Genomic DNA, 104,652 nt, shown 5'->3' with positions numbered 1-104,652 from the left:
GGAGTTTTATTTTTAAAGGCTCATCGCTAAAGCTCTACGGAACCCCCAGACTATCTGGGGGTTTTCTCATACAAAAATGAGGGAGTGACTTATCTTCACTCCCTCTTTTTTATCATCATTTTATCGAAAACCAACGAATTTCCGTGGCCGCTAGGGTAAGAGCATAACTTTCCCTATCTGTATATACCGTAGTCGTCTGTTCTTCATATGTGTTATTCACGACACAATAGCTTTGGGTATTTGGATATACATTGACCTCCACATTAGGATTTTCACTGTACCATGTCTTGATTTCATCCTCTTTGCCAGCCGCATAAAATAAACAGCGATATAACAATCGAGCATTTTCAAAGCTGAATGGCAATCCGCGCAAATAAACACTGCGTCCCTTTCCATACGTATTGGCCGCAAACATGATATTATGACGGTCATCTTTTAAAACCGTGGTTCCATTTAATGCATATATATTTTTTACTTCTTCACCAAAATCGATCGTCTCAGCAAAGTTCTCCGTTAAGAAATGCTCTTTCTCTTCCCAGTTGTATTTATCCGTAGACAAAGAGAATCCTAATTCTTTATCGACGCCTAAGACATCATAGAGTTGGAAGAAATGACCATTGCGCTGATAAGCTGTTGGCTCTCCAACACCGATAAAGCCGCCACCGTTGTATACAAAGCGACGCATTGCTTCGATGATACGTGGGTCAGCCCAATACTCGCCACCACTATAGGCAGTATAAGCGTCTCCGGCATTGATAATAACACCGGCATCATCTAAAACATGCGGATCCTCTAGAATATCATCAAAGCTGATGAATGAAACATCAAATGGCATACCGCTTAAAGCCTCTAATACACCGGAATAAGAATAAATCTCTTTATACCATAATGCATGCGCCACCATATGGGTACCCCAGCTGCGCACCTTTCCCCATGCATTTAATATCGTCACTTTAAATGGCATACAATAAGGCTTTGCCCCATGTACATGATCATATAACTCACGGAATTCATCACAAACATGTGTGATATACTCCACAAAATCAGGGAACTGCAAAGCCAGTTTCAAATAACCGCCATAACCAATACGATCCAATGGAGAACGTAAAATAGCACGTCTTGCGGTTACCCAATTGACCTTAGCTTCCTGAATAGGATCGCCGCCTTCACAGAAGACATCCGGGAAGAAATATGGTAAAAATCTTCCTTCGGTATACTTCACACCAGGAATATCCGAAATCAAACGTAAGGTCGTACCATTGCCAACAGAACCAACAACAGCATCAATTCCTAAGTCCTTGAAATATGGTCCAAATGGTTCTGTACCAATCCAATGATCGCCCAAAAACATCATGGCCTCTTTTCCTTCTTCATGCGTAATATCGACAAATTGTTTTACCAGTTCGGCAACCTCACGCATCTGGAAGTTCATAAAGTCTTTATATTCTTTCGTAGGTACGCAGAAGGTTGAATTATGGTAGCCTTGCGAAATGATATATTCCGGACGGAATTTGTATCCGACTTCCTTTTCAAATTGTTCCAAAATATATGGGGATACACTGGCACTATAACCAAACCAATCCACAAATTTCTCTTTTGCTTCTTCATTAAACATCAGGGTAAACTGATGGAAAAACGTTGTATAACGAATCACATCGACTTCCGGATGTTCCTTACACCATGAACGTAATTTTGCTAAGACATACGCTTGCGTTTTCGGCTGACGAACATCATAGGTCATCTGATGCTCCTCATCTTTCCAATCATTGGTTATCGCATTATACATATGTACTGGATCCCATATTACAAAAGCCAGAAAGCTTACGGTATAAGCATGAAAAGGAATTGCCTCTTGAATGACGACCTCACCACATTCTTCCTCATACAGCCATTGTCCATAAGGAATGATGTCACCACTTGTACGATCAATTACTTCCCACCAGCGACTGATGTCATCAATCGTATTAACTTTTAATTGTTTTTCGTAATAATGTTTCATTAATGGAATGCGTAGAGTTGAAGTGGATGCTGTCATGAAATCACTCATCAGATACATCTGCTGGATTTCTTCCGGATGTGCTGTGGCCCATGCATTATCTTTGCGGGTCGTATAATAAGTCGCATACTGTTTCACATCCAAGTCACTCAATTCCTTTGGCATGTTGGTACCATCGCAATCGCGAATGGCGTCTGCGCCCCATAAATCAATGATGCGCAGGGTGTCTTCAATTACATCTACATCGGTCGGCACGGTTACACGGCCTTTGTTCGTTTTCATAAACGTCCTCCTTGTGTTATCTGACAACATTGTATGTATTCCCTATAGTCTTGTCAAATGACCTAATCCTTCATTTTCTCCATTTTTGTAACAAGATTTCTAAAAAAAGAATCGATTTATCGAGCTTTTTCCTCTTCATTTTGATTTTTTTAGATATATTGGCAAGTTTGTTTTTTTAACAATATCTTGTCAACTATGATTTTTTTCTATATAATGGTAAAAAAGGGAGGACAGATCATGAGTATTCAGCGTTATCAGATGGAAGATGTGCCTCGTTTAGATAAAATGTCTTATCGTCTTTTGTATATTTCTACATCACGCTATGAAGGGGACTGGCACAGTACGCCACATGCGCATCATTGCACCGAACTATTTTATGTAATCCGCGGCAAAGGAAGCTTTCTTGTCAATGATAATGTGTTCGATGTATGTGAAGATGACATGATCATTGTCAACCCAAACGTCGTACATACTGAGATGAGTCGTGGTGATTCCCCATTAGAATACATCGTATTGGGAATTGAAGGATTGCAGTTCACCAGCTTTTCTGAACAAGAAGATGAAGAGGAAGAAGAAAAAGATTATAGTGTACATAACTATTATGAATTTAAGCATGAAATCCTGTTTTATTTGAAGACCTTATTACAAGAGATGGAAGAAAAAGACAACAACTTTGAAGTTGTCTGTCAAAACTTATTAGAAGTACTAATTATTGATATGGTTCGTCGTACGAAAGCAAATTTGTTGATTGCGCCTGCAAAAAAAGTGGCCAAAGAATGCCGCTTTGTGGAACAATACATCAACAATCATTTCCGTGAAGAAATATCCCTCGAATTACTAAGTGAAAAAGCCTTTATGAACAAGTTTTATCTCGTACATGCTTTTAAACAATACAAAGGAATCTCTCCCATCAACTATTTGATACAATTGCGAATCAAAGAGGCGAAAGAGCTTTTATCGACAACCAATTATTCCATTTCCCAAATTTCCGAATCAAGCGGGTTTTCTTCCCAATCCTATTTCTCACAAGTATTTAAGAAAGAAACCGGCATGACGCCGAATGAATATCGAAAAACCGTTCACTAACCTATGTACAGATGGTAAAACACCATCTGTTTTTTTTACAATTGTTTACTGCCCCCTTTTGCCTGCAATTGTAATACATTTGTATCAAAGCTCACAATGCGCTTTTCTTCTCTACGCCAACGTTTCATGCCTAACTGGATCAGTTCCTCTAACAGTTTTGTAAAAGTCAGACCACTGGCTTCCCATAAATAATACGCTAAAGAACCCGGAATAGAATTAATCTCATTGACATAAATATCTTTCGTATCCGCATTCATCAAAAAGTCAATACGGACAACCCCTTCCGCCTGCAGCGCTTGAAAGCTTGCCAATGCATAGGACGTGATTTCTTGCGCTTCTTCTTTTTCTAAGGAAGCCGGTACGCGACGATTGGTACCAGCCATTCCTTTACTTTTCGCATGTCCTTCATATTTGTCCTGAAAGGATAAAATTGTATCCTGTTTTACAACTTCTTCTAGGACACTGCATTTGGCATCTTCCATATCCCCTAACACAGATGCGTTTATTTCTCTTAATGGGGTGATCACCTTTTCAATGACGATCTTATCATCATATTGAAATCCCTCTTCCATCGCTTTCTTTAATTCCTGCGCATTTTGTACTACCGCAATCCCAATACTACTGCCAAGATTGCTTGGTTTTATGATCATCGGATAGCCAAGGCGCTGTGCTTTCGCAAAGAATGCTTCCTCTAATGGCTCTTGTTTCCACCAATAAAACCATGGTACTAAAGGTAACCCTTGATCTTGCAGGATCATTTTCATAGCTACTTTATCTTGTCCTAAAGCACCGGATAATACACCACACTGCGCAAACGGTACATGCAAGGTCTTTAAAAAGCCTTGAAAGCTTCCATCCTCTCCGTTTGTCCCATGTAAAATCGGCAGTACAAAGTCAATTACGCGAGATGTTTTCCAAAAGTGATGTTTTTTCCATTGCATCAACACCCGTTGATGTTCACGTACAAGCTGAACTTCATAATTTTCCTGCGTAACCTTTGTTAAATCTTGAAATACCTCCGTTTTTTGAAATGAGGCATCACTATACATTCTTCCATCCTTGGCAATATATAAAGGTACGATTTCATAAGCATCTGGAAAAGCCGCAATTGCCTGCATTGCTGAAAGGATACTGATCTCATGCTCAACGGAAACACCGCCAAAAGCTATGGCAACACTTAATTTCATAACATCCATCCCTTTCCTATTCGCATATTTCAGTCTATGCAATAGCAGGATAGGCGTTACGCAATCCGCTTAGTGGTTAAAAGCGTCCGGCAAATCATTTTCTAATAAAACATAGGCGTCCTTTTCTTTAATCTGTTGTAAACAGGCAAAGGCTTCTTGAATATTCGTTACGACATGCAATCTTTCTATCGGAAACTTCTTAGCGATTAAGCCTTTTTTTATTTTTTCGGTCTGTGTTGGGCCTACCAATATAACATCATCTACACATGCAGCCATATAAGCTCCCAGCAGTTCATTTTCTTTATCCTGTGCATACCCCAAGTCAATCAGACCGGGGGTAATGATGATACGCTGTTGGGGCATTTCTCTTAACACATCCAACGCATAACGAGCCCCCTTGGGATTGGCATTATATGCATCATCAAGCAGTGTATAATCCGCCATCTGTTTCTTTTCTAAACGATGGGTTACATAAGGCAGCTGTTCACATTGCTTACCCAAAGCATCCCAGGACATTCCTAATTGATGTGCTACCGCAACCCCACAAGTGATATTCATCAGATTATGTTCCCCTAACAAACGGGTATGAAAAACATGAGCAACGGCCTTATGCGTAATGGTAAAACGGCTGCCTTCTTCATCATAAGAAACATTTCCATACCGATAATCTGCTAACATATCCTTACCAAACCAGATGACACGGCAATGAACACGTAATGGATAAGAACGTATCCATTCATTATCCGCATTTAAAAATCCTATTCCCTGTCTGCCTAATTGCTCAATCATCTGCATTTTTTCATGCAAAATGTTTTCCATACTATGAAACGTAGCCAAATGCTGTTGGCCAACGGCTGTTACAATACCATATTGGGGTCTGACAAACTTCATCAGCTCTTCAATCTCATGAACATGATCGGCTCCCATTTCGCATAGAAACAGCTCATGCAGTGGCTGTAGATATTCCAAGATGGTCTTTGTAATTCCCATGCGATTATTATAGGACTGTGGAGTCGCCAAGGCATACCAATCTTCTTTCATCAGCTGGTACAATACATTTTTCACACTTGTTTTCCCATAACTTCCTGTAATACCTATGATACAAAGATTTTCATGATCCCGCAGTTTTTTCGCTGCTTTCTGCATATAAGACTGTTGGATAAAGCGCTCGATAGGTAACATGATACATGCCGATACAAGAATAAGCACCCATGGCAAAAAGTAGAGGTATGGCGTAAAGAAAATCTGCCAAAAGATATTGCCATACTGTTGCAATACCCATAAAATCACAAACATCAGGAAAAGTTGCATCCCATATAACCGTTTTGCTCTTGGCGTAAATACCAACGGCTTGCGATATTCACTTTGTTCTTCTTTGCGCCACATCAAGTAACCATATATCAATAGCAACATGCTTAATAACAGCTGGGGAAATTGATCGTTTGAAACAAAAAATAAACCATATATCAAAAAAAGCAACAATACTGTCTTCACCAAATGTTTGCGCAGCACATATAACTGTTGTTTCAGCCATGGCAGATAGCGATCATTGCGATAGCGATTTTGCTGGAACATATGCAGACTTTTTTTCAAGGGCACAAGCACAAAAAACAGATAACTACATAGCATGAAGGTTTTCATGAGATGCCCTCCAGAAAAGCATCCACAATAGCCTTAAAGCGAAGACTTTGATGAAAGTATGCAAAGTGATCATCTTTGGCTAATGTCACAAGGGTCGCATGCGGCATCAATGTTTCCATCATTTTTCCCATCCATAAAGGCGTTTGTTCATCTTGTTCCCCCCATACTAAAAGCGTTTCAACTTTTATCTTCGCTAATTCCGGTGTAATATCATCATTCACACTTTTTACCAGCACACTGCGCATGATATCACTAGCCTGTTGATAATCAACACTGCCCATTTGTATCTGACGATGCCATTTTTTCATGAACTTATAACTATACACACGGATATAATAAGAAATCCCATGTTTTTTACGTATGCCGGCAGCTCCGGTTAAGATCATTGCCTGAAGCGGATATTGCAATGCATAATGAAATGCGATGCGGGCGCCAAAGGAATGGGCAATAATGATCGGTTGATTTATTTCATAGTAATCACATAGCTCATGCATGGCACTCGCATATTCCTTGAGGTCCCAAGCATGATCGGGTTCTTCACTTTCACCAAACCCCGGTAAGTCTAAATTGACAACTTTATAGTGCTCACATAAATGATCTTGGAGAAATTTCATCATATAGGCATTTTGGCCCCATCCATGTAAGAGGAGAATGCCCTGCCCTTCTCCTTTTACGGTGACATTTAACTTACAATTATGAATCCTGCACATACACATCCTCCATTCGTTTCAGTATATGAAAAAAGGAACATGTTTAGACAATATTTTCTTATCCATACGAAAAAAACTCTATGAACATATCGTGTTCACAGAGTTTATTTTCACACAAACAAATAATTATCGTCCTTTTTTAGTTTCTGTTTTGGGTTTATTAATACGGAAAATAACACCATCGGCTGTATTTTCTCCACATACCTCATAATGATTCGCGTTAACGACTTTGGATACGATACTTAATCCTAAGCCAAACTTACCGCCTTGCCCTTTTTCATATGGTTTAAAGAGTACTTTGATACGATCTTCATCCATACATGGACCATCATTGGCAATCGTCAAACCTTCTTCTTCACTCAAGTGAATGTCGATGGTCGTTTTCGCATAACGCAATGCATTTTCTAAAATATTTTCCACGGCAACGCGCCAAGGTTCGGCCAATCCATCAAACCACACTTCTTCCAAATCTGTCTGAATGGTGATTTCCGGCTTTATGAATTTGGTATTTTGCACAACTGTTTCCACGATTTCCTGCATATTGCTGGAAATACCTTCACAATCCTGTGAAATCAGATATTCAACACGATTCATGAACAACAAGGAATGTACTTTTGCCTCTAAACGATCCGCATTTTCAATGATAACATCAACACTTTTCTCCAAGGTATCGTATGGATAAATACCATCCTTGATACTTTCTCCATAAGATTTAATCGTCGCAATCGGTGTCTTTAAGTCATGTGATATATTGTGAATCATTTCTTCCTTCGTCTTTTCCTGACGCAATAACTCATCTCGCATGCTGACCAGAGCATCCGCCAATTCCCCGATTTCATCCTTGCGATTTACATGCAGCTCGGCATCTTTTCCCAGTTTCACACGTTCAATATAATTACGTATCTGATTCAATGGATGAATGAGCGTAATGACCCACATCATTAATACGATAAAGAAGAAACCAACGACGATTACCGTGATATAGACAACACTGTTTACTAAAACATTTTCCAGCTTATCCATATTATCGCTATAGGTTTTAGAAATCAAATACTGTTTATCTGTGATGCGCAAAATACTGTAATAAGAATCCAGATCATTGCTGGCATTCTTAAAGATTCCATGATATTTTTCCAAATTTCCTCGCATGACCTTAAGCAAATCATTGCGAATCTGTTCCCATTCCCGACTGTTTGTATCAATATTTTTTTCTGCCGGGGCAATCAAGATAGGAGTATCGCCATTTTTGATCATGACCGGATAATTTTCAATATTACTGGCATTGCTGTACGCATCCAGCGTTGCATTTGCACTGATCAAAGTACTTTGTGTATCATCTAGCGATTTAAATATCTGTTCTTTAATTGCGTTATTAACACTGCCATTGACATATACAAAGAAGAAGACCGCAAAAAAAGTAACGAAAAAGAAAATCAGCGCAAACAGCTGTTGTGTTAAAGACAGCTGTTTAATGAATTCATTAAAGCGTTTCATTAGCCTAAACGATAACCATAGCCATAAATCGTATGAATGTTCAGATTCGGCAGTTTCTTACGCAAGCGACGCAGCGTATCATCAACGACACGATCACTTCCATAATAGTTTTCTTCCCATACATTCGTTAAGATGGCTTCACGGTTAAATGCCATACCTTTATTTTTAATAAACATCATTAACAAATCAAATTCCTTAGTGGTTAAATCAATTTCTTTTCCACCGTCAAAAACCTTGCGTTGTTCTTCATCAAGTTCATACCCATCTACCATGATGCGGTTATTATCATTACGATAGACGCGCTTCATCACATTGTTCACACGTAAAACCAATTCCTTTGGTGAAAAAGGTTTTGTGATATAATCATCACTTCCTTTTTCCAATCCAATGATACGGTCAAATTCTTTATCACGTGCTGACATAAAAATAACCGGGATATCTTTTCCCTGTAAACGGATTTCTTCAATTAAGTCAAACCCGCTCTTATCATCCAGCATGATATCCAAGATCCATAAGTGTACATCATCGTCACCGACATGGGCACTGGCCTCTTCATACGTATAATAGGAACGAACCTCATAGCCTTCTTTTTTTAAATATTGATTCACTAGGTCGTTGATTGCTTTTTCATCTTCGACCACACAAATTACTTTTTTCATAAGACTTCACCTCTTTCCTTTATTTTAGACCAAATTATGTGAAAAAAAAAGGGATTTTGAAATGTCCCTTAAGTTTCACATAAAATAACATCAGTTTTTATGGTTTTTCCTATAAATCAAATAGCCAAAAGCATAAAACATAAAAAAAGTCTTTTTTTTATCCTATTTTCCCTATTTATAGAAAAACTTCAAAATACCACATCACCCCAAGGTGAATGCCCCTTTCATTCACCAAATATAGATGATGTGTTTTGTTTTTTCTATACTTACAGATGCTTTCTTTCCCTTTGCCATTGTCTCCACCCAAATCCTAGTAGCATTAACATACCGCCCCAAAGAAGATAATGGTTTTTTCCTGTAAATCCGGTATCTGGTATGGTCTGCTGTTGATAATTGGGCAAATGATAAGATGCTGTGGAAGATTCTTTCTTAAAGGCTGGAGTACCCGTAACATTCCCCACGATTCCCGTTACTTTAAATTCTTTTTCTTGTGTATCATAGCATAACTTCCACGATCCATCCGGCAATAAGTATCCACTCGGTGCTTTGTATTCCATCAACCGATATTCTTTATCTATGGAGAGTTCCGAAAATGTCACATTTCCATCGCCTGCTGAAATCACACGTTTCTTAGCCTTCCAGCAAGCAGATGAGGAAATCAAATTACCATTGTTGTCGACCTTTAATTGCTCATTTGTATGATCATGAGAAGTACTTGTACAGTTCAATTCATAAATGCCAAAACTTGCATTTGCTAAGGGGACATCATTCATTGTCGTTTTGGTAAAGGTAAAATCAGCTGTCTTCTTTATCGTATTCATAAATATCACATGATTTTCGCCCTTTTCAATTACACCATTGATTTTATTATCATAATATATTGTTTCATCATTCACTTTTATGGATACGTTATAGTTATTACTTTGTTCTGAATCTAGTGTTTCCTGAATAAAATATTTCTCATTAACATCAATCGAAGGAAAGACCAGTTTTTCTTTATGCTTTAATTCGGCATTTAAAATACCATAAGAAGTGGTGATATCTTTTTGCTTAGAACCATCGGCATTATATATTGTAGCGCTATATTTCTTTGAAACGGCATCTTGGAACATGACTGTAAACTTAAACGTTTCATTTTGATTATCACCGATTACCTGTTTTTCAATTTCTAAAGATGTCGCTTTTTGATCCATTACTTGTATAACGGTTTGTTCCATAAAAAGACCTGCTACATTTTTACCATTCAAGTTAAATTTGTACATAGTATCTGTGCCGCTATAACGTTGTTCTACCTGAAGTTTTCCCCAACCGCTATCCGTTTGTAAAAAGGATGGACCACTCTCTACATCATAAATCCCATCAGTATTGCTAGCGTGATATTTCAAATTCGTGGTTTGCGGTTGTTTTATATACGTACCCGTAAATGTATCTGCGGTTGATAATTGCATTTTCATATCTTGAAGTGTCGTATCGATATCATCTGCTTGCGCATAAGGTAGAAAGCTTGCGATGACATTTTTTATATGCTTTTTCACAAGAATTCCATCATCTTGTTTTTTTGCATTCGCAAACACGCCTTGATCCGTTACCTTGATTTCAACGATTTCTTCATTCAAATCATAGCCTAGCGGAGCTTTCGTCTCCTTCAAATAATATGTTCTTCCACTTAACAAAGGCTGATTTAGCGCTCCAAAGCAGGCCTGTCCCTTTGCATCTGTTGTTTGCTGCTCATAAGGGATATCCTTAACAATTGTGATCGTACCATTTTCATTCTTAATATTGTCTTGGTCATAAAGCGTGAATTGAGCATCGGCTAATGCTTTGCCATCCACATTAACTTTTTCAACACTGAATTGGTTTCTTTTGTTTGTTAAGACAATAGTAGAGGAATAGCATACCTCATCTGGCAATTTGGAAAAGCCATTCAAACAATTGCCCGCATGATCACAAAGTCGTATGTAAGTATCATATCGTGGAAGAGGTGGTGGTGTTGGCATGACTTCCCATACCATATTCGTGCTGGTGTAATTGTATGGCAAATCCATGATTGCCTCATACGTATTATCTGCTCCTAAGGATAATACTATTGGATTAGCCTGATATGCCTCTGCGTACTTACCTTCGCCCTGTGTACTGGTACTTTTCCATGTTTTTGATGTTGTTTGATAGAGCAACCTTCCTGTATCCGTATCTTCAATAAAAGCAGCCACATTCGGGTATTGCGCCTTGTTATTATCAATTTCGCTGTTCTTGTTAAAACGGATCTTTTGTTTCACTTGTGTGATAGCACCACTTTCCCATTGGTTCTTCACAATAAAATATGGATGATCTGTATCACCGATAAGTGCTAGATGTACATCCGCTGCTTTTTGATAACCAGCAGGAGCCTGTTCTTCTTTTAATACATAATACTTACTTTTGGCACGTAAAGCGGCTAAGGTTAGATCGGTATTCACGTTAGGATCTACGCTAATGTTACCTTTTGTATCGGTGATGCCTGTAAATACAGGTGTATCCTGCTGAATCGCATAGGAACTATCTGCGACATACAATGAATAGGTCGCATTTGCTATTGGTTTCCCTGTATCATCAATCTTTTTTAAATCCCATGTTTCATAAGGCTTTATCCAATTTACATTTAGATTTAGCGATACAAAATCCGTAACCGTAATCGTTCCTTCGGTCTGATTATTTCCACCAGGCGAAAAAGCAAGTGGTGCATATCGGTATAAATTTTCGCCCTTCAAATTCTTATACTGTTTATTTTCTAAATCTATGCGCTTAGTCTCTAAATAAAAACTCTGTCCACCATATACCGTTCCGGTTCCACCCGTCTGTGTTTGCCCTGTTGTTGTGTTATGAAGTGTTACCCCATCTTCTAATGGAATATATACAGCAACTTTGCTTACCGCTTGCAGCGTAATCGTATTGGTTCGTTGTATTTTGCTGTTTGGATCATAGGTAGCTTGCAAGGTATCCGTGTTAAACTGCAAGATACTTGGTGATGGATAGCTAGTAATTAGATTGTATACGCCTCTTAATCCAATACCATGCTGATCCCACCAATCAAATCCATGTCCCCCATACAAGTCACCACTATAAGCATAGGATGCCAAAATATGGGTGTAAAGATAAGCAATATCTTCCGTTTCCGTAAGGAATACGGATTGTCCCGCACCCCCATAGGCATAATATAAAACTTTTAAGAGATTATCATTATTCACTACCGTCGTCTCATAATTACCATTAGGAGGTGTATTTTTACTTGCCTCCAGACAATATGCAAGTTTCCCGTCAATGGTTCCCATGACCGTACTCCAACTGCCTAACCAGGAAGGATAATAAATCTCTCGAATACGTACAAAGGAGGAAACACCTCGTGGTTCAGCAACAGCCACGTTTTTATCTGTATCATCTTCTCCATCCTTTTGCTTTACTATCGCATGTTTCTGTCCATCTGTTGCCATGTTCTTAGTGGTTGGTTCCTCACTTTTCGCAAAAGCGATATGATCCATAGTAGAAAAAGAAAAAAGCAATAACATAGCAAAAAGTATTCGTTTCCATTTTCTTACCATCTCTTACCTCCTCTACTCTCCTTCGTTCTATGCTTTTTTATTGAAATACATCCTTTTCGTTTAGCACATAACAATAAGAAGATTACAAAACCACCTAGCATACTCATCGTATGAAAAATCTGTTCTTTTTGAATCCATTCTTGACTTGTTTCATATACCTCACTACGTTGTTTAATAGTTCCTTTATGCTCCCCTTTTCTTTCACAGTACACGACATAACGCTGGGTATTGTTCGGATAAGGATGACAGGTAATAAGCGTCACCATATCGCTAGAATCTACAATCTTTACCGCATCAATATCTTTGGGTAAGATGACAACAATTTTCCTTACCGTATACGTTAATGTACGCCAAGGATTGGTGATATGAATATCATCATTGATCTTTAATTTTTCTATATCGCGAAACATAGATGCTCCAGCATATCCACCCCGATGTGCAGCAATAACGCTATTTGTATTTTCGCCACCTATCGGCATACTCGTTTGCGACAGGATTGCAGCGCCTTTGGCGAGATGCTCTTTGCTGGCACCGATGTACAAAGGCAGCTTAATCTTCATGCGTGGTATTTCAAGATAGCCAAATACATTCATAGGAAGGCTTGCCATCTCTTTCGAAAAGATGTTTTCCTCATAACTCCAAGCATCCTTCAGTCCAATCTGTTTTTCTTCATAAATTTGCTTATTATAACGTTCTACTTTCAAATACATATTTTTCGTAATAAGCTTTTTATTCGCTTCAAAGCTATCCAGACATTGTCTAGTTTCCATGCGAAAAGATAGATGTTTCATATCAGGATATAACAACAAAGCAAAGCCGCCGATACATAGCAAGATGGCTAAAAAAGCTATTAAATAGCTAATGTTTCTTTTTTTCATATGCCCGATATCCTTTTTTTAATGCGAAGAAAGCAATACCACCGACAAATACGATCACATATTCCAATTTCCAATTATTTTCTATCCTAATTTCCTTTTCTTGCTCATTTTTATACGCAATACGCCTTCCCCTTACCAATAAGCGATGTGTATTTACGCCATAGGGCGTACAAGTCATTAATGTGATCAGATCTTTTTTACTCTCAAAATGAATGTACTTCATATCCTCAGGTTTGATTATTTGAATATCATCAACTTCATATGCATGCACCTGATCCAGTACATGGATATAAAACAGATCATGTTTTTTCAATTCATCCAAGCGTGAGAATAATTCGGCACTAGGTAAGCCTCGATGAGCGCATATCATCGCATGGTTCCCTTTTCCTCCAATCGGAAGAGATGTCATTTCCAGATGGCCGCCTCCCTTACGCAATACCTTTTCTGCCGTTCCATGATAAATCGGCATATGAACATTCAATTTTGGTATACGAAGATAACACATGACACCATCTTCGCTAAGCCGCAAAACATCTTCATAATTGTTCGGTAAGACAAAACCGCTCCCTAAAACAAAGGGATCATGTACAGGTTGTCCTATTAAATTCTCATTATATATCTTAGCTTTTTCCCATTCTTTTTCTATTTCCTCTTTACTTGCAGTATTCATTTTCGCATCATAGGTCTGTATAACATTCCATTGCTTTTTTTCTGCGATGTAATTGCTAATAGCGGGATATAGAAAAATGGCAGCACCTGTAATAAACAATATCACAGGTGCCAGGAAATAAACACGGTTCCATCTTTTTCTCTTCATTCAGATAAAACCTTAAAAAGCTTAATGAAGGTTACTTTCTTTTTTTCGCATCGTGATCACAAGCGTAGCAGCCCCAATCATTAATCCCAATCCTAAGATGGTAAACAACATGGTGCCCATACCACCTGTCACTGGCAAATCAAAGCCTTTTCCATTTATGACCGTAAATTCTAAAATAATATCATTGATTTTCACTTCTTCACCTAATTGGATAGAACCGGTCTTAGTAACACCAGAGCCAGCATCCAACATACCGTTTGGTTCACTGTCAATCAACGTAAGCGTGATTTCACCATTAGGAAGCACATAGCCGCCATTTGGTGCCTTTGTTTCTTTTAAGATAAATTCACCTGTTGCGATTCCTTCCACCTGCAGCGTACCGGAAGCCCCAGTTGTTAATACTGTTGTTTTTCCTGTTTCAGAAGCTTCTGCTAAACGGTATTCACCATCTGCCATTTTGATAAAGGATAATGCCTCGCTTCCATTCTTTTTCTTTACTTCAAATTCTGCACCTTGCAGATTCGCATTATTTTCTCCGACCTTATGTAAGATAAATCCATAAGAGCGTGCTACGACCTGAGTACTGCCTCCATAATTGAAAGGACCATTCACAAAGGCATTATTAATCAAGGCATATTCAACATTCTTATTCACTGTTCCCGTATATCTCAAATATACCATTTCTCCACCATGGGCAGCTACGAAAGCATCCTCAAAACGTACTGAGAAAGTTGCATCTGCAGTTGGCGTTTCATATTTTGTAAACCCTGTTGTAAGCTGCGTTGTGCAAGCTTCATCTGCATATACTTTTACATCCTTGTTATATGTCAAACCTTCTGGAAATTTATCGCCAACATTGACATATCTGTTTTCAACATCTGGTGTATAAGCAGGGATCGTGGCACTGATCGTATACGTAAGCTTCTGCCCCACTTCAACTGTCTCATCATCAATTGTTTTATCAATCGTACCATCTGAAGACTTTAAAGATACGGTAGTGTTTTTCAGATTCCAAACTCCATTGTCAAACGTTGGGGTTAAAATCGCTGTAGTTGGCTTATAAATACGAGAAGAATATTTTCCCGGTGCGGATGGCTCTGGTGTAGCTAACACAAGATATCCCCCCATGTTAGAATTCGGAAATGCTACACTACCATCTGATTTTTGCGATGCGGTTACCCCTAAATCTAAAGTACCATTTCTAATATCTTTTGCCATGGTCTGCCAGAATTCATCCTGTTTTGCAGTATCCATAGAACCGTTAAATTCATCCGTTACAGCATTATGGATATCACCAGTTTTCGCTATGTAATTTGTACCATGGGCATTATCATATGCTTTTACCCATTCCATAACATCCGGATGCCATAAATACATAGGATTCTTTGGTGTATTGGTTGTACTATCTACATCCACACCGATAACCTTATATAATTCAACATTCGTATCACCTTTTATACCTGAAACAGTAATCATAGCTGTTGAAGATGGCGTAATAGCAGCTTTTACATTACCGTAGCCAATTGGCACAATCATGAGTAACATAACAAATATTGCCATCATTTTTGTAAATTTCGTTTTCATCATTCCTTACCTTTCCTTTCTGAATAATTTGTATGATCTAAAACATAAATTTGTTTTTAGCCTCCCTCCCTTCTGGTTCGATAACGGTACATCCCAAAACCTCCAAGCATTAGAAGAATACCTCCTATTACATAAGCGATTGTATTTCCGCCATGCCCTGTGGAAGGCAAATCATTAGGCTGATAATTCGGCAAACGATAGTCTGCTGAAGACATATTTATTTTTTCAAAGGCAGGAGTACCTGTCACTGAACCAACAATTCCGTTCACGATAAATTTCTTTGTTTGTGTATCATAGGATAATTTCCATTGCCCATCCGGTTGTAAATAGCCGCTAGGAGCTTTATACTCTATCAATCGATATTCCATTTGCGTGTTTAAGTCATGAAATAGCACTTCTCCCGTTGCGGCAACCGAATTCGTATCGGCAAACTTCTTCCAGCATTTTTCGGTAGTATCTTTTAGCTGTCCATATTGATCAACCGATATCTTTTCATTCGCATGATCATGTGTATCCTCTGTGCAATTCAATTCATAAAGTACAAAACCTGCTCCTGCTAATGGCACTTGCTTATTTGTCGTTTTTATAAACCGAAAGTCTGCTTTACTATGAACCGTATTTGTAAAAACAACTAAATTTTCTCCATACGCAATCGTTCCGTTGATTGACGTCTGTTTTTTAACTTCGCCTTGATTTACTTGCACTGATACGTCATAAGAAGCAGGAATATTGATTTCGGCAATCTCATAGCTTGTCTGATAGTTCATAGTAGGTATTCGCAATGTTTCTTTATCCTTTAAAGAGAAAGTTGCTTCTTTGTCGATTGTCATTGTCTGAATTAGATTTCCAGAAGCATTATAAATTTCAGCTGTATAGCTTTGTGCTTTAGGCTCTGTGAGTTTGATCTTAAATGTAAAGGCACTTGACGTCGCTTCGCCATCCACTTGTTTTTTAATTTCAAGTGAAGATACTTTCTGATTGGTAACCTGCACAATTGTCTGATCTTTAAATGAACCTGCAACATTTGTGCTATCTAATTTTTGTTTGTTTGCATTTACCGAGGCGCTGTCATGTTCCAAACATTGCTGCAGATTTAAACGGCTCCATCCCACATCTGTTCCTAGATACGCTTTTCCTGTGATGCTATCATAACCAGTTGCTGTATATTGCAAATGCGTACTATCGGGTTGTTTGTTCCATGTGCCATCTAAATTATCGGTTGTTTCTAATTGCATCTTTAGACCATGCAAAGTAGCATCGATACCATCTGCATCGGCATATTGCAGCATGCTGCTATACAAAGAATCGATACCTTTTTTCACATAGATCCCATCGTTTTCTCTATTCGCATTTACCGATACTCCATTCGTATCGACAACCACCTTCACGGCGAGATCATTTTTTACATAGCCAGCCGGTGCTTTGGTTTCGATGATATAATATGTTCCCGCAGAAACGGCAAACTTCGCACCTCCGCGTAATGTCACACCATCCAATGCTTCTGTAAGATTTTTCGTGGTGACTGTTTGCAAAACTTTCGCTCCACTATTGATCGTATAGGTTCCATCTTCCTTAACGTTTAGACCACTTTCTTCATACATCGCAAATTCTGCTCCCGTCAATGGCTCTTGAGCAGCATCAAGTTTTTGAACAAGTAGGGTATCCGCAACATCAGTAATCTGGAGTGTAGCTCCATATGTATAAGAATAACCGGTCGCCACATCTAATTCATCTATTTCATATGTATAATTTATTTCATCAACACTACTTTCCATACTATAATAATATGCAATTTTAAAATCGGAACCACCGGCAAAATCATACGCATTGATATTTCCCGGCAGCGGAATATTTTTTCTATTTTCCCCTGTCATTCCTTTTTCAACTAGCACATTAGGATTTTTACGGATAGCTGTTTTTAAGGAAGTAAAACTACCATCTTTTGCTACTTTCCATCCATCCGCATCGTTTCCATACACCGGTTTCCACACACCATTATCGTTTTTCATAACGACAGCAAATATGATACCGGAAGATAATGTTATATACGTACTATCATAATTCAAGGAACTGCCATCTATCTTCTTTATCGTCTTCAAATTAAAAGTAGGAGCTATGTTTGTTCTTGCAAATGCACCACTATTCCATTGATTGTTCACCTTTAATGCATAGTTACTGCCGGCTTTTACGAATTGCAATTGTATATCCTTCGTTTGGCGATATCCTTGCGGCGTTCCTGACTCTTTTAAGACAAAGTAATTGCTAATGTTTTTTAAGCTTTCTAATGTGATTGGATTGCCTTCATCATCCATAAATGCCGCATATCCATTTTTATCTGTAATAATTTTGCTGACTTCATTTAATGTCTGATAGGAAGCATCTGCTTGATACAAGGAGAAAGTAGCATTTTCTAACGCTTTGCCATTTTCGTCCGTTTTTATAAGAGAAGTTTCTGTTTTAGGTATTAAATTATATCGTAAACGTAAATTTGCTTGTGCATGTCCTCTTTCTAAGTAGAAAAATTTCAAAGTATGTATGGTATCATCCGCAAATGTATTGCCACTAAAGCCGGTAGTGGTTGCTTTTCCTGCTGCTTCAAAAGCTGCTTTGATTGTTGTTCTTTTATCAAAATTGGTACCTATATTTCCATAGACTCTAACCTCACCTGTTTGGAAATTAATATCTAAATTCGTTGCCGCATGACAGCCACCAACATCCCCAACAAGTACACCATCGATAAACACCCATACATCATCATCTCCCATAAAGCTATATGTCACAGGTTTCCCTCTGTTTGTACCTCCTTTTTGTTGCACAAAGGATGTCGTCATGGTAAGCCCAAAATAATGATTTAGTTTTGCATCTACTTCAGATAAGATTTTTGAAGATAGTTTCCCATTCGTTTCTTGAAACATATCCGATGCACTATTGAGTGGAAAAAATTGCCCACCTGATAAGCCTTTATTCTCTTTCATAGCTGGCGTATCATATAACGTAAAGGTTTTTTGTTGTTTATTAAGCTCGGCAAAGTTTTCATCACTATTGTATGAATAATAACCATCTTTATCGATTTGCAATAATCCTTTCACATTTTCATATGATTTTTTTCCACCTGTAAAAATATTATTATTTAGATTGGCAGGGTCAAATAAATAATCAAGTATATCAAAGTCTTGTACAAAAATATTACTATTTGTGCTATCCTTGTCACCACTTAAGCTAGAACTTTTTAATCTAGGGTATCCATCCTTATTGGTATTCCCATTTTTATATAAGACATTTTCAACAATTCCTTGTTTCGGGGTAGAGGAACTATCCGTTGTATTTGCCCAACCATAATTCGAGCCGATTCCAAATAGCAATCCATGACGAACACCAACATCTACACCTTTAAAGCCATTGATGCCATATAAACGATATTCCTCTTTAAATATATTATCGGGATCATTTTCATTCGTTATCCAATAATCAAACAGATCAATTTTTGTACTTGATGGGCTAATTCCCTTAATCGTATGATCTGCCAGCGATTGCAACGCGATGTCGGTTTCTTGAAAACAAACAGTACAGGACAATTCTGCGGCTTCTTCTGATAAATGATACGTTGGATCAACAATCGTCGCTGAAATAACATAGTTTCCTGTCCAGATAGGTTCTGGTATCTCGGTTACATCCCATGCTATTTTAAGTGGTTTTTGTCCACCATTCTCATGTACAAGAATTTCAGAAGGCAGCAACGTCAGTAACTGACGGTGTGATATCGGATTCTTTTGACTTGCCCCTGACACAGGCAATTCCCAATCTTGCTTTTCCGTTTTAACGATATTTACATCCTTTGGCCAACTCCATTGATAGATCATAGAGGTCGTGGTGTTAACATCTTCTGTCTCACTGGCATAAAGTACATCAACTTTTGTAAAATGAGTCATCGCACAGACATCTGCTAATAATAGAAAAGAACAAAAACCTAATAGCAATTTTTTAATATTCTTACTCATAAAGCGTCTCCTTTCTCACGTTTTACAAACGATGAAGTAAACCTTTTTGTGCCATTACATTAAAGAATATATACAAAATCGTATACGATATCGTATACGATTTTGTATGTTCAAAAAACTATAGAATAACAAGTTATTTCGTATGAAAATACAGAAAAAAACAAAAAAAAACACCAAAATACGCAATCTTGGTGTATATTTATAAAAGCATACCTTTTTGTACGAATGAAGTTACTTTTAATTTCCAGAAATATAATCTTTATTCTTTTTATTTATAACGTATTTTTGGGCATTCGTCAATCTAAATTGGAAAATTTTGGTAATCGCATAAAATTGTTATCATGGACAAATCTTGCTTTGCTAGATGCTAAACAAGCTTACAATAAATGAATTTCAAACACACTATCACAAACACATCACAAATATAAAAAGGGTGCTTTTTTTAACACCCCGAAGTATTCTTATAATTGTTTTTCTTTGATAAAATCAATCACACGATTTACATAAGATGCACAAAGTTCATCTGTTTCAGCTTCTACCATAACACGAATCAATGGCTCTGTTCCACTTGGTCTTACCAAAATTCTGCCATTATCGCCTAATTCCTGGGCAACAGCATCTACTTGTGCCTGCAATTCTTTATCTTCTAAAGCAGCCTGTTTATTCTTTACCACCGTATTAATCAATAATTGCGGATATATAAACAACCCTTCGCTCAGCTGTTTTAATGACTTTCCTGTTGCCTTCATTACTTCCAGCAGCTTTAATGCGGTAAACAAACCATCTCCGGTGTTTTCATGTTCATAGAAAATGATATGTCCACTTTGTTCACCACCGATTGAATAGTCATGTTCCCGCATGCATTCAAACACATATTTATCACCGACTGCCGTTTGTTCATAACGAATGCCCTTTTTATCAAACGCATGATATAAACCAAGATTGCTCATAACCGTAGTAACTACGACATCCTCATGTAACTGCCCTTTTTCATGCATATAACAGCCACAGATATACATCGTATAATCACCGTTGATAAGTTCGCCATCCTCATTTACCGCAATCAAACGATCGGCATCTCCATCAAAGGCAAATCCCACATGGTAATCGCCATCCTTCATCATCTGCTGTAATTCTTCCGGATGTGTAGAACCACATTTGGTATTGATATTCACACCATTAGGAGCTGAATGAATAACCTCTACCGTAGCGCCTAATGCGGTTAATGTTTCTGCTGCACAGCTAGTTGCTGAACCATTTGCCAGATCCAAGGCAATGCGCATGCCGTTCAAATCTAAAGGTACGATATCTTTTAAATGAGATTCATATAATTCTAATCCTTCATCCCATTCCAAAACTTTTCCTATTTTATCTTCATGCGCCAAGTCAATCATGATTTCACCATCGATATAACGTTCGACTTCTACTTCGATTTCTGGATTCATTTTGCACCCTTCGTGGTTAAAGAGCTTGATCCCATTATCATGATAAGGGTTATGGGAAGCACTGACCATGATACCACAATCAAAATGCTCCTTTTGTACCAAATACGAAACGGAAGGGGTAGGACATACCCCTAATAGATATACGTTTGCTCCTGTGGAAGTTGCACCAGCTGCTAATCCCATTTCAAACATATCACTGCTAAGGCGTGTATCTTTCCCAATCAAGATTTTTGCATGGCGCTTTTTTCCATAATACCATCCCAGATACTGTCCGATGCGCACTGCCATATCCAAAGTGAGTGTATCATTGGCGCGTCCACGTGCACCATCGGTTCCAAAATATTTTCCCATAATGTCATTCCTTCCTTTTACTTTTCTTTCACCGCAATTGTTACTGTCGCATTTTTCACTGCATACGTCGCCAGTTTGTTTTTGCCTTCTACAATAAGTGGTTGCTCATACGTACCTGCCTTATCTATCTTACTGACATCTACATAAACATGCAGATCTTCGATCTTAACTTTATCAATGACCTTTTTTGCCCCGGAAATAGTCACACTTGCATTTTGCTGTGTACCATTTGCCAACGCAAAGGTAAAACCATCCATGCCATTTTCGATTTTGATTGGTACTTTATTCATGACACGTTCTTTTTTATCTGCCAATTTCACAGATATATTTACAACGCTTTCACTGATTTTTGTCACTCCATTAGGAGGAACAATCGGCATCGGGAAGTCACGATTGCTGGTCAGTGTAGATGCCGGTATCGTGATCGGTAATACTTCAATCTGATCCAATACACTTTGTTTTGCGTATACTGTAACCTTATCATGATTTAATTTATACGATTCAATCGCTTTATTTGCCGGTATTACACCATTTGGCACAATGCTTAAGCTTACGCGCTTATTGGGCTTGCTGACTTTGACATGCGCATTCATCTTATCCGGAATAATATCCACATCCATCTTATTTCCTTTATCATCATATGCAGCTATCGTCGCTTCGGTCGTAAAATCACTTGTGTAATTTTTCTTAACATCAATCAAAGCTTTGACATAAGCAATCGAATCTAAAGTTTCCGCAGATGCCCGGACATGAACTTCACCCTGCTCTAATTCTGGTTCGCCTAAATCGTAGATACTGTCCATATTCGAACGATTCACAAAATCATATCCTAACGTAAAACTGCGAATTGATTTTTTCTTGATGGTCACGATGCCATTGCTCGGTTCCAATACTACTTCAACACGACTTGGTGCACCCTCTGTCGTATATTTTACTTCATGTGTTCCTTCCGTAAGATCCGTCAAATTCGCAACGACACGGAAATTTTTCTGTTGTTTCACACTTTTGATATCACTGATATCCCCAATGATACGCACCTTTACCATCTCATCCAAACCAGTGACTTCATAAGCTTGATTGGATACGACCGCACTTACCTTATACTCTCCTAAGGTTTCCGCACTCTTCATATTTTCAAACAATCCACTATTATCAGAACTCATCCCGAAATAAAACAAAACAGCAACCATCAAAGCAACAATCTTGCCATGCTTCTGATTAAATAATAATTTATCTACCCAACCGCTAATCCAGCGAAAGACACGGCTTAAACGAATTTCCACATTGGCATATGTTTTCGCAAAAGTTTGGGACTTTTCAGCAATCGCCTTGGCTAACTCTGTCTTTCCTTCTGAGCTTAGCTGTGTTCTTTTTTTCTTCTTTGCCATTAAGAATCACTCCTTTCATCATCATTCTGTAAGGAGGAATCATCTTCTTCATCTGCTTTTTCATAATGCAATACGATTGCCTCAGGTTCAATGACATCATTAAAAAGATCATCGGCCATACCCATACTACTTAATGGATTTACTTTACTATGGTTTTCTGTATCATCATGTGACAGCTTCAAATCTTCTTTCTTTTTCTTTGTTTCTTTCTTCTGCTTCTTATTATCTTGACTTTCCTCTTTCTTACGATCTTCTTTTGCTTTATCCGCTTCTATTTGCGCCTTGGTACGACGTTTACGCTTTTTCTTTACCGGTTCCATCAAAGTCTCTTCCATCATAGATGTCTTATCAATAACCTCTTTGGCTTCCTCTTCCATGTCTTTTTTATCCGTCACGGTATCCGTATCAACAATTGTTTCAAACAGTTGATCTAATGGTGCATCCTGTTTTACAGCAAGATCTTCTATTTCAATCTTTTCCTTACTGTTTTCTACGATCACCACATCCTGTTCATGGACCGGTGCTTGTTTATCCTTCTTTTTCTTCGTATATTTATTAGCTGTTTCGACATTATTTTTTGCCCGTCGATTCTTTCCTTTGAAATAATGTGCAAAAACCCCTTGTTTCTTACCGGCAGGCAGCTTGTTGTCCGGTTTGCTTTCTTTCTTTTTCACACTGCTTTCTTCTTTTTCCTTCACATTGCTTTGTGTGCCTAAGATATTCATCAAGAATTCCCGCAAACTTGCTTCCGAATACACCGTAAGTTTTCCTTCTTGGGCAATCGAAATATTCCCGGTCTCTTCACTGACGATGATCGTGATGGAATCGGTAATTTCACTAATACCAACAGCAGCGCGATGACGTGCTCCATAACTGGTAGGCAGTTCTCTGGAAGTCGGTGGGAAATAGGCAGCAGCACAGGCAATCTTTACCCCTTGGATAATGACGGCACCATCATGCAGCGGCGTGCCATATTGAAAGATGGAGCACAATAACTCACTGGACACGACGGAATTCATCGGTGTTCCGGTTTTAATGAAATCACTTAACGAATGTCCTTGTTCTATCGAAATTAAAGCGCCGGTCTTTGTCTTAGACATCTCCGCACATGCTTTAACTAGCTCATCCACTAAATTTTCACGTTCATTCACTGTCAACGAGGAGATACGTGAAAAGACGCTGGTCTTACCAATTTTCTCCAGAATACTACGAATCTCCGGTTGGAAGATGATGATAATTGCAGGCACTCCCCAATTCATGATGGATGTTGTCATAGCTGCTATCGTATTTAATTCCAGATAAGTGGCAATGGCCTTAACAATGATAACCAATAGAATACCTTTAAAGATCTGAATGGTTCTAGAATTATTCTTAACGATTTTCAAACAATAGTATACCAATGCCCAGACGCAGGCAATATCAGCCAATTGTCTGATCAATACCCATAGATTATTCAGTGTGAAATAGCTCATGAGAAAAACACTCCTCTCGTATGTATTATTATAGCATAGAATCAAACACTCCCATACAAAAAGCGTCAAGATTTTGCCCCACACTTCTATCTTTTTTCGTTTTGTAAACAGATTTTACCAGAAGCAAACCCTGCTCCTTTCCTGAAATAAAAAAAGATCCCACCTTTCATAAACAACGTTTATTTATTTCCGTTGTCTACTTTAGAGGGATCCTATCAAACTACATCTCTTTCATTATTTCATTAATACAATCCGCAACACTATCATACACTACACCAATTTGTTCTTTGATTACACTGCGGGCATGTGACAATGTACTGCCCTGAAATTCTTCCAGCATCGGCAAATCGTTAAAGGAGTCTCCGATTGCATATATGGCATCATGATCCAACCCGAAATGATCTTCGATATAATACAACCCCTCAGCTTTGGATACCCCATGAGGAACAATGTCTACACAATTCACATTAATAAAAGCTGTCGCATAGCCTTTAAAATTCGCATTAATGTAATGCGCGATTTCCTCTGCCAGAATCGTATCGTTCAAAGATACGACCAGCTGCGCAATCTTACCGCGGTCTAAAATAGTTTCTTCCGCATCAGAAGCATCCGGCATATTTCCATATTTATGATCAATCTGATTTTTATCTACACTGAATTTATATCGATGATATCCATCATTAATAACATAAGAGACACAATCTAAAGTCTTAATATAACTGATGATGTCCAATGCATGATTATATTCCATAAACATACATTCCAACAAATTACCATCCCCATCATATATGACACCGCCATTGTTGGTTATGATAAAATCATACGTAAATCCATTACGCTCGATCTCCTTTTGTAAAGACTCCATGCTGCGTCCGGTAACGATACCAAACAGATTACCGGCCTTGCGAAAACGTGCAATTGCCTCAATATCCTTTTCTGCGACCAGCTCTTCTGTACGCAATGTTCCATCATAATCACTAGCGAGTATCTTCATAATCATCCTCCATCTTGCAGTTTTATTGTATCAAGTTTTACGAAAAAAACAATGTTTTCGTATAACTTTTTAGGAACATCCCATACTACAAGCAGGAGGTGTTAGAAATGGCACGAAAGAAATACCGTCCTGGAATGAACTGCGAAAAAACTGGTAAATATGCTTGCTATGATGCAAATGGCAACGAAATGTACCGTGATATCGACGTTGAAAAGGACAGACGTTTTCCTCCTTCTCAGGAAGAAGGATGCTACTACGAAGAGCAGTAGTATTCTAACTGACTGTTCGCACGTATGTGCATAAGAAAAATCCTTCCCATCCTTATCGGATATATGGAAGGATTTTTTTATGTTTAAACCGTATGATCTCGTTTTTCTGAAAGTTCCTTTTGGTTTTTCTTACCTATTGAGCTTTTTGATAATCCAACAGACGATATACAGCTCTGCCATTGCGAATACCTAATTGCAAGATTTTGATACTTTCTGTTTCTTCTTGCATCACCTTTACCAGACAATACTTATCTTTTAATAACTTTTCTGCCATCGCCTTGTTCATGGTTTTCCCAATCCCCTGTAAGAATCGATCCTCTTTCCATAGTGCGAATTTACAGCCATTGCGATAATTGACACAGCCAAAGCCTTTCGTATTTTCCACGATTTTATTTCCGCATACTGGACAAATGCCAACGGCTTCACGTTTGTCATCAATAGGCACACTCTCCACCTTTACATGAGAAAGATCCTCTTTTAGATGGGGGATAAAAGCTTCCAGCACACTGTCTACCAGCGTTTTCACATCTGCTTTCCCTTCCTTGATATCTTCTTGAATGACCCACCATTTGGCAGTTAAATCAGCGGTTTTAATTTCGTCAGGCAATAGGTGATAAAAATCCTTTCCTAGCTGTGTGGATAAGATTTGTTTTCCCTTCATGACGACATATCCTCGTTTCAACAAGGTTTCCACAATTTGTGAACGCGTAGCGCTCGTACCGATTGAACCGTTTTCGCCTTTTTTCCCTTTATCCTTTTTCTTTAGAATATCCTTAATTTCTTTATCCTTCACATACTTTGCGATGCTTGTCATGTCTTTGATCAACGTTGCTTGAGTATAACGTTTTGGTGGATTTGTTTCTTTTTCCACAAAGACATCCTCTTGTAAGACTGCCTCATAATTCCCTTTTGGTAAAGTAAACTTGCCACTGTCTGTTTCTTCATGATCGCCATCATCTTCTTTTTCTGGTTGAAAGAACTGTTTATAGCCTTCATCTAAGATAAAGGTACTGACTGCTCTTAATTCCCCTTGTTCGCTTTTGATACTGGCAATCACTTGCCGTTTTTTAATTGGTGGTAAAAATTGCATGATGTAATAACGGCATATTTCTTCATACACTTTCCGTTCATCAGGCAATAGTGCTTGGATAGGGAAATCACTCATGGTAGGAATGATAGCATGATGTGCCGTAACATATTTATCATTAAAGCATTCAGAATGAATTTGATAATCTACCGGATAGCTTTCCTGCAATTTTGCCATAACATGTGGCAATACTTTATCAGCCTCTGTAAAATGTTCTTCCTTTAAATACTGCGAATCACTGCGGTTATACGTGATTGCCTGATATTTATCTCGCAGCGTTTGTGTAATCTGATCTGTCTTTGCCAATGTAAAACCATATTTGGTATTCATATGTGCTTGCAATTTGGCTAGATTAAAAGGTAATGGCGGCCGCACTTCCATTTCTTTTTCCTCAACTTTTACTTTTTGTACATCCTGTTGATGAACCTGTTGTGCAATTTCTTCCAATATCTCTTTATGCAAGATATGTTTTCCATCATCCAACAAATCAGATTTCGGTTTAAAAACAAAAGGAATAAGAACATCTTCATGTAATAGTGCACCATCGACATGCCACTCATAATACTTTTGTTTTACATGGTTATCAATTTGCTCATCCCTTGTCACAATCAATCCAAGGGTAGGACTTTGCACACGTCCCACACTCATCCCACTGCGTCTTAATGCTAAGGAATATAAACGCGAATAGTTAATACCCACTACATAATCCGCTACTGCTCTGGCATAGGCACTACGCCCTATAGCTATGAGCTTTTCATCATTATCAATAAGCTCATGAAAGGCTTTTTTTATATTCGCCGGAGTATTATCATTGATATATACCCGCTTAACAGGCTTCGTATTTTGCGCATATTGTAAAATTTCATCGATTAGAAATTGTCCTTCATCATCCGGGTCACCTGCATGAATGATTTGATCACATTGCTCTATCAATGCCATGATCTGCATGACGCGCTCTTTCTTATTGCCATCTGGAACCAGCTTCCAGTTTTCAAAACAAATCGGCAGATCTTCTTTACGCCATTTTTTATATTTTGCATCATACTCATCTGGTTCACAAAGACGCAATAAATGACCATATGCCCAAGTAATCGTCACATTCTTTTTGACAATGACTCCTCGCACTTCTTTACTTGGTCCATCAATGGCCTTTGCGATTGCTCTTCCTAATTCCGGTTTCTCTGCAATGATCAAGGAATGCACACAGCCTCATCCTCTCTTTTACACTCATTAGCTTGCATGGTTTTGGATAATATCTTACCTCATCCAGCCAGCAGGTACTGCCAATTATAGCATATTTCGGCAAAAGCATGAAGAAAATCTTAGTAACCAAACTGCTCATGATCGTGGTATTGCTCGCTATGGCAAAGCGTTCAAAAGACTGACTAGCCCTTTTTTCTTTTTCACATTTTTGATGATTTTATCGTATGTACCTTTATTCACACACAATAACCTTGAATATGGTATCCAGCATTCCAGATACATTTTTTTATAAGGAGATTCCTATACAAAAAGATCACTCCTTTTGTAAACAACGTTTTATTTATTTACGTTGTCTACGAAAGAAGTGATCATATCACATGTTACTTTCTTTATCCTTCTTTATTTTACAATCAAACGTGCCATGACAATACCTTCACGTTCTTGTAAGCGCTGCACCAATTCTTCACTTACTTCATCATTGGTTTCTAAAATGGTATACGCATAGTCTTTCTTACCTTTACTAGCCATGTTTTCAATATTGATACCATGATTACCTAACGCTGTGGATACGCTGCTGATCATATCCGGAATATTTTTATTAATGATACAGATACGATACTTGGTTTCCTGTGTGATTTGCATATCCGGTAAATTCACAGAGTGCGTAATATTGCCATTTTCCAGATAATCCATGATCTCCTTAGCTGCCATCACCGCACAATTTTCTTCGCTTTCCGGTGTTGAAGCACCTAAGTGAGGAACCCCAATAACATTATCAAACTGCATCAGCGCATTGGTAGGGAAATCGGTAACATAGCTGCCAATCTTACCTGCCTGTAAGGCTTTTACCATTGCTTCATCATCAACAAGACCACCACGAGCGAAGTTTAAGACACGTACGCCATCCTTCATCATGGCAATACCTTCCGCACTGACAATGTTTTTCGTAGCTTCCATATAGGGTACATGCACGGTGATATAATCACATTCCTCAAAGATCGTTTTTAGATCCTTTGCATGATGAATGCGGGACTTTAAGGTCCATGCCGCCTGTACGGAAATATAAGGGTCATACCCATACACTTCCATGTCCATGGCTGCCGCTGCATTTGCCACTTGTACACCGATGGCACCTAAACCAATGACGCCCAACTTTTTTCCGGCAATCTCCGGGCCGACAAACTGGCTCTTACCTTTTTCAACCGCCTTGGAAATATCTTCACCTTCCAGTGATTTTACCCAGTTCACACCTTGAGCAATTTTACGGCCACTTAAGATCAGCGCCGCAATCACCAATTCTTTAACCGCATTGGCATTTGCTCCCGGTGTATTGAAGACAACAATACCTTGCTCACTGCACTTATCCAATGGAATATTATTGACGCCGGCACCGGCTCTGGCAATACATTTCAAAGAAGCTGGAAATGCTACATCATGCAGCTTCGCGCTACGCACCATGATGGCATCATAGTCATCAAAGTCTTCGCTAAAGCTATATTTGGTTTCATCAAACTGTTGAATTCCTGCTTCTGCTATCTTATTAAATAATTTTACTTTCATATGGTTTTCCCTCACTTATTTTCTTCTTCAAATTTCTTCATGAAGGCAATCAGTGTTTCTACACCTTCCATAGGCATGGCATTATAAATGGATGCCCGCATACCACCTACTGCACGATGACCTTTCAGGTTGCTCATACCGGCTGCCGCACTTTCCTTCGCAAACAGTGCATCCAATTCTGCATTCGGAGAACGGAAAGTCACATTCATCAAAGAACGATCACTTGGATTTACCTGTGTCTGATAGAAATCGCTTGTATCTAAATACGTATATAACAGCTTCGCTTTTTCTTCATTACGCTTTGCCATGACAGCTAAGCCACCCATCTCTTCGATCCATTCCAATACTAAGCCTAAAATATAGATGGCATACGTTGGTGGTGTGTTGTACATAGAATCTTTTTCGGCAAGTGGTGCATAATCCATCATAACAGGTGTAAATTCCTTCGCATGGCCAATCAGATCCTCACGTACAATGGCAACAGTCAAACCGGCGCAGCCCATGTTTTTCTGTGCTCCGGCAAAGATGATGCCATAATCCTCTACCCGAATCGGTTTTGATAAGATATTGCTGGACATATCCGCAACGATAGGCACTCCCTTTGTATCCGGTACATATTTCCACTCTGTACCATAGATCGTGTTATTGGCGCACAAATAAACATAATCCGCATCCTTGTTTAATGCCAGCTCCTGCTGTTTTGGAATATACGTAAAATCTTTATCCTTACTTGTTCCTGCCAAAGCAATATCCCCATATTTCTTCGCTTCGGCATATGCTTTATTGGCAAAATATCCGGTGACGATGTAATCTGCTTTCCCTTTTTGCAGCAGATTTAAAGGCACCATTGAAAACTGTGAAGTTGCCCCTCCCTGCAGAAATAATACTTTATAGTTATTAGGAATTGCCAGAATGGTTCTAAGTCTTTCCTCTGTCTTTTTAATAATGGCATCATATGCCTTGGAACGATGACTCATCTCCATGACCGACATTCCACTGCCCTCATAATTCAGCATCTGCGATTGTGCTTTTTTCAATACCTCCAGTGGCAGCATGGATGGTCCAGCTGAGAAGTTGTAAATTCTTTTTTCGGCCATAATTCGGCACCTTCCTTTCTTTTTACTTTATGTATGTGATGATAATTATAGCACATATGAAATAAAATGAAAGTGATAATGTAAAAAGCTTATAAATTTTCTGAAATAGTTTTCTTAACATAAACAATCCGGCGATGCTTGTCCTTGTATCAAAGACACAATAAAAAAAGCACTATCCTAAAACGCTTTTACATTAACGTCTAAAAGATAATGACTTTTTACTCTATGCAGATGGCATAAGCTCCTCTTTGCTGCCTTCATCATAAACATATGTTTAGGCAAAAACAACTTGAATCAGCATCATATAAACAAACGTGCCGCCAATGATACTGATCATATTATTACGTTTCCATATATGCAATAAGACAACACATCCAATTCCCAGAAACTCTGGAATTCCATAGGGATATGACATAAAGGCTGTATGGCGGACACAATATATGATAAGACAAAGCATGATTGCCATCGGTAATACTTTGCCAAGATATAGGATTCTTTTAGGAAGTTTATCCGGGTTTTTAAAGATGAGAAATGGTATCGCTCTGGTTAGGAAAGTACAAAAAGCTACAACTAAAATAATGCTCAACGATGCCTGTGTCGTTATCATGATCGTTCTTCCTTTCTTCGTTCAACATTTTTCTCAAAGATCAGCAAGAAGATAACCAGAAGCAATAATGCCGGTAATAAAAAGTTATCAAAGCCAAAGACAACAATACTTATAAGAATGGCGAAAGCCGCAATATAAGCAGGCAGATGATTAACAGTATGCAGCCATTGTTCTACAAAGATGACAGTAAACAAAGCTGTCATAGCAAAGTCAATTCCGGTTGTATCAAAATTTAACAGACTTCCTAAAACGGCACCAATCACTGATCCTATGACCCAGTAGCATTGATCAAAGAGAGAAATGAAAAACATCAACTTCTTCCCATGTTCCTCTTTTTGATCAGGAATGGCACATAATAAAGAATAGGTTTCATCTGTTAAAGAGAATATCATATACCACTTCTTTTTTCCCATTCTGCTAAACACATCTAGAAAAGATAATCCATAAAACAATTGTCTAGCATTTACTGTAAGTGTAACTATTGCCGCCTCTAGCAAATGAAAACCAGAATGAAAAAAAGTTAACATAACGAACTGCATACTGCCTGCATAAACAAAAAAACTCATGAAAAAGGCCCACAGCGCAGAATATCCTTGTTGTTCACATAAGATGCCAAATGCCATACCTAAAAAGACATACCCAATCATAACCGGAAAGCTTAATTTTATAGCTTCTTTCACAATTTCTTTCAATACTATCACCCCTATTTAGTTTCTTATTGTAATGGATTTATTGAAATATTACAACTATACCATAGACAATAGCTTTTCTTTATCAATAAGAAATGATCGCATAGTTAAATTATACTTTTTCGTTAAAGTCGTTTATTGTCAATTTTTTCATTCTTTATTATTGACAAGATGACCCCCTGCATGATATATTATGTAAGCACTCAAGAAATGGGGTTTTAGCTCAGCTGGGAGAGCACCTGCCTTGCACGCAGGGGGTCATCGGTTCGATCCCGATAAGCTCCACCAATAAACATAGTAGATTCCGAAATATCGGGATCTTTTTTTTGGTAAAAAACGATTACTGAGATTGGCAAACACCTTATTGTTAAAACCACAATTGCTTATACGTAATCATAATAAAAAAAAGGCATTGCTGCCTCAATATATAAAAAAAGTAACCTGGGGACAGGTTACATTTAGGAACGCCTTTATCCTGTGCGTGCAAGAATTTAGAGAACAAAGGCTGAAATGTCCAGAATACGTCTGAGATATCGGCGACGCACATTCAAATACTGCATGGGAGTGCAATACTTCAACGTCTGAACATGATCCTTTTCCACCCATTGGGCTTCCCCCGGATCCCCCATTGCAAGAACTCACCCCGTTCTTGCACTTTTATTTTATCCTAAATCTTTATGTAAAACAATATTTTTGGTAAAAGTTGCCATTTATTTCAAAAAAAGTTAATTAAATACAAAATATGGCAAAAACCGTCAAATACGGATATATGTTTTATTGCGTTTAAAAGAACTTCAGCATCTGATACCATACATAAAGAAAACTTCTTTTTTAAGAAAAGAAGTTATACTTTTATATGGATTCTTGAATGTGAAATAGCAGCTGATGGTTTCGTGTCTGCAAATACACAAGTAGCCATTAAGCATAATCCACAAACACCAGCAATAAATAATTTTTTCATAATCATTCCTTATTTTAAAAAGCAAGAAAAGTCTCGTTTTCTGAATATCAGAATGCTATTTTCTTGCTTTTTAATTTTTTTAACTATATTAAAAATCTTTTATACTTTTATATGTATGCGAGATGGTGAAATTGCAGCTGATGGTTTAGTATCAGTAAAAACAAATGTAGCCATCAAACACAATCCACAAATACCAGCAATAACCAATTTTTTCATAATCATTAACCTAATTCCCTGATTATGTTTAGACCATATGCATATCATCATCGACAGGCATATGATAATTGATTATCTTGGATTAAACAATAAAACGGCCTTTTATTAATAATAAATAACTTTATTTTAAAATTTCGCTAAATTATCAAATAATTATCAACTTATATCATTTCTTCTAGAACTTTATCATATATATATAGTTTTTTATAACAATTAGTTTCATTTATTAATTTTCTTAATTCAAATTGGAAGACTATAGCAAGATCTTTATCTTTATTAAAAGGTAAGATTTTTTCCATTATTAAATCCTGTTTTTCTATTGAACTTAGCGCTTTGTAATTTGCATAGAAAAAGTACATATGTTGTGCAAAAACAGGATATTTCTCAATATTTTCAACCGGTGGTATGTTAATGTTTAATTCCAATCTACTCTGACAATTTGCCATATATAATAAGTCAATCAAATTAAATGTTTTTTGGTGTTTTACCATTAATTTAAAATATCTTAGAGATATTTGATATTCTTTTTCATAATGATATATATTGGCAAGTGTAGAGTATGTTTCTCCTATTTTATAATCTGACACTAATGCATTTTCTAATATCCCTTCCATTTTTTCTATGTAATCTAACCTTTTACTTTTATTTATATATGTATATAAGATAATATAGTAATTATATACATCAACTAATCTTATATAATTTTTTGCATGCAGAAAAGTTTGTTCCAAATCTGATAATACTTCATTCATACAATCAAATTTGTTAGTTATAGAAAAGTATTTTACGATTAATAGTTTCATATAGGGCTTATCACTTTTTATTAAATTATATTTTTTTATCGAATTAGTATAAGCCTCACAGTTTTCCGTAGCATAAAGTGCTGCTCTTTCTATAATCAATATTTTGTATAAATCACTATAAACACTTGGGAATATTTCGAGCATTTTCTCATAATGCTTTGCTTTATGTTCTGTTATAAATTCATTTTTTAAATAATGGTTTTTAACATCAGTAATCAATTCATGTATCTCAGAATAATAAACATAATTTTTTAATCTATTCAACAACCTTAGAATTTTATATGATATTGTCATAATAGCATCAATATCATAAAACTCAATCGCTTCATATAAAGAAGTTAAAGATAATTCAACAGCATCATCTACTTTTTTGAAAAATCCAAATTTTAAATTAAACTTTTGTAGAATTTCAGGATAAATGCTATTTCTACAAATATATCCTTGTTCTAACTTTTTTAAAGTATTAACACAACAAACATTCATACAAAAATTACTTTTATTGAACTTTTCAGAATCAAAACTAAATAACTCTTCTCTATAAACACCTATCAATAAACCAATTAAACGTTTTCTCTCTTTTATATTCATAAAGACTCCTAAACCTCATATAAAAAGTATCTTCATAAATCAAAATATTTATATGATTCATTATACCAAAATAAATACATAAATAAAAATCAATTAGATTTTTTTCAAAAAAGCATTAATTATAATCTTCACCATTGTTTTCTATCATTTCTTCAAACATATTCAAATAACTATAATTGTTTTTATTTACAAATGTTTTTCTTAGCTCATATCGTGTTATATCTATTAACCCTTTATCTGATAATAAAGGTGCGATTTTTTTCATGATAATTTTTTGTTTAACAAATGCTTCAACATCATAGTTTTGATAAAAGTTATACAAATATTGTAATACTAAAGGATGTTTTGCAAGAATATCTTGTGTTAAAGTAGGTATATCAATCAATAAATTCAAATGGCTTTGACAATTTGCCATATAGATTATATCAGTTATATGCATATTATCTCTATATTTCATAACTTTATTAAAATAGATAAGGGCTTCTTCATAATTCTTTTCCATGTGCAACGTATTTGCAATACTAGAACAAATTTCACTTACTTTAAATTTAGGAATATTTTCGTTTTCTAAAATCTTATTTATTTTATTGAGATAATGTATTCTTCGCTTTTTCTCAATTTCCGAAAATAATAAAAAGGCATAATTATAAATATCAATCAATCTAACAAAATTCTTCTCTTCTAGAAACTTGTCTTCCAAATAATCAATTTCCTCTTTCAATGATAGATATTGTTCCGTTATCGCATAATATTGTAACATGTACAACCTTAATAATGGATGATTATCATCTTTTATATTTAGCTTTCTTATCTTCTTACGATATTCATCTATGTTATCAATTGCAATCGATAAAGCACTCGCCATAATTAGCTGTTTCAATAAAACATCAAACTTTTTAGGTAATAAATTTAGAATCTGTTCATAATGTTTAGATGTAGTACTGGCAACCTCTTTATCCTCTAAATAATATCTGTTTACATCAAAAAATATATTATATAGTTCTGAATAATATACATAATTTCTAACACGTTCGAGCAAATTTAGAATTTTGTCACAAATCCTGCCAATGCCCTCTAAATCAAAATATTCAATCGCCTCATACAATGGTTCCATCATCATCTCAACAGCAGTGTCAACTTCGGGGAAATAATCAAAACGCAGCTTCAATTTAGCAAGTAATTCATCATATACTTCATCAGAACGACTACATTCGCCACTTTCAATTCTTTTTAAGGTATTGATCGTACAAATACCATCACAAAATCTTAATAACGTATACTCATTCTGTGTATTATGACGTTTTTCTTCACGGTAGATCCTTATTAATTTACCAATGACACGAATTCTGTTTTTGTTTTTAATTCTCACTAAAATTCTCCTCTACATAATCACTCCCCCTCACATAAGTATAAAGTATTTTCCATTTTTTGGAAATAGAATTAACAGAAAAGCGATTGAACTGAATTATTTCAAAAAAACAAAGAAAAAGAGCTATTCGCTCTTTACTAAAAACATTGGTAAATATTCCATAACATGAATAACTTTGTTCAAAATACGGTATATATAAGCAGCTTCTTCTTCACTTTTTGGCGTCATGGATTGGCTTTGTGACAAGGTATTCATACTGCGATAGGTCAATATATTATAGAAATGACAATTGGCAGCCTGTAGATATGGTATAGCTGTTTTAGCCGCAGCATAATTTTCTGTTTTCAATGATAATAGAAAACGTACATAACAATCCATTGCTGAATGCTGATCATATTTCTGTAAGAGCTCTTTGCAACTCTCATATTCTTCAAAATACAAAGATAGCGCATAAAGATAATGATGTGCACAGAAGGCATCAGAAGGATTTAGATTTAAAATCTCCTGGAACTGTTGTTGAGCTTTGCGCATACAGCCAGCTTCATAAAGTGCGCACGCATAAGTGAACTTAATATGAAATAAAGGTTTTGCCTGCTCAATAGAGTAAAAATCATCTACCTTGCGTAAGAAAAAATCTTTACCTAAATTCATAGTAGCTAATTCCATTCCCTCTTTATAACGCTGTATTCTTACTGCATGATCTTCTTCATAGGTTCCAAGCATCATATAGGCCTCAATACAGTCTTCACATATATCTAATGCTTCATAAGCTATTTGCTGTTTCTTCTGCCAGGAACGAACACGCTTACTCTCTTCAAGCTTTAATAAAGCCTGTTGATAGGATTGTTCATTTTTAGTATAGCCGACATGACTTTCTTCTAGAAATGCATCAAGACTCATTTGAAATGTCATGCCTATATCAATAATGTCAATTTGCTCTTTCATACTTACCTCAATTCATTCATAACCTGCGTAATTAAAAAACAGATGTCTGTTTATGTAAAATTTTTAATGTGTTGTAACGCCCATCGCTGATTGATTTCATGAAATTTTTTGGTATCTTCTTCTGGCATGCGTTGCTTAACTTGCAGATAGGATTCCCATGTTAGGGCTAATACATCTTCTTGATCATTTTCTGTATAAGAAAACCAAATCGTTTCACTTTGTTTATCCCTATCTTTATAACGAAGTGTATTAGGATAACGCTGTTGTTTCTTCAGATAGATATAAACTTTTAATTTCAGAATCTCGATGACTCGATCGTCGAAACCTTCTTCCAATATATGAATCTTTTCTGCAATGTCACGAGCATCGGATATATAACGTTTCGTGGCGGACATATCTGCATACAGGTGATGATCCGCCGCTTTCTTTTCTTTTTCTGATTTCATCAATAAGACAAAATGATGTTGTTTATCCGGATATATACAAGTATGAAAAAAAGATATGCGTGTTCCACATCTTGGACAGGTAAACGCATAGAATTCTTCCTGTTCCAATTGTTGCTTTAAATCTGGTTCAAATTCCGGAATTACTACGGTATCACTAGGCTTGTGCGTATGCCAAAGACAAGTCGGACATGTTATTTCTACTAAGATCGATTTCATTAAATCACCAACTATGTACATTATACACGCTTACGCCAAAAAGTCACGTACTACCTGTCTCTACCTTATAGATACCAACACCTTAGTAAAATCGTACCTATCCATTCCTTTTCTTTATCAACTTTTGTAAGAATTTGATGAATATTAACAAAACTTCATAAAAAAGGCTTTCAATCCGTCCTTTTTCTATATTATAATAATGGTTGTTACAAATGAATAAAGTAAAATTACTATATGAGGTAAAGCAATATGAAAAAGAAAGAAAAAAATACCCGTAAACGTAGTCTGATTATTGACATCGTTTTACTGGCAATCATGCTGATTGTCAGTGTCATCAGCTTTTACATCGCTTATACGTTTGGTCTGATACCAATGAAATGGATAACGATCTTTGCCGTTGTTGTCGGATGTAGTTTCCTCATCCTTCTTCTTTTGAACTTTAAGAAACTTCCTACATGGGGATTGGTCATGAAACGTTTTGTATTGATCGTCTTAACGGTATGTATTGGGACATGCGGTTATTTTCTAGATAAGTCGCGAACGACCATTAATAAGATCAGTAAAACGACTGTGAATGAAGATGGCTCAACAACCAAAAAATCTAAAATGTTCGTCGTTGTGAAAAAAGACGCTGATATCCAAGACTTAGACGATTTAAAAGATCAGACGATCGGATTCCAAAATGGCAGTGATGAGGATAATGCAACTTATATGAAAACATTGTTGCAAAAAGAAATTTCCTTTCAAGAAAGAGAAGAAATGGATTATACGGCTTTAATAACAGATTTAGAAAATAATGCTGTAGCTGCTATTGCCATGAGTGAAACTTTCTACAACATGTCAGCGGCCAATATTGATAAATTCTCGGAAGAAACAAAGATCATTGAAACCTATGAACGCGAATTAACAGACAATCAAAAGAAACATAAGGATATTACAAAAGAAACCTTTACCGTTTATCTGAGTGGTTTGGATAATGTAGGCTCTCCGGATCAGCAGACACGTACCGATACCAATCTGATTTTAATCGTCAATCCGCGAGCAAATCATATTGATATGGTGTCCCTTCCAAGAGATGGCTTTATTCCAAATACAGCGACCAACAATGTCAATGACAAATTCACCCATACGGGAATGTATGGAATCGATACCAGCGTAGAAACCTTACAGCAGTTCTTTGGTATTCCTATTGATTATTATGCCCGTGTCAGCTTCAATTCATTGATTCAAATTGTTGATACCATAGATGGTATTGATGTTGATGTTGAGATTGATTTCTGTGAACAAGATGAGAACCGCAGTTTCAAAAAAGATGATCTCATCTGCTTGAAAAAAGGCGAACAACATTTAAATGGAAAACAAGCCTTGGCATATTCTCGCCATCGTAAAACCTTAGGTTATGATAATCCAGGACGTGAACGTGCTCAACAACGGATCATTAAGGCTATTATCAATAAACTTGTTTCCCCTAGTGCTATTACTTATGTAAATGAATTACTGGAAATTGCGCCTAATTACGTGATTACAGACATGCCAGCAAATCAGATTACTAAGTTTGTTTCCAGCGAATTAGAAAATATGAAACCTTGGACCATCTCTTCTATTTCCAGTGATAACGGTGTTTATGATACACGCTATGTCGCAAGTATCGCGGAAAGTGAAGGTAAAAAGGATGTATACCTGTTTAACAAAAATGAGGTTCATGCCTTACTGAATGCTTATGATGGCGCCAGCAAACAATTGGAAATGAAGGAGTATCACTTTGATCTAACAAACCTTTATAAAGATACACCAGCTGTTAACGATGATCCTAACATTGTTTGGGATAGCATGGCAGATGTTCCACATTAATGTTTGTATGCAAGAATGACACACGTCATTCTTTTTTTATACATAAGCGTAGAACAAGCTATACCAAAAAGAAAAGCAGAGAAATCTCTGCTTGCATAAACATTATTCTGTATCAATTTTTCAAAGTTTCATCATTATAAGTACGATGGGTAATCTTATGCAACCAATCCTTCATCATCGCAATATCTTTTTCATCATTTAAGATATATTCCATGATCAAGGTATCCTTGCCACAATTAAACTGCGCAACAATATGAAGATATTCTTCTAACTGTTCAATGATACCCTTTCCTTTGACATCTCCATCCTCAATCACAAAACTTTCTAATGCATTTTGTGGATTGCTCAGCATTTCCAAATAATCCTCAACATTCTTTTCAAATTGATAAACATTTGCTTTGATTAGCCATCGCCAAGGTTCATCACTGGTTTTATACGGAGCCATGAAATGTAATGTTTGTGTACTGTTATCAAAACTATTTTCACTGCATCCATCCACTGGTATGTTCCAATTCCCAAAAGGATACCATACCAGATGGCGGCGATATCCGATATTCGCAATCGGCTCATCTACACCATGATGAATCAACTTTTCGCGCATCAGACAATCACACAATAGTTCATATATATCTAAAGGAAGGCCAATCGTATCATCCGCCTCATATGCAGCTTCTAAGTAATCAATGATTGTATGTGCAATCTTATCTGTAGTCTCATTCATTCCACTGTATTCATAATAACAATCTTTCCATAATAAAGCGATTGCACAATTTTTATAGTACTGGGCATCGCGCGCTAAATTGTTCCATACAAAGAATCGCTGTGCCAGTTCTTCTATTTCCAATGTTTTAAACGCATGTACAGAAAGGTATCCCATAGGTGTAACGACCCTATCGGCTTTACTCATTGGCTGATAATCATCACTGCGCCAACAAATGCACAGATTTTTATATTCTGCAACATGCTCCTCTACATACGTTGCGATATCCTGCAGCCAGCGATAAAAATAGTTATATTTCAGTGTTTCAAAATTGCGTTGTTCATAATACTTGGTGGGATCGCTCACTTCAAAAGGCCATTCACTTTCCGCTATTACATCATCAAAAAAACGACATGCGAAAGCATGAAATCCGGGACCGGCGACATTTGTCTGCGCCGTCAGAGTGATAAAACAGCCTTCATAACTGCATTCAATATAGCCCTGTGGACAGACTTCAATATTCACAAAAGTATCAAAATCTTCAAACTTTAATTTCTTTTCCTCACATTGTTTTTTTAAAAACGCGCTAAATTGCTCACGTTGTGTTTCTTTTTCTAATTTACCTTCTAAGACAATTTCAATTGACATAATGACTCCTTTCATGACATTGTGTACATACCTCTTCCTTTTATGATTGGTTGAAAAAGGAACTGATTACTCAGCTCCCTATTCTACTGCTAATACTCGATAAACCGACTTCATTTCGCCCTCAAAAACCAGATTTCGTTTGGTGTAATCGTAAGAACGATTGAAATCATAATCCATGATCTTCATAACCTTGATACGCATTTCTTTCTTTAAAGCACTTTCTTTTAAATCCGTCTTTGCATAACTGACACTTACCTTAAAAGTGAAACCATCACAAGTTGTGTCATTATATACAAACTGTGCTTCTTCGCTGCTTTCCACCTTCACCGCACTTACTTGCGGAAGCGCATCCTTTCCATATTCATTTACGATGGTAGGATAGTTGCCATAATAATATGCCTCGGCAAACTCTATGTATTCACGAATACTGTCACTTGGCAGATATTGCAGACCACCAATGTCACTGCGTGACTTTTTATTTGCCAAAGTGAAGAAATCATAAACAAAATTCACGGCAACCTGTTTGGCCTCTTCTTCACTGATCGCATGATCTGGATTTTTCTCAACAGCTGCACTTAAGGAATTAAATGCTTTGATTTGTTGTTCGCTTGGGTTTAACGGTTCAACATATCGATCATTTTTAATAAGTTTAACTTCTTCCTTTTTTGTCTCACTATCACTGCCTTTTTTATCATTCTTTTGATCATTGGAACTGCATCCGCCAAGAATTAGTAGGGATACTGCAGCCATCGTCAAAACCAATTTTTTCATTAAAGGTTTCATACTTTACCTCCACAACTATAGTTAAGTATACCACAGATGATAAATGAAAGTACATCTGCCTCCGTAATTTTTAAGAAATCCTTAAGCAAATTACGTAAAAACAGCATGCATTGCTACACTTGTTCAACACATGCCGCCTTTTTCATCTAAACATTTTTGATCAGTTCTTGTATCCTTGTAAGCATATCTTCCTTATATAAACCGCCGCCTTGGGCAATGCTGGATCCAACATTTCCCTTTAAATGATACGTATCCGCAAGCATCTCATACACTGCCTTCACATCCAAACCATTGCCTGGATTTGCAGCAACGACAATATGCGCATTATCATACATCTTGCCAATCAGAATTACCGCCTTCTGATATGTATCACATAAGAAGGAAGCCATTTTTACTAACGATTTATTATCAATATCCTCAAACTGTTCAATGATCAGCTGTTCTTCTCTTTGCCCCAGTTCCTTAGCCAGCATCTTATAGTATTTTTGTTTCCAATCACTTACTTCATTATGAAGTTTCCGCGTTTCATTAATGATACGTCCCACACCGGTATCTAAATACAGATGCGAAATTGCTAATGAATGACTGACTTCATCCAACACCTTATAACGGCGTTCTACACAATCCAATAACTGATCACCGACTAGATATTTGATTTTATACCCCTTATTGGTTTTCTCAAAACCACGAATAAACAACAATTGTAAATAACGTAAAGAAGGGACGTGCATACAACCACATAACGTATAATCTAGGGCTCCGATGCGAACGATACGCAAATCGTCACGCATGACATCCTTTTGTGGCAGATGTGCCAAAGCTTCTGCTCTTGTCGGATATAAAATACTGACATTCAGATCATCGCGAATAAGTCCGTTACATAGCACTTGCAATTCAATTGCCATTTTTTCATTGAAATCCGGAAAATCAAATTCCACATCATTTTCTTCATCCCCGACATGATGAGCCAGGGTGTGTACCTTATAAACATTACTCAATACAGCACTGATAAGATGCTGTGCCGTATGTATTTGACATTTACGGAAACGTTCATGCAAATTGATGCTCATAAAAACAGCACCTTCTAACTTCACATCCAGCAAATGCCATACATAGCCATCTTTTTTCTTAAGACCAAGTACCATATGGTTATCCATCATTCCAATATCACTTGCCATACCGCCACTTTCTACATAGAAAATCGTATCTTTACAGGCATGCCAGTATAACCCGTTTTCTTCCTCAACCTTAAGAACCTTGGTGTTTAATTCGGTTTTAAAGCAATTATCATAAAGTTTATTATACATAAGCGTTCCTCCTTTTTTTATTATCTTTAATTTTATCACAAATTCATCATTATTTCACGGCTATCCTTTCTTTATAATATGTGAAATCATGGGTTTCTATGACTATGCCATATCTTGTACGATATATCGCTTTCATAGTATTGATAATTTTGTGTGAATCCTAAATCTTGCATGTATAAGATTTATGAACAAACGTAATCATTTGTTTTCTTTTGAAATTCGCCTAATCATCTTGAGTTTGTAACATATCGTGATATAATGAATAGGCAAATCACAAGGAGTGGTAGAATGAATCAGGTTGCTGAAAACTGGAAAGATTATGAGTGCATGGACACAGGAAATGGCGAAAAACTGGAACGTTGGAAAGATATTATCTTACGTCGTCCTGACCCTCAGGTTATTTGGCCGATTGCTGAAGAAGATGCGCTTTGGAAACAGCCTCATGCCCACTATCATCGCAGTAAATCCGGCGGTGGCAGTTGGGAATATAAAAAGAAGTTTAAAGACAGCTGGACCATCGAATATAAAAATCTTCGTTTTAAAGTTTCACCAACCGGATTCAAGCATACCGGATTGTTTCCTGAACAGGCAGCCAATTGGGATTTCATGATGGATAAGATCAGTCATGCGGATCAAGATATCCGTGTCTTGAATCTATTTGCCTATACCGGCGGTGCCACAATGGCATGCGCCAGTGCCGGGGCAAGTGAAGTCGTACATGTGGATGCCAGTAAAGGGATGGTAAATTGGGCGAAAGAGAATATGATGCTCTCCCATCTGCAAGATCGCAAGATTCGCTTTATTGTTGATGATGTCTTGAAATTTGTTCAGCGTGAAAAACGCCGGGGCAGAACCTATCATGCCATCATCATGGATCCCCCAAGTTATGGCAGAGGTCCTAATGGTGAAGTCTGGAAAATTGAAGAACAGCTATATCCTTTAATTTCCGCCTGTCTTGAAATCTTGGACGAGGATCCTCTATTCTTCTTGGTGAATTCCTATACAACAGGTTTTCCGCCAACAGTCCTTTACAATCTACTGCATGCTACCATTGCCCGTAAACATGGCAACGGTTATATTGAAGCCGGTGAAATCGGTTTGCCAATCACACGCAGCCAAACAATTTTACCTTGTGGTATATATGGAAGATGGGTTAAAGAATAAGGAGAGTTTAGGAAAGTATGAAACATTTTAAAACATTGGCACTTGCATTCTGTGCCGCTGCACTGTTAGTTGGATGCAGCACAAAAGATGCGAAAGAGGATGTTATGAAAAACACCAAATCCTTTATTGATGATGTGAAGGATAAAGTGAATGTAACTGGCGTAGAATATTATACCGGAGAAAGTCTGTTTTACAATGCAAGCGATAATGATCCACAGGTATTAGTAGGTGATGGAACGATCGTTCATATCAGTGCTGATACAAAGGATGGTAAGAAAGCTAACATGTACTACAGCATAAAAGAAGATGGCAAGATGGAAGAAATCGTAAAATTTGCCAAAGATGAAAAAGGCAAGGAAATCCCTGCCGGAGAATATGCTGTTTATTCTGCTGAAAACGAAGTAAAGGATTGGCAGAAATTATCAAAAGAAGAAGTCAGCGAAATCGCTAAATAAAGCAAAAGAAAACAGTATCTCATAGAAGATAACTTGTACTCTTGACAGTGTAGCCATGTGAAAGTGGCTATGCTTTTTTTATGCCTACACAATCATGGCAAATTATCATTTATTACAAGATATGGGTAGATATGCCATCTTCCTTTTCACATAGCGTCATTCACTGTATAAAAACCCCCTATAAGACTTATACGTTTTTTGTATGTGTCTTACAGGGGGTATGATGTTGTCCTTTTCTACATATCTATGAAACCTTTTACGATAGCAGTAATTGTCATACCAAAATGGTCCATATCCTTTATATGGGTATACTACCTTACGTATTATTCCATATTGGCGTGACGGCCAAACATGGTATCACTTGTCATGTTGCGCTTTTCCATCAACATCATCACAGCAATATCCATGAAAATCCCTTCACTTTGCTCAAATAAAGACCCCATCGGCTGAATAGATTTGATATCTCCTTGTTTGGCACTCTTAGGTGATGGAGCACTGATTTCTACGACGACATCCGCCATCTTTGCTATCGTAGATTCTGTATTGATGGTAATTAAGGCGACACGCGCACCCATTTCTTTTGCCTTTGCGGCATGATTGACTAAACTCTTTGTCTCACCGGAACCACTACAGATGACCAATACGCCATTCTCTGCAATATTAGGTGTGCAAGTTTCCCCTACCACATAGCTATGAATGCCCATATGCATTAAACGCATCGCAAAGCCTTTTACTTGAAAACCACTGCGGCCGGCCCCGGCACAGAAAATTTCATCACCTTGATCGATTAAAGAAACAAATTGCTTTGCCGCTTCTTGATCAATCGCGGTTAATGTATGTGTTAATTCTTTTAAGACAATATCGGCATATTCTTTATTATTCATAATATACTCCTTCTTTCTTTTCTTAATTTCTAAATTGCTAGGTTTATCGAAGATGACGTTTCATTTCTTTCGCTGCTTCAGCACGCGCTTGTGCATTACAGATAGCACCACCTACAACAATAATGCCTGCGCCTTCTTCAACGATAGCATCAATGGTAGAAAGCTTTACGCCACCGGCTACTGCAGATTGGGCATGCTGAATTACGCGATTCACAATCTTTAGTTCATCCAACGGATCTTTTCCACTGGATTGTACATCAAATGCCGTATGCACACAAATATAATCAACACCCATGGCATCAATCTCTTTTGTACGCTCTTCCAAATTTTTAACAGCAATCATATCAATCATTATCTTCCCATGATATTTCTTTGCTGCCTTTACAGCACCAAGAATCGTTTCATCATTACTGGCACCTAATACCGTAACGATATCCGCACCGGCTTTAAAAGCTGTTTCGGCTTCTAATTCACCGGCATCCATAATTTTGGCATCTGCCAATACTTCAATATCAGGAAAGTGTTTCTTAAATTCACGCACGGGGCGCATTCCTTCTTCGATGATAAAGGGAGTTCCCACCTCCGCAATATCGACACTGCCTTTGGTTTCTTCTAATAATGTAAGGCAATCTTCTAATGTTAATGTGTCTAAAGCCACTTGTAATTTCATATGCTGTTTCGCTCCTTTTTCTAACTGCTTATAGGATAGTACGTTTTCTTTTTAATCGCAATAATCACTTTTGTTTTTTTAAAAGAAAAAGCATTATTTCTTTGTTTTCATCTTTAATCACAAAATTTAACCAATTTTTACAAGCAAAAACCAAGCAATGCTTGACATGACACACAACTTGTCTTACGATGAAGAAAGCAAAACAAAGAATGGAAAAGGAGGTTTCTTATGTCAAAAAATACCGATACCAGAAGAGATGAAATTTATCGCCTTATTTTAGCAGAAGGCTCCGTTCGTGTGAATGAGTTAGCTGCACGCATGGAAGTCACAACGGAAACGATTCGTAAGGATCTGAATGCCATGGAAGAGCGCGGATTAATTGTCAAAACGCATGGCGGTGCTGAAATCTTAAACAGCTATTATCAGTTGCCTTTGGATGTGAAATTGAATGAACATGCTTATGAAAAACAACTGATTGCAAAAGCGGCATTATCCTATATTCGTGATAATTCTATCATCTTTCTTGATCCAGGCAGTACGACCTTATATCTGTCTAAATATTTACGTCTAAAGAAAGGCTTAACCGTTGTTACCAATTCATTGGCGATTGCGGAAATCATCTCCGAAACACAACATGATCTTATCATTGCCGGAGGTAAACTGCAAAAACGGGGAAAATCAACCATTGGAACCTTTGCGACTCATATCATCGATACAATTGTATTTGATACTTGTTTTCTAGGCTGTGATGGTTTTTTGAATGGACCGACAACCTTTTCTCATGAAGAATTGGAAGTAAAACAGCATGTCTTAAAACGCAGTGAAACCAGCATCCTATTGTGTGACTCCAGTAAATATCAAAAGCATTCTACCTTTACCTTTGCACAGTGTCAGGAATTTGATGTCATGATAACAGATGCAATCAGTGAAAAAGATGCTGCCGTTGTCAAAGGCATTGCGAATATCATCGTAGCAGAATGATCAATTGCTTTTTAACCTTTCAAAATTGATAGATTACTTTTTCCCTGAATAGTTTTCATCTAGTAGTACTTATGGTATAGTAAGGGTGTTAAAAAGTGAGGTTTTCTTATGAATGTAACATTATTAGCTACCATCCTTGCCATTAGTTTTTTTAGCATTGGGGTTTATGCATATCGTCGCAAAGAAGCCATGTGGTTTTGGTCAAGTCCTACCTATCAACAATTAACGTTTCATGATCCTGTTACATTTAATCATAAAACTGGTATCATGTGGATGTTGTTTGGCATTGCTTTTTTCCTTCCTGTACCATTTCGCTATTTCCATTTCTTTAAAGAAAACATCTTCATCATGTTATTATCCTGTATTCTGACCATTGGCTTATTCGTGATGATGATCTATTGGCATCATTTGTATCAGATACACCGTAAATAAGCCTTACATAAACTGTTTCTTTATATAAACGATAAAAAAGAAGTCTCTTTCATCGTGTGTGCAAACAGTAATCAAAACACGCTATCAGACTTCTTTTTTTGACTTATGCTATTTATTTATATCATTGTATCCTTTTTCTAATCCTGCTGACTTCTAACATATAAAGATATTTAGTCATCCATTTGCTGAATATGGGCGATAATTTGTTGCATGATTTCTACGCGGTGAAAAGGTGTTATTAAATAAAACCCATCCACAAAGGATGCCATTTCATCAATGGTTGCCTTCGCTATCGTAACCGCCAACACTGCCGCTTCTTCCCTGTTTTTATGCTCATAGCGAGATAAGATGGCATCATCTACTTCAATACCGGCAATCTCATTTTTCATATACAATGCATTGCGATAAGAGACGATAGGCATCACACCGCCTAAGATCCATGCATCCAATTCACGATGAGCTTGTTGTAAATTTTGCAGACCCTTGGCCGAATGAATCGGCTGTGTTAAAAAAGCTTGTACACCCTGCTGTATTTTTTGTTTCGCTTTTAATAGCTCCTGCTTAAAATTTGCAGCATTCACATTTAAAGCGCCAAAAATCAAAAAAGGATGAGGGAAGGTAGTTTCATTTAAGTCGCGTATATAACCAGCCAATAATTGTGAGTTAAAGCTGAATACACCTTTTACTTCCTGACGATCTGCCGCCGGTATAGGATCTCCTGTTACGACCAACACATTATAAATATCTTCAATATTTAACCCAAACAACAAAGCTTTTGTCGCATTAATATTACGATCACGACATGTCATATGCGGTATGACATCTATGCCTAATTCACGGTGCAATTTGCAGGCCAACAAAGAACTATCTACCCGTGCACGGGCAATCGGACAATCGGCAATCGTAATTGCGTCTATTCCCTGCTCCTTGAGATATTCCGCATCATTCATAAATCGTTCGATACGGCAATCCATGGGTGGATCAAATTCTACACATATGACTTTTTCTTTTCTTTGTAATTTTTTGCGCAAAGGATTGCAATCCTTATAAAGAACCGGATCATTCGCTGCCGGTGTGGGAAGTGATAACACAGCTTCTTCTTGTAATCTTTCTTTGATCTTTTGAATATAAGAAGGCTTGCTACCGCAGCAGCCACCCAAGATACGAACACCCATACTGCTGATTTTTTCCATTTCCTGCGCATAATAGCTACTATTATCACGAAAATACGTATGGTTGGCTAAAATTGTCGGATAACCGGCATTTGGCATGATGAGAATGGTATCTTTCTTTGTATCAAAATACTTCAATAAACGGCGCATATGCATCGGCCCGCAAATACAATTCAAGCCAAAGCCATGAATATTTTCATCTTCATGTGCTGCTTTCACCAATTTCGTCAAAGGTACCCCTTGCTGCGTATAGCCATCTGCTGTCACAGCAAAACTTACTAGTACGCATACATGGGGACAACGCTCTTTCAGATATGCCGCTATTTCATGAATACCATGATCATTAGGCAAAGTTTCAAATAGAAAACAATCTGCACCCTCTTCTAAAAAAACATCCACCAATTCTTTATATTGCGTAAAAGCACTGCGCGTTCTCGTCTCTACACAGGGACCGATATCCGCAAAGACAGATGCCTGATAAGGGGTTGCTACGCGCTTGGCAATACGATAGCCTTGCCTTAACAACTCTTCTCGTTTCGCCTTACTACAATCCAAGACTGCCTCATTCATCGCAAAGGTATTTGTTTTGATGGCATTTGCTCCCGCCTTCAGATATTCTTCATGAATAGCAGCCACTCGTGTTGGAGCTTTTACATTCGCCATTTCACAAGGCTCTTCATTGCCGTATAAGGATGCATAATATGTACCAAAAGCACCATCAAATAACAAGCGCTTTTGTTTCATGAACAATGGATGCATCACCCAAACACCTCCTTTGCGATATCTGCGCTTGCTTTTGCATCTTTTGCATAATAATCAGCCTGCACTTTATCCGCATATTCTTGACTGACAACAGCACCGCCAATCATGATCTTACAAGGATGCTTACATGCATGCAGTGCTTGAATCGTTTCTTCCATAGCAGCGAGTGTCGTCGTCATTAATGCACTTAATCCAATCAAGGGTATTTGCTTTTCGACTGCCGTTTTTACAATTATATCTACTGGAACATCTTTTCCTAAATCAAATACCTGATAGCCGTAATTTTCCAAAACGACTTTTACAATATTTTTTCCTATATCATGAACATCTCCGCGTACCGTAGCCAATAAAATTTTGCCTTTGGTGATGGTCGTCTTTCCTTGCCGTTGCAATTGCTGTCTAATTTCATCAAAAGCGGCCTGTGATGCACTAGCTGCATTGATAAGCTGAGGAAGATATAGTTGCTTGTTTTCATACAAATTTCCTACCTTATCAAGTGCCGGTATCAGATACGCATCAACGATCGTCAATGGTGTTTCCTTTTCCAATAACTTCTTACATAATGCTCTGGTTTCTTCCTTTAAACCTTTTTGAATCGCCATATCTATCGTGATGCCAGCTTTTTCATTCCCTTTGTTTTGTTCACCATCTTTTTGCTCAGCAAAGCGTTCAATATACGCTTGGGCATCAACATCCAAACCATGCAATACGCGAAAACTATACACTGCCTCCATCATCGCGGCATGATTTGGATTGATAATCGGCATATTCAATCCGGCACTCAAAGCCATGGTAAGAAAACTCTGATTTAATAAGAGGCGTCTTGGTAAGCCAAAAGAAATATTAGATACTCCTAATACTGTAGGTACCTGTAATTTTTCTTTCACCATATGTAATGTTTTTAATGTTTCAATGGCGCTTTTTTGCTGCGCAGATACCGTAAGTGTCAGACAATCAATAAAAACTCGTTCTTTTTCTATATGATATTGTTGCGCTGTAGTAAGAATGCGCTTTGCAATTTGATATCGTTTTGAGGCATCGTTGGCAATCCCTTGTTCATCCAACGTCAACCCTACCACATTTGCCCCATATCGCTCAATGAGCGGTAAAATCTGTTGCATGCTAGATATTTCTCCATTCACTGAATTTACAATGGCAATTCCATTATATATCCGTAAGGCTGCTTCAATAACCGCTGGATCTGTAGAATCAATTTGCAAAGGAACGTCAACCAACGTCTGTAAATGACGAATTACTTCCACCATCATCTGTTTTTCATCAATTCCCGGCAACCCCACATTTACATCCAACACTTCCGCACCTGCTTCTATCTGTTCCATAGCAATCGCTGCAATTTCATCTAAATCATGATCAAGTAATGCCTGTTTCATCCGTTTATTTCCGGTTGGATTAATGCGTTCTCCAATGACCCGCACCTCATCCATTGTTACACATTTGGTTGGTGTACAAACACAGGATGGTATTTTTTTCGCAACCATTGTTCCTGTCATAGCGTGCTGTTTTAATTCGGCAATAAATGCAGGCGTTGTACCACAACAGCCACCTATATAACGGATAGGCAAATGTGTAAAACGCTGTAAACTATTCGCAAACTCATGTGCTTGCATCGCATAAGTATTTGTTAATGGATCCGGTAGCCCGGCATTTGCCTTGACAATGAGAGGCAGGTTTGTATACGCGGCCATTTCTTCCACGATTGGCAACAGATCATCTGGCCCCAATGAACAATTGACGCCAACGGCATCGACCCTTAAACGTTCAGCTAACAAGGCAAAGCTGGCAGCACAACATCCGGTAAATGTACGATGATCTTTTTCAAAACTCATGGTCACAAAAATTGGCAAATTGCTATTCTCTTTCGCCGCTAAAATAGCTGCCTTAACTTCCATCAGATCACTCATTGTCTCAAACACGATTAAATCAGCACCCGCTTGTTCCCCGGCCATTACCATTTCCTTAAAAATATCGTATGCTTCATCAAACGTTAAATAGCCATTTGGTTCCAGTAATTCGCCAATCGGTCCTATATCAAGCGCTACTCTTGTTGTTACATTGGCTGCTTTTTTAGCTTGTTGGATAGCCGAAGTTATAATTTTCTGTACACTAAAACCACTCTTTTTTAATTTTTTACGATTTGCCTGAAACGTATTTGCATAAATGATATCTGCACCACTTTCCACATACGCTTTATGAATACTTGTCACAATATCACCATGATGATATCCGAATACTTCAGGCAATTCTCCCGGTGTTAATCCTTTTTCCTGCAGCATGGTTCCCATCGCACCATCTAATAATGTTATCATCGCCTTATCTTTCACAAACAGTTCCTCCTTTACGATATTCACAGTGTTCTTTCAATGCACATACGCGACATCCGCGAACGATAGCTGGCTGTACTGTTTTCGCAATGCCGATAATCGCCGTAACACTTTTTTCCGGCACTAGCATGCAGGATTCACTAACGTGTAAACCAATTTTTCGCTCAGCATCCACTACCTGTAAAAAAGCTTTTTGTGTACTCACTGGCAAATCTCCATAACCACAAGAAAAACGATCGGTCAAGAACGCTTGTCGTTTTGCATATTGTCTGCGAAGCTGTTCATTCACATCATCACAAACTGCTTCAATCATTGCATTCGCACAGGCATTATACACATATGCTTTTCCCATATCACTGATTTCCAACGCACGTAGGCGCCTGTCTGTTTTAATCCCTAAGGTAGCGGCCATGATGATAACAGCATGGCTTTCTTTCAATAAGGCCTGTATGCTCTTCCCTTGCAGTTTTATATAACGGCATTGATGATTTTCTAATGGAAGTGTTCGATAAATGACCTGACATCGCACATCTTGATTAAGAAGTGTCATCATCTCTTCCACTTGCTTATGAAGAAGTTCATCCATCATCTGACTACCCAGATAATGTAAGATATCTTCTTCCTTCACCTTTGGCATTTTCCATAGCATAAAAAAGCCTCCTTTCAAAAAAACTTTCATCCTTAGGACGAAAGTTTATCGTGTTACCACCTAATTTCATCACTGTTCTTCAGTGACCTCATGAAGCATACCTATGCTCCTGCCTGTAACGCAGCATTTACGCTTTTTTCTACCATATCGAAAAAAGTAGCTCCAAGACCATCTTCTCAGGACATTCCCTAATCTTTTTTCACCATGGCAAGATTCGCTGTATAGTTCTTATCCTGTTGCTCTTCTCTTCAACGCATTTTATTGCCTAATTTTACCATTGTGAATCATATTCGTCAATAAAGAACGATGAAATATATAACATTATATACAATGATTCACTCTTCAAATACTAAAGGTAAAATCCTTATTGTGAACATACCACTCTGTATCTTAAACTTTACTGAAATATATCCATCATTGCTATATAAAGAAAGTAAAGGTCATCGCCTTATGATAAGGGATGACCTTTCTTGGTGTATTTACTGCTGAAATATATTCTGCCTTTTATCTGGCGCGAATACCAACATACTTCGTATATTCACCATATTTTACTTTATGTGTTGATGACCAGTAATATGGTCTTACACGATAGCGATATACTTCACCTGCTTTTACATTCGTATCATTGTATGTTGTTCCTTTTAAGACACTTTTCATAGTTTCCCATTTCTTTGTCTTGTTGTTATAACGATAAACATTATAGCCTTGTGCTCCTGGTACTTTATCCCATGAGAACTGTATTTTACCTACATAAGATTTAACATCTTTGATTTTTGTCTCTTTCAGCATCATACCTTCAACAGAACTGCTGTATGGTCCAAAGAATGCGACACCATTGACTCTACCATATGGTAAAACACGATATAAGTAACGTTTTCCAGCAACTGCTGCTTTATCTGTATACGTTGTTTTTGTGGTGGCACCCAGATACTGCCAAGCTTTCTTAACATTATCATAGCGATAGATGCTGTAACCACCTACACCATTTACCTTATTCCAAGAGAACTTCAATTGTTCATCTTTTTGTGTAACACTGCTCAGTTTTGTACTGTCAAATAATTTTGCCGACTGTGCATTTGAATACTTACTGATTACTGTTTTTCCATTTTTCTTGTAGTAAGCTTTTACACGATACGTATCGATTTCACCCTTAGGCTGATCTTTTAACTGTACAGTGGTATTCTTAGTCCAACCAATATTTTCATATTTCAGCGTTTTACGATTATAATGATAAATATTATAACCAGTAGCATCGCTTACTTTATTCCATGTTAATGTCAAGATACCCTTGCTGGCCTTGATTTGATTCAATTTAGGAGCATTTATTGCTGTAGGTACTGGTTCAGCTTTTGTTTTCAACGTCTTTGGTTTTGTATAGTCACTATAATGGTTTGTTCCATCAATGGTTACAAATGCTCTAACCTTATAAACATACGTTGTTTCCGGAGCTAAATTCTGTAGTTTATAAGAGGTTTGCGTCAATGTTGCAATCGCTACATATTTTTTCGCTTTTGTATCAAGCTTATAAACTTTGTATCCTGAAACGTTGCTTACTTTATTCCAAGCGATTGTCGCTGAAGTATGTTTAATATCTGTTAATGAAACATTTTCAGGAGTTGTGACAGTCAATGCTTTTGTTTTTACTTTATACGTCGTTGTATAAGAACTATAATAAGTTTTACCATCAGCTTTTGCATAAGCTCTGACTTTAAATGCATATTGCTTATTAGGATTCAAGTTTTGTATTGTACAAGAAGTTGTTTTGACTGTTTTTGCCAAATCATATTTATTTGTTTTCTCGTTATACTGATATACTTGGTATCCTTCCACATCTGCTGCCTTATCCCATGATAAGGTTAAAGCATCTTGTGTGACATTGCTGCTTGTAACATTTTTAGGAGCAGCAACAGCTAATACTTTCGTTGTCACGTTAAGTTCTTTACTATCAGAACTATAATAAGTTTTGCCATCAACATTTAGATAGGATCTAACTTTGAATTTATACTTCGTAGATGATGTTAACTGTTTCACAGTATAAGTATTTACATTAGGATTATCAAATTTTTGAATCATCTCATATGCTTTTGTTTCATCACTATATTGATATAATTCATAACCCGTTATGTTAGAAGCTTTATCCCAAGTTAAGGTTGCTTCATGCATGGTAACATCGCTCGCTGTCATACGTTTTGGATTTTGTACAAGGATATCAAAGCTAAAATACTTTCTACCTGTAATACTTCCACGATGTCTATCTACAGCATCACCGATATTTATTTCAATTGGAATAATTTCAAAATATCCCTTGCCTGGCAATACATTATTAACAGCTGGTTCTGAATCAGTAGCATCTTTTCCATAATGTACTAAATATTCAAAATCCGCGCCTTGTCTAAATACTGTCTTCTTGCCCTTTTCATCCGTATAACTAACGACAATCTTTGGAGTTCTCTTGCCACCGGTATAGTAATATCCATCATATTCCGTAGTAACATCAATCTCATCAACACTTACCTGTCTCCAGCCACATACCTTACAAATTCTAGTGCCATCTGGCTGCGTTTCATATTCATGAAGAGGTGCTCTTGTTCCGACAATTTCTTTATATTCATTCGCTGCAGGACAGTAATATTTCGTACGTTCACGTATCATACAGCTTGGGTCATCATGATACACAATTTCTACATCTTCGGAATAACCATCTGCATTAAAGTAGTACATGGTATCCGCAAATTGTTTCCAGCCGATCTGTTTCTGACCGCCCAAGAATCCCATATATTTACCGGTTGCTTTATCTTTAGCGATACCTGTAAATGATTTCAGGCTAATTGTTTCTTTACAGTGAATACAAACAGCATAGCCATCAACAATTTCATATTCATGTCCATCTTTATCACATTTGTATTCTTTGGTTCTTGTATAAGTATCCAAGATGTTTCCATTTGCTTCGCGTGCTTCAATTGTGAATTCTTTTGTCGTAGCTGAAACACTCATATATACGCCATCAAATGTTGTGATATATTTGTCAAATTCGAAACCTGTATCTGTAGTTGGATATGTCTTATCACCAGTTGTTCCACTAATCAAATAGACAGTTCCATTGTCTTTATCAACTTTTCCACCTTTTAAAGGTTTCGTACGATTATACGTATGATCATGACCTGAGAAAACAAAGTCAATACCAGCTGCATCACATGCAGGCGGAATAATTTTATTGATAATGTCATTACCACCGGTTGGATTGGTGTAATATGCAGGCTGATGAATTGCTAAAACTTTCCAAGTTGCATCACTCTTTTTAGCGTCTTCTACAAGCCAACTAGCTGCACGATTTAGCCTATTCGTATCTTTCGTAAAGTTGATTACCGCAAAATACATATTGCCATATTCGAAGGAATAGTAATCACCATTGTTTTCACTTGGTATATTATAAATAGCCTTACTGTTATCGCCAGTTAAATCTCCTTCATATTCATGGTTACCAAAGACATGGATCATATCAAGACTATTAAACAATTCTCCATAAAGATTTGCAATACCATCCCAATATTCAAATTTTGCGCCATTATCTACTGCATCACCTGTTTGCAATCCAAAATCATATTTGATACCATTGTTCATTAACGCATCAGCAATACGGTTGGTTCTATCCATATCCAATGTCTGGATATCACCTAATACAAAGAAGTTTACGTTCTTATTTTTGTATGGTGTTGTAAATGATTTCAGATCTGACCATTTATCACCGTCACCAACACGATAAACATACGCTGTTCCAGAACTTAAGCCCGTTGCAATTACGCTATTTAAACGGAACGCATGGTTATCTTCCACGTTTGCGGAACCATCAAGTTTAATTAATTCTGTCGTTCCGGTTACATTCTTAAATGCCTTTTCTTTGTTTGCATCAAAATCAGCCTTAGTAGCTATCTGCATAATGGCTTTGTTTTGTGATTTAAATGGATCTGTAAACCATGTAACACTCTTTTGTGTATTAACATCTTTACTTGCATGGCTCATAACGTATTGTGGTGAGCCATCCTCATTTCCTGCTATAGCAAAACTATAATCAGTTAAGATGAAGGATACATCTTCGCCTTTTTTAGCATAGATGGAGAACATAGCAACAGCCTGGTTTAATGCATCTGTTTCTATATAGCCATTCGCATTTGTGGTACCTAACGATTGGTTAGTATCCACATTGAAAATTTCTGCACCTTCAACTGCTTTTCCACTAGCATCTACAACATAAATTTTTCCGCTCATTCCAACAAACATCGTATCTGTTTTCAGTGTTAAAGGCGCAATGATTTCGATACTTGTTTTTTTCGTTGAGAATGATTTTGCATAGTGTTCCGGTTTTTCACTGTTATAAGTCGCTTGACCACTTTGTACTAAATAAGTTAATTGAGTACCTTTTTTAACATCACTTGGCATTTTCAAACGAATGGTTGCTACTACTCCTTCACCGGTAACGGCAGCTTCTGTTTTTCGTTTCCCTTTTAAGGTAAGTACTCCCTTAGCACTATTATAGGAATCCTCTACTTTTCCAAAATCTTCATTCCAAATGATTTCATAATTTTGAGCAAATTCTTTCTTTATCGCGATTTTGGTAGTGATTTCATCCAGATCTTCTAAGCGATTTGTTTTGATTTCCAGATCATAAGGTTTATTTAATACTGGATTTTCCGTTGTCGCAGGCTCTAGGGATAACGTTGTATGCTTTGCGTTCTCACCTTTTACCGTAAAGTAATGTGTTTGCTCTGTTTCATTACCACCCTTATCACGAATAACGGTTCTGATGGAATGTACACCATTTGCCAATTCCATATCATACAGATAAGAAACGTTTTTACTGCTATCTACAATAAAGTTATCCGCAAATATAGTACCGCCTGATTCATCTTGTCCTTTAACACCGACATTAACACCATCGACATACATACGGATCAGATCATATTCCATTCCTTTTGTATATTTATTTTCAACATCATGGAAAGTGCTCATGAAGGAAATTTTATTACTTGTGATAACATCGTTGTCACCAAAAGTTTGGAATTTTTGATTGTCTGTACTATATTGTACCTTATCAATAATAGGTGAATCCGTATCATCTACATTCGTACCATAGACAAATTGCATGTTATCCAAATAGATTTCGCCAGCTGTTTTGCTTCCCATCTCAATGCCTGGAACATACATGATTCTAAAAGTAGCACCTTTAGCCAGTTTAAATTTTGTTGCCCCTTTGCCAGTCAAATCCGCTTCTAGGTATTTCCATCCCGTCCAGTTGATTCCGGCATCTTCTTTTGAGACATGCGAATGATCCGGTAATTCCTGATTCGTCTGATAGGTAAAGTCAACATACATGCTAGAGCCAGCCTCTACCCATTCACCATTTGCCTGCTGATAAGCTACCTGTCCACGCAACCAGAAATTATCAATACCTTCAGGCGCATATACCCAAACACCGATTGCTGTAGGTGAACCTGGTATTTCATAATTATCCTTTGTGCCAAAATAAGCACCACGGGTCGTATTCGCTGAATTCGTGAAGTCATAAGATAATTTTAAAGCATTTTTACCCATTCTGACTTCGCCTGTATCGATATCAACAATTTCTGCTGATACTCCGGTATCTTCAGCACTTGCCATAGTGATAAATGGTGTATCTTCACCATCATGTCCGATTTTCCAATATTCTTTTGCAGGAATGATTGTTTCTTCTCCAGTTTCTTCATTTACCTGTTTCTGATCTTCAAAATCCCATGCAACAGTAGGGAGCTTACCAACGATGACATGAATACTGCCCTTTACATCACGGTTATATTTTGAATAACCGGTAACGGTTCCTTCCAGTGTCTCACCATCCGATGTAATAAACGTATTTCCATCGAAATGACCCATTTTCGGATTAGAAACTTCCCATTCAATATCTCCGCCTTTGATATGCACATTACGTTTTTGCCAGCGAACCTCTAGTCCTAAAGAAGATTCCGCTTCAAAGCCAAGACTTATTTCTTCTGTCTTAAACGAAATTTCATCAGGATGACGCACTTCGATAGATGCCGTTCCCACTACTCTTCCTTGATACATCTGGTTTACAACAAGCGTTCCTTCTTTATCTTTTAAAGTAACAACTCCGGTATTCGCATCGATAGTACCAATACTTTGATCTTCAACAGCCCATGTAACCCCTGCTGGCATTGGTGCTTCTCCACCGCCGCCATCAACACCGGTCGCATTGAATTTCACCGTTTGATTTGGAGTATATACTTCATCATTTGGCGAAATAGAACTATGGTCAAATTTTCCATCTTTCACACTTGTCGATAGGAATAATAAACCGCTGGAAACAGCACGTAATTTACCATCAGAAGGATTATTGCGTGCTTCTAAAGCATTCGTTCCCTCGTATCTAGCCATATAGGTAGCACTTCCGCCACCATCTAAGTTAATGGCCGTTACACAGCCAGCAGCAGCTAACAAACTAGCCATCTCTGGAACAGTGTGTCCAGATGATTGATCAGAAATACCATGTGTGGTAAAAGTAACAATAGAGCCATCTGCCTTTAAGCCGATTGCTGCTCTTGTCATTCTTACCATATCAGGAATCATTTTGCGGCTCGCCATTCTTTACTAAGAATGGTCCACCACCAACAGCCTGTTCACAGTCATCCATTGGCTGACTGGCATCACGTATCTCTGCTTTTCCTTCTTTTGTAATACAAAAATATGTATCAATTGGTTGTTTGATAATCTTGCCATTCATTACCAGGGCACCCTGTGGTTCCCCTGTCCCCATATGGAAGAAGTCAGCATTAACTGCCGCAACTACCGTTTCATTTTTGATACCATTTTTCTTCATGTAGTCTTCATAGCCCTTGGCCTGTTCTGCCATCGTAGCTAATTCCCATGAAGATGCATCATAATTAGAACCATAACTTGCTACTACTTTTGTTGGAGAATCTTTTGACATCTGGACTTCCATCATGTAGTCAATCTGCTGTTTATCTCCTTTTGTAGTATTCGTAACGATTTCCGTTTCACTGATACCCGGTGCTATTGTTTTATCTGTTTTCTTTACTAAAACATAGCCATCAGGTAATTTGTCGTTATTAACATTGATCTTAGCATGTGCTTGTTCCATTTGAAATGAAAAAACAACATTAAAAACCATGATGAATGTCAATACAAGACTTAAGCCTTTTTTCAACCTTTTTCTCATGAACTTTCTCATCCCTTCTCCTTTAACCTGGAAGCATCAAAACATTTTTATAATTCTAACCATATAAAAAAATACTAAAAATGTTACGAACTTCTACTATAATGATATAATAATTAGCCTCAATATTCAACTGTCTTCCGTTTTTTCTAAGCCTTTTCCCACAGTAAAAACTAGCCCAGAAATGGTGCTGTATATTCTTTTGACTTAGCTTCTCATACGATTTATTTTAATTGCTAGACGAAACAATCTTCCTTTTTTTTTATTTTTTCATTCGGTAAACAAAAAGGGTTCACTTCACAGTATTTCTTAAACTGTTCTACCTGCTTTTTTAATAGCTTTAATCTCTTATTCGTTTATCGGTTTCTTTCTCAAAACCACTTGTTTATTTAGATGACCCCAAAAAAGACAATGAGTGTTTAAACTCACTGTCTTCTTGATCTTTTCACTTTTTCTATTTCTTACTTATTTTGCCACTCCAGAGCGAATATCACTAAATGGAGAGAATACACGTTTTCCACTTACCCATTTGTAAGAACGAACTTTGTAATAATAACGTCTTCCTGAAGTAAGTGATGTACTGCGCTTATAAGTTGTATATTTGTCATACGTACCTAATAAAGCGTATTTTCCATTCAAACTGCTTGCACGATATACTTGATAATAAGAAGCTTCACTATCAAAACTCCAAGTGATTGATAATGTCTTTTTCCCTGACTGTGCAACTGTTAAATTCTTAGGTGCCTTTAATGATGGCGTAGCACTTACCACTGGACTAAATGCTCCCATGACACGTCTTTTATTAATTACACGATAGCCACGTACTTTATAATAGTATTTTGTACCTGTTTTTAAACCAGTGCTATACTTAGTATCATAATATTTATTGTAAACACCGAGCAGAGAATATTTTCCTTTTTCACTAGTCGCACGATATACCTGATAATAATCAAATGCATTATTTTGATCCCATGTTACCTTGATTTCTGTAGAACTCAATTTCTGTAATTTAACATTTTTTACTGTAGGTACTGTTCCTGCGGTCCAACTCAGCTTATATTTGCCGCCGTCATCCCATGAACCAGAGCTTACTTTTACATAATATACATTAGAACCACAGAATTCTAAAATTTGCTGATCAGGTGAAGCAGGTTTACCATATAAATAATCATAATCCAATGTTTCTGATAAATCTTGATTATAGACATTGATATCCATATCTTCATAAGCTGAGATACTTAATCTTACAAACTTAGAAGTTGTTGTAATTTTATACCAATCTTCTCTATCTTGAGTAGTTAATGCCCCAGTAATCGTAGCACCTTTATTTAATGTCATTGCGTGATCAAAGTCATTAGGTTCTATATCATTTGCCCCTAAAGAAGATATAGAAGCTTTAATTTGATATCTGCTGGCAGCAGATCTTTCATTATCAATTACAACTTTATAAGTACCTGGTGATACATAAGCTGTAATCACTTTTGTCACAGGTGAAGCAGCAGAATCAGTATAAGCATATACTGTGTCATATCGCTCAGATAAATCTGCAGAATAGTAAGACATGCTAACATCGCCATAAGACATACATGTCAACACCATTTTTGAAGCTTGACTTACTTTTAAATCATAAGTTACTTTTGCATTGTAACCTTTATCCGTACTGCCACTGATAAAAACATTTGATGTAGGCAGTGTTGCCGCATGTGTAACAATTAAATTTTCATTGCCAATGATGGTAACTGCTAATAATAGACTAACAATCCCTGCTAATAATCTTTTTACTCTTTTCATATGTTTCTCCTAATCCGTCGTCTAACTAAATTTTCACCTTTACTGGTGTGCTGAATGGTGAGAACACACGTGTTCCTTTTACCCATTTATAAGCACGCACTTTGTAATAATAGGTGTTTCCCTTCTTTAATTTTTTACTAGTACAAGTAGTTGTGTTTTTGTCATAAGTTGCCAACAATGCATATTTCCCATTCGCACTTGTGCCACGATATACTTGATAGTAGGTTGCCCCTACAATTTTATTCCAAGTTATTTTAGCCGTTGTACTACTTGTCGCCTTAGCTGTTACTTTACTTGTTTTTGAAAGTACTGGCTTTCCTGTAATGACACTGCTAAATGGTGAGAATACACGTTCTCCTTTTACCCAGCGATATGCACGTACTTTATAATAATACGTATTGCCGGTTAATAAAGATCTGGAAATGGAGGATGTCGTTGTACTGTTATATACACCTAACAACGCATATTTCCCCGTTTTACTTGTACTGCGATAAACCTGATAATATGTTGCGCCATCTGTTAATTTCCAACTGATCTTTAACGTAGTAGAAGTATTTGGACTTGCTTTTACATTGGTAGGAGCAGCAAGTTTTGGCGTTCCCTTTACAACATTAGAGAACGGTGAATATATACCTTTTTTATTTACAACTGTATACGCTCTGACTTTGTAATAGTATGTCTGATTGGTGAGTAATGCCCTACTCTTCATACTGAAGGTATTTTCATCATAAACACCTAATAACCTAAAATCTTTTGTAGCATTGGTAGAACGATATACCTGATAGTATTTTGCGCCTTCACTCTTTGCCCATTGAACGTTTACAGAAGTTGCTCCAGCAGAACTAGTTTGAATACCAGTAGGTGTTGCTGGTTTTGTCGTAACGCTGCTTATTGTGCTAAACATACTATATTCGCCATCTTTAAACGCGCGTACTTTATAGTAATATGTCTTGCCTGCAGATACAGCAGCATCACTAATCGTCGTTGTTGTATAATTTTTACGATTCACCAAACTATAAGTGCCATTGACAGAATCCGCACGATATACCTGATAGTATTCTGCACCAGCTACTGCATCCCAACTTACTTTCACTGTATTAGAAGTAGCTGTAAGAGCACTTAAAACCGGTGTTCCAACGCTCTTACTGGTAATGATTCTTCTTGGTGAATAGCTTGAATAAAGTCTGTCACCGCTAACCATAGCATAAGCTTTCACTTTATAATGATACTCTACACCTGGCTGTGCTGTTTCATCGATTAATGTCGTAGCATTTCCTTCAGCCACCTTGCTAAAAGTGCCAGTAGCTGATGTTGAACGATACAATGCATAACCATCTGCTCCCTTAACACTTGTAAAGCTAGCTTGGATTTTTCCCTCACCTAAATTTACAAGCGTTAAATTGTTTGGTGCGTCTGGTTCATCTTGATAAACCGTTGTACCATATGGATGTGCTTTACCAAAAGCAGAAGTAAGTGCATATTCAGCGTTCAAAGTATATCCTTGTGAAACAAATGTGTCATAAGGTTTTAATAATTTCTTATAAGTCATATCATTGGTTTCTTCATAATAGGTTGCTGCACCTGTGGCATCAAAGTTATACCACTTGCCATCCATAAGAACAAGATTCCATCCGTGCGCTATGGTATCTTTCTTATCTTCTAAATAGAGATCACCATTCACACGTCTAGTTACTAAACCTAATTCTTTTAATAAACGATATGCTCCTAAAGTCTGTCCATAACATTGTGCTTCTTTGCGTACCAAAGAATCATAAGCAGTAATCATCAGATTTCCATTGTCAGGTCGAGGGTTATTGTTATAATGCAAATTGGTTGCTAAATAATCATAAACAGCTTTTGCTTTATCATAGTCTGATGAAGCCTGTGTAATACCATTATTGGCAAATGATGCTAGTATTTGTGAAACCTTTGCATCTACCGCTTCCTCTTCCTGTTTACTTGTATAATAATCAAGTTCAAATGTAAATGTATAAGAATTCAAGCTGCCTACTTTACCATCGATTCCAGTCGTTATACGAATCGTATTTGGTTTAATCGTATATCGTAAATAATCCCCTTGCGTAGCTGTAGCAGGATCTGCTTTTTCATCATCTGTCCTAGCCATCTCATATAATTCGTTCCCTAAGCCTGAAGGGAATGTCCCAGCGTTATAAATAAGGGAAATCTTTTTATTTCGCTTGACCATCTGTTCTTTGAGATAGTCTGCCGCCTTTGCCTTATTTGTAAATTCATTCGCTGCAGGATTACTAGCTACTGCTTTCACTGTAACTTCATTTGAATCGACTTCTTTGCCATTAACGCTTTCTCTGATCTTATATGTGTATTCTTTTCCAATCGTCAAATTTGTTGCATCAAGGAAAAACAACCCATATTTAGGATCTCTTTTTACCAAACCGTCATAATAGCCATCATCGCGTTTTCTCATAATCATGTATTCTGCATCCGTTGGATCACTCACACGATTGCTTGCTGTCCATTTCAATAAGATACCATTATCACGATCTGCTTTAGCTGTTAAAACCGGTGTAGCAGATGCTGCATGTACTGTCATGAATGTTGTTGGAATCAAGGTCGAGACTGATAAAACGAATGCACATACTAATACCATAAACTGCTTCATTTTACTCTTCATACTATTTCTCCTTTCAATGTTCTATATGCTCAATATCAATTCTTCACTCCTTTCTGTTTTATTGATGAGAAAGGTTACACCTCTCTTTGCATCTACTATTTATGTGAATCCTTCTTTTTTGAAGTTTCCGCTGCTGAAAATTTATAAACTGTTATGCCTTTGGTGTTTTCACCAAATCGCTTAATCTCTTTCACTTTCACCTTATGTTTTGTAACCCGTTCAATATTCATTTGTGCTACTTCAACATAAGTCGGATTTGCCGATGTGAAATAGATATTTTTTTTCAAAAGATCTTCCCAATACAAGGATGTCAAGCCATTCTTTTCCAATTGTTGATAATACAATTCTGAGAATGTATAGGAACCGCCGGCGACCATCGTATTAATTGGTTTTTCATTAGGATAAACAACGAATGGATTACGATTTACCGTTCCGGCAGAGAAATCATAAACATAAAAATGCTCAGGATTCTGTATTGCGTATTGTTCGAAATTCTGAAACTGTTCAGAAGTGGCTTCCGTATTTGTTTGTGTAGCTGCATAATCTTTATCTATATAGACCATATAAATACCGCCTACACTTACTACAAGAGTTATAGCAAGCATTGGTTTAAAGACCTTTTTATAGGATACATCTAGCCAACGCAGAAACATCGTCATCATAAACATGAAACAAGGAATCAGTAAAGACTGATAACTTCTTAATGGCAACCTGCCTTTAAATCCAAGATAAAGCAGTAATACGGCAAACCCGCCGCAGCAACATATGCTTACAAGTATATGAAACCATTGTTTCTCTTTTTTTGCAACCATTAAATTCAAAATCACGAAAATTAAAAATATACTGAGTAAGGAATATTGTACAAAGCTATAATCATATAAAAGCTCTCGTATATTCGTTACCGTTTTACTGAGTGCTGAATGCTTATTTGCCTGATACGCCTCTGTTATCGTTTTTAAAGAGGAAGCATTTATATTTTCATCCATATACAATAAACAAAGCGTTGCACGATACGTGCTATTATCCCATTGGACAGCATTATATAGCTTTTCATGTCCCTTATAAGGTGGATGTTGCCCGTAATCCATATACTTAACTCTATAGTCATTATACGTATTATATGCCTGTGTAATCTCGCTTTTATTTTTAATATACAAGCTTACAAAACGAACACCAAAGCAACTAATCACTAACGCGATTACAAATGTACAAATTTTTAACGTATGTAAATGTTTCTTCTTTTTCGTTAAATCCGGACAATACAGATAACATGTAGCAATCTGATAAACACAAGATAGTGCAAAGAAACACATGATGCTATACCAGGAAAGAGTACGCGTCATAAAGCTGAGCAATAATGCGATAAAGCAATATGCATATATGCATATCTTGGTACTGCGTTTATCAGAATGTTTCATTGATGCCATAACAACCACTGCTGATGTTCCCAAAATGGTCGATGTCACCGTAAATTGAATGGAAACTAGCGGAACCATAAAAATGAAAAGTAAACTAATGATCTGCGCACAGATTGGAAATGCAATCGACACCTTCTTATCCTTCGCCAGTTTATAAAAACATAAAAACATCACACTTTCCGATAGATACATCGCGAAAATATGATAAATCGTATACCACGGCAAAGATGGTAACAGCTTATATAATACCCCGATCGGTACACCTAGAAAATAATTGATAAAGGCTTGTTGTGGATACGCTTCCCCTGAAGCATATCCTGCCAAAGCATACATAATGCGTGAGTCGTCATTTGTCGCATAAGATACATCCGCTGTTAAAAGGACGATGGCATAACAAAGAAAGGTTAAGCCAAAGGCGAGTAACCATTTCCCTTTTCGCGAATTTATAATTTCTTTTATTTTCTCCATAACGGACCTACCTTATAATGAGAATACGATGATCCCTACGACCATGATGCCTAAACCGATTAGTTTCTTTCTAGAAGGAATTTCATGCAAGAAAATTCTGCTTACAAGCGCCACTAAAATAAAACTACAGGAATTCCAGACCGGTGCCATAGATACCGGAACTACTTTATGAGCAATTAAGGAACAAACAGTAGAAAGGAACATCATACCATAGCCAATAATTGTCAATACATTTAAATATTCATAAATCCAAGATTTATAATGACGCATTGCTGCTTTTTTCAAGATCAATTGGGAGAAAGTGGCAATTAAGATGCCAACCACCATGATGACATAATACCAGAACTCAGCCATTAGAAGTCACCACCGTATAAACGCCAACCATAATGATGGCAGATCCTATGATCATAGGAAGTGTGATTTGTTCATGGAAAATAAGACTTCCCATGATAATTCCCCAAATCATGGATACTGGACGATTGCTATATGCAGTAGATAAAGATACATGTTTTAATATCATCTGCCAAACAATTGCATAAATACCCAGAATAGCTAAAGATATACCAAAATATAATATAAATTCAAATGACATAAAACTTTCAAGTGCTGCCATTTTATTAAAAACACCTGAAAGTGAATAGAAAAATATCGCTATCTGTAAAATCAAGATTTGCCCGATCGTTATCTTTTTTTCTTTCATAAAACTCCTCCGTATCTGTTATTTCTTTTCCACATTTAAGGTTTCGCGTACTTCATATTGCGGCTGATTACTTAATGTCAGATACATGCGGCCGATGTATTCCCCCATCAATCCGATCATAATCATTAACAATCCACCGATAATCAATATTACTGTAATCAAAGAAGTGTATCCAACAAGAATCGAAGGATTTAATAATTTCCTTATGACTAAGATAATTCCTATAATAAAACCAATAGCCGAAAACAGTAATCCCATCATAGAAGACAGTTGCAAAGGTACAATAGAGAAATTAACCATACCGTTTAGCCAAACTTTAAAACGCTTCTTAAAGTTATACCCGGATGTCCCTTCCAATCTTTTTTTGTGTTCCAACTTTATGCTGGTGATTCTTCCGGCGATTTGATAAATATAGCCGAAAATGGAAGGAAACGGACTCTGATATTTTTTCAAACTATCTGTACACATCTTATTGATTGCAAAATAAGCTGAAGATACAGCACCTTTTGGACGTTTTCCCATTGCGGTATATACTTTGGCAGAGATTGCGCTTGTAAAACGATTCATAAACTTTGTCTGTTTCTGTGAAAAATCTGCACTTACCAGATCATAGCCTTCTTCAATCTTATCAACAAGATCAAATAAATGATCTATAGGATGCTGGCCATCATCATCCATGAAAACCGTACAATCTCCTTCAATATATGGAATGCTTGCCATACGAGCTGTTGCTTGCCCCCAATTACGGGATAAGTTTACCCCAACTATATTCTCATCTTCTTGACATAAGGAACGGATAACATCAAAAGTGTTATCCGGAGAACAGTCATTAACCAAAATAATCTGATAAGAATAGGATGGTCGCTGTGCTACTGTTTTCTTGATTTGTTCTACCACATAGGGCAATGTTTTGGCAGAGCGATAACATGGGATTGATACTGTAATTTTCATCTAATCAACCTTTCTAATCTAATAACAGCTTACTGTCAAAACCATCTAACAGCATGCTTTCGCCTTTATCATCCAAGACTTCAAATATCTCATAAACAGTGTCAATAGCTTTCGCCATAGTTACACGGTCTTCTGTTTTCAAAGTTACACGACATAATATCTGACGTTGTGTACCCATAAGTTTTTCCGTAATATCTTCACCACCGTAATACCATGGAGACACATCCACAATTTCTGGCAGCTTCCGTAATTCTTCTACACCGATGACCTTTTCCACATGCCCAGGTCTACCCAATAAGGACAATGTACAATATACATGATCAAAATCAGGCTTTGCTACTTTCGCAAGATCTGGTTCATTCATCTCTCCCGTTAACGCATGATGAATCATCATATCCATGGTACTAAAGCCGTTTTCTTCTTTTAACAAGTTGTATTGCTTCGCACCATTGAAACGATAGCCCATTTCATAAAAAGGACATTCATTTTCTGTCGCAAACCCCTGAATAAATAATGTACCGTTCTGTAATCCGATAGATTCAAACATTTCCACTACTTTCTGATTTTGCGTTTCCTGATAAAATTGCAAATGTTTTGATGGATAAATATAAGCTAATGGCAGTTTCATAAAATTACCATCGCTTTCACGCAAGTAGCGATCATGCATCGCCGTTAAGTAAACCTTTCCATTTTGAATAGCATAGCTAATGCCAATTTCATCACTGATTACATAGGTTTCAATAATAACACTGCCTGTTGGTGAATATGATTTTGCTCTTTCATAAGCAGCTAAAAAGGCTTCTTCATCATTACAAACAGAAATGCCTCCACCGCCACTTCCATCTACAGGTTTAACAATAACCGGATAAATCAGTGAACTGCAATCTATTCCTTCATCTGTTTCCTCTACATGGAATTCATGAACGACTGGTACATGATGCGTCCTACATAATTCCTTGAAATTATTCTTATTAGAACAGATATCCCATTGTTCCTTCGTACAATAGAAAGGTTTATTTAACCGTTTGCATAAAGCCATGGTCATTTCGATAGAAAACTCACTAGATCCGGTCATAATACCATCAGCTTTTACTTCTTTTGCTAATGCTTCCAATGCATCTAAATCAGCAGTACTTACGGTTTCAATCTGGTCTGCAAAACGTTTTGCCGGAGTTAAAGTTACATCAAGATTTCCTGTAACAATCGTATAAACTCCCATTCTTTTCGCGAATTGTACTACATCGGCGGCAATTGGATTCACACCAGCCAAAACTAATAAACGTTTCCCTTTTAAATCATTCATCACCTTGTTACCTCCTCTTTGCGATAAGGCAAAATCATCTGTTCGCCATGTTCGTCATATACACGAAGTGTTTTTAAGATCCATTTAATTTTATCATATAAAAGATCACTATTTGCTGCCACTACATGGATACGCGCAAAATTTTGATCCAACGTCCCTGTGGAATCAATTCGATCTTGTTCAAAATGCAGCTGGTGCACATAAAGAATAGATGCATCCTGCTTAATTTCCTCAAGACCTTCGATTTTGCTGATTGTTCCTTTTTTCAATAGCGGTGATAGTTCACAAGCTGCACCTTGAAAGATCGAAGCCTTTGTATCTGTCACGCTCTTATTGCCAAATATTCCTTCTACCGCATATTGAATCATAAATTCTAGCGGATTATAATGTTCAAAATGTTCTACAAATTTATATTCCATGGTTGCATTTAATCGATAACCCATTTCATAAAAATAGAAATTATCTTCATCATAGAATGCTTCCATAAAAAATACACCCTGTTTTAGACCAAAGTTTTCAAACATAGCACATACCTTGTCATTCACTTTGGTGATGTATTTCTGTATATACTTAGATGGATGATGGAAAGCCACAGGTACTGGAGAGCCATCCTGATCATTGCGTGTAATACGATCAGATAATGACATTAATTTTACTTTTCCATTTTGCACAATATAATAAGCTTCAACATTTTTACCACGCATATATTTTTCAATGATGAGTTGCTTGCTGATTGAATTCTCAAGTGCATATTCAATACCTGCTTTTAGCTCCAATGCATTTTGACAGATTGAGATTCCATGTCCGCTATAACTATCTACAGGCTTAACGATAACCGGATAATGAATGCTCGCATAATCTATGCTTTGTGTTTGGGAATCAAAAGAATAAGCCGGCACGGTAGGCACCTCATACTGTTCGCAAAGCTTTTTAAAACGCTTTTTATTTGAACAAATATCCCATTGCTCTTTGCTTGCATATACAGGCAGTCCCGCCTTTTCACAAAGCTCTATCATATTCTTGATATTAAATTCACTGGCGCCGGTAAATACACCATCGATATCATGCTCCTGAATGTAGTTGATCAAAGCCAGATAATCTGTCGTACTGATGATAGCCGCGTGATCAGCTTCCTTTTTCGCAATGCCATCTTCTAAATAATCGGCAACAGTAACCTCAATGCCCATGTGTTTTGCTGTCTTCACCACATCGAGTGTTGACATCGTACCACCAAGCACTAATAATTTCTTTTGTTTCTTCATTGTATATCAGGCTCTTTCTACTGCATGTTCTGCTAAGTTAACTTGTTCACGTGCTTTTACGATATAATACAAGATTTCATTTACTGGTGTAGGCACTCCACACTCTTCTCCTAATTTAATAACGGTTCCACCAAAATAATCGATTTCTGTTTTTCTGCCAGCTTCTAAATCTTGTAACATAGATGTTTTCTTTTCTGGTGGATAGTTAATCAGCGTTGTAATCATATCTTCTTTATCCTTAGTTGTTAGATGAATTTCTTTTTTCTTTGCAATATCAACAATTTCTTGCATGGCACGATCTAAAGCGATTTGAATTTCTTTAAACTCGCCAAAATATTTGAATTTTGCTGAGGTTAACAAAGAAATCTGGTTGGCTCCGATATTAACCATCCATTTTCTCCACAACATCCGTTTCATATCTTCATATACATGATAATTGATATGGTTTGCTTCTAAAATATTGATAACTGTTTTTACATCTTCAGAAAAATGGATATTTTCTTCTTCTCCAAACTGAATCTCGCCCAACGTTTTAAATGTGATATTATCATCGGTACGATTTGCATCCGTACGCATGACGATACCATATAAAACCTTATTGTTTGGAAATGCCTCTTGTAAAGCATCTACTGCCGTAACGCCATTTAACAAGGATAAGATAATGGTATCCTCATCAATAACAGTTTTAATATCTTCAATTGCCGCATGCAAAGAATAGTTTTTAACTAAAACCATCAATAATTTAATTTTTCCATGATCTTCCTTGGTCGCAATATGTGGATGTAATACCTCATTATTAACGCGTATACCTTCTTTTTTCAAGCGCTCCGCACGTTTGCCGTTTGCCACAAAGGAAAACCTATGTACCCCATTTTTCATAAATACGCTGCCATAGGATGCGCCTACGGCACCAGCCCCGATAATTGCTACTTCTTCCATATCAATCTCTCCTTTAACCTAATATTTCATCTACGAATGCTTTATCTTTTGTCGTAAAGATATAAAAGCCAAATCTTGTTGAACTATCTACTACATCATGATTTCCGACTTCGGTGATTTCACTGACATACTGAAGTGTTTCCGGATGCTTTCGTTGTAGCTTTCTTAATGTATCAATATCATCATGATCAAAGATAAATTTAATACCGGCATATTCATCCTCTTTTTTCTTCTTTAATGTCGGTTTTTTACCGCAGGCAACCTCGATTACCATTTCTACAAAATCATATCCGGTTGACAAATAAACTAAATCAGAACCGATACAATCACCGCCCATACGAGAACCTATTTCAATAATTTTAATGGCCCCTTGATGATCAATCTTAAATTCACAATGAGAAGCCCCATTTTGAATATGAAGGGCATCCAATGCTTTAAATATTTCTTTTTGGTATGCCGTGATTTTGTCCATTGGAATATTTGAAGGTTCCACATGACCGGTTTCAATGAAATGAGGAGCACCCGACGTATATTTCTGCGTAAATGCCAAGAAGGTATGCTCTCCTTGATAAGAAATACATTCACAGCTATATTCCGGACCTTCAATGAATTCCTCTATGATGGCCTTTTTCTCGAATGCATATGCTGTTGCAATCTGAATTGCTTTATCTAAAGCTTCATAAGTTTCGATCTTGGTAATGCCTCGACTTCCTGAGCGATCTGTTGGCTTGACGATCAACGGAAACGTAAAAGATGAAAGTTGTTCTTTTTCAACATGTCCTTTTGTTTCAAGAAACTTCGGAACATCAATTCCATTCGCTAGAAAGGCTTTTCTCATTTCATATTTATTCGTACAAATCACATCAGATATTTCTGGATTTGTTGGAAGATGAAGAGAACGTGCCACATAATTTACCGTAAGTACCGCTAAATCAGAGCCGATAGATACAATTCCTTGCGGATTGATCTGTTTACATTGCTCTAATATAATTTCTTTTTCCGTGATGCTGATGGGATAAAAATAATCTGCAAAATCTTTACCGACAGCTCCTTCCGCCCATGCAAAGACATGCGTTTCATATCCCATCTCTTTGGCTTTTTTTATTAAGGGAAGCTGAAATTCACCAGCACCTATAATGACAAGCTTATCCATATAATATCATCCTTCTAATACTTCCTTGATCGAATCAACAACATATATTGCATCTTCGCTTGTCATATCCACATACAAAGGCAAGCGTAAGATACGTTTTGCTAAATCCTCTGTTACTGGAAGCATTTCCGGAGTATATCCTAATTTTAAACCATATGGTGCAGAATGAAGTGGCACATAACAAATGTAGCTTGCAATTCCTTTTTCCTTTAATTTATTGATCAGATGAGTACGTTTTTCTTCACTAGGCAATACGATACAGAACATATGTGCGTTATGTTCAATGTCTGCTGGTAAATATGGTCTACGCAAGTATCCCTTATCTTCTAAATCCTTTAAGCCGTTATAATACGTATTCCAAACATTCATACGTTTTTCAAATATCTCTTCATAACGATCCATTTGGGCAGATAATATCGCCGCCAGTACATCACTTGGCAAGAAAGATGAGCCAATATCATGCCATGTATATTTATCGACCAATCCTCTTAAGACATTGCGTCGGTTTGTTCCTTTTTCACGAATGATTTCGGCGCGTTCCATGTATTTATCTTCATTAACAACAATTGCGCCACCTTCTCCCATGACATAGTTTTTTGTTTCATGGAAACTGTAGCAGCCGAATTCTGTTAACGTACCTGCATATCTTCCTTTGTATGTAGAACCAACTGCCTGAGCAGCATCTTCAATAACAAATAATCCATATTTATTAGCGATTTCATTAATTTTATCCATTTCACAAGGGAAACCAGCATAATCCACCGCATAAATCGCTTTTGTTTTTGGTGTAATCAGACCTTCAATTAAATTCTCGTCAATATTAAAGGTATCTTCACGAATATCACAGAAAACTGGTTTCGCTCCTCTTAACAGAAAAGCGTTGACGGTTGATGAAAAGGTAAAGGATGGTGTAATGACTTCATCACCCGGCTCGAGATTAATTAAAATAGATGCCATTTCCAAAGCGGTTGTCCCAGAGGTTGTCAACAGCATATTTTTAATACCAAAGCGTTCTTCAAACTGCTGATATACCTTCGTTGTAAACTTACCATCTCCCGATAAGATGTTTGTGCCATCCATAGCCTCCAAGACGTTGTTTTTTTCTTTTTCCGTAATTGATGGTTTATTAAATTTTATCATACTTACTTCCTCCCAGCTAATTCTCTAGCCTTATCTACCATATCGGCTTGTACTTTAATTTCCCCATAAATGCGTTCTCGTGTTGCTGCATCATGTACAGCCTCATAAAACATTCGGATAGATTTCCTAAAATGTGAATCTGCTTGTAGCTTTATATCACTTACTTCGTTGTTATGCAAAACATGCAAAGTCGGACATAAGTCATCCGGTGCCGTAAAGATGCGATCCGTACTTAAGATGCCCTGACTGCCCCAGATGGATAATTTACATTGGTATTCACAATCCATGCCGAATTCCCCAAGAAACACTTCATCCTTTTCATTTTTAAACATATAGGAGCCATACATGTCAACACCAAACTCATCATAATCTTTCATGACACAGGACAGCATCTCTATGTTTTCGCCCAATAGTTTTGTAGCCAGTTTAATCACATAACCGCCGGCATCTAACAAGGCGCCTCCACCCAGTGCCTTATTGTAACGAAAATCATTCGCCGGACGCATTGGGAATCCAAAACGGGCATGATAAGAATGAACCTTTCCAATGGTGCCTTTCTTTAGCTGTTCTTTCACATCTTCGATTTGCTGATGATATTGAAACATATAGTTTTCATGTAACGCCAGTTTTTTCGCTTGCGCCAATGTGATGAGTTCCATACTGTCCTTATAACAAATCGTAGATGGTTTCTCAACAAACACATGCTTTCCATGTTCTAAAGCCAATTTCGCCCAACGATAATGCAATGCCGGTGGTAATGGCAAATAAACAGCATCAATATCATCTGCACAAATGACTTCATGATAGCTCTTATAAACTTTTCCGCCATAGCTTTCCACAAATGTTTCCGCTTTTTTAAATTCGTTGGCAATCACCTCATCAGCAACCTCGCCATCCCATTCAGAAGGATCAGCGACAGCGACACCCATGTAAGTAAAGCCATCTTCTTTCTGCAAAGAAGGCAGAAATCTACGAAATGCAATTTCCGATGGACAGATAATACCAATTCTAATATTTTTCATGTGTCTTATACCTCCAATAGTGATAGCAAATTACGTAATTGAATATTCAAGCAATTATTGACTTGGACTAATGTATTCAGCGTCTTATAATCAACCCAGAAATAGCCATCCTGCTCATTTGCGATAACATCTTCTTTATTTATTTCGATGATAACGTTTCGATTCTGCTCATGGTAGAAACGCCCGCCTTCTTCTGATAAAAGAACATCATGTAAAACGTGTTTTTGTTCCTTCATCTTTTGCATGAACACTGTGCCCACCTGATCATAAGGCCCATGCAGGTGTGATGGTTCTAATTGCAGCGTTGGTCCTAATTCAATCAGATCAAAACAGCCAATTTCTTTTTTCGCCTTGATCAAAAACTTACGCACGCCGTTTTCAATACAGGTAAACATACCGAATAAGGCAATGCCGGTAGCTTCAAATAAGGGTTGTGTCCAGCGCGTTACTTCTCTTCCTTCAATCATGATATCACAGAAGATCACCTTGAAATCATGTGCCTTTTTACAGACGATTTCATTGTTTTTTTCTTCCCAGCTGCTTAATGCGGATAATGGCACCAACGCATCTGTTGTTTCTTCAAACATCTTCACATTATTTATGTATTGATAAATTCTTGGAATCATGGCTTCCCCATGCGTATCAAATACCGAAGCAACCAGTGCGGCATCGTTAGCTGCATGTTTCATCTTGCTCAGTGTCTCGCGATCTAAGGTATGCGCATAGTATGGAATACAGGATAGAACGGTTCTTGTATCCATATTGACAATGTTATCCCGTCTCATTAAGCGTTTGATTTGCCCTAATGTCATCCATTTGAAATTCTTTTCTAACGGAATGTCTTCATCAACCTTGATGATAATGTTGCGATTGCGCTTTTTATAAAATCTTGACGACTGCTCGGATTGGATTTGATCTACAATGATTTCATAGTCTGCGGCATTAATAAAATAATCAAGATATTTTGGTTTCTTTCCGCCATGCTTCTGCGTAAAATTACTCTTGGTCGCCTGTATCGTTGGAGAAAGCTGTATCTTATTAAGATTGCCGGGCTCTATTTTGGCCTGCATCAGAAAATGCAAGACACCATCGATTTCTTTACATATAATACCTAAATAACCGATTTCATTTTGCAAAATGACCGGCTGTTCTAACACAACCGTGTTTCCGCTTTTTCTTTGAAACCCCTTAATCGCAAAAAAACTGCGATTCTTGTTCCTGATTTCCCCCGCATCTTCATCATAAAACCAAAAATCACTTTGTTTTAATGCTATTTTATGTATGTCAACTTTTGTATTGTTATTCAATTCTGCTATCCAGGCATCTATCTCATTATTATCAGAAACATTACCTTCTACCTGTAGCCAGGAATGGAATAATGCATAAAATAAATTACTCATAGTTTTCAGCCCCTCGCTACGGTTGCATCTTCTTCCGCAAGACGCTGTAAGTATTTTCCATATTCTGTCTTATAAAATTCTTCAGCTAATGCTAATAGCTGCATCTTATCAATAAATCCTTTAACATATGCGATTTCTTCAATACAGGAAACATATAACCCCTGACGCTTTTGAATAGAAGCGACATATTCAGACGCTTCCATAAGCGAATCATGGCTTCCTGTATCAAGCCAAGCAAAACCACGCCCTAAGATTTTCACATTCAATCTTCCCTCACGCAAATAATGATTATTGATTGAGGTTATCTCAATTTCACCGCGTGCAGACGGTTTTACCTTTTTGGCTATTTCAACTACATCATTATCATAGAAATATAATCCTGGAACAGCATAGTTGGATTTCGGGTGTTCCGGTTTCTCTTCCAGGGTCAAAACCTTTCCTTCTTTATCAAACGTAACTACACCATATTCTCGAGGATCTCGAACATAATATCCAAAAATTGTTGCCCCTTCTTGTTCTACTGCTTTCTTTAACACATTGGAAAAATGTCTTCCATAGAAGATATTATCACCAAGCACCAAAGCCACACGATCCTTACCGATAAAAGATTCTCCTATAATAAAAGCTTCAGCTAAACCTCTTGGCTCTGCCTGAATGGCATATTCAAGGCGTAATCCCAGCTGACTTCCATCACCTAACAGTTCCTTGAAAACTTCAATATCTCTAGGTGTTGAAATAATTAATATTTCACGAATATTCGCTAACATGAGTGTCGATAAAGGATAGTAAATCATCGGTTTATCATACACCGGTAGAATTTGTTTTGATACAGCTTTCGTTAATGGATACAGTCTAGTACCTGAACCGCCTGCTAAAATTATTCCCTTCATATGTCATTACCGCCCTTCATACATTGTTTTATAATATTCCTGATATTGACCGCTTGTAATATGTTCAATCCATTCCTTATGCTCGTTATACCATGCCAATGTCAGTTTAATGCCATCCTCGAACTTCGTCTCTGGATACCAGCCAAGCTCTTCGCTAATTTTATGAGGGTCGATGCCATAGCGTTTATCATGCCCTTTTCGATCTGTCACATAGGTAATCATATGTTCGCCGACAGTAGCATCAATATGTTCTTTCACATAGTTAATAATCGTCTTGACAATAAAGATATTGGTTCGCTCATTATGACCGCCAATGTTGTAAACTTCACCTAAACGGCCACTGTTAATGACCATATCGATACCTTTGCAATGATCTTCTACATATAACCAGTCACGAATATTCATACCATCGCCATATACCGGTAAATTCTTATGTTCTAATGTATTATTGAAAACAAGTGGTATTAATTTCTCAGGGAACTGGTATGGTCCGTAATTGTTACTGCAACGTGTGATATTGATAGGAAATTTATAAGTATCGGCAAATGCTTTTACAAATAAGTCCGCACTCGCCTTAGAAGCGCTGTAGGGACTATGCGGACAAATTGGTGTTTCTTCCGTAAAATATCCTTCATCTCCCAAAGAACCATAAACCTCATCTGTGGATACCTGCAAATACTTCACCCCGTCTTTATAAGTATCATCGCCAATCTCCCAATATTTTTTGGCAATCTTTAATAAATTCACGGTTCCGTTTACATTTGTTTCCACAAAAATTTCCGGATGCAGAATACTGCGATCCACATGACTTTCCGCCGCAAAATTGACGACATAGTCAATATCATACGTTTCAAATAACTGTGTGATCTTTGCTTCATCACAAATATCCGCTTGTACAAAGATATGACGTTCATCCTCTTCAATTTGTTTTAAATTTTCCAAATTTCCTGCATATGTTAATTTATCAACATTGATAATTTTAATATCATCATATTTATTTAATAAATAATAAACAAAATTACTCCCAATAAAACCTGCTCCGCCTGTTACTAAGTATGTTTTCATTTCATATCCTCTCCAATAATTAAATTTGCTTATTGCTATATAATTCTACTCTGTTATACAATAAAATTCAATCCCCTCTGCCCATAATACTTACTTTTTTATTTCTTATAGTACAGCTTTCGCCAATTGCTCTATCATGCATCATCGCTTGATACACACCAGTAAAAATGGTCGTTTGCATAGTCGCCAACTATTTCATGACATGTTCACTGGTGGCTTTTCTCATATGGACAAAGAATCAAAGCAACCTGGTATCGTAGCCTATATGTAACAATGTATACGATTTTATATAGCTTTAAAACTATAGAAAAACAACTTAAAAAGTAAGAAAAAACACCAAATCATGGAAATTTGGCGTTTATTTATAATCGTATACTTTATTAAACAAGAAAATATAAGTAATCTTAACCAGATGCTTCAAATTACATATACATTTATAACGCGAATTTTCTTTTCCGTCAACCTCAATTGGTAATAATTACCGTTTATAAAGTACTATAATTTCATACCATCTAAAATAAGCAATATTGAATTATACAAAAAAATGCTAAAAAAAGAATCATCCCTTCGTCAGATGATTCTAAATTGTATAGAAAATCCCTTTTTCAGGTAAGTACAGTACAACTTTTAATTTGCTTCGATTTTCCAAATTTGATAGCCATCAATTACAGCATATTGCGTCAATCGAGCAGTGGCATCGTAATGTTCCTTTATGAAGTTTAACATTTCTTCCTGATAAATATTCTCAATTAAATAGACATCTTTATCCAATAATTCTTCCATCGTACCTTTTAATTTATGTTCTTGCAGCCACTGCATCCGGCTTGGATGAAAACTATCAACACCAGCCAGATAGATCGCATTGTTAAACATGTTCGGTTCCATCACGAAGCGTGGATCATAATTCAAATACATTGTCTGTATTGTCGTTTGAAATCCTAAATAGTATATACGGTTAGGATGCTGCTGCATTTCTTGTAGTATTCCTTCTTGACGATTATCAATGAAGGAAGCACGATATTTTCCGACATGATTTTCCCAGGAATTAAACATCACGGCAAAATTTTGATGAGTATTAGGAAGAAAACTTGGAATATGCATCAATAGTAAAATAACGATGCCTGCCGGAAGGAAACGTTCTAATGGATAGGTGTGTTCCTGTGTCAAAAAATGATCATAGCACAAAATGCTGATAGCCAGGGATAAGAAGATGGAGTATTCTACCCGATACACCACACGCCCTTGATAGAAGATATAAATAAGCAAAACACCGGTTACTAAAACATTAGCAAAGATAAGCAGAAAAGAACGCGACTTTTTTATGAATACGGCAAGTCCGATAGCCAGACAGCCTAAGACACTGATGTACTTATCATATCTTTGTTTTAACATATTGTATCCGATACGTAAAATGCTTGGTGTATCCTGCAGGCGATGCGCTGCTATGATTTCACTCACTTGTTTCACATAGTCTGCATCATAGATTTGGGTATCGCCATAACCAAAATGAGCAAGATTATAAAAATCATTTTCAGATACCCCAATTGCGGATAAGTCATCTTTCAGATTCTGATAGCCATCCACGGGATAATCGGTGATGATTGCTCTGGCCTCATTGTATTCTTTATATGCTGCATAGTCAGGATGCATACTGGTAAATACTTTACTGCTGCCATAAACAAATGCATAACAGATGCCAAGTGTGCACGCAAAGATAAAAAGAGGTTTTATCATTACTTTATAAGAACATTGGTTTTGTTTAAGATGGCGTAAAAATAACAAACAACATGTCAAAAACAGAAAGGCTACTGTAATATAAAAGCATTTATTGCGTATCATAGTGCCTATCAATACATAACAAGCTCCTAGAAGTAAACGTTTATACGATATATTTTTTTGTACGATTGCCGTAATCAAAAAGAAACATCCACATCCAATTGTCACCGTTGCTGTCTTTGTAAACTGCATGAGTTGATAAAGATCATTACTGAAAAAGCCAATAAACAACACTGCCAGCAACAGTGTGAACAAAGTTCTTTTCTTCTTCAAGATCAAATAAGTGATCCCCGTCAGTGACAGAAAGATCATTGCAACCTGGAAATAAAAATACCAGTTTAGGGAAGCATGCAACTTATATAATGTTGATAAAAATAAACCAATCAATGGATTCATAAACATTATATAAGGAGACGGTGTACCTGTATATGCGCCAGAGACCATGACTTCCATCATAAAGTCATCACTGACTTCATACTTCATAGTACCACTGATCAGATAACAGATCAGAAAAAGCGCATTGATAAGGAAAGCCAATTGAAAAGGAGTGATGTTTGCAAAATATGATGTTATTTTCTTTTTCTTCATATGCCATCCCTCCTCTTTTTTTATAAGTTTTCTGCTAATTTCAACGCTTTTTCCACAACGGCATCCATATTATAGTATTTGTACTCTGCTAAGCGACCGACAAAGACTACATTTTTTTCTTTTTTCATCAAAGCTTCATACTGCTGATACTTCGCTAACCATTCTTTGGTTGGATAAGGATAATAAGGCTCATCTTTAAAGCATGGGTACTCTTTCATGATAGTCGTTTTCGCATGCGTTTGACCGGTTAATTTTTTAAACTCGGTAATACGGGTAAACGCATAATCGTTTGGATAATTAATGACAGCTTCTTCTTGATAAGATGCTACATCTAAGGTTTCCATTTTAAAATCGATGCTTCGATATTTTAATTTCCCATATTTATATTGATAAAACGCATCAACTGGTCCGGTATAGATCAGTGTGTCGTAGGTGATCCCATCCAAGACATCACGATAATCGGTATTCAACAGAATATGGATGTGTTTGCTTTTCAGCATGTTCTCACACATCTTTGTATACCCCAGTCGCGGCATCCCTTGATATTGATCGGCAAAGTAACGCGTATCACGGTTAAAACGTAAAGGGATTCGGCTGATTACGGAAGTATCCAGCTCACTGGGATCTGTCCCCCACTGTTTGATTGTATAATTTTTAAAGAATTTTTCATAAATATCGCGTCCAACTTTATCCAAGGCAACATCTTCACTGGTCTCAATCTTCGTGCGTTTTTCTCTCTGCTGTTCGATGAATTGTGCAAATTCAAATACAGATAAATGCAAGTTATATAAACGATTAATCGTTTCCACACCAATCGGCATTGGCAATAAGCGGCCATCAACAAAGGATAACACATGGTGCTGATACTGAATCCACTCAGTAAAGTTACTTAAATAGTCAAATACTTCTTTATTATTCGTATGGAAAATATGTGGCCCATAGTTGTGGATCAGTATGCCATCTTCATTGTAACTGTCATAGACGTTACCTCCGATGTGATTGCGTTTTTCAATCAATAAAATATTTTTTTGATGACGTGCAGCCAAGCGCTCGGCCATCGTGATCCCTGCCAGTCCTGCACCGACAATCACATATGAATAGTTCATGGTCTTCCTCCTTTAGCTGCTTTTTACACGCAGCTTATCTTTTACTGTTTGCATGATGGTGTAAATATATTTATCTTTTAATATGAAAAGTATAACAAAATAAATAACGACACCTACGCTAATGATGAAAAGGGTATGCATGATACTTGGGGTTAAAAATACACTTAACGCGTATACAACACCAAACATACAGGCTCCTACAAGCAGATAATGTCTGTTTTCTTTCCATACTTTTTTAATATCAATATCCTCACGCACACAATATAATTGAAAAGCAGTAACCGATGCTTCGGCTATCACAGAAGCGATGGTTGCCCCCATGGAAAGTAATCCTGGAATTAGTAAGAGATTACATATTAAATTGACGATAGAGCCCATGATGGTTGATAAGGTATAGGCTTTTTGTCTTCTGGTAGGCAATAGGAATTGAATACCGATCACATTACTGATACCGATAAAGACAATGATAGGTGCCGTCATCATCACCAATGGTATACTTGCCATAAATTTCTCACTGAGAAACCAAGGGACAAGATTAGGTGCGATGCCCATGATGCCGAACATGATCGGTATCGCAATCATCATAACAAAATGCAAGGATTGATAAATGTATTCTTTAATCTTATGCATATCATGATCCGCAAACAGATTGGATATCCGCGGCAGCATCACTGTTCCTAAGGAAGTGACAATCGTCAGTGCTAATTTTACAATTTTTTGTGCTTGTTCATAATATCCGATTTCTTCGGTATTGCCCGTTAACACCTCAATCATCGTGCGATCCAATACCGTATAAATGGAAACGGCAATTTGGGGAAAAAACAGAATCAGTGTTGGTTTTACATGTTTCCCTATTTCTAACTTCACATGATCAAGTTTAACTATGTAGTTGGGCAATGCAATCCACATGCTTAGATTACCGAAGAGAAGGGATAAAGATTGAATCAAAATATACAACGGCAGGTCTTGAGGCGACTTTATGAAAGCAAACACACATATGATGCTGATAAAGCGCACCGTAATATTTCTTGCGATAATTTTCTTAAAGTTTTCTAATCCCTGATAAAAATAATTAATATCAAACACATTTGCAAATATATCAATCATCTGAATATAGAATAAGGAACGATATTCATCAAAGGTTTGGAAAACGATGAAATAGATGCCTAAACTAAGCGCAATACTAATCACCTTTAACAGGATCAATTCATATAAAATCTTTGTTCTTTGCAGCGCATCATTTTGATGGTAAGCAATCTCTCGTTGCCCATACAATCCTAAACCGATACATCCTAATAAAGTGAAGTAAGTAACGATGGATTGTGTGAAGCTGTAAGTACCAATCGCCTTGGCACCTAATACCCTTGATATATAGGGTGTCGTAATAAGCGGAAGGGCTATGAGTAACAGCTGATAACCTAAATTGAAGATATAATTCATTTTTACACTTTTCTTCATAAGTTATCTCCTTTTCATTCTACTCAATATATTCTATTTCCGGATGAAATTTTTTACGCTGATGCATACTTTTGCATAGGATCCTTATCTTTTTCCCTTTTCCTTTTCCCTTACTTTTAAGTATTCGAACAATTTCTAAAAATGTCCGATAGTAAAACAGCAACATATTCAGCTTACCGCCTTCTAGCTTTTTTACATAATACATGTTTCGATACGCATAATTGTAGCGAAACAAACGATCACTGGATTCTGCTACGATATCGGTAGGGGTATTGCTGAGCATCTTATGGATGACCTTGCTGCGGGCAACAAAATAGCATGGATACTGTAAAGAGATGCGTTTGGTATACTCCGCATCATCCCCCCAAATAAAAAACTCTTTGATGGGAAGGCCTACCTTCTTAACGACACGCGATGGGATAAAGCAGGATACAAATGAGCATTGTTTTACCTTTACGATGCCGTTTTCAAGATATGCACTGTCCTGTATCCAATTCTCATCTATGTTAGGAACATTCATGGCACAAGCACTGCCATCGATCCATCTTACATCGCTGCATAAAAAACCAAAGTTCTCTTTGAGGATTTCTTTCGCCTTCAACAATTCATCCAAGGCATTCTCTTTGACCATGGTATCATCATCCATGATCCAAACATAGTCATAGCCTTTTTCAACGCCCATTTTAACCCCTAATGAAAAGCCGCCGGCGCCTCCCAAATTTGCTCCTGTATTGTGATACAGGATGTTATCCTTTTGTAAATAGTCAACGATATATTCTTTGGTGCCATCTGTACTTGCATTATCAATGATGAGGATGTCGAACTTGACGTTTTGCTGATGCAACAGATGCTCCAATGCCTCTTTTAATAATTTCTTTCGGTTATAGCTTACAATAACCGCAATAATTTTATCCATACCCTGCTCCTTTATCTTTAACATTATACCATTTTATTTTTAAGATGAAATAGGCGTCGGGCAATTCCCAGGTGATTTTGTTTGATTGCCTTACAGATGCTTTGATACAATTTACTGCGTTTCAGATAATAAGGATTCTTTTCCCAATTTGGAAAAAGATCATTCATATAACGAACAAACATCGCCATTTCTTCCTTTTTATGATGTGGTAACAGCCGTTCACCACTTTGATAAATAAGATTACTGATGCATATGTATTCAACTTCATCATGGTATCGCTGTATATCAAGCTGTTCTAGCATATAGGCAATGGCTGTTTTCATATCAAGCATCTTTGGATGATACATCTGCTGATTCATAATCGAATTGGTTCGTTGGCGATAATAATACAGCGGTTGCTGAAGATAATAGATGCGTTTCGCAAAATTGATGTACGCCCCAGTCGTTGCCCGATCTTCATACCAAATACCTTTAGGAAATGTGATGTGATGTTGTTTATACGCTTCTGTTTTGACAATTTTATTCCATGCGGTCGGCTGCGTAAGCAAATATTGTCGATCACTTATAAACCCAGAATCACTGGCAAGCATGGTCACTGCTTTTTGTTGATGCTCATCAAAGGAAATATAATCATATAGCACAACATCTGCCTGCGTCTTTTTTAAACATGTGAACAGTGCGAAGCAGGCATCCTCTCGCAAATAATCATCACTATCTAAAAACATTAAATAGGTTCCTTTCGCAAAGCGTACCCCATAATTGCGGGCATCACTTAAGCCCCCATTTGTTTTTCGATGATATTCAAATATATCCGGATACAACATTGTATAGTGTTTTGCAATTGTTTGTGAATGATCACTGCTTCCATCATCTACAATGATTGCCTGCAGCATGATCTCGTTGCTTTGTTGGATGATGGAATCCAAACAATCCTTGAGATATCGTTCTACATTATAGACCGGAATTATGATGGAAATATCCATAGGTTTCACCGCTTTTCTTTCTTTCCTTCTGATAGGTGATAAGCAAAGCCACACCAAATAGAATAGAAATGATCGGGCAAATGCTTTCCCCCTTCATTTCATAAATGATAAATAAAATAGGTAATAAGAGCAGAAGTCTATGCAAATGCACCGGTAAACAGCGCTTATATTCAAACAATAAACTACCTAGCAAAGTATAGCGAAGCATTTGAAAACCAATGCCGCCAAATAAAACAGCACGGAAAAGGCCTACATCCGTTCCCATATAATATAATCCATCCGCATCCGTATAATAGCCATCACCTAGCAAAAGCGTCTTACCATTTGGTGTAAAATACATTTCTTTTAGCGATTGAGTAGATGTTGTGGAAAAACTGCCTTGCTCAGAATAATTGATGAAGGATTGAAAAACCCAACGCAGCCATACACGCACTTGTTCGGATAAGAGAAAGGCTATGGAAAGCATACCGCAAGTTATCACCATCATAAGCAATAAGCGTTTCCACAGCATTCGTTTTTTCATCCATAAAACAACAAAAAGCAGAAACACATAGATAGCTGTTACAGCGATTCCGATACGACCATAGAAAAAGTTTCCAAGGATAACGATCATCAATAAGATCGTATGGAAAGTAAAACTTTGTTCCTGTTGCAAATAGATGATATAGCACAGAAACATAGCAGCCAAGGAACAACGCAAGGTATAGGTAAAGCCGGAAAACCCACACCATCCAAATCTTGTGATATACGATGGTAAATAAGCTAATCGAATCGTATTTTCATCCGCCTTATTCAATTGCAATAAAAGATCACGCAAACCAGGAATCGCAATGATCACACACGTGCCCAAGATATACATACAGGTTGCTAACACAAAGTATTTCATAAATAAAAGATAATCTCCTTCAGGAGAAATGTAGCGGATAAAAATAAGAAAAAGAAACAGGATTTTCAGCCCTTCCTTACCAATCTGCAAAATGCGAATCAAAAAGTAAGAAAAATCATATGTCTGATAAAGACAAGGCAATACCAAACTAAGCAGCGCCATGAACAAGATGGCACCCAAATAGTACTTTAAACAGCTTCGCATACAGATACGAATACAATCTATGACCCACTCATAATGATAGCACAGATAAAGAAAAGGAATGCCATAATACAACAGATAGCATAGCCATTCGATATCTTCCCATACGGTACTGTAATAAAAGAGAGTTGACAGTAACAGATAGCCAAGATTGATCTTTTTCAGCTCTTTCATCCTATCTGTTTTTGTCCACCATGCTCTTAACGCATTCATCATATGCTTTACCCCTCCTTATGAGGATGTATCTTGCAATACATGCGATCACTTATGGTAAATAAACAGACCTTCGCCTTGTTTTTTAATGATTTTGCTTTCCCTTTAACAAATTGCTTATTGCGTATGCCATCATATGCCGATTGATAAACACCCGCTTTGGCATACATATATAAATATTTTTCCAACAGACTTTCCATCAGATAAGAGCGCAATGGCGCTTCTTCTTTTTGATAGATAAGCGATAATTCCGTTAAGGTTTCATAAAGATCTTTTACGTTTTTATATAACTTCTTATTCGTCGTAATTGAATTTTCTCTTATCATATAACGATAATAACAATGATCAATGGCAATGATGGAAGCAGCCTTTAGAAAAGCTCTTGGAGTGAACTGTTCATCTTCATGTAAGATACCGCTTTTAAAGGTCAATGCATTTTCCAAAAGAAAGGCTCTTCGATACACATTCATTACCGCTGCCATATGCATACTGTGATGTTTTAATTCTTGTAGTAAAAAAGTCCTGCCATCCATTTCTTCATACAATCGCTGATGGCTGTGTCTGCAATAGCTTTGTGTTGTGGAAGTGATGATGTTCATATCCGTGACAATGATATCATAGGAATGCTGTTTGATGATTTCATACAATGGAAGAAAGGCATCGGTTGCTAAGGCATCATCCGAGTCTAAAAAGAGAATATAGCTGCCTTTTGCCTTTGATATGCCCTTATTGCGTGCCATGGACAATCCCTGATTGGATTGATGAAACACCCTTACCTGCTCATATTGTTGTGCAAGCTGATCACATAAAGCACCTGAAGCATCCACAGAACCATCATCAATCAAAAGGATTTCATAGGCCTCCACAGGAAACGCTTGCTGCAGCACACTGGCAACACAGTTTTCCACATACTTCTCTGTATTGTACACCGGGATAATGATCGAAAAGACAAGGTTATTGCATTCTTCGTTTTCGCTCATCTGCGACACCTCGTTTCATTGTTTTCACTAGATAGCCAATTGTTTTATCATACGTTTTATGATGACGCAAGGCATCCTGTAAAATTAAAAAAGGATAAAATCTTCTGCTCATAACATAATATAGCAATCCTTTATCTAAAAAATATTTTTCATCATAGCCGTGAAACCAAGAGGATGCTCTTACCTCTGTCAAAGTCGCAATCGTTATGGGTAATGCATAAATATGCAAGCCAGCTTTTAAACAACTGTTTAAAAATAACGTATCTTCGCCATGCGCATGGGCACAACCACCCCCAAAACAAAGATTGAATAAAATGCCTCTGGTCTGTATGCTTGTTCTTTTAACAGCCATACGGGCAGCGCCAAAACGCATGAAGTTAAAGTAATTGACTTTAAATGGCTTTTGAATTTTATATCTGCCTGATGTTTCTTCCTCTAAATTAAAGAGGATGACATCCGCATCCGGATATGTTTGAAATGCATCCTTAACTATGTTTTCATATCCATCCACATAGACCAGATCATCATCACCAAATAAACAATACTCTGCCTTAGTTCTCATCAATAAGTTATTTCGATTCAATCCGACACCGCGTTCATTAAAATTGTATACAATATATGAACCTCCCGATGCTTGAATGGTATCGATGCGATTTACTTCACACTGATTTCCGATACACGCTGCACTTTGTATATGCATTTGCTGCAACAATGCTTCTGGATTTTTACAATTCACGGTCGTGATTAACACTTCCACTTTTTTATCACTCATCGCGGCCATAAATATCTCTTGTATACACCTTTTCTTTTACATCTTGCAGCTTTTCATCTAAACGGTTGACCACAATGACATCGCTCATCGCTTTAAAGCGTTCTAAATCACGTTCTAGCGGTAATCCATGCAGCTTACTTTCTTGCATCGTTGGCTCGTATATCAAAATATCAGCATGTTCTCTTAATAATTCAATCACATCAAAGATGGCAGATTCGCGGTAATTATCAGAATCTTTCTTCATCGTCAAACGATAAATGCCAATCGTTTTCGGATGTTTTTGAAGAATTCTATTGGCGATATGATGTTTTCTTGTATCATTGGCATCGACAACAGCCGTAATGATATTGTTTGGTACACCAGCAAAGTTTGCTTTTAATTGTTTGGTATCTTTTGGCAGACAGTAACCGCCATAGCCAAAAGATGGATTGTTATAATGATTCCCGATGCGTGGATCTAAACCGATGCCATGAATGATCTGCTGAGTATTCAACTGATTGATTTCACAATAGGTATCGATTTCATTAAAAAATGCCACACGCATTGCCAAATAAGTATTGGCAAATAATTTAATTGCTTCGGCTTCGGTAGGCTGAGTTAAGAGCACCGGCACATCCTTGACACAAGTGCTTTCTTTCAACAGTTCTGCAAAAATCCTTGCTTCTTCGCTTTGCTCTCCCACAACGATACGTGATGGATATAAGTTATCATACAAAGCTTTGCCTTCGCGTAAAAATTCAGGAGAAAACAGAATACGCTGTGTCTGATATTTTTCTCTGACTTTTTTGACATATCCTACCGGTATCGTTGATTTGATAACAATGCTGCCATGTCGGTTATATGCGAGTGCCTCTTCGATTACACTTTCAACGGCACTTGTATCAAAGTGATCTTGTTGATCATCATAATTGGTCGGTGTTGCAATGACAATGTAATCAGCATCACGATAGGCCTCTTGCGCATCATTGGTTGCTCTTAAATGCAATTCTTTTTCTTGAAAATAAGTTTCCATTTCTGCATCTTTAATCGGCAATATGCGATGATTGATCATATCCACCTTTTCCGGAAGGATATCATAAGCAACTACCTCATGTTTTTGAGATAAGAGAACCGCAATGGAAAGTCCCACATATCCCGTACCGGCAACGGCAATCTTCATAGTCTGATCTCCCTCCTTTTTTTATTATAAAAATAAACAAAAACATTACAAATTGTATAATACAGGCTCTTTATTGCATGATAGTTCATGATGTTACGATACAGACGATAATGATACTTCAGCAATTTTACTTTTGATCCTGAAGATAAGGAACGTTCAACAATGCGATAGTACGCTAAGTCCTCATCCAATAAGCGACCCCATTGGCATTTTTCTAATATTTTCAGCCATAATGCATCATCATTGCGTTTATCTAATCGCTCAATTTGAATCAAGCCTACTGCTTTGGCATGATACATGACACTTAAACAACCGATGGAGCAGCCTAATAAGGCTCTATGAAAGGAAAGCTTTTCTGGTGCGATCCTGCGAATATGTAACGCTTGTCCTGCTTCATCTATTAAGGAATAATGGTGATAACAAAAGGCTACTTGCGCTTCTTTCATAAAAGCCAGTTGCTTTTCTAGCTTCTCTGGTTTCCATAGATCATCTGCATCCAGAAATGCGATATAGGCTCCCTTCGCTTCCCTTATTGCCTTATTGCGGGCAAGGGATGCTCCGCCTTTTTCCGGTAATATGAAAAATTTGATTCGGGCATCTTGGGCTGCAAATGCCTTTACGATTTCTACCGTATTGTCCGTAGATAAATCATCGACAATGAGCATTTCCCAATGTTCATATGTTTGCGCCTGTACACTTTTAATTGTTTCTGCTATAAAGTTTTCTCCATTGTAGGTTGGCGTTACAATGGATATCAAATCTTTCATATTACTCACCCTTTACTTCTTACATACCGCAATGATCGTTTGAAAACATAATTGTAAATCATAAAAAAAACTGAATTTTCTTAAATAATCTAAATTGTATTGCATCTTTTTAGGTAAAATAACGCTTTGATAAGCCTTATCTATTTCCTGCTCACTATACGCAGATAATATCTTTTCTTCATCTTTGAAGCGAATACTTGCTAATGAGGTAATACCTGCCGGCATTAATAAAGTCGCATACATCTCCTCGTCATAGCATTCCACATACTTAAGAACTTCGGGACGTGTACCCACAAATGTCATATCACCTTTTAAAACATTCACCAGCTGTGGCAATTCATCCAAACGATATTTTCGTATCTTTTTTCCTATTTTGGTAATACGCATATCATTTTGCGTAGTTACCAATGCTCCCATTTGCTCACCATGATCTGTCATCGTACGAAATTTATATATGGTAAATGGTCTATAGAACTGTGTTATGCGTGTTTGCCGATATAAAACAGGACCACAAGAATCCCTTTTAATTAAGATCGCCAGGATCAAAAAGAGCCAAGATAAAACAACAAGCAGCACGACTGACAGACAAATATCAAATACTCTTTTCCATAGCAGACTTGCTGTTTTCTTTTTTATTATATCATAATAAGGCAATACCTTATCATTCTTCATCTTCTCAGGCAAATCCTCCCATTGCTTTAACCGCATGTATATTCCTCCAACACCTCTTTATAATTGCGGATAATATATTCCACCTGCCCATCCTGTAAAGAACTATATAGAGGCAGGGTGATTTCATTTTCATACAATTCACATGCATTTGGATAATCTTCCCTTTTAAAACCTAAATGCTGATAGGCGCTTAACATTGGCAATGCCTTATAATGCACATTGCAGCTGATTCCCCTTTCAGCCATTGCCATAATAATCTCATTACGCTGTTGTTCACGGATGCCTTTGATTCTTGTTATATATAAATGTCCGGAGGATTGATGATTGGCATCCTTATGATTTAATAAGAAAATGTTTTCACTTTTTAAGTGTTGATTATAATATTGAATGATTTCATGTCGGCGTGCCAACATTGCATCATAGCGACGTAATTGTGCTAACCCTAATGCCGCATGCAGATCCGTCATATTACATTTAAATGTCGGCGCAACGATATCATATTCCCAAGCACCTGATTGGTTTTTATGCAATGCATCTTTCGTCTGCCCATGCAAAGACAATAATTGATATTGCTGATAAATCCACGCATCCGCAAAACCAGGCACCGGTTTCCAAGTGACAGCTCCTCCTTCCGCAGTCGTTAAATTTTTAACCGCATGAAAGGAGAATATTGTAAAATCTGCCCAATCCCCTGCTTTTTTACCCTTTTTCACTGCCCCAAAACCATGTGCACAATCCGCTATGATGATGGGTTGTGTAAATGCTTTTTGGATAGGCGTGCTTGGCGTATAAAAGTGACGGACTTTCGCTATTTCTTCATAAAGTTTTTCATAGTCACATAAGACACCACCCAAATCCACAGGAATGATGGCTTTTGTCTTTTCATTCACAGCCGCTGCAACGCGGGCATAATCCATTTCAAAGCTATCTTTGGCCATATCGATCATAACTAAAGTAGCACCGACATGACAAATTGGGCTACAGGTTGCGGTATACGTATAGGCGGGAACGATAACTTCATCTCCTGGACCTATTCCTAATAAATATAAGGTCATTTCTAATGCGGATGTCGCTGAATTCAAACAGACAGCACGCTTTGTTTCACAATATGCAGCAATTCCCTTTTCCAATTCCTTTGTTTTCGGACCGGTCGTAATCCAGCCTGATTTCAACGTATCAATTACTTCCTTTATTTCACTTTCCGTAATATCGGGTGGTGAAAATGGAATATTCATTTTTTTCAAGTTCTCATTCATACATTTTCCATTCCTTCATTCGCAATGACGTTTAACATAACCTCGCGATATTGCTCCTTGCTTAAATTATCGAGTAACGCTTTGCTTAACGTTTTTAATTTTTCTTCAACTTCTTCTTTCGTGATTCCCATCACATTGTTTTTAAATATTAAATCGTTTTTCGTTTTTACGGTTACTTCTCCATCCAACCGCAATTCTTCAAACATCTTTTCCCCAGGACGCAGTCCTATCTCAATGATATCAATATCTTCATAAGGACGCAACCCGGACAGGCGAATCATTTTCTCTGCTAAATCCAATATTTTTACCGGTTCTCCCATATCTAAAACAAAAATTTCCCCTTTATCCGCATAAAAACCGGCCTGTAACACCAGTTGCGCAGCTTCTGGTATCGTCATAAAATAGCGAATGATCTTTTTATCGGTAATGGTAAGGGGACCGCCTTCCGCTATCTGCTTTTTAAAAATAGGGATGACAGATCCATTAGAGCCTAATACATTGCCAAAACGCACAGCTGCCATTTTGGTGATACCATTATCACCATAAGCCTGTGTGATCATTTCCGTCATGCGTTTTGTCGCCCCCATGACATTTGTTGGATTTACCGCCTTATCTGTACTAATCATGATAAAGCGTGAAACTTTATTTTTTATACACACCTGAATGAGAGAATGGGTGCCAAACACATTGTTTTTTATAGCTTCTTGAGGACGTGTTTCCATAAGGGGCACATGTTTATGTGCGGCAGCATGAAAAACGACATTGGGCTTATATTGTTTAAATAGCTCATCCATCGCCGTATAATCACGAATCGAGGCAATCAGCGATATGATTTCAATCTTATCATTTAGTTTACCATGCATGCGATTGCGGTTAAACTCCTGTTCCAACATATAAAGGGCATTTTCATTGATATCAATCATCAATAGACGAGCAGGTGAAAACTTTACGATCTGCCGACATAATTCAGAACCGATAGAGCCGCCTGCACCTGTCACGGCAATCGTGCGATTGGTGATATAAGAACCGATTTCTTCTTGTTCTAAATGGATTTCTCCACGGCCTAGTAAATCCTCAATGGAAATATCTTCAATTGGATACGCTTTTTCATCATCTTCTAATAATGTTTCCGCTTCTTTCATAATCTTTGTTTTTAATTTCAAAGACTGGCAGATATCGTTCATGCGTCGAATTTCTGCTTTCGATGCACTTGGTATTGCGATATATGCTTCATTCACTTTATATTTATTGACGATTTCCGGTAAATCATACGTACTGCCTAATACGGTATATCCGCTAATCATCTTATGTACTCGCTGATCATCCACAAAGCCTACAACATTCGCATGCATTTTATCATTTTGTAAAATTTCTTTTAATAATATATAACCACCATCGCCTGCACCGATGATAATGACATTTTTCTTAGGCTCTTCACTTTTTGCCGTATATCTTCTTAACAGACGATATCCTAAACGCACATTAAACATCATTAGGATCGTTAATAATCCAGCCACAAAGACCACACTGATATAAAATCGGTTGATGGAAGTCAATAGGATGAAAATAATTAAGACAATACTTGCACAAATCACAGATAGACTAATACGAAACGTCTCAATCAAGCTAATGTATTTCCATAAACTCTTATGAATCTTAAATGCAAAAAAACTAATGGCATAGACGATTAAAATAACAAACAGAGCCATTAGAACTTTCATTATATCTATTTGACCGACAGAATCAAAGTCAAAATCAATTTTAGACCAATAAGCTAAAAAAAAGGAAACGACTACGATAAACAAATCTACCATGCATAATACGAATTCACGATGTTTTATATAAAAAGGATTCTCAAATATAATATCCAGCATATAAACACTCCTTCTTAATGCATTTATATATACATAACCTATAGTATTATAATACTTAATATAATAACTTGCAATCATTTTTACGATTGTAAATAGGAAGACAGGAATGGGCTAAAAAGCCCATTCCTGTTATAAGATTAAGAATAAATGTTTTAAATCATGTTCATTTTTAGGCTTACGATGATCTAAAGCGTCTAGCGAACATGCAAAAGATGGTAGTAAGCATACCTTTCTATTATTCCTGTTGAGCAAATTGTGCATTGTATAATTTCTCATAAAACCCTTGTTTTTTCATCAATTCCTCATGTGTTCCCTGTTCTACGATATCCCCATGTTGAATGACTAAAATCAAATCCGCATTGCGAATCGTACTTAAGCGATGGGCTATCACAAAGCTGGTTCTTCCCTTCATCACCTTGCGCATAGCATCCTGCAACATTTTTTCCAAACGGGTATCGACACTAGAAGTCGCTTCATCAAGAATTAATATCTTAGGGTCTTTTAAGATGGCTCTGGCAATCGTAAGAAGCTGTTTTTCACCTTGTGAGATATTATTCGCTTCTTCATTGATAATACTATGGTAACCATCTGGCAAGGTGCGAATAAAGTGGTGGACATTGGCCATTTTTGCCGCATCGATGATTTCATCCTTACGGGCATCTAAGCGACCATAACGGATATTATCATAAATAGATCCCTGAAATAACCAAGTATCCTGCAACACCATCCCAAATAAGGAACGTAATTCACCACGTTTCATATCACGAATATCCATACCATCAATCTGAATTCTGCCGCCTTTTACATCATAAAAACGCAGCAGCAGATTGATCAAGGTCGTCTTACCGGCGCCGGTCGGACCGACAATGGCAACCATTTGCCCATGCTTCACTTGGATATTCAAATCCTGCATCAGTGTTTCTTCATGATAACCAAAGTTCACATGTGAGAAACAAACATCTCCGCGAATTGTTGACACATCTTTTGTCACAACTGCTTCTGGTACTTCTTCCTCTTCTTCTAAAATATCTAACACACGCCCGATGGCCGCAAATGCCGATTGCAATTGAGAAGATAAGGATGATACTTGAGATAAAGGATCATTTACCTGCCATATATAACGGATAAAGGCCTGTAATTCACCGGGATCAAAATGACCAGCCAAAGAACGCAAAGTTCCCATAATGGCGATCACACCAATCACAATATACGTAACCAAAGAGTTTAATGGTTGGATTGCACTGGACACAAATTGTGCCTTACAGGCATTGTTACGTAATTCTTCATTTAAACGTTTAAATTCATCAATCGATGCTTCCTGTCGATTGTATAAGAGGATTTCATTATAACCGGTATACATCTCGGTAATTGCCCCATTCAAATTCCCCAAAGCATTTTGTTGTGCCGCAAAACGTTTCTGCGAATGGCGAACAATCGTAATGGTGATAAGCAGCATCCCCGGTATGATCAATACTGCCGTACAAGCCATGACTACATTCAAACGAAACATCATAACAAGGGCTAATAAGATGGTTAACACACCGGAAATGATCTGTGAAAAGCTTTGTTGAAAAGCATTGGATATCGCATCTACATCATTGGTAATACGGCTCAAGATATCGCCATAATGATGAGAATCAAAATAGCGCACAGGCAATTTCCGTATCTTATTTTGCAAAGCATCACGTAAATCCTGCATAGCATTTTGGATGGCATTGGTCAAATAAATAACACTTAATGCCTGGCCAATCGTTTTAACAAGATAAACGCCTACTAAGGTTACCATGATGGAGAAGATGCGCTCAAAGCTTATCGCCACATGCTGTAGATCACTTGCTCGTTTCACATCGGCATATAACACTGAGGTAATATTTCCTTCAATGGAAGGGGCGATGACCATCCCTGCCGTGGATACGACAATCATGAGAATAGCAAAGAGGAAGGCCCTTTTATAGGGAGCCACAAAGGCTCCAATACCACGTAAGGAATCTAGGAATTTTCGTTTAGTCGTCTTCATATGCCAATTCCTCCTCACTTAGCTGTGATAAAGCAATTTCATGATAAATCGCACAGCTTTTTAATAATTCGCGATGCGTACCGATACCAACGACTTCTCCTTCATTCAGCACGACGATACGATCTGCATCCATGATGGAAGAAATACGCTGTGCCACGACCATGACAATAGCATCCCTTGTTTCCTTCTTTAACTCTTTCCGTAATGTTGCATCTGTCTTAAAATCAAGAGCGGAAAATGAATCATCAAAAATATAGATATCCGGTCTTCTGATTAATGCTCTGGCAATTGATAATCGCTGTTTCTGACCACCGGAGACATTGGTTGCCCCTTCACTGATTTTTTCCTTCAAACCATGTTCTTTTTCCATGATAAAATCATATGCCTGTGCTACTTTTATCGCATGAAGAATCTCTTCTTCACTGGCATCTGGCTTGCCAAAACAGATATTATCTTTGATGGTTCCGGAAAACAACATCGCTTTTTGCGGAATGACCCCTAATTTTGCACGCAGAGCAAACACATCATAATCCTTGACATCAACTCCATCGATACGAATCTGTCCCTCACTCACATCATAAAACCGTGGAATCAGATTAATCAACGTACTTTTACCACTTCCCGTACTCCCGATAAAGGCAATCGTCTCTCCCTTTTGGGTCGCAAAACTGACATGTTTTAAAACCGGCTCTTCTCCATCCGGATATACAAAGGTCACATCATCAAAGACAATGCTGCCTGCTTCATTGCCTTGGCAAACCCCCTGTTTGGGATTTTGTATCAAAGGCTTTGTCGTAAAGACTTCCGTAATACGTTTCGCACTTACCTCTGCTCTTGGATACATCATGAAAACCGTGCAAAACAGCATGATTGAGAACATGGCATGGAATAAATAATCCATGAACGCTACCAGTTGCCCGACTTGCAGATTACCATCCGCAATCAAAAGACTTGCCACATAGAAAATGCATAAGCCTGCAACATTCATCAGCATAAAGAAAATCGGTGAGGTCAACGACATCAGCTTAAATAGTTTTTTTGAATAACCGGTAAAGTCATGGTTACATGCATTAAAACGTTCTTGTTCATACCCATCGTTATCGAAACTGCGAATCACGCGAATACCACTCAGATTTTCCCGTGAAATCCGATTGAGTGTATCTAAAGAGCGCTGTTGCTTTTCACTGATTGGCTTAGAAATCTTAGCGACGATAAACACTCCGAAAATAATCAGTGGAATCGTTGCCGCAATAATACCGCTTAATGGTAACGATGCTCTAGCGGTCATGATAAAGCTGATAATAAACATCACCGGTGTCATAAGCGCTGTACGCAATAATACATTAACAAACATCTGAATCTGAAATGCATCATTGTTTGTTCTGGTGATCATACTGGATATTCCAAACTGATTAAATTCATGAGCCGTAAACTGCTGCGCTTTGCGAAAGATATCATTACGGATATCTCTTGTGATCGCCGTCGATATTCTTGCACAACAATAGCCTAAAAGAATTGTTCCGGCTACCCCCAGAATGGAAATTATCAGAATGACAAGTCCCATCTGATAGATATAATCTTGATCCTGCTGCATGACGCCGACATCGATCATTTGTGCGACGATTGTTGGTATTCCCAGTTCTACCAAGGCAAAGCCAAAGACTGATAATACATTGATAAAAAACAGCAGCTTATAGTTTTTTAAATAATGTAATATTAATTTCATGTCACCCCTTCTTTCCTTTATAAGCTTTATCATCATAAACTATAAGGTTACCTTATAGTCAAGTCTTTTTTCATGGATTCGCTCATCTTCTCTTCCTTTTTCATCATCCTCCTTCCTCTTGTTCATGCAATTTTCATCCGTTTTTTTCCTCTTATTCATCCTTCATTAGCATTGTTACCCTATAGGTTCGTTTCTTTCTTCATCTCTTTCCGAAAATAGCCGTTCAATTATTTTTCGAAAAAAAAAGCAGTAAGCAAAGCCTCTTTCTTTCGTATACACCCTCTTGCGAACCCCCCCTATTTCTAGTATAATGGCAAACAAAAAGCAGCAATGCACTTACAATAGCGAAATAGTGCATCACTGCTGGTCTTTGTCTAGTATCTTACATATGCTTAATGTTTAAATAATCCACCAAAAGAGCAATAAACTCCTTGTTTGTAGGACGAGCTTTACGGCCGTCAATCGTGTTATGAAAAATACGCATGATTTCTTCCGTGTTGCCGCGTAGCCAAGTAATTTCAATAGCAGCACGGATCACGCGTTCTACGCTTTGCATAGAAGTTTGATGGCGCTCTGCAATTGTTGCGTATACACCATCCATCATATGGTCTAGCAATGAAGCATCATGATAAACCATATGTATAGCTTCCCTTACGTAATAAAAGCCTTTGACATGTGCAGGCATTCCAATATCGCGAAGGACATCAGTAATTTCCATTATAATTGCTTTTTTTGTTTCTTTGATCATTCTATGTTTCCCCCTCGTATACGCTAGACAAAGACCAAAGTTACTATATGAATTTTAAGGTATAAATAAAAGTCGATATACGTCGATTATTGAAATTTCCAGAAAATCAATTTTTCATTATACATATACCGTAACTATCCCTATATCTGTAACTATTTATAGCCACTTTCGGGATATTGACGTCCTTTGACACTTATACTATCATATACAAAAGAGCAAAGTTCAGCGCGAATGGAGTAGAATTATGAAGAAAAAGAAGAACTATTTAACAGCCGGAGAATTTGCGAAAATCTGTGGAGTAGCCAAACATGTCTTATTTCATTATGATGAAATTCATCTGTTTCAACCGGCTTATAGAGATGAGCATGGCTATCGCTATTATTCGTATCATCAATATGACACCTTTTTGGTTATTACCAATCTGAAAAAGATGGGGATGTCTCTTTCGGCTATTCGAATCTATCTGAAACAACGTGATCCGCAAATGTTTTTACGTTTGTTAGATGAAAAATATGCGGATATTGATTCACAAATCGCACAGCTGGAAAGCATTAAGCGCATGATGAACTGGATGCAGCAAGCAACAACTTCGGCACTTGCACATCAGCATGATGAAATCGGTGTCGTCACATTGCCAAATGCCACTTTATTATGTAGTAAGGACATGGAAAACGCCACAGATCGCAGTTTCGCCAATTATATGGAAGAATATATTCACTTTGTGAAAGAGCATCATATCGCTGTTCAAGAAAGTGTCGGTACGATGGTCAGAATTGAAAATATCCGCAAACAGGATAACTTTAATTTTTCCTATCTCTATCAGATCGTTGCCGAATATGACCATCAACAATTAAAAAAACGCGCAAGGGGTAACTATTTATGTGGTTGGCATAAAGGCAGTTATCAATACATTCAGCAAACATATGATAAGATGCTGGCCTACACAGATAATAAAGGATATGTGTTAGGTGAATTTGCCTATGAAGAATATCTGATTGCTGATATTGCACAGCGTGAAGAAGATGGCTATGTAACGAAAATATTATTGGAAATTCTATAACTTGTTAAATCAATTTTGTCTCATAGAAGTTGCTCATGCCACCTAAGAAATAAACGAAAAAGCTACTGATTATGCTTCCAAGGAAGGATCAGCAAACAAAACACGCAAAAAAACAGCACATATTTTGTGCTGTCTTGATAACAAATAGTAAGCAGAGAATGCTAGTATCATCCTAAGCATTCCTATTCAATTATTATATATAGAAAGATATCCTACTCGTATTATAGATAATAAGCATTTTATCTCATGTATATGAACTTAATGTGATAAAACATTGAGTGCTTTCTGATAGCAGGCTTCATCAAAAAGATCCGGACAGGTGATGGCATGCTCATGAAATTCATTTTCCATATTTAAATCATCGACAACGATATACTGTGTAATATTGGGATGATCTTTTAGGTATGCTCGAATGGCCGGAGTTTTTAAAAAGCCATAGTCATTGCTTGTGCTATCAACAATGGCATCCTGCAATGCATAAAAGGCAAACAAGGCTTTTAACTGGGGCAGGGTATGCGAGAATTTCCAGGATGAGCTGATAACAATAACAGCATTGCTTTTCTGAATAAGCGTTTTTAGCAGCTGTATTGCACTATGAGCAAACCCATTCTGCGCACAGGCTAAATCATAATCCGATAAATCACGTATCGCTGCACATTGATAATGCTTCACTAGCTGTTCGCGGTCAAAACGAAATGTTGTATATGGGGAAATACGTTTACGACAGGGATATAATACACCATCGATATCAAGGAAGATCACCTTCATACGATCGCCTTCTTTCCCTTTCATTATAACACCAATACATCCATCCTTTTAAAACTCTTTTTGTTTCATAAGATGCATGGAAGATAGGGCACTGATCAACAGAATAAACAAAGCGCCAAGAAAGCTTACAGGCAATAGCCAGTCTTTGAAATCATGCAGGAAGATAAAGAAATTTTGGGGCAATATACCGCCAATATGCGAAATGACAAAACTACCCAAAAAGCCTAACAGCATGAAACAGATTATAATCAATACGCGTGCTTTCATAGAGCCGTATTTGATGATCATAGGCAGCATGATGGCATTTAAAAACAGCATTGCTATGGCAACTCCACAGCATTCAGCAAGAAATCCAGACAATTCAACCGTTTGAAAATGTTCTTGTGAAAACATTAAGATCAGTGCGCCTAAAACCATCGACAACAGCATACTGGCAAAGATGCAGACCAGTGCTAACACATATTTAGAAATCACCATATCTTTACGATTGATGGGGAGGGTCATCGCAAAGCTGTCAAAATTACTTTGTTCATCATAAGCAAAGGCGCTGATTGTCGCAAACATACCGATAAAAGCCGGCAGAAATTGTAGCATTCCTAAAGAATGTTGGCTATAGGATATAACAATCGCTAAGATCGGTAAAATCGTATAAATACGGAAAAGCGTTGCTAAATTATAAATATCCTTTAAAATTAATCCTTTCATGCTATTTTTCTCCTTTCACCATAAACACCAAAATATCTTCTAAACTTGCTGGATCCATAACGGCATTCGGATGCTGAAGCATCACACGCTGACGATCTTTTACCAACACATCAACAGCAAACGCATTCACGCGATAGGCAAGATAATCGTGATGATCCAATTTCATCAGCTCTTCCTTCGTACAATGCCAGATGCCATAAGTATCTAATAAGGCATCCTTTTCCGTACTCAATAACATTTTTCCTTCATGTAGAAAGGTAACATAGTCACAGCATTTTTCAATATCGGATGTAATATGACTGGAAATTAAAACGGCATGCTCTTCATCTTGAATAAAATCTAATAAGATATCTAAAATTTCTTCTCTGGCAACCGGATCAAGACCACTTGTCGCCTCATCCAGTAATAACAGCTGTGCTTGATGAGACAAGGCAATCGCTATTTGCAGCTTCATCTTCATGCCGCGCGAAAACTGTTTATTGCTTTTATCAAGCGGTAAACGAAATTCCTTTAGATAGTTGTGAAATGCTGTTGTATCCCATTGTTGATAAATGGATGACAGCACTTTATCCATCTGTTGGGGCGTCATGTTTTCGGGAAAGCTGGCTTCACTGAACACCGTACCAATCTTTTCTTTAATGTTTCGCTCATCTTCACTTAAGGATGAATGAAATATTTCCACTTGCCCTTCATCCACATGAATCATACCTAAAATGGTCTTTAACAATGTGGTTTTTCCTGCACCATTCTCGCCAATCAGTCCCATAATACAGCCCTTTGGTAAAGCTAATGTTATATCTTGCAGACAAAAACGTCCATAATTCTTTGTTACATGCTGCATTGATAGTATGTGTTCCATACGTTATTCCTCCTTGTATAGAAGTGTCATAATATCCAGCAGTTCTTCCAGTGTCATGCCATTCATTCTGGCTGTTTCACACGCTTTTTCTAAAAGTGCTTCGATCTGCCGATAACGTTCTTCACGAATCAATTCTTTATCTTTTCCTGCCACAAAGCTGCCTTTGCCAGTGATGGTTTCAATGAACCCTTCTTTTTCTAATTCCTCATAAGCACGCTTTGTTGTGATTACCGAAATACGAAGTTCCTTTGCTAGCGTTCGCATTGATGGAAGAGCGTCCCCTTCTTTCAAGACATCTGTCATGATCAGCTGCTTGATCTGTGCGACGATTTGTTCATAAATCGGTTTCCCACTGGAATTGCTGATGATGATATTCATAAACTACCTCCCGGGTGTCAATATTGTATATATTGACTATATACAATATAACACCGTGTATATCGTCTGTCAACAGGTATGAGAAAAAAAACCTTGCCCATACTAACACATGCAAGGAGGTTTGATCATGGATATGAATCTTTATGGAAAAGTAGCATTGGTGAGTGGCTGTTCCCAAGGCTTAGGCTATCATGCTGCACTTGCCTTAGCGAAACAAGGAGCAGATATCTTTGGCGTCAGTATCGGCGATGACAGTTCTCTGAAAAAAGCAATCGAGGCAACCGGTCGTAACTATCATTCTTTTACTATATCCTTAACAACACCAGGAGCTATCCATCAGGTGATGAAAGAGGCTTTAGCAGCCTATGGGCATATTGATATATTATTAAACTATGCGGCAATTTTAAAAAAAGAAGAAACTTTAGAACTAACCAAACTGGAATGGAACAGTGCTTATGATATTAATGTAAGTGCAGCCTTCTTTCTCTCCTTAGAAGTCATACGACAATTCCAAAAGCAAGGACATGGCGGAAAAATTATTAACGCCACCGGCATTTTGCCAAGACATACCTCAGCGTATTGTGCTTATGCCATCAGTAATGGTGCCATTGAGGCCATGACGCGTTATCTGGCAATGGAATTTGGCAAAGATCAGATACAGGTAAACGCCATTCAATATGGTTTCATGAGCTGTGGCAGTACGTTGCAGGGCGAAAAAGAAGAATGGGATACTTCTTTATTAACAGCAATCCCTATTGGCAGATGGGGAATGGATCAAGATAGCGATGGACTTGTTACCCTGTTGGCAAGCGATGCTTCTAATTATATCACAGGAGTTTGCATTCCGGTGGATGGCGGTTATTCCATATAACGCACTGATGAAAAACAGTTATGAAGAATAGAGGATTATCATACGGTAATCCTTTTTTTATACAACACATCTAACAAATTGAATGATCAGATCGCAATGTATATTGTGCATCATGAAAACAACAATGATAAACTTTATCAAATTTACGATGACAACTAGCAAACGCATCGTTCTTTCAGTTACTTGATAAGCTGTTTGAAAACAAAGGCAAAGATTAATCTTTATTTGCTATGGATAAGGAAGCTAACGGATGAAAAAAGCGAACAATAAAACTAGCAGAATGCCAGAAAGTAAGGCTAATACTAAAACAGCATAGGCCATGATTATATCCTTTTGTTCTGGTTTCATCAAAACCACCTCTATGCTTATGTATGCCGCTTTTTATGCTTACGTATAGGCAGATTAAAGAAAAATTATAATATTTTATGGAAAAATATTGCTTTTGTTTCATCTTTCTAATTTTACCTTTTCTATCCGTTATAATAGGTAAATAAAGGGAGGAGGAGATCTTATGGTGGGAAACTACGGGGAAATTATAAAAGAAGCCTTAGCGATCAATAATATGACGCAAAAACAACTAGCAAAAAAGCTCCATTTATCCCCGCAGACAATCAACAGCCTGCTGCAGGGAAGGACATCCATACGCTTAGATGACTTTTTCATGATTGCGGAAATACTGCACTTAGATCCAGGTAAAATTTTTACTACCGATAATGAAGATGCAAAAGCCATTGATGCCTATTTATCCGCAGCAATTCACAAACTGGACGATTATCAGCGTGAATTAATTTTAGCATTATTACGCTATTTCCATCATGTAAACAAACGTTTAAAATAGGCTGTGACAACTATGCACAGCCTTTCTTTATGATAGCAATGGGAAAACCAAATCAACTAGATATACCATAATACAAGCAGCCACTGCCACACTTAACAATCCCTTACCTTTGTATGCCAGATATAAGGCTATCAAACAACCGGCAGTAGATGCCAGAACACTGCCTCCGCTGGTAAAAATGGCTGGAAAGGTCATTGCGCCTAACACCGCATAAGGTACATAGAAAAGAAATGATTTTATAAAAGGACTTTTGATTTCCTTCTGAAAAAAAGTCAAGGGCACCATACGAATCAGATAGGTTACCAGTGCCATAACAACCATATAAGGAAGATAGTTATTCATGAGACACCTCCTCCACCGGGAACAGCCAAGCGCCAAAGCCGGCAGCACAAACGGTGCAGATAATAATAACAAAACCGGAAGAGATCGGTAAAAAGGAAGCACATGCTGAAAAGAGGCAGCTCAGCGCTATCGCTAAGATCAAAACTTTGCGAACACTCTTTAACTTTTTGGCGGGAGGAATGATAATGGCTAAAAACATACCATAAATCGCAATACCTAAAGCACTTCGCAGACTTTCCGGCATTAAAGTGGTAAATGCTCCGCCTAACAAAGTTCCCATTGTCCAGCAGAAAACAGGAAATAGGATAAGACCAGACATATACCATTTTCCTACTCTTTCATAGGTAGAGCTTGCTAAAGCAAATATTTCATCGGTAACACCATAAGCAATCAAAGCTCGCTCATATGTTTTCATATGCTTGTCTACCTTCTGTGTTAAAGATAAGGACATTAAGGCATAGCGTAGATTAATGATAAATTGCGATAGCGCCAATTCTAGTAAAGAAGCACTCTCCAACATCAAAGATAAGGCACTGAATTGTCCGGCACTGGTAAGATTGGTGAGCGATATCATTACAGCTACCTCTACAGGAACTCCATTGGAAACCGCCATCATACCAAACGTAAAGGATACAGATAAATATCCTAAGCCAATCGGAATGCCATCTTTTAATCCCTGTGAAAAATGATTTTCAACAACTTCCATATCCTCACTCCCCTTATTCTTTAGGCATTATTATACAGGAAAGCAGATGGATTTTAAAGTGTGAATTTTAAGCCAAAAGTCTTTCATAAGAATGTCGTTTCTTTTCCGATGCAAATTACAAAATGTTTTGTTATCGAATGCATGGATGAATCATATAAATAAATATCCACCAGCTTAGCTGGTGGTTTTTACGTAATCGCCCCAAGGGGCTCAGATTCAGGCTACGCTTACCAG

Annotated in this window: 81 protein-coding genes, 1 tRNA gene and 1 other annotated feature; of the genes, 11 read left to right on the top strand and 71 right to left on the bottom strand. The window is 37.3% G+C overall.

Features of this window, described 5'->3' with window-relative positions; translation table 11 throughout:
- Nucleotides 1–115: 115 nt before the first annotated feature.
- Entirely contained in the window at nucleotides 116–2,278 is a 2,163-nt protein-coding gene (gene gnpA, locus ACESSZ_RS05355) for a 1,3-beta-galactosyl-N-acetylhexosamine phosphorylase (RefSeq protein ID WP_008687164.1), read from the bottom strand.
- A 237-nt stretch (nucleotides 2,279–2,515) separates the two neighbouring features.
- Here gnpA and ACESSZ_RS05350 point away from each other — a divergent pair, with 237 nt between their 5' ends.
- Nucleotides 2,516–3,364 carry an AraC family transcriptional regulator gene (locus tag ACESSZ_RS05350; RefSeq protein ID WP_499842705.1) on the top strand — a complete coding sequence of 283 codons (849 nt, stop codon included), beginning with the start codon at nucleotides 2,516–2,518 and terminating at the stop codon, nucleotides 3,362–3,364.
- A 35-nt stretch (nucleotides 3,365–3,399) separates the two neighbouring features.
- Here ACESSZ_RS05350 and ACESSZ_RS05345 read toward each other — a convergent pair whose 3' ends face one another.
- The 14 genes from ACESSZ_RS05345 to ACESSZ_RS05280 all read right to left on the bottom strand — a co-directional run bounded on the left by ACESSZ_RS05345 (nucleotide 3,400) and on the right by ACESSZ_RS05280 (nucleotide 25,557).
- A complete protein-coding gene (locus ACESSZ_RS05345) occupies nucleotides 3,400–4,551 on the bottom strand; it encodes a D-alanine--D-alanine ligase family protein (protein WP_026006742.1) in 1,152 nt (383 codons plus the stop codon).
- 69 nt (nucleotides 4,552–4,620) lie between these two features.
- Nucleotides 4,621–6,192, bottom strand: a complete 1,572-nt coding sequence (locus ACESSZ_RS05340; RefSeq protein WP_008687158.1) for a Mur ligase family protein — start codon at nucleotides 6,190–6,192, stop codon at nucleotides 4,621–4,623.
- Nucleotides 6,189–6,902, bottom strand: coding sequence for an alpha/beta fold hydrolase (locus ACESSZ_RS05335; protein WP_008687156.1), 714 nt, complete (start codon nucleotides 6,900–6,902; stop codon nucleotides 6,189–6,191). The genes ACESSZ_RS05340 and ACESSZ_RS05335 overlap by 4 nt, the downstream gene beginning before the upstream one ends.
- A gap of 126 nt (nucleotides 6,903–7,028) precedes the next feature.
- Nucleotides 7,029–8,396, bottom strand: coding sequence for a HAMP domain-containing sensor histidine kinase (locus ACESSZ_RS05330; protein ID WP_008687152.1), 1,368 nt, complete (start codon nucleotides 8,394–8,396; stop codon nucleotides 7,029–7,031).
- Complete coding sequence (locus ACESSZ_RS05325; RefSeq protein ID WP_008687150.1) at nucleotides 8,396–9,055, bottom strand: response regulator transcription factor; 660 nt, start codon at nucleotides 9,053–9,055, stop codon at nucleotides 8,396–8,398. Before ACESSZ_RS05325 ends, ACESSZ_RS05330 begins: the two co-directional genes overlap by 1 nt.
- A 266-nt stretch (nucleotides 9,056–9,321) precedes the next feature.
- A complete protein-coding gene (locus tag ACESSZ_RS05320) occupies nucleotides 9,322–12,630 on the bottom strand; it encodes a thioester domain-containing protein (protein ID WP_412292991.1) in 3,309 nt (1,102 codons plus the stop codon).
- Nucleotides 12,624–13,508 carry a class C sortase gene (locus ACESSZ_RS05315; protein ID WP_132224865.1) on the bottom strand — a complete coding sequence of 295 codons (885 nt, stop codon included), beginning with the start codon at nucleotides 13,506–13,508 and terminating at the stop codon, nucleotides 12,624–12,626. The genes ACESSZ_RS05320 and ACESSZ_RS05315 overlap by 7 nt, the downstream gene beginning before the upstream one ends.
- The gene (locus ACESSZ_RS05310) at nucleotides 13,489–14,325 is read right to left on the bottom strand and encodes a class C sortase (RefSeq protein ID WP_117548144.1); all 837 of its coding nucleotides are present in this window, start codon (nucleotides 14,323–14,325) and stop codon (nucleotides 13,489–13,491) included. The genes ACESSZ_RS05315 and ACESSZ_RS05310 overlap by 20 nt, the downstream gene beginning before the upstream one ends.
- Nucleotides 14,326–14,346: 21 nt before the next feature.
- Nucleotides 14,347–15,912: a SpaH/EbpB family LPXTG-anchored major pilin gene (locus tag ACESSZ_RS05305; RefSeq protein ID WP_117548142.1), complete on the bottom strand. Its 1,566-nt coding sequence runs from the start codon at nucleotides 15,910–15,912 to the stop codon at nucleotides 14,347–14,349.
- 53 nt (nucleotides 15,913–15,965) lie between these two features.
- Nucleotides 15,966–19,907: a SpaA isopeptide-forming pilin-related protein gene (locus tag ACESSZ_RS05300; protein WP_008687142.1), complete on the bottom strand. Its 3,942-nt coding sequence runs from the start codon at nucleotides 19,905–19,907 to the stop codon at nucleotides 15,966–15,968.
- 461 nt (nucleotides 19,908–20,368) lie between these two features.
- Nucleotides 20,369–21,703 carry a phosphoglucosamine mutase gene (gene glmM, locus ACESSZ_RS05295; protein WP_008687141.1) on the bottom strand — a complete coding sequence of 445 codons (1,335 nt, stop codon included), beginning with the start codon at nucleotides 21,701–21,703 and terminating at the stop codon, nucleotides 20,369–20,371.
- 17 nt (nucleotides 21,704–21,720) lie between these two features.
- Nucleotides 21,721–23,091: a CdaR family protein gene (locus ACESSZ_RS05290; RefSeq protein ID WP_008687140.1), complete on the bottom strand. Its 1,371-nt coding sequence runs from the start codon at nucleotides 23,089–23,091 to the stop codon at nucleotides 21,721–21,723.
- Complete coding sequence (gene cdaA / locus ACESSZ_RS05285; RefSeq protein ID WP_412292987.1) at nucleotides 23,091–24,563, bottom strand: diadenylate cyclase CdaA; 1,473 nt, start codon at nucleotides 24,561–24,563, stop codon at nucleotides 23,091–23,093. Before cdaA ends, ACESSZ_RS05290 begins: the two co-directional genes overlap by 1 nt.
- Nucleotides 24,564–24,783: 220 nt before the next feature.
- Entirely contained in the window at nucleotides 24,784–25,557 is a 774-nt protein-coding gene (locus ACESSZ_RS05280; RefSeq protein WP_412292985.1) for an HAD-IIB family hydrolase, read from the bottom strand.
- 107 nt (nucleotides 25,558–25,664) lie between these two features.
- Between ACESSZ_RS05280 and ACESSZ_RS05275 the strand changes: the two genes are divergently transcribed.
- Nucleotides 25,665–25,826 carry a hypothetical protein gene (locus ACESSZ_RS05275; RefSeq protein ID WP_008687137.1) on the top strand — a complete coding sequence of 54 codons (162 nt, stop codon included), beginning with the start codon at nucleotides 25,665–25,667 and terminating at the stop codon, nucleotides 25,824–25,826.
- Nucleotides 25,827–25,959: 133 nt separating this feature from the next.
- Here ACESSZ_RS05275 and ACESSZ_RS05270 read toward each other — a convergent pair whose 3' ends face one another.
- From ACESSZ_RS05270 to ACESSZ_RS05250, 5 genes are all read right to left on the bottom strand, one after another.
- On the bottom strand, nucleotides 25,960–28,116 hold the full coding sequence (locus ACESSZ_RS05270; protein WP_499842704.1) for a DNA topoisomerase: 2,157 nt from the start codon (nucleotides 28,114–28,116) through the stop codon (nucleotides 25,960–25,962).
- Between the two features lie 399 nt (nucleotides 28,117–28,515).
- Entirely contained in the window at nucleotides 28,516–29,676 is a 1,161-nt protein-coding gene (locus ACESSZ_RS05265; RefSeq protein WP_008687134.1) for a 3-phosphoglycerate dehydrogenase family protein, read from the bottom strand.
- 11 nt (nucleotides 29,677–29,687) lie between these two features.
- Nucleotides 29,688–30,773 carry a 3-phosphoserine/phosphohydroxythreonine transaminase gene (gene serC, locus ACESSZ_RS05260; RefSeq protein WP_008687132.1) on the bottom strand — a complete coding sequence of 362 codons (1,086 nt, stop codon included), beginning with the start codon at nucleotides 30,771–30,773 and terminating at the stop codon, nucleotides 29,688–29,690.
- A 274-nt stretch (nucleotides 30,774–31,047) separates the two neighbouring features.
- Complete coding sequence (locus tag ACESSZ_RS05255; protein ID WP_008687130.1) at nucleotides 31,048–31,380, bottom strand: branched-chain amino acid transporter permease; 333 nt, start codon at nucleotides 31,378–31,380, stop codon at nucleotides 31,048–31,050.
- Nucleotides 31,377–32,027, bottom strand: coding sequence for an AzlC family ABC transporter permease (locus ACESSZ_RS05250; RefSeq protein WP_499842707.1), 651 nt, complete (start codon nucleotides 32,025–32,027; stop codon nucleotides 31,377–31,379). Before ACESSZ_RS05250 ends, ACESSZ_RS05255 begins: the two co-directional genes overlap by 4 nt.
- Before the next feature lie 254 nt (nucleotides 32,028–32,281).
- On the opposite strand from ACESSZ_RS05250, the gene ACESSZ_RS05245 reads away from it, so the two are divergent.
- Nucleotides 32,282–32,357: transfer RNA gene (locus ACESSZ_RS05245), tRNA-Ala, on the top strand.
- A 1,050-nt stretch (nucleotides 32,358–33,407) separates the two neighbouring features.
- Here ACESSZ_RS05245 and ACESSZ_RS05240 read toward each other — a convergent pair.
- The 4 genes from ACESSZ_RS05240 to ACESSZ_RS05225 form a co-directional block, all read right to left on the bottom strand.
- Entirely contained in the window at nucleotides 33,408–34,637 is a 1,230-nt protein-coding gene (locus ACESSZ_RS05240; RefSeq protein WP_132224925.1) for a hypothetical protein, read from the bottom strand.
- A 115-nt stretch (nucleotides 34,638–34,752) separates the two neighbouring features.
- Entirely contained in the window at nucleotides 34,753–36,006 is a 1,254-nt protein-coding gene (locus ACESSZ_RS05235; RefSeq protein WP_132224927.1) for a hypothetical protein, read from the bottom strand.
- 123 nt (nucleotides 36,007–36,129) lie between these two features.
- Nucleotides 36,130–36,951, bottom strand: coding sequence for a hypothetical protein (locus ACESSZ_RS05230; RefSeq protein ID WP_008687071.1), 822 nt, complete (start codon nucleotides 36,949–36,951; stop codon nucleotides 36,130–36,132).
- 50 nt (nucleotides 36,952–37,001) lie between these two features.
- Entirely contained in the window at nucleotides 37,002–37,613 is a 612-nt protein-coding gene (locus ACESSZ_RS05225; protein ID WP_008979395.1) for a CpXC domain-containing protein, read from the bottom strand.
- Between the two features lie 249 nt (nucleotides 37,614–37,862).
- On the opposite strand from ACESSZ_RS05225, the gene ACESSZ_RS05220 reads away from it, so the two are divergent.
- Complete coding sequence (locus ACESSZ_RS05220; protein WP_132224929.1) at nucleotides 37,863–39,464, top strand: LCP family protein; 1,602 nt, start codon at nucleotides 37,863–37,865, stop codon at nucleotides 39,462–39,464.
- Nucleotides 39,465–39,576: 112 nt separating this feature from the next.
- Here the strand turns inward: ACESSZ_RS05220 and ACESSZ_RS05215 are convergent, their stop codons facing one another.
- The 3 genes from ACESSZ_RS05215 to ACESSZ_RS05205 form a co-directional block, all read right to left on the bottom strand.
- On the bottom strand, nucleotides 39,577–40,812 hold the full coding sequence (locus tag ACESSZ_RS05215) for a hypothetical protein (RefSeq protein ID WP_008687064.1): 1,236 nt from the start codon (nucleotides 40,810–40,812) through the stop codon (nucleotides 39,577–39,579).
- A gap of 78 nt (nucleotides 40,813–40,890) precedes the next feature.
- Nucleotides 40,891–41,595, bottom strand: coding sequence for a hypothetical protein (locus ACESSZ_RS05210; RefSeq protein WP_008687061.1), 705 nt, complete (start codon nucleotides 41,593–41,595; stop codon nucleotides 40,891–40,893).
- Nucleotides 41,596–41,741: 146 nt separating this feature from the next.
- Entirely contained in the window at nucleotides 41,742–42,902 is a 1,161-nt protein-coding gene (locus tag ACESSZ_RS05205) for an alanyl-tRNA editing protein (protein ID WP_020991156.1), read from the bottom strand.
- 288 nt (nucleotides 42,903–43,190) lie between these two features.
- On the opposite strand from ACESSZ_RS05205, the gene ACESSZ_RS05200 reads away from it, so the two are divergent.
- Nucleotides 43,191–44,066 carry a class I SAM-dependent methyltransferase gene (locus ACESSZ_RS05200; protein ID WP_008979399.1) on the top strand — a complete coding sequence of 292 codons (876 nt, stop codon included), beginning with the start codon at nucleotides 43,191–43,193 and terminating at the stop codon, nucleotides 44,064–44,066.
- A gap of 17 nt (nucleotides 44,067–44,083) precedes the next feature.
- Nucleotides 44,084–44,521 (top strand): hypothetical protein, encoded by a 438-nt coding sequence (locus tag ACESSZ_RS05195; protein WP_008979400.1) that lies wholly within the window; start codon nucleotides 44,084–44,086, stop codon nucleotides 44,519–44,521.
- A 323-nt stretch (nucleotides 44,522–44,844) separates the two neighbouring features.
- Here the strand turns inward: ACESSZ_RS05195 and hxlB are convergent, their stop codons facing one another.
- A complete protein-coding gene (gene hxlB / locus ACESSZ_RS05190) occupies nucleotides 44,845–45,405 on the bottom strand; it encodes a 6-phospho-3-hexuloisomerase (RefSeq protein WP_008687052.1) in 561 nt (186 codons plus the stop codon).
- Nucleotides 45,406–45,448: 43 nt separating this feature from the next.
- On the bottom strand, nucleotides 45,449–46,075 hold the full coding sequence (gene hxlA, locus ACESSZ_RS05185) for a 3-hexulose-6-phosphate synthase (protein ID WP_119983397.1): 627 nt from the start codon (nucleotides 46,073–46,075) through the stop codon (nucleotides 45,449–45,451).
- Between the two features lie 228 nt (nucleotides 46,076–46,303).
- Between hxlA and ACESSZ_RS05180 the strand changes: the two genes are divergently transcribed.
- Nucleotides 46,304–47,056 (top strand): DeoR/GlpR family DNA-binding transcription regulator, encoded by a 753-nt coding sequence (locus ACESSZ_RS05180; protein WP_008687049.1) that lies wholly within the window; start codon nucleotides 46,304–46,306, stop codon nucleotides 47,054–47,056.
- A 108-nt stretch (nucleotides 47,057–47,164) separates the two neighbouring features.
- Entirely contained in the window at nucleotides 47,165–47,488 is a 324-nt protein-coding gene (locus ACESSZ_RS05175; protein WP_132224931.1) for a sodium:proton antiporter, read from the top strand.
- A gap of 170 nt (nucleotides 47,489–47,658) precedes the next feature.
- Here the strand turns inward: ACESSZ_RS05175 and ACESSZ_RS05170 are convergent, their stop codons facing one another.
- From ACESSZ_RS05170 to ACESSZ_RS04995, 36 genes are all read right to left on the bottom strand, one after another.
- Nucleotides 47,659–49,419 carry a bifunctional homocysteine S-methyltransferase/methylenetetrahydrofolate reductase gene (locus tag ACESSZ_RS05170; protein WP_132224963.1) on the bottom strand — a complete coding sequence of 587 codons (1,761 nt, stop codon included), beginning with the start codon at nucleotides 49,417–49,419 and terminating at the stop codon, nucleotides 47,659–47,661.
- Entirely contained in the window at nucleotides 49,419–51,749 is a 2,331-nt protein-coding gene (locus ACESSZ_RS05165) for a homocysteine S-methyltransferase family protein (protein WP_499842706.1), read from the bottom strand. Before ACESSZ_RS05165 ends, ACESSZ_RS05170 begins: the two co-directional genes overlap by 1 nt.
- 4 nt (nucleotides 51,750–51,753) lie before the next feature.
- On the bottom strand, nucleotides 51,754–52,413 hold the full coding sequence (locus ACESSZ_RS05160) for a vitamin B12 dependent-methionine synthase activation domain-containing protein (RefSeq protein ID WP_196028635.1): 660 nt from the start codon (nucleotides 52,411–52,413) through the stop codon (nucleotides 51,754–51,756).
- A 30-nt stretch (nucleotides 52,414–52,443) separates the two neighbouring features.
- Nucleotides 52,444–52,674, bottom strand: a binding site (T-box leader).
- Between the two features lie 243 nt (nucleotides 52,675–52,917).
- The gene (locus tag ACESSZ_RS05155; protein ID WP_499842703.1) at nucleotides 52,918–59,046 is read right to left on the bottom strand and encodes a fibronectin type III domain-containing protein; all 6,129 of its coding nucleotides are present in this window, start codon (nucleotides 59,044–59,046) and stop codon (nucleotides 52,918–52,920) included.
- The gene (locus ACESSZ_RS05150) at nucleotides 59,021–59,641 is read right to left on the bottom strand and encodes a phosphodiester glycosidase family protein (RefSeq protein ID WP_499842702.1); all 621 of its coding nucleotides are present in this window, start codon (nucleotides 59,639–59,641) and stop codon (nucleotides 59,021–59,023) included. The genes ACESSZ_RS05155 and ACESSZ_RS05150 overlap by 26 nt, the downstream gene beginning before the upstream one ends.
- Nucleotides 59,642–60,103: 462 nt before the next feature.
- The gene (locus ACESSZ_RS05145) at nucleotides 60,104–61,429 is read right to left on the bottom strand and encodes a fibronectin type III domain-containing protein (protein ID WP_132224947.1); all 1,326 of its coding nucleotides are present in this window, start codon (nucleotides 61,427–61,429) and stop codon (nucleotides 60,104–60,106) included.
- Nucleotides 61,430–61,454: 25 nt separating this feature from the next.
- On the bottom strand, nucleotides 61,455–64,082 hold the full coding sequence (locus tag ACESSZ_RS05140; RefSeq protein WP_499842701.1) for a transglutaminase domain-containing protein: 2,628 nt from the start codon (nucleotides 64,080–64,082) through the stop codon (nucleotides 61,455–61,457).
- Between the two features lie 95 nt (nucleotides 64,083–64,177).
- Entirely contained in the window at nucleotides 64,178–65,968 is a 1,791-nt protein-coding gene (locus tag ACESSZ_RS05135; protein WP_008979194.1) for a hypothetical protein, read from the bottom strand.
- Between the two features lie 12 nt (nucleotides 65,969–65,980).
- Entirely contained in the window at nucleotides 65,981–66,322 is a 342-nt protein-coding gene (locus tag ACESSZ_RS05130) for an EamA family transporter (RefSeq protein WP_008687026.1), read from the bottom strand.
- Nucleotides 66,315–66,668 carry a DMT family transporter gene (locus tag ACESSZ_RS05125; RefSeq protein ID WP_008687025.1) on the bottom strand — a complete coding sequence of 118 codons (354 nt, stop codon included), beginning with the start codon at nucleotides 66,666–66,668 and terminating at the stop codon, nucleotides 66,315–66,317. Before ACESSZ_RS05125 ends, ACESSZ_RS05130 begins: the two co-directional genes overlap by 8 nt.
- An 18-nt stretch (nucleotides 66,669–66,686) precedes the next feature.
- Nucleotides 66,687–67,619 (bottom strand): glycosyltransferase, encoded by a 933-nt coding sequence (locus ACESSZ_RS05120; RefSeq protein ID WP_008687023.1) that lies wholly within the window; start codon nucleotides 67,617–67,619, stop codon nucleotides 66,687–66,689.
- A 13-nt stretch (nucleotides 67,620–67,632) separates the two neighbouring features.
- Nucleotides 67,633–68,922 (bottom strand): ATP-binding protein, encoded by a 1,290-nt coding sequence (locus ACESSZ_RS05115; protein ID WP_008687021.1) that lies wholly within the window; start codon nucleotides 68,920–68,922, stop codon nucleotides 67,633–67,635.
- Nucleotides 68,922–70,184 (bottom strand): ATP-grasp domain-containing protein, encoded by a 1,263-nt coding sequence (locus ACESSZ_RS05110; RefSeq protein ID WP_412293051.1) that lies wholly within the window; start codon nucleotides 70,182–70,184, stop codon nucleotides 68,922–68,924. The genes ACESSZ_RS05115 and ACESSZ_RS05110 overlap by 1 nt, the downstream gene beginning before the upstream one ends.
- 6 nt (nucleotides 70,185–70,190) lie before the next feature.
- A complete protein-coding gene (locus tag ACESSZ_RS05105; RefSeq protein WP_008687017.1) occupies nucleotides 70,191–71,123 on the bottom strand; it encodes a ketopantoate reductase family protein in 933 nt (310 codons plus the stop codon).
- A 13-nt stretch (nucleotides 71,124–71,136) separates the two neighbouring features.
- Nucleotides 71,137–72,276 carry an ATP-grasp domain-containing protein gene (locus ACESSZ_RS05100; RefSeq protein WP_008687015.1) on the bottom strand — a complete coding sequence of 380 codons (1,140 nt, stop codon included), beginning with the start codon at nucleotides 72,274–72,276 and terminating at the stop codon, nucleotides 71,137–71,139.
- A gap of 6 nt (nucleotides 72,277–72,282) precedes the next feature.
- On the bottom strand, nucleotides 72,283–73,416 hold the full coding sequence (gene rffA / locus ACESSZ_RS05095; RefSeq protein ID WP_132224953.1) for a dTDP-4-amino-4,6-dideoxygalactose transaminase: 1,134 nt from the start codon (nucleotides 73,414–73,416) through the stop codon (nucleotides 72,283–72,285).
- 2 nt (nucleotides 73,417–73,418) lie between these two features.
- A complete protein-coding gene (locus ACESSZ_RS05090; RefSeq protein WP_008979198.1) occupies nucleotides 73,419–74,438 on the bottom strand; it encodes a Gfo/Idh/MocA family protein in 1,020 nt (339 codons plus the stop codon).
- Nucleotides 74,439–74,443: 5 nt separating this feature from the next.
- Nucleotides 74,444–75,838: an NDP-hexose 2,3-dehydratase family protein gene (locus ACESSZ_RS05085; protein ID WP_008979199.1), complete on the bottom strand. Its 1,395-nt coding sequence runs from the start codon at nucleotides 75,836–75,838 to the stop codon at nucleotides 74,444–74,446.
- A 5-nt stretch (nucleotides 75,839–75,843) separates the two neighbouring features.
- Nucleotides 75,844–76,728 (bottom strand): glucose-1-phosphate thymidylyltransferase RfbA, encoded by an 885-nt coding sequence (gene rfbA, locus ACESSZ_RS05080; protein ID WP_008687008.1) that lies wholly within the window; start codon nucleotides 76,726–76,728, stop codon nucleotides 75,844–75,846.
- A gap of 6 nt (nucleotides 76,729–76,734) precedes the next feature.
- Nucleotides 76,735–77,793 carry a dTDP-glucose 4,6-dehydratase gene (gene rfbB, locus ACESSZ_RS05075; RefSeq protein WP_008687006.1) on the bottom strand — a complete coding sequence of 353 codons (1,059 nt, stop codon included), beginning with the start codon at nucleotides 77,791–77,793 and terminating at the stop codon, nucleotides 76,735–76,737.
- Nucleotides 77,794–78,420: 627 nt separating this feature from the next.
- Complete coding sequence (locus ACESSZ_RS05070) at nucleotides 78,421–80,157, bottom strand: hypothetical protein (RefSeq protein WP_412293050.1); 1,737 nt, start codon at nucleotides 80,155–80,157, stop codon at nucleotides 78,421–78,423.
- 20 nt (nucleotides 80,158–80,177) lie between these two features.
- Complete coding sequence (glf, locus tag ACESSZ_RS05065) at nucleotides 80,178–81,263, bottom strand: UDP-galactopyranose mutase (RefSeq protein WP_196028653.1); 1,086 nt, start codon at nucleotides 81,261–81,263, stop codon at nucleotides 80,178–80,180.
- Nucleotides 81,264–81,275: 12 nt separating this feature from the next.
- A complete protein-coding gene (locus ACESSZ_RS05060; RefSeq protein WP_412293048.1) occupies nucleotides 81,276–82,721 on the bottom strand; it encodes a flippase in 1,446 nt (481 codons plus the stop codon).
- Between the two features lie 19 nt (nucleotides 82,722–82,740).
- Nucleotides 82,741–83,637: a glycosyltransferase family 2 protein gene (locus ACESSZ_RS05055; protein ID WP_412293046.1), complete on the bottom strand. Its 897-nt coding sequence runs from the start codon at nucleotides 83,635–83,637 to the stop codon at nucleotides 82,741–82,743.
- A gap of 23 nt (nucleotides 83,638–83,660) precedes the next feature.
- Entirely contained in the window at nucleotides 83,661–84,620 is a 960-nt protein-coding gene (locus ACESSZ_RS05050) for a glycosyltransferase family 2 protein (RefSeq protein WP_196028655.1), read from the bottom strand.
- On the bottom strand, nucleotides 84,589–85,923 hold the full coding sequence (locus ACESSZ_RS05045) for a hypothetical protein (protein WP_132224957.1): 1,335 nt from the start codon (nucleotides 85,921–85,923) through the stop codon (nucleotides 84,589–84,591). The genes ACESSZ_RS05050 and ACESSZ_RS05045 overlap by 32 nt, the downstream gene beginning before the upstream one ends.
- 5 nt (nucleotides 85,924–85,928) lie before the next feature.
- Nucleotides 85,929–86,900, bottom strand: coding sequence for a glycosyltransferase family 2 protein (locus ACESSZ_RS05040; protein ID WP_132224959.1), 972 nt, complete (start codon nucleotides 86,898–86,900; stop codon nucleotides 85,929–85,931).
- Nucleotides 86,875–87,681, bottom strand: a complete 807-nt coding sequence (locus ACESSZ_RS05035) for a hypothetical protein (protein ID WP_412293044.1) — start codon at nucleotides 87,679–87,681, stop codon at nucleotides 86,875–86,877. Before ACESSZ_RS05035 ends, ACESSZ_RS05040 begins: the two co-directional genes overlap by 26 nt.
- Entirely contained in the window at nucleotides 87,665–88,831 is a 1,167-nt protein-coding gene (locus ACESSZ_RS05030; protein WP_499842700.1) for a nucleotide sugar dehydrogenase, read from the bottom strand. Before ACESSZ_RS05030 ends, ACESSZ_RS05035 begins: the two co-directional genes overlap by 17 nt.
- On the bottom strand, nucleotides 88,828–89,598 hold the full coding sequence (locus ACESSZ_RS05025) for a glycosyltransferase family 2 protein (RefSeq protein ID WP_008686987.1): 771 nt from the start codon (nucleotides 89,596–89,598) through the stop codon (nucleotides 88,828–88,830). The genes ACESSZ_RS05030 and ACESSZ_RS05025 overlap by 4 nt, the downstream gene beginning before the upstream one ends.
- Nucleotides 89,599–89,610: 12 nt before the next feature.
- Nucleotides 89,611–90,306, bottom strand: coding sequence for a sugar transferase (locus tag ACESSZ_RS05020; RefSeq protein WP_008686985.1), 696 nt, complete (start codon nucleotides 90,304–90,306; stop codon nucleotides 89,611–89,613).
- Complete coding sequence (locus ACESSZ_RS05015) at nucleotides 90,297–91,526, bottom strand: DegT/DnrJ/EryC1/StrS family aminotransferase (RefSeq protein WP_499842699.1); 1,230 nt, start codon at nucleotides 91,524–91,526, stop codon at nucleotides 90,297–90,299. Before ACESSZ_RS05015 ends, ACESSZ_RS05020 begins: the two co-directional genes overlap by 10 nt.
- On the bottom strand, nucleotides 91,523–93,400 hold the full coding sequence (locus ACESSZ_RS05010) for a polysaccharide biosynthesis protein (protein WP_008686982.1): 1,878 nt from the start codon (nucleotides 93,398–93,400) through the stop codon (nucleotides 91,523–91,525). The genes ACESSZ_RS05015 and ACESSZ_RS05010 overlap by 4 nt, the downstream gene beginning before the upstream one ends.
- 235 nt (nucleotides 93,401–93,635) lie before the next feature.
- Nucleotides 93,636–95,417 carry an ABC transporter ATP-binding protein gene (locus ACESSZ_RS05005; RefSeq protein WP_017144716.1) on the bottom strand — a complete coding sequence of 594 codons (1,782 nt, stop codon included), beginning with the start codon at nucleotides 95,415–95,417 and terminating at the stop codon, nucleotides 93,636–93,638.
- A complete protein-coding gene (locus tag ACESSZ_RS05000) occupies nucleotides 95,404–97,143 on the bottom strand; it encodes an ABC transporter ATP-binding protein (RefSeq protein WP_499842698.1) in 1,740 nt (579 codons plus the stop codon). The genes ACESSZ_RS05005 and ACESSZ_RS05000 overlap by 14 nt, the downstream gene beginning before the upstream one ends.
- A gap of 382 nt (nucleotides 97,144–97,525) precedes the next feature.
- Nucleotides 97,526–97,891, bottom strand: a complete 366-nt coding sequence (locus ACESSZ_RS04995; RefSeq protein ID WP_008686973.1) for a sporulation initiation factor Spo0A C-terminal domain-containing protein — start codon at nucleotides 97,889–97,891, stop codon at nucleotides 97,526–97,528.
- Between the two features lie 244 nt (nucleotides 97,892–98,135).
- Between ACESSZ_RS04995 and ACESSZ_RS04990 the strand changes: the two genes are divergently transcribed.
- Nucleotides 98,136–98,951 carry a MerR family transcriptional regulator gene (locus ACESSZ_RS04990; protein ID WP_008686971.1) on the top strand — a complete coding sequence of 272 codons (816 nt, stop codon included), beginning with the start codon at nucleotides 98,136–98,138 and terminating at the stop codon, nucleotides 98,949–98,951.
- Nucleotides 98,952–99,209: 258 nt separating this feature from the next.
- Here the strand turns inward: ACESSZ_RS04990 and ACESSZ_RS04985 are convergent, their stop codons facing one another.
- From ACESSZ_RS04985 to ACESSZ_RS04970, 4 genes are read right to left on the bottom strand one after another with little or no spacing between them, the layout of a single operon-like run.
- Nucleotides 99,210–99,719, bottom strand: a complete 510-nt coding sequence (locus ACESSZ_RS04985) for an HAD domain-containing protein (protein ID WP_008686969.1) — start codon at nucleotides 99,717–99,719, stop codon at nucleotides 99,210–99,212.
- A 48-nt stretch (nucleotides 99,720–99,767) separates the two neighbouring features.
- On the bottom strand, nucleotides 99,768–100,424 hold the full coding sequence (locus ACESSZ_RS04980; protein ID WP_008686968.1) for an ABC-2 transporter permease: 657 nt from the start codon (nucleotides 100,422–100,424) through the stop codon (nucleotides 99,768–99,770).
- A gap of 1 nt (nucleotide 100,425) precedes the next feature.
- Nucleotides 100,426–101,283 carry an ABC transporter ATP-binding protein gene (locus ACESSZ_RS04975; RefSeq protein WP_008686966.1) on the bottom strand — a complete coding sequence of 286 codons (858 nt, stop codon included), beginning with the start codon at nucleotides 101,281–101,283 and terminating at the stop codon, nucleotides 100,426–100,428.
- 3 nt (nucleotides 101,284–101,286) lie between these two features.
- Nucleotides 101,287–101,661, bottom strand: coding sequence for a GntR family transcriptional regulator (locus ACESSZ_RS04970; protein WP_008686965.1), 375 nt, complete (start codon nucleotides 101,659–101,661; stop codon nucleotides 101,287–101,289).
- Nucleotides 101,662–101,788: 127 nt separating this feature from the next.
- Between ACESSZ_RS04970 and ACESSZ_RS04965 the strand changes: the two genes are divergently transcribed.
- Both ACESSZ_RS04965 and ACESSZ_RS04960 read left to right on the top strand, forming a co-directional pair.
- On the top strand, nucleotides 101,789–102,532 hold the full coding sequence (locus ACESSZ_RS04965) for an SDR family oxidoreductase (protein WP_008686963.1): 744 nt from the start codon (nucleotides 101,789–101,791) through the stop codon (nucleotides 102,530–102,532).
- A 511-nt stretch (nucleotides 102,533–103,043) separates the two neighbouring features.
- On the top strand, nucleotides 103,044–103,370 hold the full coding sequence (locus tag ACESSZ_RS04960) for a helix-turn-helix transcriptional regulator (RefSeq protein ID WP_008686960.1): 327 nt from the start codon (nucleotides 103,044–103,046) through the stop codon (nucleotides 103,368–103,370).
- Between the two features lie 27 nt (nucleotides 103,371–103,397).
- On the opposite strand, the gene ACESSZ_RS04955 is transcribed toward ACESSZ_RS04960, so the two are convergent.
- Both ACESSZ_RS04955 and ACESSZ_RS04950 read right to left on the bottom strand, forming a co-directional pair.
- Nucleotides 103,398–103,712 carry an AzlD domain-containing protein gene (locus ACESSZ_RS04955; protein WP_008686958.1) on the bottom strand — a complete coding sequence of 105 codons (315 nt, stop codon included), beginning with the start codon at nucleotides 103,710–103,712 and terminating at the stop codon, nucleotides 103,398–103,400.
- Nucleotides 103,705–104,418 carry an AzlC family ABC transporter permease gene (locus tag ACESSZ_RS04950; protein ID WP_008686957.1) on the bottom strand — a complete coding sequence of 238 codons (714 nt, stop codon included), beginning with the start codon at nucleotides 104,416–104,418 and terminating at the stop codon, nucleotides 103,705–103,707. Before ACESSZ_RS04950 ends, ACESSZ_RS04955 begins: the two co-directional genes overlap by 8 nt.
- Nucleotides 104,419–104,652: the final 234 nt, after the last annotated feature.

It is taken from the genome of Eubacterium sp. 3_1_31 (assembly GCF_964249515.1).
GTDB lineage: Bacteria > Bacillota_I > Bacilli_A > Erysipelotrichales > Erysipelotrichaceae > Longicatena > Longicatena caecimuris.
This window is presented reverse-complemented; position numbering and strand designations above follow the sequence as displayed.

Coding starts and splice junctions, on each gene's coding strand:
- ACESSZ_RS05230 (WP_008687071.1), bottom strand. CDS start 36,951: ATGAAAGAGCAAATTGACATTATTGATATAGGCATGACATTTCAAATG.
- ACESSZ_RS05055 (WP_412293046.1), bottom strand. CDS start 83,637: ATGGATAAAATTATTGCGGTTATTGTAAGCTATAACCGAAAGAAATTA.
- ACESSZ_RS05130 (WP_008687026.1), bottom strand. CDS start 66,322: ATGGCTGAGTTCTGGTATTATGTCATCATGGTGGTTGGCATCTTAATT.
- ACESSZ_RS05030 (WP_499842700.1), bottom strand. CDS start 88,831: ATGAAGATTGCCGTTGCCGGTACGGGATATGTGGGACTTTCCATTGCG.
- ACESSZ_RS05205 (WP_020991156.1), bottom strand. CDS start 42,902: ATGTATAATAAACTTTATGATAATTGCTTTAAAACCGAATTAAACACC.
- gnpA (WP_008687164.1), bottom strand. CDS start 2,278: ATGAAAACGAACAAAGGCCGTGTAACCGTGCCGACCGATGTAGATGTA.
- ACESSZ_RS05100 (WP_008687015.1), bottom strand. CDS start 72,276: ATGGATAAGCTTGTCATTATAGGTGCTGGTGAATTTCAGCTTCCCTTA.
- ACESSZ_RS04985 (WP_008686969.1), bottom strand. CDS start 99,719: ATGAAGGTGATCTTCCTTGATATCGATGGTGTATTATATCCCTGTCGT.
- glmM (WP_008687141.1), bottom strand. CDS start 21,703: ATGGGAAAATATTTTGGAACCGATGGTGCACGTGGACGCGCCAATGAT.
- ACESSZ_RS05135 (WP_008979194.1), bottom strand. CDS start 65,968: ATGGAGAAAATAAAAGAAATTATAAATTCGCGAAAAGGGAAATGGTTA.
- ACESSZ_RS04980 (WP_008686968.1), bottom strand. CDS start 100,424: ATGAAAGGATTAATTTTAAAGGATATTTATAATTTAGCAACGCTTTTC.
- ACESSZ_RS04950 (WP_008686957.1), bottom strand. CDS start 104,418: ATGGAAGTTGTTGAAAATCATTTTTCACAGGGATTAAAAGATGGCATT.
- ACESSZ_RS05330 (WP_008687152.1), bottom strand. CDS start 8,396: ATGAAACGCTTTAATGAATTCATTAAACAGCTGTCTTTAACACAACAG.
- ACESSZ_RS05060 (WP_412293048.1), bottom strand. CDS start 82,721: ATGAAGAAAAGTGTAAAAATGAATTATATCTTCAATTTAGGTTATCAG.
- ACESSZ_RS05255 (WP_008687130.1), bottom strand. CDS start 31,380: ATGATAACGACACAGGCATCGTTGAGCATTATTTTAGTTGTAGCTTTT.
- ACESSZ_RS05345 (WP_026006742.1), bottom strand. CDS start 4,551: ATGAAATTAAGTGTTGCCATAGCTTTTGGCGGTGTTTCCGTTGAGCAT.
- ACESSZ_RS05165 (WP_499842706.1), bottom strand. CDS start 51,749: ATGATAACATTATTAGATGGTGCGATGGGAACCATGCTGCAGGAAAAA.
- ACESSZ_RS05340 (WP_008687158.1), bottom strand. CDS start 6,192: ATGAAAACCTTCATGCTATGTAGTTATCTGTTTTTTGTGCTTGTGCCC.
- ACESSZ_RS05280 (WP_412292985.1), bottom strand. CDS start 25,557: ATGAAGATACTCGCTAGTGATTATGATGGAACATTGCGTACAGAAGAG.
- ACESSZ_RS05310 (WP_117548144.1), bottom strand. CDS start 14,325: ATGAAGAGAAAAAGATGGAACCGTGTTTATTTCCTGGCACCTGTGATA.
- ACESSZ_RS05250 (WP_499842707.1), bottom strand. CDS start 32,027: ATGATTGGGTATGTCTTTTTAGGTATGGCATTTGGCATCTTATGTGAA.
- ACESSZ_RS05350 (WP_499842705.1), top strand. CDS start 2,516: ATGAGTATTCAGCGTTATCAGATGGAAGATGTGCCTCGTTTAGATAAA.
- rfbB (WP_008687006.1), bottom strand. CDS start 77,793: ATGAAAACATACTTAGTAACAGGCGGAGCAGGTTTTATTGGGAGTAAT.
- ACESSZ_RS04990 (WP_008686971.1), top strand. CDS start 98,136: ATGAAGAAAAAGAAGAACTATTTAACAGCCGGAGAATTTGCGAAAATC.
- ACESSZ_RS05275 (WP_008687137.1), top strand. CDS start 25,665: ATGGCACGAAAGAAATACCGTCCTGGAATGAACTGCGAAAAAACTGGT.
- ACESSZ_RS05140 (WP_499842701.1), bottom strand. CDS start 64,082: ATGAAGAGTAAAATGAAGCAGTTTATGGTATTAGTATGTGCATTCGTT.
- ACESSZ_RS05305 (WP_117548142.1), bottom strand. CDS start 15,912: ATGATGAAAACGAAATTTACAAAAATGATGGCAATATTTGTTATGTTA.
- ACESSZ_RS05210 (WP_008687061.1), bottom strand. CDS start 41,595: ATGAAACCTTTAATGAAAAAATTGGTTTTGACGATGGCTGCAGTATCC.
- ACESSZ_RS05155 (WP_499842703.1), bottom strand. CDS start 59,046: ATGGCGAGCCGCAAAATGATTCCTGATATGGTAAGAATGACAAGAGCA.
- ACESSZ_RS05215 (WP_008687064.1), bottom strand. CDS start 40,812: ATGTCAATTGAAATTGTCTTAGAAGGTAAATTAGAAAAAGAAACACAA.
- ACESSZ_RS05025 (WP_008686987.1), bottom strand. CDS start 89,598: ATGAAAGATTTGATATCCATTGTAACGCCAACCTACAATGGAGAAAAC.
- ACESSZ_RS05290 (WP_008687140.1), bottom strand. CDS start 23,091: ATGGCAAAGAAGAAAAAAAGAACACAGCTAAGCTCAGAAGGAAAGACA.
- ACESSZ_RS05175 (WP_132224931.1), top strand. CDS start 47,165: ATGAATGTAACATTATTAGCTACCATCCTTGCCATTAGTTTTTTTAGC.
- ACESSZ_RS05315 (WP_132224865.1), bottom strand. CDS start 13,508: ATGAAAAAAAGAAACATTAGCTATTTAATAGCTTTTTTAGCCATCTTG.
- ACESSZ_RS05320 (WP_412292991.1), bottom strand. CDS start 12,630: ATGGTAAGAAAATGGAAACGAATACTTTTTGCTATGTTATTGCTTTTT.
- ACESSZ_RS04970 (WP_008686965.1), bottom strand. CDS start 101,661: ATGAATATCATCATCAGCAATTCCAGTGGGAAACCGATTTATGAACAA.
- ACESSZ_RS05010 (WP_008686982.1), bottom strand. CDS start 93,400: ATGCTGGATATTATATTTGAGAATCCTTTTTATATAAAACATCGTGAA.
- ACESSZ_RS05040 (WP_132224959.1), bottom strand. CDS start 86,900: ATGAGCGAAAACGAAGAATGCAATAACCTTGTCTTTTCGATCATTATC.
- ACESSZ_RS05050 (WP_196028655.1), bottom strand. CDS start 84,620: ATGGATATTTCCATCATAATTCCGGTCTATAATGTAGAACGATATCTC.
- ACESSZ_RS04975 (WP_008686966.1), bottom strand. CDS start 101,283: ATGGAACACATACTATCAATGCAGCATGTAACAAAGAATTATGGACGT.
- ACESSZ_RS05005 (WP_017144716.1), bottom strand. CDS start 95,417: ATGAAGACGACTAAACGAAAATTCCTAGATTCCTTACGTGGTATTGGA.
- ACESSZ_RS05145 (WP_132224947.1), bottom strand. CDS start 61,429: ATGAAAAGAGTAAAAAGATTATTAGCAGGGATTGTTAGTCTATTATTA.
- ACESSZ_RS05090 (WP_008979198.1), bottom strand. CDS start 74,438: ATGAAAAATATTAGAATTGGTATTATCTGTCCATCGGAAATTGCATTT.
- ACESSZ_RS05240 (WP_132224925.1), bottom strand. CDS start 34,637: ATGAATATAAAAGAGAGAAAACGTTTAATTGGTTTATTGATAGGTGTT.
- ACESSZ_RS05200 (WP_008979399.1), top strand. CDS start 43,191: ATGAATCAGGTTGCTGAAAACTGGAAAGATTATGAGTGCATGGACACA.
- ACESSZ_RS04955 (WP_008686958.1), bottom strand. CDS start 103,712: ATGAATAACTATCTTCCTTATATGGTTGTTATGGCACTGGTAACCTAT.
- ACESSZ_RS05150 (WP_499842702.1), bottom strand. CDS start 59,641: ATGAGAAAAAGGTTGAAAAAAGGCTTAAGTCTTGTATTGACATTCATC.
- rfbA (WP_008687008.1), bottom strand. CDS start 76,728: ATGAAGGGAATAATTTTAGCAGGCGGTTCAGGTACTAGACTGTATCCA.
- ACESSZ_RS05160 (WP_196028635.1), bottom strand. CDS start 52,413: ATGCTATGGAAAATGCCAAAGGTGAAGGAAGAAGATATCTTACATTAT.
- ACESSZ_RS05045 (WP_132224957.1), bottom strand. CDS start 85,923: ATGATGAATGCGTTAAGAGCATGGTGGACAAAAACAGATAGGATGAAA.
- ACESSZ_RS05325 (WP_008687150.1), bottom strand. CDS start 9,055: ATGAAAAAAGTAATTTGTGTGGTCGAAGATGAAAAAGCAATCAACGAC.
- ACESSZ_RS05180 (WP_008687049.1), top strand. CDS start 46,304: ATGTCAAAAAATACCGATACCAGAAGAGATGAAATTTATCGCCTTATT.
- ACESSZ_RS04965 (WP_008686963.1), top strand. CDS start 101,789: ATGGATATGAATCTTTATGGAAAAGTAGCATTGGTGAGTGGCTGTTCC.
- ACESSZ_RS05120 (WP_008687023.1), bottom strand. CDS start 67,619: ATGAAAATTACAGTATCAATCCCATGTTATCGCTCTGCCAAAACATTG.
- rffA (WP_132224953.1), bottom strand. CDS start 73,416: ATGATAAAATTTAATAAACCATCAATTACGGAAAAAGAAAAAAACAAC.
- hxlB (WP_008687052.1), bottom strand. CDS start 45,405: ATGAATAATAAAGAATATGCCGATATTGTCTTAAAAGAATTAACACAT.
- ACESSZ_RS05265 (WP_008687134.1), bottom strand. CDS start 29,676: ATGAAAGTAAAATTATTTAATAAGATAGCAGAAGCAGGAATTCAACAG.
- ACESSZ_RS05115 (WP_008687021.1), bottom strand. CDS start 68,922: ATGAATGATTTAAAAGGGAAACGTTTATTAGTTTTGGCTGGTGTGAAT.
- ACESSZ_RS05085 (WP_008979199.1), bottom strand. CDS start 75,838: ATGAGTAATTTATTTTATGCATTATTCCATTCCTGGCTACAGGTAGAA.
- ACESSZ_RS04995 (WP_008686973.1), bottom strand. CDS start 97,891: ATGATCAAAGAAACAAAAAAAGCAATTATAATGGAAATTACTGATGTC.
- ACESSZ_RS05335 (WP_008687156.1), bottom strand. CDS start 6,902: ATGTGCAGGATTCATAATTGTAAGTTAAATGTCACCGTAAAAGGAGAA.
- ACESSZ_RS05035 (WP_412293044.1), bottom strand. CDS start 87,681: ATGGCCGCGATGAGTGATAAAAAAGTGGAAGTGTTAATCACGACCGTG.
- ACESSZ_RS04960 (WP_008686960.1), top strand. CDS start 103,044: ATGGTGGGAAACTACGGGGAAATTATAAAAGAAGCCTTAGCGATCAAT.
- hxlA (WP_119983397.1), bottom strand. CDS start 46,075: ATGAAATTACAAGTGGCTTTAGACACATTAACATTAGAAGATTGCCTT.
- ACESSZ_RS05105 (WP_008687017.1), bottom strand. CDS start 71,123: ATGGAAGAAGTAGCAATTATCGGGGCTGGTGCCGTAGGCGCATCCTAT.
- ACESSZ_RS05300 (WP_008687142.1), bottom strand. CDS start 19,907: ATGAGTAAGAATATTAAAAAATTGCTATTAGGTTTTTGTTCTTTTCTA.
- ACESSZ_RS05225 (WP_008979395.1), bottom strand. CDS start 37,613: ATGAAATCGATCTTAGTAGAAATAACATGTCCGACTTGTCTTTGGCAT.
- serC (WP_008687132.1), bottom strand. CDS start 30,773: ATGGCCGAAAAAAGAATTTACAACTTCTCAGCTGGACCATCCATGCTG.
- ACESSZ_RS05015 (WP_499842699.1), bottom strand. CDS start 91,526: ATGAATGAGAACTTGAAAAAAATGAATATTCCATTTTCACCACCCGAT.
- cdaA (WP_412292987.1), bottom strand. CDS start 24,563: ATGAGCTATTTCACACTGAATAATCTATGGGTATTGATCAGACAATTG.
- glf (WP_196028653.1), bottom strand. CDS start 81,263: ATGAACTATTCATATGTGATTGTCGGTGCAGGACTGGCAGGGATCACG.
- ACESSZ_RS05195 (WP_008979400.1), top strand. CDS start 44,084: ATGAAACATTTTAAAACATTGGCACTTGCATTCTGTGCCGCTGCACTG.
- ACESSZ_RS05170 (WP_132224963.1), bottom strand. CDS start 49,419: ATGCATCCATTGTTCATGAAACAAAAGCGCTTGTTATTTGATGGTGCT.
- ACESSZ_RS05125 (WP_008687025.1), bottom strand. CDS start 66,668: ATGAAAGAAAAAAAGATAACGATCGGGCAAATCTTGATTTTACAGATA.
- ACESSZ_RS05020 (WP_008686985.1), bottom strand. CDS start 90,306: ATGCGGTTAAAGCAATGGGAGGATTTGCCTGAGAAGATGAAGAATGAT.
- ACESSZ_RS05070 (WP_412293050.1), bottom strand. CDS start 80,157: ATGAAGAAAAAGAAAATAACATCATATTTTGCAAACATCACTCCTTTT.
- ACESSZ_RS05000 (WP_499842698.1), bottom strand. CDS start 97,143: ATGAAATTAATATTACATTATTTAAAAAACTATAAGCTGCTGTTTTTT.
- ACESSZ_RS05220 (WP_132224929.1), top strand. CDS start 37,863: ATGAAAAAGAAAGAAAAAAATACCCGTAAACGTAGTCTGATTATTGAC.
- ACESSZ_RS05110 (WP_412293051.1), bottom strand. CDS start 70,184: ATGAAGAAACAAAAGAAATTATTAGTGCTTGGTGGTACGATGTCAACA.